Here is a 105,446-nt window from a genome sequence, read left to right as displayed (position 1 = left end):
GTGTTGTGCGCTTCGTTGGGTTATCGCCGCCGATATAGTTCTCTCGCAAAGGCAGAAAGTAGTCGTTTTCGCATTTATCGTGAAACGCTTTCGCGTTTTTCGTGCGCCGCTTGGCCGTCCAGCTCGATCCGCCGGGTGAGGTCCGTCCCGGCCACCCGGCGCGCGGTCCGGGTGATCCGGCCGAGCGGGGACAGCACGCGTCCGGCCATCGCGTAACCGAAGGCGAAGGCGATCACGCTGAGGCCGACCAGGGCGAGCAGCGAACGGTTGAGCAGGGTTTCCAGCGCCGCCTTGCGCTGGTGGTTGACGCAGGCGTTCATCGCGGCGTTGAAGGCGTCCGGGCTGGCGTTCGGGGGCAGGTCGCAGATCTCGCTGGTGACCTTGCCGCTGACGATCTCGAACGGCAGATCCGTGCCGACGCTCAGCGCCTGCGCCGCCAGCATGTAGATGATCGACAGCAGCACGATGCCCGCGATGAGGAACATCCCGCCGTACAGCAGCGTGAGCCGTATCCGGATGGTCGGGCGCAGCCAGGGGTAAGGGGGCTCCTGCTGCTTGGGCTCCCAGGTGGGCTTAGGAGGCGCCGCGGGGGGCCCGGGGGTGGCGGCCATGGTCCTCAGATCCGGTATCCGGAGCCCGGCACGGTAACGATGACGGGCGGTTCGCCGAGCTTGCGGCGGAGCGTCATGACCGTGACCCGCACCACGTTGGTGAAGGGGTCGGTGTTCTCGTCCCAGGCCTTCTCCAGCAGCTGTTCCGCCGAGACGACCGCGCCCTCGCTGCGCATGAGGACCTCCAGCACCGCGAACTCCTTCGGGGCGAGCTGGATCTCCACCTCGTCACGGAAGACCTCGCGGCGGTTCGGGTCGAGCTTGATGCCGGCGCGCTCCAGGACGGGCGGCAGCGCCACCGTCGTACGGCGGCCCAGCGCGCGCACCCGGGCGGTCAGCTCGCTGAAGGCGAAGGGCTTGGGCAGATAGTCGTCGGCGCCCAGCTCCAGGCCCTCGACCCGGTCGCTGACGTCGCCGGACGCGGTGAGCATGAGCACCCGGGTGGGCATGCCGAGCTCGACGATCCTGCGGCAGACGTCGTCCCCGTGCACGACCGGGAGGTCCCGGTCCAGCACGACGACGTCGTAGTCGTTGACCCCGATGCGCTCCAGGGCCGCGGCACCGTCGTAGACGACGTCGACGGCCATGGCCTCCCGGCGCAGTCCGGTGGCCACCGCATCGGCGAGCAGCTGCTCGTCCTCGACGACGAGTACGCGCACGGCGCAGTCCTTCCTTCGGTCCTTCGATGGGTTCACAGAGCCGGCGGCCCCCGTGGGGCCCGCCCGGACACGGGCAATTGCCGACTGTGCGCCTCCATCCTGCCCGCAACACGCATAAACCGGCGGTAAGGCGGCGGTGGGGCGGGCCTCCCGGCGGCTGCCCGCCGGGAAACCGGCGGATTTGCGGGCCAGTTGAGGTTTCTTTGAGCCGCGGCGCGGGGAAGAGGGGTGCACACCCGCGATCACGCCTGTCACGTGGCATGCCACTGCTCGCTCCGTCTCCCCGGAGCGGCGGCGCGATCACCCGCTCCTCCGGCCCCCCGGCCGGGGGGATCCCGGGCACACCCCCGTGCCACCGACCCACGATGAGGGGGCGCATCATGGACGCTTTCACCGCAGGTCTGCTGCAGCGCATCAAGACGACCGAGACCGACCTCACCCGGGCGCGCGAGGACGGCGACGACTTCCTCGCGGATGTCGAGCAGGGCGAACTGGACGATCTGCGCCGTCTCGCCGCCGAGCACGGCGTGGAGATCGGCGCCACCAGCGTCTGAGCCGTACGCCACGGGGCCCCGGACACCGTCATGGTGTTCCGGGGCCCCGTGGCGTGTGCGGCGGCCTCACGCCCCTCGCCAGGGCTTTCCCCGGCGGACTCCGTCAGTCGTGCCAGGCGCCCAGCTCGTCGAGTGCGGCCTGCAGCGGCTCGAAGACGCCGGGGGTGGCGGCCACCGTCAGGTCCCCGTCGGCGGGCAGCCCCGGCCGACCGCCGGTCAGCGCGCCCGCCTCCCGGGCGATGAGGTCGCCCGCCGCCAGGTCCCAGGGGTGCAGCCCGCGCTCGTAGTAGCCGTCCAGCCGGCCCGCCGCCACATCGCAGAGGTCGACGGCGGCCGAGCCGCTGCGCCGGATGTCCCGGAGTCGGGGGATCAGCTGCTGGGCGATGTCCGCCTGGTGGGCACGGACGTGTCCGACGTAGTTGAAACCGGTCGAGACGAGCGCCTGGTCCAGCGGCGGGGCGGGCCGGCAGCGCAGGGCCTCGTCGTTCGCGAACGCGCCGCCGCCGAGGACCGCCCGGTAGGTCTCCCGGCGCATCGGGGCCTCGACGACGCCCACGACCCGCTCTCCGTCGCGCTCGGCGGCGATGGAGACCGCCCAGGTGGGCAGGCCGTACAGGTAGTTCACCGTGCCGTCGAGCGGGTCGATGACCCAGCGGATGCCGGTGGAGCCCGGGGAGCTGGCCCCCTCCTCGCCGAGGAAGCCGTCATCGGGGCGGAAGTCGGAGAGGTAGCCGGTGATCAGCTTCTCGGCGGCGATGTCCATCTCGGTGACCACGTCGATGGGGCTGGACTTGGTCGCGGCCACCCCCAGGTCGGCCGGGCGGCCGTCGCGCAGCAGGGCTCCGGCGCGGCGGGCGGCCTCCAGGGCGAGGTCGAGCAGTTCGGACAGGGCGGGGTCGGTCACGGCACTCCCAAGGGGTCGGTGCGTAGGGGCGGGCGGCGCTACGGGCTACGCGTACGGGCTGTCGGCCCCGGCGGCGGCGGGTTTCGGGGCCCTGGCGGGGCAGCAGCCGACCGGACAGAGGTCGTGGGAGGGGCCCAAAGCGCCCAGCGCGCAGCGCTCCACCGCCCGGCCGCGCTCGGTCGCGGCGCGCTCCAGGACCAGGTCCCGCACGGCCGCGGCGAAGCGCGGGTCGTCGCCCACCGTGGCGGACCGACGGACCGGCAGGCCGATCTCCGCCGCCTTCGCGGTGGCCTCGGTGTCGAGGTCGTAGAGCACCTCCATGTGGTCCGAGACGAAGCCGATGGGCGCCATCACGGCCGCGGGGACGCCCTCGGCGCCCAGGGTCTCCAGGTGGTCGCAGATGTCGGGTTCCAGCCACGGGATGTGCGGGGCGCCGCTGCGGGACTGGTAGACGAGCTGCCACGGGTACTCGATCCCGGTCTCCTCGCGCACCGCGTCGATGATCAGCCGGGCCACGTCGAGGTGCTCGGCGACGTACGCCCCGCCCTCGCCGTGCGCGTCGGCCGGGCCCGAGGCGTCGGCGGCGGAGGTCGGGATGGAGTGGGTGGTGAACGCGATGTGAGCGCCCGCGCGGACGTCCTCGGGGAGGTCGGCGAGCGAGGCGAGGACGCCGTCCACCATGGGCTCGACGAAGCCGGGGTGGTTGAAGTAGTGCCGCAGCTTGTCGACCCGCGGCACGGGCAGCCCCTCGGCCTCCAGGGCGGCCAGCGACTCGGCGAGGTTCTCACGGTACTGGCGGCAGCCGGAGTAGGAGGCGTAGGCGCTGGTGGCGAGGACGGCGATCCGGCGGTGCCCGTCGGCGGTCATCTCACGCAGGACGTCGGTCAGATAGGGGGCCCAGTTGCGGTTGCCCCAGTAGACCGGGAGATCCAGGCCGTGCTCCGCGAAGTCCTCGCGCAGCGCGTCGAGCAGGGCTCGGTTCTGCGCGTTGATCGGGCTGACCCCGCCGAACAGGAAGTAGTGCTTGCCGACCTCCTTGAGGCGTTCCTCGGGGATGCCGCGGCCGCGGGTCACGTTCGCCAGGAACGGGACCACGTCGTCCGGGCCCTCGGGGCCTCCGAAGGAGAGCAGCAACAGGGCGTCGTAGGGAGCGGGATCGCGCAGATCGGACATGACATCGATCCTGCCACCCGCCTCCGACAGGGCGGCCACCGACATCCGACGCCCCGTCGGAAAGACCGGCGGGGCCGGGGTCGCGGGGGTCGGGCAGCTGCGTCGCTCCCCCGCCGCCGCCCGGGAACCAGTGTCCGGAACGTCCGGCCCGGCCGTAAGCTGTATGGGCCACCTATACGCCTGACAGGCACGACCGGAGTACCCCTTGCCCAGCCCCTACCGCGCCATCTTCTCCGCCCCCGGTTCGAGGGAGTTCTCCGCCGCGGGCTTCTTCGGCCGGATGCCCTTGTCCATGATGGGCATCGGCGTCGTGACGATGATCTCCCAGCTCACCGGCCGTTACGGGCTGGCCGGGGCGCTCTCCGCGACCCTGGCGATGTCGGCGGCGGTCTGCGGCCCCCAGGTCTCCCGGCTGGTCGACCGCTACGGGCAGCGCCGGGTGCTCCGCCCGGTCACGCTGGTCGCGGTGGCCGCGGTGGCGGGCCTGCTGATCTGCGCCCAGCAGGGGCGCCGGAGTGGACGCTGTTCGTCTTCTCGGTGGGCGCGGCTGTGTGCCGAGCGTGGGGTCGATGGTCCGCTCCCGCTGGGCGGCGATCTACCGGGGCTCCGGCCGGGATCTGCACACCGCTTACGCGTGGGAGTCGATCGTCGACGAGGTGTGCTTCATCTTCGGCCCGATCATCTCCATCGGTCTCTCCACCGCCTGGTTCCCGGAGGCGGGGCCGCTGATCGCCGCCGGTTTCCTGCTGGTCGGCGTCTTCTGGCTGACCGCGCAGCGGGCGACCGAGCCGGTGCCGCACCCGAAGTCGCAGCACACCGGGGGCTCGGCGCTGCGCTCGCGGGGACTCCAGGTCCTGGTGGGAACCTTCGTGGCGACGGGCGCGATCTTCGGGGGCGTGGACGTGGTGACCGTGGCCTTCGCCGAGGAGCGCGGCCACAAGGCCGCGGCCTCGCTGGTGCTGGCCGTCTACGCGCTCGGCTCGTGTCTCGCGGGGGCCGTGTTCGGACTGCTGCACCTGAAGGGAAACCCCGGGAGCAGGTGGCTGGTGGGTGTCTGCGCGATGGCCGTGAGTATGATCCCCCTCCTACTGGCCGGGAACCTTCCGTTGCTGGCCGTGGCGCTCTTTGTCGCGGGCCTCGCCATCGCACCGACGATGGTCACCACCATGGCCCTCGTCGAAGCGCACGTACCGCGCACCAAGCTGACCGAGGGCATGACCTGGACCAGTACCGGGCTCGCGGTCGGAGTGGCGCTCGGCTCCTCGGCCGCCGGCTGGGTGGTCGACGCCGCCGGGGCGAAGGCGGGGTACGCGGTGCCCGTCGTGGCGGGAGCGCTCGCGGCGGCGGTGGCGGTCCTCGGATATCGCCGGCTGGCCGGGCCGGCTGCGACGGGAGGGCGCGGGAAAGATGACCGACACCTACGCACGGACGACGAGCGCGTGGCGTAACTGGCCGGGCACCGTCACCGCCCGGCCCGCCCGCACCGTGTCTCCCGCGTCCGTGGACGAGCTCGCGGACGTGCTGCGCCGGGCCCGCGAGGAGGGCCTGCGGGTGAAACCCGTCGGCGCGGGCCACTCCTTCACGGCGGTGGCCGCCACGGACGGGGTGCTGATACGCCCGGACCTGCTGACCGGGATCCGCGACATCGACCGGACGACGATGACCGTGACGGTGGAGGCGGGCACTCCGCTCAAGCGGCTCAACAACGCACTCGCCCGCGAGGGCCTGTCGCTCACGAACATGGGCGACATAACGGAGCAGACGGTCGCCGGGGCGACCTCCACCGGTACGCACGGCACGGGCCGGGACTCGGGGTCGATAGCGGCGCTGATCCGCGCACTGGAGCTGGTCACCGCCGACGGCACGGTCCTGGTCTGCTCCGAGCGGGAGAACCCGGAGATCTTCGCGGCGGCCCGGATCGGGCTCGGCGCCCTCGGAGTGATCACCGCCGTGACCTTCGCCGTGGAGCCGATCTTTCTGCTGACGGCCCGTGAGGAGCCGATGAGCTTCGACCGGGTCACCGCGGACTTCGACTCCCTGGTCGCCGAGAACGAGCACTTCGAGTTCTACTGGTTCCCGCACACGGAGAACTGCAACACCAAGCGCAACAACCGCAGCGCCGGGCCGGTCGCCCCGCCCGGGAGGCTGAGCGGCTGGATCGACGACGAGCTGTACTCCAACGGGATCTTCCAGGTCGGCTGCTGGCTCGGCCGCGCGGTCCCGGCGACGATCCCCGCGATCGCCGGACAGTTCAGCCGGGCACTGTCGGCGCGTACGTACACCGACGTCCCGTACAAGGTGTTCACCAGCCCACGCCGCGTGCGGTTCGTGGAGATGGAGTACGCCGTTCCGCGCGAGCAGACGGTGGCGGTGCTGCGGGAGCTGAAGGCCATGGTCGAGCGGTCACCACTGAAGATCAGCTTCCCGGTCGAGGTGCGCATCGCTCCGGCCGACGACATGACGCTGTCCACCGCCTCGGGCCGGGACAGCGCGTACATCGCCGTACACCTCTACAAGGGCACGCCCCACCGGTCGTACTTCACCGCGGTCGAGCGGATCATGACCGCGCACGCCGGCCGGCCGCACTGGGGCAAGATCCACACCCGCGACGCGTCCTATCTGTCGGAGGTCTACCCGCGCTTTCGCGAGTTCACCGCGCTGCGCGACCGGCTGGACCCGGACCGGCTGTTCGGCAACGACTACCTGCGGCGTGTGCTCGGCGACTGAGTTCCCGAGCCTTCCGGTACGCCGTCGGCCCCGGTCCTCTCCCTTGTGGAGGGGGCCGGGGCCGATGTGCTGTGCGCGGTACGCCTACGGGTCACTCGGCGTCGACGCCGGGCGGGGCCTGCTCGCCCTGCCCCGGGGCGACGCCCGTGCCGGTCGAGGGGGCGCCCGTTCCGGCGTCGCCGGAGGGCGTCGGGGTGGGCGGCACCGGGTCGGGGACGGTCCCGCCGCCGGAACCCGAGGGCGTCGGCGTGGGAGTGGACCCGGTGCCCGGGTTCTCGCCGCCCGTGCCCGTACCGGGGTCGGGGCTCTCGCTGTTGCCGTCGCCGGGGTCCGTGGCGGGGGCGGATCCGGTGTCACCGCCGGGGGTCGGCCGCTGCTCGTCCCCCTCCCCGTCCCGGCCGGTGTCCCCGGAGGGCGTGGGGTCGGCGGGCCCGGGGTCCCGGTCGTCGTCGCCGCCGCGCACGACGGAGCTGAGGGTGGTGCCCTGGCCGCCGCTGAGGTCGTTGCCCGAGATCATCTCGAACGCGGTGATCCCGGCCATGGAGACGGCGAAGACCGCGGCGGCCGCGAGCGCGGGGCGCTTCCAGCCGCGCAGCCGGGTTCCGTGGGTGACGCCCTCTCCGAAAGCGTCGTCGCCGACGGCCGCGCCCACCGCGGCCCGCGGAAGCAGCCGCGTACGGTCGTCGGCCGGCGGCGGCAGCTGCGTACGGTCGGCCCCTGCCTCCGCTCCCGCGCCCGGACCCCCGCCCGGCGGAACCCGGAGCATCCGGGTCCGCGCGTCGCCGAGGTCCAGCAACTGGGTCCGGTCCGTGTCGACGGGCTTCAGCGGCCGGGTGCTCTCCGCGTCCGGGATCACCTCCGGGACCGCGCCCGGGTCGACCGTGGGCAGCACCGTGGTGGCGTCCTCCTCGGCCGGCTCCGGCTCGGACCGCCGGGCGGCGCCTCGGCGCCCGGCGGGCGTCGTCTCCTTGGTGTGCACCGTCACCTGGCGGCCCTCCGGGTGGGTCACCTGGACCGTCACCTCGCGGATCTGTTCGCCCGTGCGGCGGAAGAAGTGCTGGAAGACCGAGCCGCCGCAGGTGGCGACGACGCTCATCACACCCGCTCCCGCGATCGTGCCGTACACGCCCAGCTGCGAGGCCAGCACGGCCGCCGCGACGGCCGCCACGGCACTCCCGGCGACCTGCGGGAGACTCAGATCTATGCGCCTTTCCTTGGGTTCTGTGTCACTTTCCGGCTTCTGAACCATTACCAGCCCTTGCTTGACATCTCTCCCACCATGCAACAGGAAGGGACAAATGAGCGAAGCAGATAGTTCCGTTTCCGGAGATTGTGTGAAGCACAACACGCGACAGGGGCATTTCACGGAGAACTGGGTAACCCAACTCCCGCGCCCCACGAGAAGTTCGGCGGCGTGCCGGTCCACCTCGATGGCTCGAATGGAGTACTGTGACGAGCCCTGGGGCGGACTCCGACGTGGGAATCCGCAGCCACCGGAGGGTCCGACGGCACCACTCGAACCGGCGGCGTGAAGGCATCACACGGATGCCTGCTGCACAGAGCGGCCAAATCGGTCGCTTTGGGTCGCAATGGGTAACCGTGTCATGGTGGTGCACCAGGACGAGCGCCCGACACGCCGGGCAACTTGGCAAGGTTGTGGCAGGCTGCACCCGGGCAGGTCACACTCGACTAGCGGAAGCAGCGACGCACGTGACGTCGGCAGGCACCACCCGGGAGGTCCCCATGCCCGAACTGCGTGTCGTGGCCGTCTCCAACGACGGCACACGACTGGTGCTCAAGGCTGCGGACAGCACGGAGTACACGCTTCCGATCGATGAGCGGCTGCGCGCCGCCGTGCGCAACGACCGCGCCCGGCTCGGCCAGATCGAGATCGAGGTGGAGAGCCACCTCCGGCCCCGCGACATCCAGGCCCGCATAAGGGCCGGTGCCTCCGCGGAGGAGGTCGCCCAGTTCGCGGGCATCCCCGTCGACCGTGTACGCCGCTTCGAGGGCCCCGTGCTCGCGGAGCGCGCCTTCATGGCCGAGCGGGCCCGGAAGACTCCTGTGCGCCGTCCCGGCGAGAACACCGGCCCTCAACTCGGCGAGGCCGTGCAGGAGCGTCTCCTGCTGCGCGGCGCCGACAAGGAAACCGTCCAGTGGGACTCGTGGCGTCGCGACGACGGCACATGGGAAGTCCTGCTCGTCTACCGGGTCGCGGGCGAGCCGCACTCGGCGAGCTGGACGTACGACCCGCCCCGGCGGCTGGTCCAGGCCGTGGACGACGAGGCGCGCTCGCTGATCGGCGAGACCGACGACGTCGCCGCGCCCGAGCCCAGCTTCCCGTTCGTGCCCCGGATCGCCCGGCTGCCGCGCGACCGGCCGCTGGACCGGAGCCTGGACCGGCAGATCGACCGCGACCGACCGCTGGACCGGGCCCTCGACCGGCAGATCGAGCGGCCCGCCCCGGCCGCCGCCGAACCCGAGGAGTACGTGAGCAGTGCCTCGGCCGGTGAGCGCGACTCGCTGACCAGCCTGCTGGAGGCGGTGCCGAGCTTCCGGGGCGACATGGTCGTCCCCGAGCGGCCCAGCCAGCCCGAGCCGCCCGCGCTCGAACCGGCCGAGGAGACGGAGGCGGACGAGCCGCCGGCCGCCGCCTCGGCGGGCGCCGGGTCCGCGTACGCGGATGTGCTGATGCCCAGGGCGGTGGCCGGTCACCGCGACCGGCTGACCGGGACGACCGACCGTCAGGCGGAGGCGGACGGAGTCCGGCCGGGCCGCCGGGCCGCCGTGCCGAGCTGGGACGAGATCGTCTTCGGCACCCGGCGCAAGAAGCAGGACTGACCGGTCATGACCACCGGTGGGAGCGGGGTCCGTACGCGGTCGCGTACGGACCCCGCTCCTTTTCCGCCTCCCCGGCCCCGACCGCACCATGCGGCCGGGGCCGCGGGACTACTGGGGCTCGGGCCCCGTGGCGACCGGCCGGGAGGGGTCCGAGGACCACTCGGACCAGGAGCCGGGGTACAGGACGCCCGTGAAGCCCGCGATCTCCAGGGCCAGCACCTCGTGCGCGCCGGAGACCCCGGATCCGCAGTAGACGCCCACGCCTTCGGGACTTCCCTCCGCCCCCAGGCCGGCGAACCGCGCGGCGAGCCGCTCGGCCGGCAGGTAACGCCCGTCCTCGTCGACGTTCTGTGTGGTCGGCGCGGAGACGGCCCCGGGAATGTGTCCGCCGACGCGGTCGATCGGCTCCACATCGCCCCGGTAGCGCTCCGCCGCGCGCGCGTCCAGCAGCAGACCCGAGCGGGCGAAGGCCGCCGCGCCTTCCGCGTCCAATGTGGGCAGGGCCCCCGCCTTCGGCCGGAAATCGCCCTCGGCGGGGCGCGGGATCCCGGTGGAGAGGTCGCCCGTCCAGGCGGCGAGGCCGCCGTCCAGGACCCGTACGTCCTCGTGCCCCGTCCAGCGCAGCAGCCACCAGGCTCGCGCCGCGGCCCAGCCCAGGCCACCGTCGTACACCACGACCGGGGTGTCCTGGCCGACTCCGGCCCGGCGCATCACGGCCCCGAAAACCTCCGGGTCCGGGAGGGGGTGACGACCGCCGTCGCCCGCCGGCCCCGCCAGCTCCGTATCGAGGTCGACGAAGACCGCGCCGGGCAGATGACCGGCCTCGTAGTCGGGACGGCCGTGGGGACCGCCGAGCTGCCAGCGGACGTCCAGGAGCACCGGCGGGCGCGACCCGGCCGACTCGCTCGCGTATGCGGATGCGGTGATGATGGGCTTCATGGGTGCCATCCTCGCGCAGCACCACCGGCGCCCGTAACGGCATCGGAAGGGACGGCCGGCGGGAAACCGGCCGTCCTTCGTCGAGATCCCGGACGACGCGGCGCGGCCGGTGTGTCTGACGCGCCGGGGGGTGCGAGCATCTGCACGGGGCACGCGGACCGCTTCCCGACCCGGGACGGCGTACCTGTCCCGTCCCCCGCACGGCCACCCATACGGTCCGAGGAGAGAAGACGATGACCGAGGCCCACGCCCGGCGCACGCCCGGAACACCTTGCTGGGTGAGTCTGATCGTGCACGGCCTGACCGCGACCCAGGAGTTCTACGGGGCCCTGTTCGACTGGGAGTTCCGGCCGGGTCCCGAACAGCTGGGCCCCTACGTCCGCGGGCTGCTGCACGGGAAGGAGGTCGCGGGCATCGGTCAACTGCCGCCCGACCGCCACCTCCCGATCGCCTGGACCACCTACCTCGCCACGGACGACGCCGACGCCACCGCGGAGACCATCCGCTCCTGCGGCGGGACGGTCGCGGTCGGACCGCTGGACGCGGGCGAGGCGGGACGGCTCGCCATCGCCTCGGACCCGGTCGGGGCGGTCTTCGGCATCTGGCAGGGCTCGGAGCACATCGGCACCATGACGGCCGGCGTGCCCGGCACCCCGGTCTGGAACGAGTTGGTGACCCAGGAGACCTCGATGGTCGCGAAGTTCTACCAGACCGTCTTCGGCTATGAGACGGAGGCGGTCGTCTCGGCCGACTTCGACTACCAGACGCTGCACCTGGACGACGTTCCGGTGGCGGCGCTGCACGGGGTCGGCCACGCGCTGCCGCGCGACCGGGGCCCGCACTGGATGACGTACTTCGAGGTCGCCGACACCGACCGGGCCGCGGCCCGGGTGGTGGAGCTGGGCGGGCGCGTCCTGCAGCCGCCGCGCGAGGGGGCGAGCGGCAGGGTGGCCACGGTCGCGGACCCGGAGGGCGCCGTGTTCACGCTCATCCGGTCCGCCGCCGGGGGCGGATCAGCGGAGGGCCGGGCGTAGCAGGCGCTCAGGCGTCGGAGGCGACCGGCAGGACGTCCGGGGAGAGAGTGCCCGCACGGGCCGCGGTCGCGGTCGTGCGGCGGCTGTGGTGACGGCGGCACAGCACCTCGTAACCGACCTCGCCCGCGAGACGGTTGACGTCGCCGACGACGACCTGGGCGCCCTCGACGACCATCTCCCCGTCCACGGTGCGGGCGTTGTGCGTGGCGCGGGCGCCGCACCAGCAGAGCGCCTCGACCTGGAGGGCCTCTATCCGGTCGGCCAGCTCGATCAGCCGCTGGGAGCCCGGGAACAGCTTGGTGCGGAAGTCCGTGGTGATGCCGAAGGCGAAGACGTCGAGCCCCAGGTCGTCGACGACGCGGGCCAGTTGGTCGATCTGGTCCGGGGCGAGGAACTGCGCCTCGTCCACGATCACGTAGTCGACCCGGCCGCCCCGGCTGACCCGGCCGACGATGTGCGCGTAGAGGTCCATGCCCTCCTCGGCCTCGACGGCGTCCGTCACCAGGCCGAGCCGGGAGGAGAGCTTCCCCTCCCCCGCGCGGTCGTCCCGGGTGAAGATCACTCCCTGGAGCCCGCGCGCCGAGCGGTTGTGACCGATCTGCAGGGCCAGCGTGCTCTTTCCGCAGTCCATGGTTCCGGAGAAGAACACCAGCTCGGGCATGAGGGGTCGAGCACCTTTCGGAGGGGGGTGGGCACGGCGGGAAGGGTTACGAGCGTACTTCGAGGAGGGGGACGAGCTGTTCCACGGGGGTCAGGGAGCCGTGTACGCCGGCCATGGCCGACTCGTGCGGCTCGTTGACGGAGGCCGTGATGATCACGTCGTCATGGGCGGCGGCGACCACGTCGCCGATCCGGCCGTACACCCGCTCGTCGATCGTCGGCCCGAACCAGCCGGCCGCGATGGCCTCGTCCCGGCTCGCGACCCAGAACTGCTCGCCGAGCACCTCGCGCCAGACGGTCAGGACATCGGCCTGGGCGCCCGGCACCGCGTAGACGTGGCGGGCGCGTCCCTCGCCGCCGAGGAGGGCGACGCCGGCGCGCAGCTCCCAGTCCTCGTCGAAGTCGATCCGGGACTGCTCGTCGAACGGGATGTCGATCATGCCGTGGTCGGCGGTGATGTAGAGCGCCGAGCGCGGCGGGAGCTGCTCGGCGAGGCGCCGGGCGAGCCCGTCGACGTACATCAGCTGGCCGCGCCAGGCGTCCGAGTCGGTGCCGAAGCGGTGGCCCTTGCCGTCGACCTCGCTGTAGTACGTGTAGACGAGCGAGCGGTCGCCGGCGGCCAGGCGCTGGGCGGCGACGTCCATCCGGTCCTCGCCGGAGAGCCGGCCGAGGAAGGAACCGCCGCTGAGCGCGACCTTGGTGAGGGGGGTCTGCTCGAACGTCGGCGCGGAGACCTGCGCGGTGTGCACGCCCGCGGCGTCGGCGAGCTGGAAGACCGTCGGGTACGGCTGCCAGACCTTCGGTGCGGTCCACGGCTTCCAGCGGAGCTGGTTCATCAGCTCGCCGGTCTCCGGGTTGCGCGCGGTGTAGCCGGGAAGGCCGTGCTCGCCGGGCGGCCGCCCCGTGCCGACCGAGGCGAGCGAGGTGGCGGTGGTGGAGGGGAAGCCAGCGGTGAGCGGGCGGCCGGTGCCGCCGCGCGAGCTGGGGAGGAGGGAGTGCAGGAAGGGGGCCTCGTCCGGGTGGGCCTTGATCTGCTCCCAGCCGAGGCCGTCGATCAGGAAGACGCAGTTGCGGTCGGCCGGGGTCAGCTCGGGGATCGCGGCGGTGAAGCCGGGCACTTCCTGTCCGGCGGCGAGCGTCGGCAGCAGGTCGGCGAGCGAGCCGCTGCCGTACTCCGGCACGGGCGCGGTGTCGAGGGGCAGCAGGACGGGGTCCTGCCAGGCGGGCTGGACCATCAGCGGCCGGTCGCCGCGGTGGCGGCCGTGGCCTCGGAGAGCGACTGGGCGAAGGCGAGGGTCTGACGCACGGCGTCGGGGCCGTCGCCGGCCTCGCTGACCCGCAGGCTCAGGTCGTCGGCGGTGGAGCTGCCGGTGTAACCGTGGTCGGCCTCGCAGTTGGCGTCGCCGCAGGCGGCGGGCTCCAGGTCGATCCGGGAGACCGCGCCCCAGCCGATGGTCAGGACGACCTCGCGGGGCAGGGTGCCCGGGACGTACTTCTCCGGGTTGGCCACGACGCGGCTGACCACGACGGAGGAGATCCGCCCCAGCTTCACCGACTCGGTGGAGGTGGTGGCGTACGGCGTCGGGGAGCTGGTGTCGGCGGCCTGCTCGTCGGTGTGGCTGACGATGAACCGGTGCTCGGTCAGGACGAGGACCGTCACATGGCGGCGCACCTCGTTGGAGTCGAACGTGGTCTCCTGGTGCACCAGGTACGAAGCGACCGGCTCTCCGCCGACGGCGGCCTCCACCGCCTCGGCCACGAGGGCCGGGTAGTAGCCGCTGCGCTCGATCGCCGCGCGCAGCCCCTGGGTCGTCGTACCGGTCTTCGCCATGAGCACCATCCTACGGCGGACCGGTGACTGCCGGGGACGCCCCGGCGGCCACCGGCGGTCAGGCCGGTGGGTCTCAGTAGTTCGGAAGGCGGCGGGGGCCGAGGTCGCTCCGGGCGGGCGGCGGGGCGAGCCGGACGCTCGCGCCGAGCACCGTCAGTCCGTGCGAGGCGACGACGACCGGTTCGAGGGCGACGGAGACCACCTCGGGGTGGTCGTCGACCAGCCGGGACAGCCGCAGCAGCAGTTCTTCGAGCGCGGCCGTGTCGACCGGGGCCGAACCGCGCCAGCCGAACAGCACCGGGGCCGCCCTGATGGACCGGATCAGCTCGGCGGCGTCACGGTCGGTGGCGGGGACCAGCCGGTGCGCGGTGTCGCCGAGCAGTTCGGAGGGCGCGCCCGCCAGGCCGAAGGAGAGGACGGCCCCGGCGGCGGCGTCGATGGAGGCGCGCACGACCGTGTCCACGCCGCGCGGGGCCATCGCCTGGACGACGGGGAGCAGTTCGGCGGGCTTGCCGAGGAGGTCGGTGAGCTCGCCGTACGCGCGGCGCAGCGCCTCCTCGTCGGCGACGTCGAGGCGGACCCCGCCGAGGTCGGCGCGGTGGCGCAGGTGGGGCGCGGTGGTCTTGAGGGCGACCGGGTAGCCGAGCCGGGCCGCCGCGTCGACGGCCGCCCCGGGGTCCGGGGCGGGCAGGGTGGGGCGGACGGCGATGCCGTAGCGGCCGAGCAGTTCGCGGGCCTCGTCGTGGGTGAGCGGACGGCCGCGTGGGTCGGGGGCGGTGGCGAGCTGTGCCTCGATCAGGGCGGCGGCACCCGGCTCGTCGATGGTGTCGTCGAGGAACTCGGGGATCTTGCCGGGCACGGCCGCCTGGCGCCGCCACTGGGCGTACTTCACGGCCTCGGCGAGGGCCCGCACGGCGCGTTCGGCGGCGGGGTAGGCGGGGATGCGGCCGGGAGCGGGGTCCGTGGCGGTCTCCGGGGCGGGGCTCGCTTCCGGGGCGCCGGGGGTGGGCGGGGCGTCGGGGGTGGCCGGGGCGGAGCTTGCCCGGAGGGCCCCGGGGGTGGCCGGGCCCGTGCTCGGGGCGGGGCTTGCCTGCGTGGCGTCGGCGGTGGCCGGGGCCGGGGCGGTCGAGGAGGCGGTGGCCGCGCGGGTCCGGTCGGCGGCGGGCGTCGCCGTGCGGGGGCGTGGCGCGGCGGTGCTGGACGCGGCGGCCAGCGCCTCGGCGAGGCCGCCGATCTCGACGTGGACGACGGCCACGGGCTTGGCCGCACCGCCGGCAACGGCCTTGTGGAGGGCGGCGGCCAGCACTTGGCCGTCACCGGTCTCGGCCTCCCCGTTCTCCCCCACCCACGGGATGGCGGTGACGATCACGGCGTCGCAGGTCCCGTCCGCCAGCGCCTCGGCCAGCGCGTCCCGGAAGTCCTGCGGGGAGGCGGCGGTGGTGAGGTCGATCGGCGGGCGCGGGCGCAGTCCCTCGGCCAGGCAGGCGTCGTACGTCAACAGGCCGAGGGACTCGGAGTTGCCGAGGATGGCGACCCGGGTCCGGCCGGGAGCAGCTGGCCCGCCAGCAGGAGTCCGGCGTCGACCATCTCGGTCACGGTGTCGACCCGGATGACGCCGGCCTGGCGCATCAGCGCGGAGACCGTGGCGTCGGGGATGCGGCTGACCGGGACGGCGTGACCGGGCGGGGTGGACCCGCTGTGCCGGGCGCCCTTGACCACGACGACGGGCTTCACGGCGGCGGTGCGACGGGCGAGGCGGGTGAACTTGCGGGGGTTGCCGAGCGATTCGAGGTAGAGCAGGGCGACGTCGGTGTCCGGATCCTCGAAGGAGTACTGGAGGAAGTCGTTGCCGGAGACGTCGGCCCGGTTGCCCGCCGAGATGAACGAGGACAGGCCCGCGCCGCGCCGGTGGAGGCCGGAGAGCAGGGCGATGCCGATCGCGCCGGACTGGGTGAACAGGCCGATCCGGCCGCGGGCGGGCGACTCGGGGGCGAGCGACGCGTTCAGCCGGACGGACTCGGCGGTGTTGATGATGCCGAAGGCGTTCGGGCCGATGATCCGCATGCCGTACGAGCGTGCCTGGCGGACCAGCTCGCGCTGGAGTTCGCGGCCCTCGGCGCCCCGCTCGGCGTATCCGGCGGAGAGGACGACCAGCCCCTGGACGCCGTGCTCCCCGCAGTCGGCGACGGCCTCGGGGACCCGGTGGGCGGGGACGGCGATGACCGCGAGGTCGACCTGCTCGCCGATCTCGCCGAGCGAGCGGTGGGCGGGGACGCCGTCGAGGGTGGCCAGGCCCTCGTCGAAGGCGCGGTTCACCGCGTACGTGCGGCCCGTGTAGCCGGCTGCGAGGAGGTTGCGCAGGACGGTGCGGCCCACCCCGCCGGGGGTGCGGCCGGTGCCGATGACCGCGACGGAGCCGGGGGCGAGCAGACGCTGCACCGAGCGGGCCTCGGCGCGCTGTTCGCGGCCGCGCTGGACGGCGAGGGACTTCTCGGTGGGTTCGAGGTCGAGGGTGAGGTGGACGGAGCCGTCCTCGAAGCTGCGGCGCTGGGTGTAGCCGCCGTCCCGGAACACCTTGATCATCTTGTTGTTGGCGGGGAGCACCTCGGCGGCGAAGCGGCGGATGCCGCGCTCCCGGGCGACCGCGGCGATGTGTTCGAGCAGCGCCGAGGCGACGCCCCGGCCCTGGTGGGCGTCCTGGACGAGGAAGGCGACCTCGGCCTCGTCGGCGGGGGCGGAGGCGGGGCGGCCCTGGTCGTTGATGCGGTCGTAGCGGACCGTTCCGATGAACTCGCCGCCGATCGTGACGGCCAGTCCCACCCGGTCGACGTAGTCGTGATGGGTGAAGCGGTGCACGTCCCGGTCGGATAGGCGGGGATACGGGGCGAAGAACCGGTAGTACTTCGACTCGTCGGACACCTGCTCGTAGAAGCTGACCAGTCGCTCGGCGTCGTCCGTGGTGATCGGCCTGATGCGCGCGGTGCCACCGTCGCGGAGCACCACGTCCGCTTCCCAGTGGTCGGGGTACGCGTGATGCGGACTCTGTTCCGGCGTGGGCTCCATGGGCAAAGCCTACGGCGGGGACCCCGGTCGCGGAGGGATCGGTGCCCGGGCAGTCCGAGGGGTCCCGGACCGGGGCCGCCGGAGCACAGGATCCGGACAAGGAAGCCGGACACAGGACCGGGCAGGAGGCCGGGCACAGCACCACGCACTGCATGAGAGACTGGTCTAGACAACCGTTGATATGTGAAGGGCAGAACCATGGCTGAGCGCCGCGTAAACGTCGGTTGGGCCGAGGGCCTGCACGCCCGCCCCGCTTCCATCTTCGTCCGTGCCGCCACGGCTTCCGGCGTCCCCGTGACGATCGCCAAGTCCGACGGCAACCCGGTGAACGCCGCCTCCATGCTCGCCGTGCTCGGCCTGGGCGCGCAGGGCGGCGAGGAGATCGTGCTCGCGTCCGACGCGGACGACGCCGAGGCCGCTCTGGACCGGCTCGCGAAGCTGGTCGCCGAGGGCTTGGAAGAACTCCCCGAGACCGTCTGACCCACGCGACCCGGCCCGGCCGGATTCGCCAGGTGCGAGAGCCGTGACCCCGTTGAGGGATCACGGCTCTTTCGCTTTCGGGAAAGAGCTACGCATCAATTCCGGGCAGCACGAACAATGCCCCGCCATTACTTCTCTTTGTCTACGGCTCTTCTGTTAATTACGGACGCCCGCGATGTTTACGTCGTGTTGCGAAGTCCTCACGCGGGGAACGGGCGCGGCGCGCCGCCCCGGCGGGTGCGGGCGGCGCAGCCGGTGGGTCCCCGTGGCGCGTTCCGCGTACTGGGCGGTCAGCGCCCTCGCCCGCTCCGCGTCGCCGCGCGCCACGGCGTCCACGATCGCGCCGCGCTCGGCCCAGGAGTCGACCGGTCGGGCCGGCTGCTCGACCGCGTACATCCAGGCGATTTTGTGGCGGAGCTGGGTGAGCAGGGCGATGAGTCCGGGGCTGCCGGAGGCCTGGGCGAGGGTCTCGTGGAACCAGCCGGCCAGCGAGCGCAGGTCCTCGCCCTCACCCCGGCGGGCCCGCTCCTGGCCCAGTCTGACCAGGCCCCGGAGCACCTTCAGGTGGGCTTCCGTGCGGCGCTGCGCGGCGCGGGCCGCACCCAGGGGCTCCAGAAGCATCCGCATCTCCAGGAGGTCCGCCGCCTCCTGCACCGTGGGCTCGGCGACACAGGCGCCCGCATGTCTGCGGGTGACGACGAAGCCCTCGGACTCCAGGGTGCGCAGGGCCTCGCGGACCGGGACGCGGGAGACCCCGTAGCGGCGGGCCAGCAGCTCCTCGGTGAGGCGGCTGCCCCGCTCGTAGACACCGGAGACGATGTCGTCACGGATTGCCGTGCATACCGAATGCGCGGGAATGCGCATGTCCGAACCTCCGCCTTGATCCCCGCGAAACGCGGCCGCCCGACGTCTGTTCCGTGACTCTATTGCAATCTGCCTGAATTTCCGATGGCAGGCCGGAATCCAAGGATATCCACGGGCTGGAATCGCCGAAGGCCCCGGCGGGCGCCGGGGCCTTCGGACGGGGTCGCGCGGGGCGGGTCAGACGTTCAGTCCGTGGGAGCGCAGGTAGCCGACGGGGTCCATGTCGGAGCCGTAGTCGGGGCTGGTCCGGGCCTCGAAGTGCAGGTGCGGGCCGGTGGAGTTGCCGGTGGAGCCGGAGAGGCCGATCTGCTGGCCGGAGGAGACGCTCTGGCCGACGGAGACGCCGATCGAGGAGAGGTGGCCGTACTGGGTGTACGTGCCGTCCGTCATCCGGAGCACGATGTTGTTGCCGTACGCGCCGCCCCAGCCGGCCTCGACGACCGTGCCGGCGCCGACGGCCACGACGGAGCTGCCGGAGGCGGCCTGGAAGTCCACGCCGGAGTGGCTGCCGGAGGACCAGAGCGCACCGCCGGTGTTGTAGCCGGTGGTGACGTGGGAGCCGGCCACCGGGAGGTGGAAGGCGTTCAGACGGGCGCGCTCGGCGGCGCGGGCGGCACGGGCCTTCTCCTCGCGGACCTCCTGGGCGCGGGCCTCGGCCTTGCGCTCGGCCTCCGCCTTCGCCTTGGCCTTGGCTGCCTTCTCGCGGGCCTCCGCGGCGGCCTCGGCCTTCGCCTTCGCGATGGCGTCGGCCTGCAGCTTCTGGGCGTGGGCCTGGGCGTCTATCTGCTCGGCGAGAGTGGCGTCGAGGGCGACGGCCTGGATGAGGCCGGTGTCGGCGACCTGGGCGGCCTCGGTGTCCGCGGCGAGGGCCGGGGAGGCCAGCGAGCCGAGGACCCCGGTGGCCAGAGCCGCGATGCCGGCGGCCTGGGCGCTCCGGCGCGTGAGGCGCCTCGGGGCACGGTGCTTCCCGGTGGCACGGGTGAACGCCATGGAGGGGCTGATCCTTTCCTTCCTTCTCGCCTACCGGGTTAGCTGACGGGTTCGGAGCAGGAAGGTCTCCTACGGATCCCCACGCCGGTTTCGCGGCACGGGCCTCCGATTCACCCCAGGGACTGCGTGGGTCCCCGGCTCCCCAGGCTCGCGCCTGACGGGGACTCGGCGATGACTGCCCGGCGCCGCGGTTGCGGCATACGGGTGGCGGACAGCCGAGCCGACGCTAGGCGGGGCGACTTCCCATCGCCAAACGGACCGGGGGATTTGTCGCACATCCCACAGGGCAGACAGGCAGCCTCTCCCCCAAAGGTGACGAGTTGGGCTAATCGGACAGAAAGGAAGAACCCCGACGAACATGCGTCCGTCGGGGTCCTGTTCGCGGCGGTGTGCCACGGGTGCGTCAGCCGGTGACGACGGACACCTCTCCGATGCCGAGGGCCCTCACGGGCTCCTCGATCCGGGCGGCGTCCCCCACGAGGACCGTGACCAGCCGGTCGACCGGGAAGGCGCTGACCACGGCGGCGGTCGCCTCCACGGTGCCCGTCTCGGCGAGCCGGGCGTAGAGGTGTGCCTGGTAGTCGTCGGGGAGGTGCTGCTCGACCTGGTCGGCCAGCGTGCTCGCGACGGAGGCGGCGGTCTCGAACTTCAGCGGGGCGACGCCCACCAGGTTCTGCACGGCCGTCTCGCGCTCGGCGTCGGTCAGTCCCTCGGCGGCCAGCGTCCGCAGGACCTTCCAGAGGTCGTCCAGTGCCGGTCCGGTGGACTCCGTGTCCACCGAGCCGCTGATCGCGAGCATGGCCGCGCCGCCGGAGTCCGGGCCGCTGGAGCGCAGCACCTGGGCGAAGGCCCGCACCCCGTAGGTGTAGCCCTTCTCCTCGCGCAGCACCCGGTCCAGCCGGGAGGTGAGGGTGCCGCCCAGGCAGTACGTGCCGAGCACCTGGGCGGGCCACACGCGCTCGTGCCGGTCGGCGCCGATGCGGCCGATCAGCAGCTGGGTCTGGACCGCGCCGGGCCGGTCCACGATCACGACGCGGCCGGTGTCGTCCGCGGTGATGGGCGGCACCGGGCGGGCCTGGCCGGCGTTGCCCGACCAGTCGCCGAGGGTCTCCGCCAGCAGCGCGTCCAGGTCGATGCCGGTCAGGTCGCCGACGATAACGGCCGTCGCGGTGGACGGCCGGACGTGGGCGTCGAAGAAGGCGCGCACGGCCCTCTCGTCGATCCGCCGGACCGTCTCCTCGGTGCCCAGGCGCGGGCGGGACATCCGGGCGGTGGCCGGGAACAGCTCCTTGGAGAGCTGCTTGGCGGCGCGCCGGGACGGGTTGGCGTGCTCGTGCGGGATCTCGTCGAGACGGTTGCCGACGAGGCGCTCGATCTCGCTCTGGTCGAAGGCCGGGGCCCGCAGCGCCTCGGCGACCAGCCCGAGGGCCTTGGTCAGCCGGGAGGCCGGGACCTCCAGGGAGACCCGGATGCCGGGGTGGTCGGCGTGCGCGTCGAGCGTGGCGCCGCAGCGCTCCAGCTCGGCGGCGAACTCCTCGGCGCTGTGCTTGTCGGTGCCCTCCGAGAGCGCCCGCGACATGATCGTGGCCACGCCGTCCAGGCCCTCGGGCTCGGCCTCCAGCGGCGCGTCCAGGAAGATCTCCACCGCGACGACCTGCTGGCCGGGGCGGTGACAGCGCAGCACGGTCAGCCCGTTGGGCAGGGCGCCTCGCTCGGGCGCCGGGAAGGCCCAGGGGCGGGCCGTGCCGGGCGTGGGCTGCGGGTGGTACTCCATGGCTACTCCAGTCACGGCGGCGTCGCTCACTTGTCCGCCCCCTCGTGCGCGTCGGTGCCCTCGGTGGCTGCCGTGCCCTCGTCGGACTCGTCGGCCTCGTCGGCCGGCTCGATGGGCTCGTACACCAGCACCGCCCGGTTGTCGGGGCGCAGGGTCGCCTCGGCCGCCGCGCGCACCTCCTCCGCGGTGACGTCCAGGACGCGGCCCACCGCGCTCAGGGCGAGCTGCGGGTCACCGAACAGGACCGCGTAGCGGCACAGTTCGTCGGCGCGGCCGGCGACCGTGCCGAGCCGGTCGAGCCACTCGCGCTCCAACTGCGCCTGGGCCCGCTCCATTTCCTCGGGGGTGGGGCCCTCGGCGGCGAACCGGGCCAGCTCCTCGTCGACCGCGGCCTCGATCGTCTCCACCTCGACGCCGCCGGACGTCTTCACGTCCAGCCAGCCGAGCGAGGGTGCTCCGGCGAGCCGCAGCAGCCCGAAACCGGCCGCCACCGCCGTACGGTCGCGGCGGACCAGACGGTTGTGCAGCCGGGAGGACTCGCCGCCGCCCAGCACCGTGAGCGCCAGGTCGGCGGCGTCACAGGCGCGGGTGCCGTCGTGGGGGAGGCGGTAGGCGGCCATCAGGGCGCGTGCCGGGACCTCCTCGTGGACCACTTCGCGCAACTGCTCGCCGATGACCCCGGGCAGCGTCCCGTCGCGCGGCGGCTGCTTGCCGTCGTGGGAGGGGATGGAGCCGAAGTACTTCTCGATCCAGGCGAGCGTCTGCTCGGGGTCGATGTCGCCGACGACCGAGATCACCGCGTTGTTGGGCGCGTAGTACGTACGGAAGAACGCGCGGGCGTCCTCCAGCGTGGCCGCGTCCAGATCGGCCATGGAGCCGATCGGGGTGTGGTGGTACGGGTGGCCCTCGGGGTAGGAGAGGGCGGTCAGCTTCTCGAACGCCGTGCCGTAGGGCACGTTGTCATAACGCTGGCGGCGTTCGTTCTTGACGACGTCGCGCTGGTTCTCCATGGACTCCTCGTCGAGCGCGGCGAGGAGGGAGCCCATCCGGTCGGCTTCCAGCCAGAGCGCCAGCTCCACCTGGTGGGTGGGCATGGTCTCGAAGTAGTTGGTCCGCTCGAAACTGGTCGTCCCGTTGAGCGAGCCGCCGGCCCCCTGGACGAGCTCGAAGTGACCGTTCCCCTTGACCTGGCCCGAGCCCTGGAACATCAGGTGCTCGAAAAGGTGAGCCAGACCGGTGCGTCCCTTGACCTCGTGGCGCGAGCCGACGTCGTACCAGAGGCAGACCGCGGCGACCGGGGTCAGATGGTCCTCGGAGAGCACCACACGCAGGCCGTTGGCCAGGCGGTGCTCGGTCGCTGTCAAGCCGCCGGAGCCGGCCTGTGCGGTGGCCGTGTGACCCATGGGCATGTACGTCCCTTCGATCGCGATACTGGACTTCCTGCCAGACCTGCCACTCTAAGCAAGCGCACCGGCACCTGGCGAAGTTCCCGTTCCGTGGATGTTTCCGTCAATGGTGTCGCGGACGCCCCCTCGGCCCGCTTCGGACGGGTCGAGGTCGGCGTTGTCAGTACGGCGGTCCACAATGGACCGCGTCACTAGCTCGTGTCGTACCGAACAAGCTCAGGTTGTCCGAACAGAATCTGTGAAGGAGTCGCAGCCGCGATGGCCCGCCGTAGCACGAAGACCCCGCCGCCGCCGGACGACTTCGAGGAGAAGATCCTCGACATCGACGTCGTCGACGAAATGCAGGGCTCCTTCCTCGAGTACGCGTACTCGGTGATCTACTCCAGGGCCCTGCCCGACGCCCGCGACGGCATGAAGCCGGTGCACCGCCGCATCGTGTCCCAGATGAACGAGATGGGGCTGCGCCCCGACCGCGGCTATGTGAAGTGCGCCCGCGTCGTCGGCGAGGTGATGGGCAAGCTGCACCCGCACGGCGACGCCTCGATCTACGACGCCCTGGTGCGCATGGCGCAGCCGTTCTCGATGCGCCTCCCCCTGGTCGACGGCCACGGCAACTTCGGCTCCCTCGGCAACGACGACCCGCCGGCCGCAATGCGGTACACCGAGTGCCGGATGGCCGACGCCACCTCGCTGATGACCGAGGCGATCGACGAGGACACCGTCGATTTCCAGTCGAACTACGACGGCCAGGAGCGCGAGCCGGTCGTCCTCCCCGCCGCCTATCCCAACCTCCTGGTCAACGGGGTCTCCGGGATCGCCGTGGGCATGGCCACCAACATGCCTCCGCACAACCTGGGCGAGGTCATCGCGGCCGCCCGGCACCTGATCAAGCACCCGGGCGCCGACATCGAGACGCTGATGCGCTTCGTCCCGGGACCCGACCTGCCCACCGGCGGCCGCATCGTCGGACTGGGCGGCATCAAGGACGCGTACACGGCGGGCCGCGGCACGTTCAAGATCCGTGCCACCGTCGCCGTGGAGAACGTGACGGCCCGCCGCAAGGGCCTCGTCGTCACCGAACTGCCCTTCGCCGTCGGCCCGGAGAAGGTGATCGCCAAGATCAAGGACCTGGTCTCGGCGAAGAAGCTCCAGGGCATCGCCGACGTCAAGGACCTCACCGACCGGGCGCACGGGCTGCGTCTGGTCATCGAGGTGAAGAACGGCTTCGTGCCGGAAGCGGTGCTGGAGCAGCTCTACAAGCTGACGCCGATGGAGGAGTCCTTCGGCATCAACAACGTGGCGCTGGTCGACGGTCAGCCGCTCACCCTGGGCCTCAAGGAGCTGCTGGAGGTCTATCTGGACCACCGCTTCGAGGTGGTGCGCCGGCGCAGCGAGTTCCGCCGCACCAAGCGCCGCGACCGGCTGCACCTGGTCGAGAGCCTGATCGTCGCCCTGCTCGACATCGACGAGGTCATCCGGATCATCCGGGACAGCGACAACTCCTCGCAGGCGAAGGAGCGCCTGATGGCGCACTTCTCGTTGAGCGAGATCCAGACGCAGTACATCCTGGACACCCCGCTGCGCCGGCTCACCCGCTTCGACCGGATCGAGCTGGAGAGCGAGCGCGACCGGCTCACCGGCGAGATCGACGCTCTGACCGCGATCCTGGAGTCGGACGCGGAGCTGCGCAAGCTGGTCTCCTCGGAGCTGGCCGCCGTGGCGAAGAAGTTCGGCACGGACCGGCGCACGGTGCTGCTGGAGTCGGCCGGTGCGCAGATCGCTTCCGTGCCGCTGGAGGTGGCGGACGACCCGTGCCGGGTGCTGCTCTCCTCGACGGGCCTGCTGGCCCGCACGGCGAACGCGGAGCCGGTCGAGATCTCCGAGGACGCCCGGCGGACCAAGCACGACGTGATCGTGTCGGCGGTGGCGGCGACGGCGCGCGGCGACGTCGGGGCGGTGACCTCCACGGGCCGGATGCTGCGGCTCTCGGTGATCGACCTGCCGCAGTTGCCGGACACGCACGCGGAGCCGAACCTCTCCGGCGGGGCGCAGACCTCCGAGTTCCTCAGCCTGGAGGCGGACGAGGAGCTGGTCTGCCTGACCACCCTGGACGAGTCCTCGCCGGGTCTCGCGATCGGCACCCTTCAGGGCGTGGTGAAACGCGTCGTGCCGGACTACCCGCCCAACAAGGACGAGTTGGAGGTCATCGCCCTCAAGGACGGTGACCGCGTCGTGGGCGCGACCGAACTGCGCACGGGCGAGGAGGATTTGGTGTTCATCACCTCCGACGCCCAGTTGCTCCGGTACCCGGCGGCGTCGGTACGTCCGCAGGGGCGGGCCGCCGGGGGCATGGCGGGCGTCAAACTGACGGCCGGGGCCGAGGTGCTGTCGTTCACGGCGGTGGACCCGGCGGCCGGGGCGATCGTGTTCACGGTGGCCGGCTCGCACGGCACGCTGGACGACTCGGTGCTGACGTCCAAGCTCACCCCGTTCGACCAGTATCCGCGCAAGGGCCGGGCCACCGGCGGGGTGCGCTGCCAGCGGTTCCTGAAGGGCGAGGACGTCCTGGTGTTCGCGTGGGCGGGCCCCACCCCGGCACGGGCCGCGCAGAAGAACGGCACCCCGGCGAAGCTGCCGGAGCCGGACCCGAGGCGGGACGGCTCGGGCACTCCGCTGCTGGAGACGGTGGACGTGATCGCGGGACCGCCGCTGTAGGCGCCCTTTTCGTACGGCGGGGAGCGGCCCTGGGGCGTCACGCCTCCACGGCCGCTTCCGGTACGTCCACGAGGTCCGCCTCCTGTACAGGCACGGGGTCCGCCCGTTGTACGTCCACGGGGTCCGCCTCCTGTTGTACGTACCGCAGCACGCCCCACATACCGCGCTCGACGGCAGCGGCGCCGGCGGCCCCGGCGTCGGCGGCCCCGGCGTCGGCGGACTCGTCGAGGGCGGAGCTTCGGGGCCGGGCTCGTCCGCGCGGCAGGCGGCGAGTCCGGCCAGCAGCACTTCGGCGTCGATGCCCGCGCCGATCATGACGAGCTGGGTGAGCCGCTGTTCGCCGCGCGCCCACGGGCGGGGGACGAAGCGCAGGAAGCGGCCCACCGCGTGCAGCGCGTACGTGTTGTCCCGGTCACCGGCGCCGAAGTCCGCGAACCCCTTGATCCGGTAGAGCCCGTCGGGCCGGGAGTCGAGGAACTCCATGAAGCGGCGTGGGTCCATGGGGACGTCCGAGGTGAAGTCGACGCTCTCGTACGCGGCGTGGAGGTGGTCGTCGTGCCCCTCGTGCCCATCAGTCGCCTCCTCCCGCAGCAGGTCCTCGAAGGTGAGCTGGCGGACCGTGTCCTCGTGGTCCGGTCGCAGGGCCGGGTCGAAGAAAAGCTCGGGGTCGATCCGGCCGTGCACGGCGGAGATCACGGCGGCGGGTCGGCTCAGCTCCGTGACCGTCGCACGCAGCCGCTCCCGCTCGGCCTCCCCCACCCGGTCGGTCTTGTTCAGGACGACGAGGTCGGCGACGGCGAGATGGCGGTCGAGCTCCGGATGCCGCTGACGGGTGCTGTCGAACTCCGCCGCGTCGACGACCTCGACGAGGCCCCCGTACAGAATGTGCGGGTTGTCGCTGGCCAGGAGCATGCGGACGAGCTCCTGGGGTTCGGCGAGCCCGCTCGCCTCGATGACGATGACGTCCAGTCGGGCGGACGGCCGGGTCAGCGTCTGAAGGAAGGTGTCGAGTTCGCTCGCGTCGACGGCGCAGCACAGACAGCCGTTGCCCAGCGAGACGGTCGAGCCGACCTGCCCCGAGACGGTCATGGCGTCGATCTCGATGGCCCCGAAGTCGTTGACGACCACGCCGATCCGGGTGCCCTCGCGATTGCGGAGCAGATGGTTCAGGAGGGTGGTCTTGCCGGAGCCCAGAAAGCCCGCCAGGACGACGACCGGGATCTGCGGGGTGCGGGGCGGGGTCAACGGGGGCCTTCCTGGGGCGTCGTCAGGGTGCCGGGACCGGCTGCGGCGGGGGCGCGCCGACGTAGCGGGCCGCCGGGCGGATGATCTTCGAGTCCTCCGCCTGCTCCAGGATATTGGCGCTCCAGCCGATCACCCGTGCCGCGGAGAAGGTCGGGGTGAACATCGCGCGCGGCAGCCCGCACAGCTCCATGACCACTCCGGCGTAGAACTCCACGTTGGTGTGCAGTTCCCGGCCCGGCTTGAGCTCGGCGAGGATGGCCTCGACCTGGCGTTCCACCTCCACGGCGAAGTCCACGAGCGGTCCGCCGAAGCCCTGTGCGAGGGACTTGAGCATCCGGGAGCGCGGGTCCTCGGTGCGGTAGACGGGGTGGCCGAAGCCCATGATGCGGCGGCCCGAGAGGACCTGTTCGCGGATCCAGCCGTCGATGCGGTCCGGGGTGCCGATAGCGTCCAGGGTGTCCAGGGCCCGGCTGGGGGCTCCGCCGTGCAGCGGCCCGGAGAGCGCGCCGACCGCCGCGACCAGGCAGGCGGCCAGGTCGGCTCCGGTGGAGGCGACGACCCGGGCGGTGAAGGTGGAGGCGTTGAAGCCGTGATCGACGGTGGAGATGAGGTACTGCTCGACGGCCCTGGCGTGCCCGGGCTCCGGCTCCGACCCGGTCAGCATGTACAGGTAGTTCGAGGCGTGCGGCAGGTCCTCGCGGGGCTCGACCGGCTGGAGCCCCTGACCCAGGCGGTGGAGGGCGGTGAGGATCGTGGGGACGGCCGCGCAGACGGTGAGCGCGTCCTGGCGCCGCTGCTCGGTCCCGATGTCGTACACGGGGCGGAATCCGGCCGAGGAGCCGAGCAGGGACAGCGCGGTGCGCAGACCGGCGAGGGGGCCGGAGACGGCGCCGGCGCGGGCGATGGCGGGCAGCGCGTCGCGCACCTCGGCGGGCAGGGTGCGCAGCGCGGCCGTGCGGGCGGCGAAGTCGGCGGCGGCCGCTCGGTCGGGCAGTTCGCCGTGGACCATCAGGTACCAGACGTCCTCGAAGCCACGGGTCCGCGCGAGCTCGATCGCCGAGTACTGGCGGTAGTGGTAACAGCCCTCGCGGCCGCGCACGTCGCCGAGGGCGGTGTCGGTGACGACGACGCCGGCGAGACCGCGGGGGACGGCAGGGGTGGTGGTCATGGCTGTTCTCTTTTCGACGCACGGAACATTGATTCGACTGTCTATGCTTGACTTGAATTCTGTCAACGTTGATTCAATCAACTTATGAGGTGGATCTCTTGGGCTCCCCCGTGGATTCAGGATGGATACGGTGGTCGGCATGACGGATCAATCAGCGCCCGACGAGCAGGCGCCGCCGCACCGGCTCACCACCCGGGAGGCCGCCGAACTGCTGGGCGTGAAGCCGGAGACGGTGTACGCGTACGTCAGTCGGGGCCAGTTGAGCAGCGCGCGGGCCGCCGGGGGGCGTGGCAGCACGTTCGACGCCGACGAGGTCCGGGCGCTGGCCCGGCGCTCGGGGCGCAGGGAGGCCTCCCCGGCCGGGGGCGACCTGGCCTTCCGTACGGGCATCACGCTCATCGAGGGCGACCGCTGCTTCTTCCGCGGGGTCGACGCGACAGAGCTGGCCGGGCACTACAGCTACGAGGAGGTCGCCGAGTGGCTGTGGACGGGTGAGCCGAGCCCGGGCGCCCGGTTCACCGCGGCAGCCGGGACCCTCGCGGCGGCTCGCCGGACGGTCGGCGCGCTGCCCGCGCACAGCGGGTCGACGGACCGGCTGCGGGTGGCGGTGACCGCCGCGGCGGCCACGGATCCGCTGCGGTTCGACCTGTCGCCCGAGGCGGTGCTCAGCAGCGCCCGGAGTCTGATCCCGACGCTGGTGGGCGCCCTGCCGGAGCTCGGCGTCCCGGCCCAAGGAGAGGATTCCCTGGCGCGGGGGCTGTGGTCACGGCTCACCGCGGAGCCGGCCGACGCCCCGTCCCTCGCCGTGCTGGACGCGGCCCTGACCCTCCTGATCGACCACGATCTGGCCGCCTCCACCCTGGCGGCCCGGGTCGCCGCCTCCGCGCGGGCCCACCCGTACGCCGTGGTCTCGGCGGGCCTCGGTGTGCTGGAGGGGCCGCTGCACGGCGCGGCGAGCGGACTGGCGCACCGGATGCTCCGGGAGGCGGTGGACCGGGGCAGCGCGGTCCCCGTGGTCGCCGATCACCTGCGGACCGGGCGGCGGGTGCCGGGCCTGGGCCACCGGCTCTACCGGGGCGAGGACCCGCGGGCGACGGCCCTGTTCGCGCTGCTGGAGGACGTGCCGCAGGCAGCCGGGGCGCTGGCGGCGGCCCGCGAGGTGGTCGGCACGACGGCGCGGCACGCCCCGCTGCACGCCAACATCGACCTGGCCCTGGCCGTCCTGTCCGTCTCCCGGTCCATGCCGCCGGACGCGGGCGAGACGGTGTTCGCGGTGTCCCGCACCGCGGGCTGGATCGCGCACGCGCTGGAGGAGTACGGAGAGCGCCCGCTCCGCATCCGCCCCAGCGGGCACTACACGGGCCCCAGGCCGCCCCAGCCGCTCCCCGGACTCCGGACGGCCCCCTGAGCTCCGTAAGTGCACATCAGCCACGGATCACCGGGAATTCTCGCGCGGCGGCTGCGCGGTGGATCCGCGCACCACCAGCTCCGGCTCGAAGAGCAGCTCGTCCGAGGGGACGGTCCGCCCGCCGATCTGTACCGAGAGCAGCTCCACGGCCGCGCGACCCATGGCCTCGATGGGCTGGCGGACCGTGGTCAGGGGCGGCTCGGTGCAGTTCATGAAGGCCGAGTCGTCGTAGCCGACGACCGACACGTCACCGGGCACCGCGAGACCCCGGCGGCGGGCGGCGCGCACGGCGCCCAGTGCGAGCGGGTCGCTCGCGCAGATGATGCCGGTGACGCCCCGGTCCAGCAGCCGCGTCGCGGCGGCCTGCCCGCCCTCCAGCGAGAACATCGCGCGGGCCACCCATTCGTCGGGCACGCTTGTGCCCGCTTCCTCGGCCAGCAACCGGGCGGCGGCGAGCTTGCGCTGCGACGGCACGTGGTCGGACGGGCCGAGGACGAGTCCGATGCGCTCGTGACCGAGCGAGACGAGGTGCCGCCAGGCCTGCTCGACGGCGACGGAGTCGTCGCAGGAGACGCCCGGGAAGCCGAGGTGGGCGATGGCCGCGTTGATCAGCACGACGGGGATCTTGCGATCGGCGAGCACCTTGTAGTGGTCGTGCGGGGCGTCGGCCTGGTGGTAGAGGCCACCCGCGAAGACCACGCCGGAAACCTGCTGCTGGAGGAGCAGCTCGACGTAGTCGGCCTCGGAGACGCCGCCCTTGGTCTGGGTGCAGAGCACCGGGGTCAGCCCCTGCTGGGCGAGCGCGCCGCCGACCACCTCGGCGAACGCCGGGAAGATCGGGTTCTGCAGCTCGGGCAGGACAAGGCCCACAAGCCGGGCCCGTTCGCCGCGCAGCTGGGTCGGACGCTCGTACCCGAGAACGTCCAGCGCGGAGAGGACGGCCTGCCTGGTGGCGTCGGAAACGCCCGGCTTGCCGTTCAGCACCCGGCTGACCGTCGCCTCGCTGACTCCCACCTTCTGGGCCACTTGAGCAAGTCGTCGCGTCATGTGCGCAAGATTAACGCAAGAAACGCAAGAAGATTGCGTTGGTGGCGAACTCCTCGGAACCGCTCCAGGAACGCTCACAGAGACAGCGCCGCGAAGCAAGAGGCGCGTATACCGCAGGCCCGGACAGCCGGGCCGAAACGCGGCCGAATTTCCGCCCCGGCGTCGCGCCCCTTACCGTCTCTACGATGAACGCCCCACCGACCCCGGGCAGGGGACCGCGCCGGTTCGGCTGGCCCCAGCGGGTCTTCTCCCAGGTCCTGCTGATGCAGCTGGCCATCATCACCGGCGTGACCATCCTGGTCACCGGCCTGTTCCTGGCCCCCCTCAGCGACCAGCTGGACGACCAGGCGATGCGCCGCGCCCTCGCCATCGCCCAGAGCACCGCCGCCCAGCCGGGGATCGTGCAGGACCTGACCAGCACGGACCCCTCCGAGCGGGGTCCCGTCCAGTCGGCCGCCGAGCGGGTCAGGCGGGCGACCGGAGCGGAGTACGTCGTCGTCATGAACCAGCGCGGGGTGCGCTGGTCGCACCCCGACACCCACCGGATCGGCGCGATCGTCTCCACCGACCCCGGCGAGGCCCTGCGCGGTCGCGAGGTGATGGAGATCGACAGCGGCACCCTCGGCCGCTCCGCGCGGGGCAAGGTGCCGTTGTTCGGCCCGTCCGGCGACGTGGTCGGCGCGGTGTCGGTGGGCATCGCCTACGACAGCGTCCGGGCCCGGCTCCTCGGGGCGATCCCGGGGCTGCTCGCGTACGCGGGCGGAGCCCTGGCCGTCGGGGCACTCGCGGCGTACCTGATCTCCCGTCGGCTGCAACGGCAGACCCATGACCTGGCGTTCTCCGATATCTCCGCGCTGCTGACGGAGCGCGAGGCCATGCTGCACGGCATCCGCGAAGGGGTCGTCGCCCTGGACGGGGCCGGCCGCGTCCGGCTGCTGAACGACGAGGCGCAACGGCTGCTCGGCGTGGGCCCCGAGGCGGCGGGCCGGACGCTGGAGGAGGTGCTGGGCGACGGCAGGACCGCGGACGTCCTGGCCGGACGGGTGGTCGGCGACGACCTGCTGGCGGTACGGGGCAGCAGGGTGCTGCTGGCCAACCGGATGCCCACGGACGACGGCGGGGCCGTGGTGACCCTGCGCGACCGGACCGAGCTGGAGAACCTGGGCCGCGAGCTCGACTCCACCACGGGGCTGATCGACGCCCTGCGCGCCCAGGACCACGAGCACGCCAACCGGCTGCACACCCTGCTCGGACTGCTGGAGCTGGAGATGCACGAGGACGCGATGGAGTTCGTCACGGAGGTGGTGGGCGTACACCGGGCGACGGCGGAGCAGGTCACCGAGAAGGTCCAGGACCCGCTGCTGGCCGCCCTCCTGGTGGGCAAGGCGACGGTGGCCGCCGAGCGCGGCGTGGCGCTACGGCTGGCCCCCGGCACCTTGCTGCCGGACCGGGTGGTCGAGCCCCGGGGCCTGGTCACCGTCATGGGCAACCTGGTCGACAACGCCACGGACGCGGCGGCCGGATCGGAGGGGGCGCGGATCGAGGTCGGGCTGTGCACGGAGGGACGTACGGTGATCCTGGAGGTGCGCGACAGCGGCCCCGGCGTCCCCCCGGAGCAGCACGCGTCGATCTTCACGGAGGGCTGGTCCACCAAGGAGGTCCCGGCACACGGCAAGCGTGGTCTGGGGCTCGCCCTCGTCCGGAGGCTCGCGGAGCGTCAGGGAGGCAGTGTGACGGTGTCCGGGGCGGACGGAGGCGGTGCGGTGTTCACGGTGGTCCTGCCGGAGGCGCTGGCCGAGCCCGGGCCGGGGGCGTCGGCCGATCCCGGCGCTTCCCCCGACGGTCCGCCGTCCGCCACGTGGCCGGCCACAGCGGGAGGGCAGCCGTGATCCAGGTCCTGATCGTGGACGACGACGTCCGGGTGGCGCAGATCAACGCGGCGTACGTCGCCAAGGTCCCCGGCTTCCGGGTGGTCGCGCAGGCCCACTCGGCGGCCGCGGCGCTGGAGGCGGTCGAGGAGGTCCCGGTGGACCTGATCCTGCTGGACCACTATCTGCCGGACCGCAACGGCCTCGCCGTCGTACGGGAACTGCGCCGCCTGGGCCGTCAGGTCGACGTGATCATGGTGACGGCCGCCCGGGACGTCACGACCGTGCAGGACGCGATGCGGCACGGCGCGCTCCAGTACCTGGTGAAGCCGTTCACGTACGCGGGCCTGCGCCCGAAACTGGAGGCGTACGCGGCGCTGCGGCGGGCGCTCGACGGGGGCGGGGAGGCCGAGCAGGCACAGGTGGACCGGCTCTTCGGCGCGCTGTGGGCGGCGGACGAGCCGGCCCTCCCCAAGGGCCACTCCCCCACCACGGCCGAGCTCGTCCGAGGGGCCCTGCGCGGAGCCGACGGCCCGCTCTCCGCCCAGGAGATCGCGGACAGCGCGGGGATGAGCCGCCAGACGGCCCAGCGCTATCTGAAGCTGCTGGAACGCACCGGCAAGGTCCGGCTGACGCTGCGCTACGGGGAGACGGGCCGCCCGGAACATCGGTACGCCTGGTCCGCCGGCTGAGCTGCCCGGGGCGCCCTCGCACGCCCTACGCCGCCCCGGCCCCCGTCAGCGCCCTGACCTCGGTCTCGGCGTGCTTGGCCTCGTCGGGCGGCTCGGGCGAGGTGACCGTACCGTTCCAGCCGGCCAGGAAGCCGAGCGGGATGGAGACCAGGCCCGGGTTCTCCAGCGGGAAGAGCTGGAAGTCCACGCCGGGGAACAGGGACGCGGGGCTGCCCGAGACGACGGGTGAGACCAGCACCAGGACGACCGCCGGGACCAGGCCGCCGTACACCGCCCAGACGGCGCCCCTGGTCGTGAAGCCACGCCAGAAGAGGGAGTAGAGCAGGGCCGGGAGGTTCGCCGACGCGGCCACGGCGAAGGCCAGGCCCACCAGGAAGGCCACGTTGAGGTCCTGGGCGAGCAGCCCGAGGCCGATCGCGACCACGCCGATTCCCGCGGCGGCGACACGTGCCACGGCGACCTCGCCGTATCTCCCCCGCCCGGGGCGGCGGAGCGAGGCGTAGAGGTCGTGGGCGACGGACGCGGACGAGGCGAGCGTGATGCCCGCGACGACGGCCAGGATGGTGGCGAAGGCGATGGCGGCGACCACGGCGAAGAGAATCGTTCCGCCGGTGGACCCCTCACCGCCGCCGAGGTGGAGCGCCAGCAGCGGGACCGCGGTGTTGCCCGCCGCGTTCGAGGCGCGGACCTCGGCGGAGCCGACGAGGGCGGCGGCGCCGAACCCGAGCACGATCGTCATCAGGTAGAAGCTGCCGATCAGGCCGATGGACCAGACGACGGAGCGGCGCGCGGCGCGGGCGGTGGGCACGGTGTAGAAGCGCGACAGGATGTGCGGCAACCCCGCCGTGCCGAGAACGAGCGCGACGCCCAGGCTGATGAAGTCGAGGCGCGAGGCGAGGTCCCCGCCGTAGCGGAGGCCGGGCGCGAGGAAGTCCTTGCCGTGGCCGCTGCGTTCGGCCGCGGTGGTGAGCAGGTTGTCGACGTTCCCGTGGAAGCGGACCAGGACGAGCACCGTGAGCGCGACGGCACCGGCCATCAGCAGGACGGCCTTGACGATCTGGATCCAGGTGGTGGCGCGCATGCCGCCGAACGACACGTAGATCACCATGAGAGCGCCGACCCCGACCACCGTCCAGGACCGGGCCGCGTCGCTCGTCCCGCCGAGCAGGAGGGCCACCAGGCTGCCCGCGCCGACCATCTGGGCGACCAGATAGAGCACGGAGACCGTGACGGACGAGGTGCCGACGGCGGTACGCACCGGGCGCTCCGCCATCCGCGCCGCGACCACGTCGGCCAGGGTGAAGCGGCCGCAGTTGCGGACGAGTTCGGCGACGAACAGCAGGACGACCAGCCACGCGACGAGGAAGCCGACCGAGTAGAGCATGCCGTCGTAGCCGAAGAGGGCGATCAACCCGGAGATCCCGAGGAAGGAGGCCGCCGACATGTAGTCGCCGGCGAGGGCGAAACCGTTCTCCAGGGGCGAGAACAGACGCCCGCCGGCGTAGAACTCCTCGGCGGAGCCCTGCCGGTTGCGGCCGACCCAGGTGGTGATGAAGAGCGTCACCGCGATGAACGCGCTGAACAGCAGCAGGGCGAGAGTCTGGTGGTCGCCTCTCAACGTCCGAGCCCTCTCGTCGTTCCCCGGCCGAGGCCCCGGGTCATCTCCTGGGTGTCCCAGCGCAGGTCGAGCGCCGCCCGGTCCCTGCGCAGCCGCGCGTGCCGTGCGTACGCCCAGGTGAGCAGGAACGTCGTGAGGAACTGGCCGAGACCCGCCACCATCGCGACGTTGACCGCTCCGGCGACCGGGCGGGCCATCAGCTCGGGCGCGGTGGTCGCGGCGACGACGTAGGCGAGATACCAGAGCAGGAAGGCGAGGGCGGCGGGAGCCACGAAGCGGCGGTAGCGGCGGCGCACCTCGCGGAAGGCGGCGCTGCGGTGCACCTCCAGGTAGACGTCGGCCGCGCTGGGCCCGGTGTCCGGCTCCGCCGCGGCGGGCGCGTCGAACTCCGGGACCCCTGCCGTCCCGTCCCGGCCGCACCGGTCAAAGACCGGCGCGTCGTCCCACGGGTCGTCGAGCCGCACTCCCGCGGCCTCCGGCCCTTCGTCCTTCTCCACCGTACGACTCCCCTGATCCACGGACCTTTTCGGCCGCATGGCCAACCATGGGCGGTTCGAGAGGATCCCGGGCGCGCCCTTCGCCCGGCTTCACCCCTTCAGGTGACAGAAGTCCCGTACGGCTGCGCGAACGCGGGGACCTGGGTCCGGGACCTCGGAAACGCACGCGGCCCCCGCTCCGGGGATACGGGAGCGGGGGCCTGAGCGGGCGCCAGGGGCAGGGGATCAGGCGTCGATGCGCGAGCGGTCCAGAGTGGCCGCGGAGCTGGTGATGAACTCCTTGCGGGGCGCGACCTCGTTGCCCATCAGCAGGTCGAAGACCTGCTCGGAGGATTCCAGGTCGCCGATGTTGATGCGCCGCAGCGTGCGGTGGCGCGGGTCCATCGTCGTCTCCGCCAGCTGATCGGCGTCCATCTCGCCCAGGCCCTTGTAGCGCTGGATCGATTCCTTGATCCGGACGTTCTTTCGCTGGAACTCCAGGAGGGTCTGGCGCAGCTCGCTGTCGGAGTAGGTGTAGACGTACTTGTCCTGGCCCTTCTTGGGCTGGACCAGCTCGATCCGGTGCAGCGGCGGGACCGCGGCGAAGACCCGCCCCGCCTCGACCATCGGACGCATGTAGCGCTGGAAGAGGGTCAGCAGCAGGCAGCGGATGTGGGCGCCGTCGACGTCGGCGTCCACCAACAGGACGATCTTCCCGTACCGCGCGGCGTCGATGTCGAAGGTGCGCCCGGACCCGGCTCCTATGACCTGGATGATCGCCCCGCACTCGGCGTTCTTCAGCATGTCCGAGACGGACGACTTCTGTACGTTGAGGATCTTCCCGCGGATCGGCAGCAGCGCCTGGAACTCACTGTTCCGGGCCAGCTTGGCGGTGCCGAGCGCCGAGTCCCCCTCGACGATGAACAGCTCGCTGCGCTCGACGTCGTCGCTGCGGCAGTCGGCGAGCTTGGCGGGCAGCGAGGAGGACTCCAGGGCCGTCTTGCGGCGCTGGGCGTCCTTGTGCTGCCGGGCGGCGATCCGGGTGCGGGCGGCGGCGACGGCCTTCTCCAGCACCGCCCTGGCCTGGGCCTTGGCGTCCCGCTTCGTCGAGGTCAGGAAGGCCTTGAGCTCCTTGGCGACCACGCCTGCCACGATCCGGTTGGCGGCGGAGGTGCCGAGCACCTCCTTGGTCTGCCCCTCGAACTGCGGCTCGGCGAGCCGTACGGTGACGACGGCGGTGAGCCCTTCGAGGGCGTCGTCCTTGACGACGTCGTCCTCGGCGACCCGCAGCATCTTGGCGGAGCGCAGCGCCTCGTTCACGGTCTTGGTCAGGGAGCGCTCGAACCCGCTGACGTGGGTGCCGCCCTTGGGGGTGGCGATGATGTTCACGAACGACCGCAGGGTCGTGTCGTAGCCGGTGCCCCAACGCAGGGCGATGTCGACGGCCAGTTCGCGGGTGACCTCGGTGGCGGTCATGTGGCCGCGGTCGTCGAGGACGGGCACGGTCTCCTTGAAGGTGCCGGTGCCGCTGAGGCGCTGGACGTCGCAGACGGCCTTGTCCTGGGCCAGGTACTCGCAGAACTCGCTGATTCCGCCGTCGAAGCGGAACGTCTCCTCGGTCTTGCCCTCGCCGTCCAGCCCCCGCTCGTCACGGACGATGATCGTCAGGCCGGGGACGAGGAAGGCCGTCTGGCGGGCGCGCTGGTAGAGCGTGTCCAGGTTGAGCTTGGCGTCCTTGAGGAAGATCTGGCGGTCCGCCCAGTACCGCACCCGGGTACCGGTACGGGTCTTGGGGACGCGCTTGCCCTTGCGCAGGCCGTTGGCCGGGTCGAACGGGCTGTCCGGCCCCTGCTCGGTGAACATGCCGGGGACACCGCGCCGGAAGCTGATGGAGTGGGTCGCGCTGTTGCGGTCGACCTCGACGTCCAGGCGGGCGGAGAGCGCGTTGACCACGGAGGCGCCGACGCCGTGGAGGCCGCCCGAGGCGGCGTAGGAGCCGCCGCCGAACTTTCCGCCGGCGTGCAGCTTGGTCATGACGACCTCGATGCCGGAGAGCCCCGTCTTGGGCTCGACGTCGACCGGGATGCCACGGCCGTTGTCCCGGACCTCGACGGAGGCGTCGTCGTGGAGGATGACCTCGATATGGTCGCAGTGGCCGCCGAGGGCTTCGTCGACGGAGTTGTCGATGATCTCCCAGAGACAGTGCATCAGGCCACGGCTGTCGGTGGACCCGATGTACATGCCGGGCCGCTTGCGGACCGCCTCAAGACCTTCGAGGACGAGCAGGTGCCGCGCGGTGTAGTTGGAGCTGTCCCGGTCGCCGCCTGCTCCGGTCAGCATCGCGGTGGACGGCACGGACGTTTCGGCGGTCACGCGGTTCGCTCCTCGCTGAATTTCATCTGGGGCCCCCGTGGTTACGGGGCTGGTCTTCGGTTGCCGCTGAGAGCCTACAGAGGCCTGGTAGAGCGGTTGTAACGCCACCCTCGGGGAATCCTCATGCTAGTCGAGCTTCTTCTGGGCTCGCATGGGTGTTCGATCATTCGTTGGAGTGACGTGCACATCACGTTCCCTTCGACGCATGAACCATTTAGGCTCCGGGCACGTCCTCATGAACAAACCGGCAAGCCGGCCGGCGGGACCGACCCCCTAGACAAGCAATGCGAAACCGTAGCGCTCCGCATACGGCACATTCGCCGCCAACCGGCGACAGACAGCCACACCGAGAAGAAGTTTCGAAGAAAAGCCACGAGCGGGAACGTTTTCGGCCTGGTTGGATGTTGACCCTGGTACGACAGCTCGTCGAGCTAGAGAAGAGGCGACGTGACTACTGTTCTGACCCCCGCGAGCCCGCTGACCGCAGCAGACCGCTGTGACCGTTGCGGCGCCCAGGCATATCTGCGCGTCGTCCTGATCAGTGGCGGTGAACTGCTCTTCTGCGCCCACCACGGGCGCAAGTTCGAGCCGGAACTCAAGAAGATCGCCGCGGAAATACAGGATGAGACGGATCGGCTCACCGCCGTGCAGGCGGCTGCTGCCGACGAGGAACAACACTGATACCTCGCATCCACGACGAGCCAGGGGCCGGTCCAGGACCGGCCGACGGGCGGCTCCCCCACCGGGGGGAGCCGCCCGTTCTCGTCGGCGAGGCCCTGCGCGGACACGGTGCGGGGAGTCACCGCCCGCGCACGATCCTGCCGCGGGTCAGATGCGGCCCTCGGCCCAGCCCAGCGCGGCGGAGACCCGTGTGTACACCCCCGGGCTGCCCGCGCGCCCGCAGCCGCCGCCCCAGGACACCAGCCCGATGAGCCGCCCACGGGCCACCAGCGGCCCGCCGCTGTCGCCCTGGCACGCATCCCTGCCACCCGCCGGATCGCCCGCACAGAGCATCGCCGAGGCCGTGTACGTGCCCTCCGGGCCGCCCGGGTAGGCCCGCGCGCAGTCGCTGTCCGGCAGGACCTGGACCGGCGCGGAGCGCAGCACGGAGGCGTACGTGCCGCTCCCCGTCGTGTCGCCCCACCCGTAGACGTCCGCCGCCGTACCGGCCCGGTAGGCGGGGTCGCCGCCCTTGGCCGTCGGGATGACGCCGCCCTTCGGCATCGCGCGGGACAGGGTCAGCACCGCGAGGTCGCCGGCGTTGGAGGCGGGGTCGTACGCCGGGTTCACCCAGATGGACCGGACCGGGATCTCCTGGCCGCCGGAGTCACTCAGCCGCTCCCGGCCGGCGATGACCAGCAGATCCCTCACCCGCTCCGCCGGTCCGCCGAGCGCCTCGTCACTCAGACAGTGGGCGGCCGTCAGGATCTTCGTGGGCGCCACGGCGACGCCGCCACAGAACTGTCCCGAGCGCGCCCCTCCGAACCGGTCCCGGCTCGACAGCGCCACCGCCCAGGGGCTGTCCGCCACCGGAGCGGGCTGTCCGCCGACGATGATGCTGTCCGCGACCGCCGCGGAGGGCGAGGCGAGGGGCGCCACGGTCGCGGCGGCGGTCAGGGCGAGCGCCCCGGTCAGGGCACGGACGACGGAACGGGGCATGGAGGCTCCTGACGCTGAGGCGGTAACGGTCCACCCAGCGTGATGCAGCCGGTCACCGTCCGCACCCGAGGACACGCCGGAGGGCCCGGATCCCCTGGGGGGTTCCGGGCCCTCGGCCGGTGAATCTTCCGCGATCTAGTCGAGGTAGTCGCGCAGCACCTGCGACCGCGACGGGTGCCGAAGCTTCGACATCGTCTTCGACTCGATCTGGCGGATGCGCTCACGCGTCACGCCGTAGACCTTGCCGATCTCGTCGAGCGTCTTCGGCTGACCGTCGGTGAGACCGAAGCGCATCGAGACCACGCCGGCCTCACGCTCGGAGAGCGTGTCGAGCACGGAGTGGAGCTGCTCCTGGAGGAGCGTGAAGCTGACCGCGTCCGCCGGGACGACGGCCTCGGAGTCCTCGATCAGGTCACCGAACTCGCTGTCGCCGTCCTCGCCGAGCGGGGTGTGCAGCGAGATCGGCTCGCGACCGTACTTCTGGACCTCGATGACCTTCTCGGGGGTCATGTCGAGTTCCTTGGCCAGCTCCTCCGGGGTGGGCTCGCGGCCCAGGTCCTGGAGCATCTGGCGCTGCACGCGCGCGAGCTTGTTGATGACCTCGACCATGTGCACCGGGATACGGATGGTGCGGGCCTGGTCGGCCATCGCGCGGGTGATCGCCTGACGGATCCACCAGGTGGCATACGTGGAGAACTTGTAGCCCTTGGTGTAGTCGAACTTCTCGACCGCGCGGATCAGACCGAGGTTGCCCTCCTGGATCAGGTCCAGGAAGAGCATGCCGCGACCGGTGTAGCGCTTGGCCAGGGAGACCACCAGGCGGAGGTTGGCCTCCAGAAGGTGGTTCTTGGCCCGTCGGCCGTCCTCGGCGATGATCTCCAGCTCGCGCTTGAGCTTCGGCGCGAGCTTGTCGGCGTTCGCCAGCTTGTCCTCGGCGAAGAGGCCGGCCTCGATGCGCTTGGCGAGTTCGACCTCCTGCTCGGCGTTGAGGAGGGGAACCTTGCCGATCTGCTTCAGGTAGTCCTTGACCGGGTCGGCGGTGGCGCCGGCGACGGCGACCTGCTGCGCGGGTGCGTCGTCCTCGTCGTCGTCGGAGAGGACGAAGCCCTTGTTCTCGCCCTCGCCCTCCTCTTCCTCGCCCTTGCCGGCCTTGACTTCCTCGGCCGCCTCGTCGCCGTCGAGGATCTCGTCGTCCTGCTTGCCGGACTTCTTCGCCGCCGTCTTCTTGGCGGCCGTCTTCTTCGCGGCGGTCTTCTTGGCAGCCGTCTTCTTGGCAACCGTCTTCTTGGCGGGAGCGGCCGCGACGGCGTCGTCGGCCACCGCGTCCGCACTCTCGACCGCCGGGGCGGCGGTGGCCGCGACGGTCCTGGTCACGGTGGTCTTGGCCGCGACAGTCTTGGTGGCGGTGCGCTTGACCGGGCTCTTCGCTGCGACGCTCTTGCGGGCGCGCTTCGGCGACTCCGCGGCACTGACCATCAGCGTCACACCCTCTTCCTCGAGGATCTGGTTGAGGCTGCGCAGAACGTTCTTCCACTGGGTTGGCGGAATCTGGTCAGCCTCGAAGGCCCGACGCACGTCATCGCCGGCGATCTGCCCATCAGCCTTTCCCCGCTCGATGAGCGCCATCACAGACTCGGACTCGGCGATCTCCGGCGGGAGCGTACGGGATGTGCTGGCCGACACGAACAACCTCTCGGAACGATGGAAACGGCTTCCGGCCCGGCCCTGGAGAGGGCTGGAACCGACGACCGTCGGCTGGGGATGTCGCCGACGGCGCGGGTTTGGCCTCAGAACTGCACAGCGCACCCGAGGGTTGCTGTATTCCTTCCGCGACGCTCACCTCTTAAGTCATCGCGCTGCTTCGAGGAGTGTTACGGCCAATCCGCGTGGCCCGAGTCACACCTCATACGCGACGAAATGGGCCAAGGGTGCCATCCCCCCACAATTATGCCGCCGGACCCGTGAGGTCCGGCGGCACCGGGCCCACTCACCCCGGCCGCGCCCGGTCAGTGCTCGCGCGGCGCGGGAACCACACGCTCGACGTCGGGGTGGACGACGAGCAGTTGGCGCATGGCCGTCTCGGCTGCCCCGGAATCACCGGAGGCCAGGGCGTCGGCGATGCGCGCGTGGTGCCCGAGCGAGGTCTCGCCCGGACGGTCACAGCCGGTGACCGGACCACCGGAGACATGAAGGGCGGCCGAGACGATGCCGGAAAGGTGTTCGAGCATCCGATTGCCCGCCGCCTGGATGAGCAGCGCGTGGAACTCCGCGTCGGCACGGGAGAAGGTGATCGTGTCCCCCTGCCCCATCGCGTGCCCCATGATCTCCACCATGTCGCCGAGCCGCTGCTGAAGGTCGTCCCGGCCGTGCCCGGCCGCGAGTCGGGCCGCGAGCGGTTCGATGGTCCAGCGGAGCTCGGCCAGCTCACGGCGCTGGTCGTCGCGCTGCGGACCGAAGGCCCGCCATTCGATGATGTCGGGATCCAGCAGGTTCCAGTCGCTGACCGGGCGGACCCTCGTACCCACATTGGGGCGCGCGCTGACGAGCCCCTTGGCTTCGAGGACGCGCAGGGATTCGCGTACGACGGTGCGGGACACCTCGAACCGCTGGCCGATCTCCTCGGGAACGAGGGGGCGGTCCGCGCCGAGGTCACCGGAGACGATCATCTGGCCGAGCTGCTGGACGAGTTGGCCGTGGAGACCGCGCCCCCGGCTGGCAGACCCGCGTCGGCTCGCCCGCCCCAGCTCGGAATCGGAACCACCCCAGGCCCGGGAAGCGGCACGCTCGCCGGCCGGCGCCTCCGTATAGGGGTAGCGGTCGAGTTCGCCCGAGCCGGCCAGGCCGGAATCGGCGGTGCGGGCGGCGGTCATCATGGTGTGCGCAAGGGTACTCACGCATCCTTTGTCGGCGCGGCTCGCCCACCCCTTGAGGTCTTTGGTGAAAAGCACACGAAAGGGTGATCGGCGCTCGCTCCGCAATTGACGCCATATTCCCACAAATCAGTCATTTCTCAGGGAGTTGCGGGCCCCTGTCCTCGATGCGGGGCGACCGCGATCACCAACGCGCCCTTCCCCGAAGGCTGGTGAACAGATACGCGCAGATCAGGGCCGACAACGACAGGGCGAGCGCGGTGCCGACGGGCTGCGCCACCACGCGTGCGACGGCCAGGACCCAGTGGTCCGCCTGCTGCGGCAGTTGCCACCCGGCCAGCTCGCGCAGCCGCCCCGGGAGCCCGGCGACCGAACGCGCGGACGGCGCCGCGAAGAGCTTCTGCACCAGCGGAACGACGAGTACCGGAACGGCCAGCACCGCGGCGATCCCCGCCCCGGCCACCCGGAAGACACCGGCGGCCAACAGCCCGGCCCAGGCACAGCCGACCGTCAGACCCGCCCAACTCGCACCGAGCGCGACGGCGTTCGAGGGGATCTCGATCAAGTCCGGCCCGTACACGAGCCGGAGGCTCTGCGCTCCGCACACCACGGCGAGGCCCGCGAGCAGCAGCGCGAAGCTCGCGGTCACGGTGAGCTTGGCCAGCAGCAGACCGAGCCGCCGGGGCACGGTGCCGCGCGCGGCGGCGAGTGCCGGATATCGGAACTCGTCCCCGAAGGACAGCGCCCCGAGCAGACCCGCGCCGAGCGCGGCGGGAGGGAGCGGCAGGAGCGCGGGCCACGCGGCGAGCACACGGGGCAGCGCGGTGCCGTCCGTGCGGGCGAGCAGGACGGACACCGCGGCCGACACCACCAGAACGGCCGCCATGATCATGGTCGTTGTCCGGACGCCCAGGGAGCGTCGCAGTTCGTATCGGAGGGGGCGCAGGGGGCCGCGCGCGGGGCGTACCCGGATCGGGGGTGGCAGCTCGGACAGCGCGACGGCCGAGTCGCCCCGCTCCTCGCTCCCGGCTCCCGCCGGGGCGGCCGGGGCGGCCGGCCCGGTGTCGCCGATCTCGTCGGCGAGCCGGTGCACGGGGACGCCGTGCCGGTACGCGGTGTCGCCGATCTCCGCGCAGCTGCTGCCGTACACCGTCAGCCGGCCGCTCGCCTCCTCGACCACCTCGACGGAGCGCCGCGCGGCTCGGGCCTCCCGGCTGACCACGGCAGCCAGCCTGGCCGCGTGCGGGGTGCGGACGGCGACCCGGGCCCGGAGCCGGGTGCGGGCGAAGTCGGAGACGTCCTGGTCCGCGACGAGGCGCCCGCCGCCGATGGTGACGACGCGGTCGGCCGTGCGGGCCGCCTCCTTGGGGTCGCCGGTGGTGTAGAGGACCGTGCCGCCTTGGTCCGCGTGGGCGCGCAGCAGCCCGTACAGCCAACTGTTCTCCCGCGGGGACAGCCCCTCCGCCGGCTCGTCCAGGATCAGGGTGTGGGGGTCCCCGAGCAGCGCGGAGGCGAGGCCGAGCCGCCGGTCCATCCCCACCGAGAGGGCGCCCAGGCGCTGGTCCCCGAGCCCGGCGAGACCGACGACCTCGAGCACCTCGTCGGCCCTGGTCGCGGGCGCGCCCGCGGCCGCGCAGAGCATACGGAGCTGCCCCCGGGCGGTCCGGGCGGGATGACCCGGCACGTCGCCGAGCAGTACGCCCACCTCCCGTGCCGGGTGGGCGATGCGGTGCAGGGGCCGCCCCCGGAAGTAGGCGACGCCTCGCCCCGCGTCCAGTTCGAGCATGAGCCGCAGGGCCGTGGTCCTGCCCGAGCGGGGGGCGCCGAGCAGGGCCGTGACACGGCCGGCGGGAGCCTCGAAGGTCAGATCGTTCACGGCGGGCGGAGCGTCGCGACGGGGGGTGCTGGTGAGTCCGATGGCCTGGAGCATCGCTTCTCTCGCGTCTCTCGCGGAAGGTGAGACCGCTCGGCGGCAGGGGGTACCGCAGCAACATAACGCGACATTTCAGACTTTTGGCGCAGGGGTGGGTCGACAGGCGTTCCGCGGGGCCGTCGCAGCGGAACGCCCGGCGGCTCAGACCTCGGGTCGCAGCATCGGCGGATTGAGCACCGTGGCCGCCCCGGCCCGGAACAACTGCGCGGGCCGGCCTCCCTGACGCGTGGTCGTCCCACCGGAAGGCACCAGGAATCCGGGCGTTCCGGTGACCTTGCGGTGGAAGTTACGGGGGTCGAGAACCACACCCCAGACCGCTTCGTACACCCGGCGCAGCTCGCCGACCGTGAATTCCGGCGGACAGAACGCGGTGGCCAGCGAGGAGTACTCGATCTTGGAGCGGGCGCGCTCCACGCCGTCGGCCAGGATCCGCGCGTGGTCGAAGGCCAGCGGCGCCGCCTGCTCGCCCTCACGCCCGGCGCCGGGATGCAGCAGATCCTCGACCGGCGCCCAGCGCGCGCTGTTGGCATCGCCGCCCGCCCGGGGTGCGGGCAGGTCCGGCGCGAGGGCGAGGTGGGCGACGCTGACCACCCGCATCCGGGGGTCGCGCGCCGGATCTCCGTACGTGGCCAACTGCTCCAGATGGGCCCCGTTGCCCGCGGCCGGTCTCGCCGGGTCGTGCGCGCTGAGGCCGGTTTCCTCGACGAGTTCACGCGCCGCCGCGGACCCCAGGTCCTCGTCCATCCTGACGAAACCTCCGGGCAGCGCCCATCTGCCCTGGAACGGGGTCTCTCCGCGGCGGACGACCAACGCGCAGAGGGCGTGACGGCGCACCGTGAGCACGACCAGGTCGACGGTGACAGCGAAGGGCGGGAAGGTCGACGGGTCGTAGGGCGGCATGCCGCGATCATAGTCGTCTTCCTGACGATAAACACTCCCTTCGGCATGCTCGTGATCAGTCGGGGCTCCTTGATCTCGGATGCGTGGCGATCAGTGGGACGGTGGCCCGGATTCCGGCAGTCGGCGGGCCGGAGCAGACGGCCGGCCGGCAGCCCGGGGCGGACTCGCCCCGGCGGTTTCGCGGCTCGCACCCGGGTCACCTCCGCGCCCTGCTGCCGCGTCGCCCGTGCCGCCGGGCCTCGTGCGACCGCCGTCCGGCCACCGAGGTCCGGGGACGGGCCGAAGCGGGTGACGGCTTCACCCGCCCCGCACCCGGGCGCCGGTGAGCGCGCCCGCGCCGCCGGCCCCCGTCCGGCAGCGGGCGGACCTTGCGGACGCGCAGCGAGGTGGCGCCCCGGTCGGCGGCGGTGTCCGTCACCGCCCGCACGGCCCGGGCGTCGGGGCTCGCCTCCTCCGCGGCCTCGCGCAAGCAGCGGCGCAGAGCCTCCGGGTCGAGCCCTTCGTTGCAGGCCCGGTGCAGCAACTGCGCGAACGTGTAGCCGGGATCGGCGCGCAGCGCCAGCGTCAGGGCGACCCGCGCGCCCGGCTCGTCGCCCGTGGACCAGGAGACCCAGCCCGCCAGAGTGAGCGGGGCGGCGGCGTGCTCCCCGTAGGGTCCAACGCAACGCCGCGCCAGCGTCCGCCAGAGCCGCAGGGCCGCTTGCGCTTCCGCCCCCTCCATCCAGGAGGCGGCCCTGTCCCGGGTCTCCCGGTCCTGGAGCCCGAGGATGACGGCCGCGGCCTCGTCGGGGCCGATCAACTGGTCGTCCCCGGCGTCCGAGAGCGCGGGCGGTGCGGGCTGTGTCTCCTCGATGCGGCCCATGAGGGTGCGCGCCAGCCGGAGGGTGTCCGCCGCGACCTCCTCCCGGGCCCGCTCGTCGAGGAGCCGCGGGATCAGCGCGGGCCCTGCCCTGTCCAGGGCCTCCTCCTGCGCGGTCACCGCTGCCGGGGCCCGCCAGGGCCTCAGCCGCGCCTCCATGTCGCGCAGCGTGCCCCGCACATGGACGCCCGCGTAGGCGGCCGCCGCGGCCATCACCGTGGTGCCGGGCATGGCCAGGGGACTTCCCTGGTCGGGGCAGCACCGGGGGTCGGGGCAGCAGTAGGACCAGTAGCGGCCGTCGGAGATGCAGAGCGCTTCGAGGACGGGAACGTCGAGTGCTCCGCACGCCGTGCGCAGGCGCTGCGCGAATGGCCTGAGCCGCTCCATGGTGAGCCTGCCGCCCGCCCCGTCCGGAGAGTCCTGGCAGAGGAAGATCACGATCGCGTCGGGCCGTCCTTCGCGACGCTCGCTCCCCGATACCAGGCAGTCCGCCAACTGGTCGGCGACCGGCCCCCATTCGCCGGGCGCCTGCGGAATTCCGAGACGGAGCCGGCCGCCGAACCGGCCCCGGCCGCCGTGCAGGGCGACCATCACGACGCTGTCGTTGGGATAAAAGCCCATCAGATACGGGAGGGCGTCGGCGAGCTCGGCGGGGCCGCGCAGGGTGATCTGCTGCTCCGCGGCCGGGCCGGTGGATTCATGGTGCTTGTTCATGCCTTGACGGTCCCTCAGTCCGCCCCGCCCCGCGACCCCTGTGGATAACGTTATCCACAGGGGTCGCTCCCGTCGCTCGGGGCGCACTATCGTGCTGTGCTCGGTCCGGTGCGCGCCTCTGGCTCCTGGAGGCGAGCACACCCGGGCCGGATCAACCCGGTTTCGGCCCGCCGTAGTTCGCCACTGCCGTACCGCACCTTTGAAACGCCCCCGAGCGGCCCATGCCATCAGCGATTACCCGCGTGTATTCGTTGATCACATCGGAGCATTCATGGACATGCGCCGCGGACGGGAGGGCGCTCGGGGCTCGACCTAGCCCGCCACGGCCAGGACCAGCGGGAGCACCTGATCGGCGCCGGCCTGACGGAGCAGGCGCGCGCCCACGGCGAGGGTCCAGCCGGAGTCCGTGGAGTCGTCGACGAGCAGAACCGGTCCATGGGCTTCGGCCAGCGCGGCGGCGAGTTCGGCGGGCACCGTGAACGAGTCGGCCAGGGCGCGCAGCCGCTGGGCGGAGTTGCTGCGGTGCGCGGCGTGCTCGTCGGCATGCGGGGTGTAGGCCAGGCTGCCCAAAAGCGGGAGCCTCCCGACCCGGGCCACGCCCTCGCCCAGGGAGGTGACCAGTTGGGGGCGGGTGCGTGACGGCACGACGACCACCCCCACGGGGCGCGCCACCGCGTCGGGAGATCCGCCGGCCCAGCCGCCCGGCGAGCGGGCCCAGTCCGCCAGCACCGCCACCACGGCGTTCAGCACGTCGTCAGGGACCGGCCCGTCCGCCGCCTGCGCCGACAGGAGCGGGCGCAGCCGGTTGCCCCAACCGATGTCGGACAGCCTCCCCAGCGCACGTCCCGTCATCGCCTGCTGCCCCGCGGGGATTCGGCCCTTCAGGTCCATGCCTACCGAGGCAAGGCCCGTCGGCCACATCTTGCGGGGCTCGACCTCCACGCCCGGCCGGTCCAGCTCGCCTGTCGCCGCCGAGAGGGCCGAGGAGGAGACGGCCGGGTCCAGCCAGGGGCCGGCGCAGGTGTCGCAGCGGCCGCACGGCACCGCCTTCTCGTCGTCGAGCTGCCGCTGCAGGAACTCCATGCGGCACCCCGTGGTCGCCACGTAGTCCCGCATCGCCTGCTGCTCCGCCGCCCGCTGCTTCGCGACCCACGCGTACCGCTCCGCGTCATACGCCCACGGCTGTCCCGTCGCGGTCCAGCCACCCTTCACGCGCTTGACCGCACCGTCCACGTCCAGGACCTTCAGCATCGTCTCCAGACGCGAGCGCCGAAGATCCACCAACGGCTCCAGCGCCGGCAGCGACAACGGACGGCCCGCCTGCCCCAGCACGTCCAGGGTGCGCCGCACCTGCTCCTCGGGCGGGAAGCCCACCGAAGCGAAATACGCCCAGATCGCCTCGTCCTCCCTGCCCGGAAGCAGCAGGACATCGGCATGGTCCACGCCGCGCCCGGCACGCCCCACCTGCTGGTAATAGGCGATCGGCGACGAGGGTGATCCGAGGTGCACCACGAAGCCGAGGTCCGGCTTGTCGAAACCCATCCCCAGCGCTGAGGTCGCCACCAGGGCCTTCACCCGATTCGCCAGCAGATCCTCCTCCGCCCGCAACCGGTCGGCGTTCTCCGTCTTCCCCGTGTACGAGGCCACGGGGTATCCGCGCTGCCGCAGGAACGCGGCGACCTCCTCCGCCGCCGCCACCGTCAGCGTGTAGATGATCCCCGAACCCTGCAGATCCCCCAGCCGCTGCCCCAGCCACGCGAGCCGGTGCGCCGCGTTCGGCAGCTCCAGCACGCCCAGCCGCAGGCTCTCGCGGTCCAGCGGTCCCCGCAGCACCAACGCGTCCCCGCCCCCGGTGCCCAGTTGCTCCGCCACGTCCGCGGTCACCCGCGCGTTCGCCGTGGCGGTGGTGGCGAGCACGGGTACTCCCGCCGGCAGCTCCGCGAGCATCGTGCGCAGGCGACGGTAGTCGGGCCGGAAATCATGGCCCCAGTCGGAAATGCAGTGTGCCTCGTCGACCACCAGCAGGCCGGTCGTCGCCGCGAGCTTGGGCAGCACCTGATCACGGAAGTCCACGGAATTGAGGCGCTCCGGGCTCACCAGGAGAACGTCGGTCTCGCCGCGCTCCACCTCCCCGTAGATCGTTTCCCACTCCTCGGGGTTGGCCGAGTTGATGGTGCGTGCCTGGATGCCTGCCCGCGCCGCCGACTCGACCTGGTTGCGCATCAACGCCAAGAGCGGCGAGATGATCACCGTCGGGCCGGCTCCGCGCCGCCGCAGCAGCGCGGTGGCCACGAAATACACCGCGGACTTCCCCCACCCCGTGCGCTGGACCACCAGCGCGCGACGGCGCTCCTCCACCAGGGCCGCCACCGCCTGCCACTGGTCCTCCCGCAGCCGCGCCGACCCTCCGGGCGCACCGACCAGCTCAGCGAGGATGGCGTCGGCTTCGGTGCGGAGCTCCAGGGTGTCCATGCCTCCATGCAACCCGATGGGACTGACAATCAGCGAATCCACCCACCGCGACGACGGTGTTTCTGCTGGTCCTCGCGATTCAGGGGTGGCGGAAGGAGTCATCCCGGGCGGGCATGGGCAGGGATATCAGTGTCATTCCGGCTGATTCCCGTCAGCCACAGCAATTGCTCGTTGCCGCCTGCCGGTAGGCCAGGGAGAATTGGAGCTGCCCCCGCACAGTTCCTCATCGGGCCCGGAAGGGCTGTGCCGCGGCGCGCCCTCATTCGACCCTGCCCGCACCGTGGGCGCGTAGCGAAGGGAGGACCGTGACCTTCGGATTCGCCCCGTCCACAGCCACTTCGACAGCGGCGTCCTCGGTTTCCGCAGACTCCGACAACCGCCTTGCCCGGATGCTCGAACCAGCGGAGTGGGCCTCGGCGGGCATACCCCTGCTCCGGAGTCCCCGGGAGGTCGTCAGCGGACTGCACTCCCGGCACCGACCGACCCCGGCCACCGCCGTGGTCGCGGTCCTCGATCATGAGGAACGGCTCACGGCGAGCGCCTCGTTCGCCCGCCGGTCGACGGTGGCCGCGGACGGCTGGGAGTTCCGCAACGCCCTGCTGGCTCAGCTGCGGCGCGTCCTCCCGCACGATCTGCGACGCCGCACACCGGTCCGTACGGCCGTGCTTCTGTACTGCCGCGACGGCGACGAACGCTGGACCGAGGAGGACGGTGCGTGGATGTGGGGTCTGCGGGACGCCTGCACCCTGCACGGCCTCCGCTGCGGCGCCTACATCACGCTCACCCGTGGGGGCTGGCAGGTGCTCGGCGAGGGAAGGGGCGGGCGGCGGCCCAGTTCGCTGTCGGAGCCGGAGCTCCTGGCCGACGCCGTCGTCGAGCACCGGACCACGCCGACGCGGTCGGGCGGCGGAGCGGCGGAGGCGCTGCGGCGCACCGCGGCCCGCTGAGCGGGCACGGCGCACCTGCCGGACAGCACCGGTCGACCACCGGTCGGTCCCCGTCGTGGCCGGGCGACCGGCGGTGGTGCCCCCGCCCGCCCGTGGGGCGGCCGGGAGCACCGGTGGGTGTGCTCAGACCCCGGCGCCGAGTGCGGAGTCGACCGTCTGCGGTTCTCCGCAGACGATCAGCAGCGCGGCCGCGCGGTCACGCGCGACGGGCAGGGTACGGGCCACGGCCGGGTCCGCGTCGTCGTTGACGGCGACGACGACCACGGGCCGGGATGTGGCCCGGTCAGCCGCGGAGATGTCGGCGAAGAAGACGTCGTCGCCCGCGTCGTGCTGGGCCCAGTACGCGGCTTCGCCGAAGGACAGCTCGTGGGCGGCCCACGGGTGCTGCTCGCCGGTGGTGAGCACCAGGATGTCGCCCGGTGCGCGACCGGACTCCAGCAGCAGGTCGACCGCTTCCTCGGCCGCGTCGAGTGCTCCGGCCGCCGGGGCCGGGATCAGCTGGACCTGCGGCGCGGAACGATTCTCCGTCGGCTCGGGACGGGCGGGGGCCGGCGCCGGAGCGGCGGGTGCCGCGGGGGCGGGTGCCGCGGGGGCGGGCTGGGCGCGCTGCGCCGGGGGCGCGGGGCGCGCGGGGCCGGGACCCGGACGACCGGGTCGCGGGGTGGCCGCGGAACGCGGACCGGGTACGGGACGGGGGGTCGGCGCGGTGCGGCCGGCGGCCGGAGTGACGCGGGGACCCTGGGCGCTCTCGGGAATCTGAGGCTCCTCGGAGATCAGAGGCATGAAGGTGGTCTGGGGCGAACGCCGATGTCGTCGGCGTCGGTGAGAGGGGCGCGTGTGCGCGATCAGAATTCGAAGCCGAGCTGGCCCCCGCTTTCGAGTGCGGCCGCCTCGGCGGAAAAACGGACCTTCTTCAGGTGCTGCCACCGGGGCAGCGCGTCCAGATACGCCCAGGAGAGGCGGTGATGGGCCGTGGGCCCCCGCTGCTCCAGCGCGGCCCGGTGCACGGGCGAGGGATACCCCGCGTTGGCACCGAAGGCGAAGTCGGCGCAGTCCTCGGACGCGGCGCCCAGCTCGGCCATCATCCGGTCACGGTGCACCTTGGCGATCACGGAGGCAGCCGCGACCGCGACACAGGACTGATCGCCCTTGATCACGGTACGGACCTTCCAGGGAACGCCCAGATAGTCGTGCTTGCCGTCGAGTATCACCGCGTCGGGGCGCACCGGCAGCCCCTCCAGGGCGCGCACGGCGGCGAGCCGGAGGGCGGCGGTCATTCCGAGGTCGTCGATCTCCTGCGGCGAGGCGTCGCCCAGCGCGTAGGCGGTGACCCAGCTCCGCAGCACGGGAGCGAGCTCGGCGCGTCGCCGGGGGTCAACAGCTTGGAATCGGTGAGGCCTTCGGGCGGTCGCCGCAGACCGGTGACCGCCGCGCACACGGTGACGGGTCCGGCCCACGCTCCGCGTCCGACCTCATCGACACCGGCGACGGTCCTGGCACCGGTGGTAGCGCGAAGTGAGCGCTCGACGGTGTGCGTGGGTGGTTCGTACGGCATGTCGCCAGCCAGCGTACGCCGAGAGCCTCGGCAACAACACCCCGGGGCGCCGTGCGTCCTGCGAATCAGTCGGCGAAGGCGGATCCGAGGTCCCGCCGACCTCCCTGGCCCGTGGGGCCGGACCCCCTGGAGCCGCGGGTGCGGCCCCCTGATCCCGTGAGCTCAAGGGGCCCGTCGGCTCAGTACGGGTCGTAGCCGTCGCCGTCCGGCCCGTATCCGTCCCGGGTCCCTTCCCTGCCCGCGCTGTAGCAGTCACGCGCGTCGCCCTTCACCGGGCGCTTCTCCAGGATCTCCCTCGCCCGCGCCTCTCCCCAGCTGGTCGCGTACCAGGGGGTGTCGGCGTCGAGGACGTCGTTCTGGATGATGCGCAGCGCACAGGAGCGTTCGGGTTCGGGCAGTCGGTCCAGGGCCGGTACGGCGTCGGCGGACAGGCCCTTGACGTAGTCGATGTCGATGGCCGTCGATCGGCTGTCCTCGAAGCGGCTGTCCTCGAAGCGCTGGACGTTCTGCTCGGCGATCAACCCGTCCGGTGAGAGCAGCCCGAAGGCCAGGACGCCGGCCGCCGCGCTCACCGCGATGGCCCGGGGCAGGAACCGGGCCCCGAAGACGCCTGCCGCCAGGACGAGGACCAGCACCACCCCGAGCCAGAGCTCCATCGCGGCCACGGATATTCGGAGCCTGGTCAGGCCGTACTCGTCGACGTACAGGTCCATGCGGCGCAGCGCCGAGGCGACCACGACGAGGGTGAGCACGCAGAGGGGGCCGAGGACCGACCGCACCAGGGTGCGGTCCCTGGTGCCGCCGCGCGGTGCCCAGCGCAGGGCCAGGGCGATCACGAGAAGAGTGAGCAGCGTGGCCCACAACAGCTGCCAGAAGCCCTGGCGGGCGTACTCGGCGTGGTTGAGTCCGGTCACGTCCCGGACCTTGTCGTAGCCGCCGAAGAGCACGACGAGCTGGAGGGTGATGAACGCGGCGAAGAGCAGGTTGAGGACGATCAGCGGAAGGGCCCATTCGGCCCGTCCCCGGGGTTTGCCGGGCCGTACGGTGATGCCGTCCCAGCGCACCGGGGCGGCCGCGGCGTGCGCGGCGGCGAGCGCGCCGGCCAGCCCGAGGGCGAAGAGGAAGATCCGCCACGGTCCCTCGCCGACCGAGGCGTCGGGCATGAGGCTGCCCAGCAGTTCGGCGAACGCGGCGTCCGCGCTGGCGAAGAGGGTTCCGAACACCACCAGCAGCACGAGGGCCACCACCGTGGTGCGCAGGGCGGCGCCCCAGCGCGCCCGGGAACCCTCGGCCCGTGCGCGTACCCCCCGCACGCCCCAGATGATGCCGGGGACGACCGAGTCGAACAGCCCCAGCGAGCCGATCAGCACCCCCAGCCAGCTGCGGCTGCCGTGCAGCGCGAGCGAGCCGAGCGCGAAGGCGGACACCACGGCGAGGAAGGTCGGCCAGCCGGCGTCCCGGAGTGCCGGCACCGCGAGCAGCGCGAGTCCTCCCACCGCCCAGGTCGCGGTCCAGGGCCGTAGCCGGCGGCCTGCCGCCCGGGCGGCGAAGAACGCGGCCAGGGCGGCGGGCACGGCCACGATCAGGAGGTTCACCCCGAGTCCGTCGCCCAGGAAGAGCGCGCTCAGGAGGGCGGTGGCCAGGACCGAGCCGAGCACGGCGGGACGGATCAGGGGCGGTGCGGGGGGCCGGATCCGGGCTGTCACATCATTGTCCTCGGCGGAGTGCGCCCCGGCGCCGTACTGCCAGGGGCTGCCCGGCGGTCCGGCTTTCCTGGTCGCCTGGGCCTGTTGGAGCGGGTCGCCGGAGGCCTGCGGCGGGGCCGGATCCCCCACCGCGGAGGGCCGTGCGGCATCGGCGGGCGGCGCACCGGCGGGCCGCGCCGCGGTCGGATCCGGTCGACGCTCCGGGATGCCGGCTGCCTCGGAGGCCGTCGGCGGTTCCGGTGGCCGGGGTGCCCTGGCCTTCTTCGGGTTCTCCGGCGGTCTGGACGCCTCGGACGGCTGATCGGACATGGGACCCCTCCCCCACCGGGTCCACGCGCGGCCCTGGGCCGTACACCTGTCCCGGCGTCTCATTCGGCGCACGCCCTCAAGATCAACGAGGGGCGGCGTGGCCGAAAGAGTAGTCCCGAACTCTCGTTCGCAGACACGCAGAGTGATCCTGTGGCAGGACCGTGACAGTGGGCCGCGCCCCCGGTTCAGGGGAGACGGGACGGAACCGGCGCGGTCAGCGCGGGAGCGGCGTCAGCCAGGCCGGGGGCTCCTCCGTCTGTGCCAGCCAGTCGGCCGGTGGCGCTCCGGCCTCGCCCGCCGCGACGACACCGCCGACGATGGCGCACGTCGTGTCGACGTCACCGCCGGCCTGGGCGGTGACCCAGAACGCCTGCTCGTACTCCCCGAGGCTCCTCGCCGCCGACCAGAGCGCGAACGGCACGGTGTCGTGGGCGCTGGTCCGGCGGCCGTTGCCGAGGACCGCGGCGACCGTCCCGGCGTCCCGGTAGTCCAGCATGTCGCGGGCCCGGCGCAGGCCCGCGCCGACGGCGCTGCGGGGCACCAGCGCGATGACGCCGTCGAGGAGGTCCTCGGGGCCCGGCGGCCCGCCGGGGGCGGCGGCGAGCGACGCGGCGGCGGCCACGGCCATGGCGCCGACGACGGCCTCGCGGTGCTGGTGCGTGGTGTACGAGGAGATCTCCGCCTGGTGCGTGGCCTGTTCCGGATCGTCCGCGTACCAAGCGCCGAGCGGGGCGATGCGCATCGCCGAACCGTTGCCCCAGGAGCCCTGGCCCTGGAACAGCGCCGAGGACAGCTCCCGCCAGTCGCCGCCCTCCCGTACGAGCCTGAGGAGCCGGTTGACGGCGGGACCGTAGCCCCGGTCGAAGTCGTGGTGCTCGGCGAAGGAGCGGGCGAGCGCGTCCTGGTCGACGCGGCCGTGGGCGCTGAGCACAGCCAGGACCGAGCAGGCCATCTCGGTGTCGTCGGTCCACTGCCAGGGCCCGGGCGGCAGGGCCCGCTGTTTCAGCAGGGGGTAGTTGGCCGGAACGAAGAACTGGGAGCCCAGGGCGTCTCCCACGGACAGCCCACGCAGGCTGGCCAGGGCGCGTTCGAGGCGCCGCGCGGAAGCAGAATCAGCGGTCATCGCCGTGCCACTCTATCCGGTGCGGCCGTACGGCTCGGGGGTCCGCCAGCTCTGGAAGGGCCGGTCGAGGGTGTAGCGGCCCCTCTCGCCCAGCAGCAGGGTCCGGGTCTCGCCGTTGCCCGGGTTGGACAGCGACTCGAACTCCGCGACCGACCAGTGGAACCAGCGCATGCAGAACAGCCTCATCGTCAGTCCGTGGGTGACCAGCAGGACGTTCTGCGGGTGGTCCGGCGCCTCGAAGCTCCGGTGCAGGCTCTCCAGGAACGCCCCGACCCGGTCGTAGACGTCGGCGCCGGACTCGCCCTGGGCGAAACGGTAGAAGAAGTGCCCGTAGGCGTCCCGGTAGGCCTTCTGCAGCCGTACGTCGTCCCGGTCCTGCCAGTTGCCCCAGTCCTGCTCGCGCAGCCGGGGCTCCTCGCGGACGCGGACGCGTTCCGGATCGAGGCCGAAGGCCCGGAACGTCTCGTGGGTGCGGCGGTACGGCGAGATGTAGACGCTCACCCGTTCCTCGCCGAACAGCTCGCGCAGCTCCTCCCCGGTCTCCCGGGCCTGCCGCAGACCTGTGGGGGTGAGCCGGAGCGCGTGGTCGGGCTCCCGCTCGTACACCGTGTCGTCGGCGTTGCCCTCGGACTCGCCGTGCCGGACGAGGACAATGCGCTGCGGTCGTGCCATGTCCCGACCATAGATCGGGTCGGGCCGACACGAGCGGTCGGGGCCCTCGGAGCACGGAGCGGGGACACACCGTCCAGGTCGGAGCGGGCACACCGTCCAGATCGGAGCGGGGTCACACCGTCCAGGAGGATTCCAGATCCACGACGTCTCCCGTCAGGGCGATCACGTCCGTCGCGGTCCCCGCACGGGCCGCCAGCCGCTCGGCCCCCGCCGCGCGGTACTTGCCTCGCTCGGCGCTCGACTTCCACAGGGACAGCGCCAGGAACTCGTTCCCGGGCGCCTCGCCGAACACGCCGCGCAGCATGCCGGGCGATCCGGCCATGGCGGGGTTCCACACCTGCTGCTGCATCAGCACGAAATGCTCGGCGCGCTCCTCGTGCACCCGGCTGTGCGCGACCCTGACGACGTCCGCCTCGGCGAAGTGGGGCTCGAAACCCGTCTTCACGTCGAAGCGGCGCTCGAAGAGCGTGACCTGCATGTCGCGGAACATGCCGGACTGCCCGGCCGCCAGCCGATCGTGCCCGCGGGCCATGAAGGAGTCGTAGAAGACGCGGTTCTCCCAGAACGCGAAGACGTGGGCGACACCGGGGCGCGTTCGGCTCCACCCGCCGCTCTGTCCTTGGAACCCCGGCTCGCCCAACAGCCCCGCCCACTTCCGCTGTCCCCGCTCGAAACCATGACGGTCCACCACGGAGCAGCGAATCCACTTCACCAGCACCGCGCCATCGTACGGCGCGGAACGTGGCACGCGTCACGGTCTAGGGGAGCGCCGCCCGGCCGGTCGTTCCGCCCGCGCACCGGGTCGCGGGGGCCGAAGGAGGCCGCAGCACCCGTGCCGGGGCCGGTCAGTGGCCCGAATCCGTCGCCCGTGACCGAAGCAGTTGGTTCCGGGGCCGGTTGCGTACATGATCGGGTGAATCGTGTATCAGGTGAGGGGAACGGCCCGTGGGCCGTCGGCCGGGAGGGAAGTCCCTTGAGCACTCCGAACAAGGACATCGAAAAGGTCGAGGTGCGGGTCAAATGGGACCCCAGTCCGCACGGGGCGGCGGCCAACGACCTCGACATCATCGCGGCCACCTACCCGGCCGGCGAGCCGTACGGCGCCCCCGCCTACCTGGTGCACTTCGACAGCCGCTCGCCGGACGGCACCATCACACTGAACCGGGACAGCCGGACCGGCCAGGGTTTCGGCTTCGACGAGGTCATGACCATCGAGCTGAACCGGCTGGCGGACACGTACGGGCGGGTGGTGGTCGGTGTCGCCATCCAACAGCGCGACGGTCGCAAGACCTTCGGCGACATAGGGAACACGGCGATGGAGATCCGCGAGGGCTACACGAGCCTGACCGAGAGCGACTTCTCCGACGTGGCGTGGGCCACCGCGGCGGTCGTCGGGGAGTTCACCCGCGACGGCTCGGGGCTCTGGGGCTTCCGGTCGGCCGTACGCGGCTTCGACGGCGCCCCCGACACGTTCGCGGCGGTGATGGGGAGCCGGGCCGCCGAAGGGTGACGTCGGTCAGTTCCGGCCAACCCGGCTCGGGCGTCGGCGACCCGCCGAAAGGGACCGGGGACATACCGAAAGGGGCCGGGGACGCACCAAGGGGACCGGCCGATGGCCGGTCCCCTTGGTGCCCAGCGGGTCAGCCGCGCGTCGGCGCGGTCCCGCCTCCGGTCAGCTGCAGCCGCTCGTCGAGCCGCAGCCCTCGCAGATGTAGCAGGAGCCGGCGCGCTGCATCTTCGTACCGCAGGAGAAGCAGAGCGGGGCGTCGGCGCTGATGCCGAGCTGCATCTCGACCAGTTCGGCCGAGGTGTGCGCCGTCTTCGGAGCGGGCTTCACGGCGGACTCCTCGGGAGCCGCCACCACCTTCAGCGGCTCGGCGCGGACCGGGGCCGACTGGGCCAGGCTGTCCGCGTCCACCCCGTCCGCCTCGAACGACGGCTCGTAGCTGCCGGTGTCCAGGTGGCGCTGGCGCTCATCGGCGGAGTGGATGCCGAGGGCCGAGCGGGTCTCGAAGGGCAGGAAGTCGAGCGCCAGGCGACGGAAGATGTAGTCGACGATCGACTGCGCCATCCGCACGTCCGGGTCGTCCGTCATACCGGCTGGCTCGAAGCGCATGTTGGTGAACTTCGAGACGTACGTCTCCAGCGGGACGCCGTACTGCAGACCGACCGAGACGGCGATGGAGAAGGCGTCCATCATGCCCGCGAGGGTCGAACCCTGCTTGGACATCTTCAGGAAGACCTCGCCGAGACCGTCGTCCGGGTAGGAGTTGGCGGTCATGTAGCCCTCGGCGCCGCCCACCGTGAAGGAGGTGGTGATGCCGGGACGGCCCTTGGGGAGGCGCTTGCGGACCGGGCGGTACTCGACGACCTTCTCGACCGCCGTGCGGATGGTCTCCTCGGCCTTCGCGGTGACCGCTTCCTTGTCCTTGGTCTTGGCGGAGAGGGGCTGGCCGACCTTGCAGTTGTCGCGGTAGATCGCGAGCGCCTTGACGCCCAGCTTCCACGCCTCGAAGTAGACCTCTTCGACGTCCTCGACGGTGGCCGTCTCGGGGAGGTTCACCGTCTTGGAGAGCGCGCCGGAGATCCACGGCTGGATGGCCGCCATCATCCGGACGTGGCCCATCGCGGAGATGGAGCGCTCGCCCATCGCGCAGTCGAAGACGCTGTAGTGCTCGGTCTTCAGGGCGGGGGCGTCGACCACGTTGCCGTTCTCGGCGATGTGGGCGACGATCGCCTCGATCTGCTCGGGCTGGTAGCCGAGGCGGCGCAGCGCCTGCGGCACCGTGCCGTTGACGATCTGCATCGAGCCGCCGCCGACCAGCTTCTTGAACTTGACCAGGGCGAGGTCGGGCTCCAGACCGGTGGTGTCGCAGGACATCGCGAGACCGATGGTGCCGGTGGGCGCGATGACCGAGGCCTGCGCGTTGCGGAAGCCGTTCTTCGCTCCGAGCCGGATGACGTCCTGCCAGGCCTCCGTCGCGGCGGCCCAGACCGGCGAGTCGAGGTCGTCGACGTGGACGGCCTTGGCGTTGGCGTCGGAGTGCTGCTTCATGACGCGCTGGTGCGGCTCGGCGTTACGGGCGTAGCCGTCGTACGGACCGACGACCGCGGCCAGTTCGGCGGAGCGGCGGTAGGAGGTGCCGGTCATCAGCGAGGTGATGGCGCCGGCCAGCGCGCGGCCGCCGTCGCTGTCGTACGCGTGACCGGTCGCCATCAGCAGGGCGCCGAGGTTGGCGTAGCCGATGCCCAGCTGACGGTAGGCGCGGGTGTTCTCGCCGATCTTCTGTGTGGGGAAGTCCGCGAAGCAGATCGAGATGTCCATCGCGGTGATGACCAGCTCGACCACCTTGGCGAAGCGCTCGGACTCGAAGGACTGGTGACCCAGGCCGTCGTCCTTGAGGAACTTCATCAGGTTCAGCGAGGCGAGGTTGCACGAGGTGTTGTCCAGGTGCATGTACTCGCTGCACGGGTTCGAGCCGTTGATCCGGCCGGACTCCGGGCAGGTGTGCCAGGCGTTGATGGTGTCGTCGTACTGGATGCCCGGGTCGGCGCACGCCCAGGCGGCCTCGGCCATCTTGCGGAAGAGGGACTTGGCCTTGACCTCTTCGATGACGTCGCCGGTCATCCGGGCGCGCAGCCCGAACTTGCCGCCCGCCTCGACGGCTTTCATGAACTCGTCGTTCACCCGGACCGAGTTGTTGGCGTTCTGGTACTGGACGGACGTGATGTCGTCGCCGCCCAGGTCCATGTCGAAGCCCGCGTCGCGCAGCGCGCGGATCTTCTCCTCCTCCTTGACCTTGGTCTCGATGAAGTCCTCGATGTCGGGGTGGTCGACGTCGAGGATGACCATCTTGGCCGCGCGGCGGGTGGCGCCGCCCGACTTGATCGTTCCGGCGGACGCGTCGGCGCCGCGCATGAACGAGACCGGGCCGGAGGCGTTGCCGCCGGAGGAGAGGAGCTCCTTGGAGGAGCGGATTCGGGAGAGGTTCAGGCCGGCGCCGGAGCCGCCCTTGAAGATCATGCCCTCTTCCTTGTACCAGTCGAGGATCGACTCCATGGAGTCGTCGACGGCCAGGATGAAGCAGGCGGAGACCTGCTGCGGCTGGGGCGTGCCGACGTTGAACCAGACCGGGGAGTTGAAGCTGAAGACCTGGTGCAGGAGGGCGTACGCCAGCTCGTGCTCGAAGATCTCCGCGTCCTCGGGCGAGGCGAAGTAGCTGTTGTCCTCGCCGGCCTTCCGGTACGTCTTCACGATCCGGTCGATCAGCTGCTTGAGACCGGTCTCGCGCTGCGGCGTGCCGACAGCTCCGCGGAAGTACTTGCTGGTGACGATGTTGACCGCGTTCACCGACCAGAAGTCGGGGAACTCGACGCCACGCTGCTCGAAGTTGATCGAGCCGTCGCGCCAATTGGTCATGACGACGTCACGGCGCTCCCACGCCACCTCGTCGTACGGGTGCACGCCGGGGTTGGTGTGGATGCGCTCGATACGCAGACCCTTGCTCCCCTTGGCGCCCTTGGTACGGGAACCTCGTGCCGGGCCGCTCGCCGTCTCTGTCATGCCGCCTCCCATATGTGGGCGAAAACGCCCTGAAGTGCCCAGATCTTCCCAGGCACAATGTGTGTCCGATGCTCCGGAAGCCGTACTCGGCAGCCGGAAGCACATCTCATGTCGCCCTGCCGCCGGTCCGCAGTCATGACGTCTGCGGCACGGGCGTCCCGGGCGGGTACCGCTCAGTCGGCGGCGATGGCGGGCGCGGGGACCTCAAGGGTCTCTCCGCTCCCGCGGTCCTCTGCGGAAGGCCGCTGCGTACGCAGTTCCACGATGGCGGCCTCGAAGTCTTCCAGGGAATCGAACGCCCGGTAGACGGACGCGAAGCGCAGGTACGCGACGAGGTCGAGTTCCTGCAGCGGGCCGAGGATGGCCAGCCCCACGTCGTGGGTGGTCAGCTCGGCGCTGCCGGTGGCGCGCACCGCCTCCTCGACCCGCTGGCCGAGCTTGGCGAGGGCGTCCTCCGTGACGGGTCGCCCCTGGCATGCCTTGCGGACGCCGGAGATGACCTTGGTACGGCTGAAGGGCTCGGTCACGCCGCTGCGCTTGACCACCATCAGCGAGCAGGTCTCCACCGTGGTGAAACGGCGGGAACAGTCGGGGCACTGCCGACGGCGACGGATCGACGTCCCGTCGTCGGTGGTGCGACTGTCGACGACCCTGCTGTCGGGGTGCCTGCAGAAGGGGCAGTGCATGGCTCCCAACCCTCCCTCACACTCACGACTGAATAGCCTCTTCAGGGCCTTGTCCGGGCCCTTGGAAGCAGTCCCCAGCATAGGCGATGACCACGGTGCGATTGAACCGCGACCACAACTTCTGGGCGACTGAAGCAATCCAACCACTAGATCTAGGGTTGGGTCGCGTTTTCGGCCCCATCGCGTGTCGCGCACCGGAACTGGCTCGGAGGCCGCCCGGGGGGAGCGTGGGCCAGAGAAGAGGGTACGGGAGACGCGGGACCGCCGAGCCGCCGGGGCTCCGGCGCACGGGCTCGGGTGAAAGACTTCGTCCGGCGCCGCGACGGGCCTCCACGGCACTTCCGCGTGACCTCTATCCTGTTGCTCATACACCTGTCGGTAGCAGTGCGGCACCCCTTTATTCGTTTTTCACTCGAACGTGTGTTTGGCGCAACCTTTCGAAAGCTACTACCGTTGTCCAGCTAGGGAGAACATTCGAGAGGGGCCGACGTGACCACCACCGCAGACAGTGCCACCATCACCGCCCGGGACCATCGCTCCCAGAGCCGACTTGAGCCGGTGCATGCCATGAATGACTCAGTCACGACCACGGACGGGCCCGAGCCCGCGCGCCCGGGACGTTCCATGCCCGGCAGGCCCCCCGGCATCCGGGCGGACAGCTCGGGGCTCACGGACCGGCAACGACGGGTCATCGAGGTCATCCGCGACTCCGTGCAACGGCGGGGGTACCCGCCCTCCATGCGAGAGATCGGTCAGGCGGTGGGCCTGTCCAGCACATCGTCCGTCGCCCATCAGCTGATGGCGCTGGAGCGCAAGGGCTTCCTCCGCCGGGACCCGCACCGGCCCCGCGCCTACGAGGTGCGCGGATCGGACCAGCCCAGCACCCAGCCGACCGACACGACGGGCAAGCCCGCCGCGTCCTACGTACCGCTGGTGGGCCGGATCGCCGCCGGTGGACCGATCCTCGCGGAGGAGTCCGTCGAGGACGTCTTCCCGCTCCCCCGCCAGCTCGTCGGCGACGGTGAGCTCTTCGTCCTGAAGGTCGTCGGCGACTCGATGATCGAGGCCGCGATCTGTGACGGCGACTGGGTCACCGTCCGCCGCCAGCCTGTCGCGGAGAACGGGGACATCGTCGCCGCCATGCTCGACGGCGAGGCGACGGTCAAGCGCTTCCGCCGGGAGGACGGTCACGTATGGCTGCTCCCTCACAACGCCGCGTACCAGCCGATCCCCGGCGACGAGGCGACCATCCTCGGCAAGGTGGTGGCGGTGCTGCGCCGGGTCTGAGAAACGCGTCGGTCACGACCGCCCGCCCCGGGATCCCTACCTAGGACGTCGATCATGACGTCGGTCCCGGGGCTTCGCCTTGCCCGGCCGGCCCCGTCGGGCGGCCGGGCGAACCCCGGGGGATCAGGCCTCGGCCGCCTTGGCCTGTGCGTCGATGGCGGCCAGTGAGCGGCGCGCCTGGTTCCGGTCGGTGGTGTACCAGAAGTCCGGCAGCGAGGCACGCAGATAGCTTCCGTACCGTGCGTTCGCGAGCCTTGGGTCCAGCACGGCGACGACACCCTTGTCGCCCGTGGCCCGGACCAGCCGGCCCGCGCCCTGGGCCATCAGCAGTGCGGCGTGCGTCGCCGCCACCGCCATGAAGCCGTTGCCGCCCGCCTCCTCGACCGCCTTCTGCCGTGCGCTCATCAGCGGATCGTCGGGGCGGGGGAACGGAATCCGGTCCATGACCACCAGCTGGCAGCTCGCTCCGGGGACGTCCACGCCCTGCCAGAGCGACAGGGTGCCGAAGAGGCAGGTCTCCGGGTCGGCGGCGAAGTTCTTGATCAGCTCACCGAGGGTCTCCTCGCCCTGGAGCAGGATCGGCCTGTCCATCCGCCCCCGCAGCTCCTCGGCCGCCGCCTTGGCCCCCCGCATGGAGGAGAACAGCCCCAGCGTGCGGCCGCCGGCCGCCTCCACCAGCTCGGCGAGCTCGTCCAGCATGTCCGTACGCGACCCCTCGCGCCCCGGGGTGTTCAGATGCCGGGCGACGTAGAGGATGCCCTGCTTCGGGTAGTCGAACGGGGAGCCGACGTCCAGCCCCTTCCACTGCGGGACGTCCTCGCCCGCCGTTCCCTCGGGGGCCAGCCCGAGGGACGCGCCCACCCCGTTGAAGTCTCCGCCGAGCTTGAGGGTGGCCGAGGTCAGCACCACGGACCGCTCGGCGAAGAGCTTCTCGCGCAGCAGCCCGGAGACGGAGAGCGGGGCGACCCGGACGGAGGCTCCGAACCGGTCGTGCTGCTCGTACCAGACGACGTCGTACTCGGAGCCCTGGGTGATGCGCTCGGCGACGCCGTGGATCGACTCGACCGAGGCCAGGGCCTGCTTGCGGACGGCGTTCTCGTCCTCGACCGACTTGTCCCGGGTGGCGCCGATGGCGGAGATCACCGTGCGTGCCGCGTCGCGCAGCGCCATCAGCGCGTACCCGAGGTCCTCGGGCACCTCCTCCAGGCGCCCCGGGGCGCCAGCTCCATGACCCGTTCGAAGCCCTCGGCGGCGGTCTGGAGGGCGTCGGCGGCCTTCTCGTTGACCAGCTTCGCCGCCCGGCGGACCGCGCGGTTGACCTGGGCGGGGGTGAGCTCGCCGGTGGCGACGCCGGTGACCCGGGAGACCAGCTCATGGGCCTCGTCGACGATCAGCACCTCGTGCGACGGCAGCACCGGCGCGCCCTCGATGGCGTCGATCGCGAGCAGCGCGTGGTTGGTGACGACCACGTCCGCGAGCTTCGCGCGCTCGCGGGCCGCCTCCGCGAAGCACTCCGCGCCGTACGCGCACTTCGTCGCGCCCAGGCACTCGCGCGAGGAGACCGAGATCTGCGCCCAGGCCCGGTCCGAGACGCCGGGGGTCAGATCGTCCCGGTCGCCCGTCTCCGTCTCGTCCGACCAGTCCCGCAGCCGCAGCAGGTCCTGGCCGAGCTTGCTGGACGGGGCCGCCGCCTCGAACTGGTCGAACAGTCCCTCCTCCTCGTCCTGCGGAACCCCTTCGTGGAGCCGGTGCAGGCAGAGGTAGTTCGACCGGCCCTTGAGCATGGCGAACTGCGGACGGCGGCGCAGCAGCGGGTGCAGGGACTCGACCGTACGCGGCAGGTCCCGCTCCACCAGCTGCCGCTGGAGGGCGAGGGTGGCGGTGGCCACGACGACCCGCTCCCCGTGCGCCAGGGCCGGCACCAGATAGCCGAGCGACTTGCCCGTACCGGTGCCGGCCTGGACGAGGAGGTGGGATTGGTCGTCGACGGCCTCGGCGACGGCTTCGGCCATGGTGACCTGGCCGGGCCTATCCGTACCGCCGACGGCGGTGACGGCGGCGTGCAGGAGCTCGGGGAGGGATGGCTTCGTCATAGCCCGACCACCCTACGGCGCGCCACTGACAACAGCGATCACTCCCGGACGCGGGCGGAGGGGTGCAACGGGTTGGGGACCATGCCGTGGATCGCCGCGTGCGGCCGGCTGGCACGGTCCCGGTAGCCGTCGACGAGCAGGCGGTTGCGGTTCAGGCAGAGGCGCTCGATCTCGGGGGTGAGCATGTCGAACAGCTCGAACCGCTCCTTCAGCTCCGGGAAGCGGGCGTGGTGGCGGACTATCTCCGCCCGGACGAGTGACCAGAACGCGTCCTCGGAGACGCCGAGCTGCTCCTCGCACAGGGGGGACAGATAGCGGAAGACGCCCACGAAGAGGCCGGAGTGGATGAACTGGGTGAGGAAGGACGGCTCCTCGGTGAGGAGGACCGCGCGCACCTCGTCGGGCATGCCGGCGTGCTCGGGCAGCGGGCGGGCGCTGACGTTGACGTCGTCGACGAAGTCCTTGATGGCGAGCCGTACGGGCACGTCCTCCTCGTCGAACACGACGATGGCGTTCTCGCCGTGCGGGGAGAAGACGGTTCCGTAGCGGTAGAGGAAATGCAGCAGGGGCGGCAGGAGCGCGGCGAAGAGCCGCTTCAGCCAGGCGTCCGGGGAGAGGCCGGAGCGCTCGACCAGCTCCGCGGTGAAGGCGCGGCCCGCCGGATCCGTATGGAGGAGGGAGGCGAGCGTGCGGGCCTTCTCGCCCGGCGCGAGACGGGGCGGCAGGGGCTCGCGCCAGATCGCGCCGAGGATCTCCTTGTACTGGTAGGGCGCTTCGGGGAGGTGGTCGTACAGCGGATGCTCCACGGCGACGGAGGCCACCTCGCCGAGGAGGACGACCCGACAGGTGTCGCGCAGGAACGGGTCGCCCTCGCACAATCCCTGGACCCAGGCGGTGACCGCGGGGGCGGCGAGGGTCCGCTCGGTCGGCAGGCCGCGCCAGACCAGGGTGTTGAGGATGGAGAGCGGGAGCTTCACGGTGTGCCGCTCGGGCCGTTCCACGTTCGCGAACGTGCGGATGGACTGCTGCGGGAGGCGGGCGTCCCCGTCGGTGTGCAGGGCCACGATGTCGCCGTCGGCGATGGCCGGGGCGAAGAGCGGCACGATCCACTCGTCCCACTGCCAGGGGTGTACGGGGAGGTAGAGGTAGTCCCGCGGGTCGTGCCCCCGGGCCCGCAGCACCTCGGCGAAGGCGTCCCGGACGTCGTGGTCGAGCTCGCCGGCGTACAGCTGCTCGGGGGTGCCGACGCGCCCCACGCCCCGGTACTGCGCGATGCGGGTGCTGACCGCGATCCACGGCAGCCGGAGCGGGCTGCGGGTCTCGGGGGTGAAACGGGCGGCGTCGGCGGCGGAGAAGCCGAGCCGCCCCTTGCTCGCGACCAGCCAGGGGTGGCCGGTCTGATGGCCTTCCAGCTCCGCGTAGTCCAGGGCGGCGAGCCGGTCCGCGGTGAGCGCGGTGTGGTCGAGCCGGGCGTCGGCGGACAGGGTCAGGGTCAGCTCGCGGATGAGGTGGCCCAGCGTCGTTCCGTCCAGTCCGAGGAGGACCCGGGCGCGGGTGAGGAACGTCAGCGGGTCGCGGAACGGCAGGGTGCCGGCGGCAGAGCCGTCGGGCCGCGCCCCGGCGCTCGCGGCGACGGGTGAGCCGTTGGCCCGGGCGGTCGGCGGTCCCGTCGTGACCTCGATCGAGTCGGGGTCGACGCGCCAGCTGCCATAGACGCCGCGCCGGGCCGTGAAGGCGAGGGCTCCCCCGTCGTCGAGGGTCAGCCGGTGGCGTCCGCCGGTCCCGGGCTGCGGGACGGGCTCGATGATCTTCTCGTAGGCGAACTCGCCGAGCATCTTGGCGAGGAGCCGTGCGGCGGCCCGGTCCCAGATCTGTCGGTTCAGCTCCGGAGGGCTGAACAGCTGCGGGGACTCGGCTGATTCACGGCTCGCGGGATATATCGGCACGGGGACTCCTCCGGATGGAACCTCTGAGGTTCGAGCGGTGTGGAAAGTGCGGCGAGTAAGTCACAGCTGGGCTCGGTGTGTTCGGTCGCGGATCATCAGCGCGGCGCGTTTGTCGGGGAGATCCACTTCGGCGGAGAAGCGGAAACCGGCGCTGAGGAAAGCGGATACGGAGGGGGTGTTGCGCAGGTCCGGCTCGGCGACGACCCGACCGCACCGCGGAAGGTTGTCCAGGACGAGGTCGGCGACGGCGCGGAGCAAGGCGGTGCCCACGCCCCGGCCACGGTTGTTCACGCCCCCGATGAGGAGATGGACGCCGGTGTCGTGGGGGCGGGCGGGGTAGTGGCGGGCCAGAGGGTCGAGGTCGGCGCGGTAGATCTCCCAGTAGCTCATGGGTGTGGAGTCGAGTACGCCCAGGCACGGGATGCTGCGTCCGTCCCCTTCGAGCTGGGTCCTGAGGTGGTCGGCGGTGACGGATTCGGGTCCGGCGAGCTCCCAGAAGGCCGCCACGGCAGGATCGTTCATCCAGCGGCTGACGAGGGCGAGATCACGCGCCGGCCGGACGGGGACGAGGGCGAACTCCCCCGCCGCGGTGGTCGCGGGCGGCCAGGCCCCCGGGTCGCCCAACAGCTCATGGGCGACCCGGGGCCCCGCCGCCTGGGCGCTTCGCTCTTCGGCGATCAGGGCGAGTAGCTCCTCGGTGAGCTCCAGGTCGAGGGTGTCCTCGACGCCGGCGCTGCCGTCCGCGCGGCTGTCGGACCGTTGGGCGCCGGTCCGTTCGACGGAGGCGTGGTCGGCCGGTGCGGCGTCGGATTCCGCTGAGGGTTCGGCGGGAGGCACGGTGGCGCTCTCCTCTCTGGACCGGGTGCGGTCGGTGGGCGTCCGGGGAGCGGGTGCGGTCGGAGTCTGCCCGGGGCGGTTGCGGCTCAGCTGTGCAGGGGGTTGGCGATGGTGACGTACACGGACTGGGTGTCGACCGGCCCGACCAGCTCGTCGAGGCCGTGGAGCCGGGTCAGCAGGTTGGCCTTGCAGCGCAGTTCGCGGTTCTCCAGGAGATACGCGGGCAGGGGCGAGCCCAGTTCCGCGGTCTCGGTGAGGAATCGGCGCAGGACGGTGAGGAGTTCCTGCTCGTCGCCCAGGCGCTGGGCGCCGAACGCCCCGATCAGGCCGAGGACGTTGTTGATGCCGAGGTAGTAGGCGAACCGTTCGTCGGTGACCGGGTCGGAGACGAACGTGTCGCTGACGGCGCCGATGCCGGGGAGTCGCTGTTCCAGCTCGTCCCGGCGGGAGTCGCGGAAGTAGTAGCCCTGGTTGTCCCGGTAGCGGCCGCCGACGGGCCAGCCGTCCGGGTCGAGGAGGACGAGGGTGTTCTGCTGATGGGCTTCGAGGGCGACTCCGCCGTGGGCGTCGAGCCAGAGGACGGGGCGCACGACGTGGTGCAGATAGCGGCGGAACCATTCGGTGGAGACGGCGTTGGCGCCGCAGCCGGTGCGGGCGGCCAGGCCGGCGACGACCTCGGCGAGCCGGGAGCGCATGCCGGGCCGGCCGGGCCGGGGGCGCTGCGCGGTGAGTCCCGCGATGCAGGCGGCGTCGTCGCCCGGGCCGAAGGGGTTGTGGCGGAGCATGACGTCGAGCCCCATGACGGATGCGCCCTCGGGGTCGTCGACGGCGAGCCAGGCGGGGTCCCGGACGACGTCGAAGCCGGGGTGCTCCCGCTGCCAGCGCTCGGCGAGTCCGGTCGACAGGAGGCGGTGGACCTCGACTCCCCGGTGCAGCTCCTTGCGGAGGTTCTCCCGGCGCGAGTTGGTGATGCGTACGCCGAGGGAGAGCTTGAGCATCACCCGTGCGTCGGGGCGGTGCACGGTGCGGATGGAGGAGGTGGGGTGCCAGTGCTCGCCGTGGGGGCCGAGGTCGTGGAGCAGGCCGGTGTCGGCGAGGGCGCGGACCTGGGGGCGGTGGAGCAGATCGGCGGCCTGCCAGGGGTGTACGGGGACGGCGACGGTGCCGGGGGGCAGGCTCAGCCCTTCGGCGTGCGGGGCGAGCAGTTCCTCGGCGGTGGCCGGACCGCCTTCGGTCCAGGCGGAGTCGGTGGCGATCAGCGCCCGGTCGACGGCGAACCAGTGGAGCGGGAAGGACCCGTGGAGCTCGGGCGAATAGCGACGGGACTCCGACTCGGAGAGGCCTTCGCGGCTCTTGGGCGTGGGGTGGAGGGGATGGCCGAGCAGCAGGGACTGTTCGGCGGTGAGGAAGAGGTCTGCCTCGGCGGGGTCCGCCGGGTTGCGCCGCCGCTGGTCGATGAAGTCGGCGGTGTGGCGTACGGAGTCGGCGACCCGGGCGACCAGATCGCCCGCGCCGCTCTCGCCGCCCTCACGGCCGATGAGGACGGCGACGGTGGGGGCGTCGGCGTGCGGAGCACCGGCGGGGGCGTTCTCCAGGACGGGTGCGCCGAAGCGGTGGGCCCCGGTGGCGGACCAGTAGCGGACGGGGACGAGCAGGGCGGTACCGCTGGCGGGGAAGGCGATGCGCAGGGTGTCGCCGTCGGGGCGGGGCAGGTCGCTCTCCCGGGTCCAGCACCGCAGGAGGCTCTCCGTGCCCGCCGCGTCGGCGGCCCGCAGCGGGTCCGGGTCGTCGAGGGCGTCGGGGCTCGGGCCCCGGCCCGCCCGGGTGCGGAGGTCCGGACCGGGCGGGTACGCGGCGGGGTCGGGATCGCGCGGGGATTTCTGGCGGGGCACGGTCGTCGCCTCGACCGTGCCGGGGGCGGCCGGTCCGTCCTGCCCTCGGTGCTGGGGGGTGCCGTGGCCGTCGGCCTCGGACGCGGGGGTGGGGTTCACGACGTTCTTCCTTGTGGGGATTCCGGGTTCAGGTGGTCGGCCCGGCGGTGGTCCGACGGTGCGGGGAGCGTGTCGCGGCTGCCAGCGCGTCGGCGAGACGGTCGACGACGGCACTGGCCTGCTCGTCGGTGAGGGTGAGGGGCGGAAGGAGGCGGACCACGGCGTCGTGGCGGCCGCCCAGTTCGACGATGAGGCCGCGTCGCAGACATTCCTGCTGGACGGCGAGGGCGAGCGCCGGATCGGGCGGCGGGGCTGGGTGGTCGTCGCCCGCCTCGGCGGGCAGGGGCGCGCGCTCGGGATCCACCAGCTCCATACCGATCATCAGTCCACGCCCCCGTACGTCACCGATTCCCGGGTGGTGTGCCTGCAGCTCCCTCAGACGGGCGAGCATCCGGGCCCCCAGGACCGCAGCGCGGTCCGCCAGTTGGTTCTCCCTGACGTACGCGAGCGTGGCCGCGCCCGCCGCCATGGCGAGTTGGTTGCCACGAAACGTACCCGCGTGGGCGCCCGGCTGCCAAAGATCCAGTTCAGCGCGGTAGACGATCACGGCGAGGGGCAGGGAGCCGCCGATCGCTTTGGAGAGGACCATGACGTCGGGCATGACGCCGCTGTGCTCGACGGCCCAGAAGGCGCCGGTCCTGCCGACCCCGGTCTGCACCTCGTCGGCGATGAGGGGGATGGATCGGTCCTCGGTGATCCGGCGCATGCGGCGCAGCCAGGAGTCGGGGGCGGGGTTGACGCCGCCCTCGCCCTGGACCGGCTCCACGATCATTCCGGCGGGGGCCGGAACCCCGCCCTTGCGATCGTCCAGCAGATGTTCGGTCCAGCGGGCGGCGAGCGCCGCGCCGCGCTCGCCGCCGGTCCCGAACGGACAGCGGTAGTCCTGCGGGAAGGGCAGCCGGGTCACCCGTACGTCGGTGGCGCCGCCGGAGGCCGCCAGGGCCCCGGCGGTCATGCCGTGGTAGGCGCCGGTGAAGGTCAGCAGGCCGGTGCGCCCGGTCGCGGCGCGGACCAGTTTGAACGCGGCCTCGACGGCGTCCGTGCCGGCGGGGCCGCAGAACTGGATGCGGGCGTTGTCGGCGAACTCCCGCGGCAGGGTGGAGAACAGCTCGGTGGTGAAGTCGTCCTTGACCGGGGTGGCGAGGTCCAGCACGTGCAGGGGTGCGCCGGAGTCGATGACCTTCCGGATGGCTTCGAGCACGACGGGGTGGTTGTGCCCGAGGGCCAGTGTGCCGGCGCCCGACAGACAGTCGAGGTAGCGGCGTCCGTCCGCGCCCTCGATGGTGAGCCCGCGGGCGCGCACCGGGACGATCGGCAGGGACCGCGCGTAGGTGCGGGCCGCCGATTCGCGCGAGTTCTGGCGGCGGAGAATCCCCTCGTGTGCGGAGGGCGGCGGCGTCACCGGTGCGGGTTCGGTCACGGACACGGCTCTTGATCCTCCTGCGGTAACAGTTGCGTTGCACGTCGGTACGTTTTCGCGTGGACGCACCGAGGGCGTGAACGCTGTCCTGGTGTCCCCCGTACGTACCAACGACGCCGTCCGCGATGGATCACGGGTGAATCGGAGCATCCTGGCGGCGACGGAACCGCGGACCTGCCGCGTACCGTCACCATCGGCACCGGCATAGTGGGGGCCGCACAACGGCGGGGAAGCACCTGCTCCGGCGCCCGAAGTGTCCGCAATGCAGCACGAGTACCGAGTGACGAAGTCCCAGGGGGATCACGAGATGCGACCCATTCGCCCGACCGATACCGCACGGCGCGGGAGGCGCGCACGGCGCATGCCCTCCACCGCGCTCGCCGCGACCGCCGTCGCCGCCGTACTGGCGCTCACCGCCACGGCGTGCGGTCCGGAGGAGGACAACGCGGGCGGTACGCCCAGCGCCTCGGCCGACCAGTCGTCCGACGGCAAGGTCGTCATCCCGGACGACCTCAAGAACCGTCTCAAGGAGCACGGGATCGACCCCGACAAGTGGCGGGACGGGGAGTGGAAGAACTGGGACAAGGACAAGTGGCTGCGTGAGGCCAAGGACTTCGTCAACCCGATCATCGACGGCCTGTGGGACCCGGACCGGATGCGGGAGGCCGACAAGCCCCCGGAGAACCCGGTCGACGACGACATCTCCGGCGACGACGGCGTGACGGACCCGACGCCGGTCCCGGTCCGGGCCGCCGGTGTCGCGACGCCGTACCACGACAACGCCCCGGAGTCCGGGAAGCTGCTCTTCGACGGCCCGCAGGGCTCGATGGTCTGTTCCGCGACCGTGGTGAAGGACCCGGCGAACCCCGGCAAGTCCAACATGGTGTGGACCGCCGGGCACTGCGTGCACGCGGGCAAGAAGGGCGGTTGGTACCGCAACATCGCCTTCGTCCCGGCGTACAACAACGACGGACTGTCTCTCGCCGAGCTGGAGACCGCGCCGAAGGAGAAGATCGCTCCCTACGGTGTGTGGTGGGGTCAGTGGGCCCAGACCTCCGAGCAGTGGATCGCCCAGGGCGCGGCCGTCGGCGGCCAGGGCGCCCCGTACGACTTCGCGGTGCTGCATGTCACGCCGGAGAAGGGTGCGGGCGGCAAGTCGCTGGAGGAGACGGTCGGTTCGGCCCTGCCGGTCGAGTTCAACGCTCCCGCCGTGCCGGAGATCGACGCCATGACGGCGACGGGTTACCCGGCCGCGCCGCCGTTCGACGGTCAGAAGCTGCTCCAGTGCGAGGACAAGCCGGGTCGGCTCTCCGTCTTCCAGGACCAGCCCACGATGTACCGCGTCGGCTGCACGATGACCGGCGGTTCCTCCGGCGGCGGCTGGGTCGCGGCCGGGCGGGACGGCAAGCCCGCCCTGGTCTCGAACACCTCGATCGGCCCGGTCACCGCGGGCTGGCTGGCCGGGCCCCGGCTCGGCAAGGAGGCCGAGGGCATCTACCGCGCGGTGAGCGAGAAGTACGCGGGCCAGTAGGTCGCACGCCGAAGGCCCGGCCCTCCCGGATCTCTCCGGAGGGGGCCGGGCCTTCGGCTTGTCGCGGCTGTACGGCTGTCAGTGCGCGGCGGGGACGAAGGTCCCGAGCTCCGCGGCCAGCTCCTCGTGGACCTGGGCCTTGAGCAGGGTGCCCTCGGCGGTGTGCTCCTCGGAGAGCACCTCGCCCTCGGCGTGCACCCGGGAGACCAGAGCCCCCTGGATGTACGGCACGAGCACCTCGATCTCGACGGACGGCCGGGGCAGCTCGGCGTCGATGAGCGCGAGCAGCTCGTCGATTCCGGCGCCGGTCCTGGCCGAGACCGTGATGGCGTGCTTCTCGTTGCGCAGCAGCCTCTGGAGGACCAGCGGGTCCGCCGCGTCCGCCTTGTTGATCACGACGATCTCGCGTACGTCCACCGCGCCGACGTCCCGGATCACCTCGCGCACCGCGGCGAGCTGCTCCTCCGGCACCGGGTGGGAGCCGTCCACCACGTGGAGGATGAGATCGGACTCGCCGACCTCCTCCATGGTGGAGCGGAACGCCTCGACCAGGTGGTGCGGCAGATGCCGGACGAACCCGACGGTGTCGGCCAGGGTGTAGATGCGGCCGCTCGGCGTCTCGGCCCGGCGGACGGTCGGGTCCAGGGTGGCGAACAGGGCGTTCTCCACCAGGACACCGGCCCCGGTCAGGCGGTTGAGCAGCGAGGACTTGCCCGCGTTGGTGTATCCGGCGATGGCGACGGAGGGCACCTTGTTGCGCTTGCGCTCCTGCCGCTTGATCTCGCGGCCGGTCTTCATCTCCGCGATCTCCCGGCGCATCTTCGCCATCTTCTCGCGGATCCGTCGCCGGTCCGTCTCGATCTTGGTCTCACCGGGACCACGGGTGGCCATGCCGCCACCGCCGCTGGAACCACCGCCGCCCATCTGACGGGAGAGCGACTGACCCCAGCCGCGCAGGCGAGGCAGCATGTACTGCATCTGGGCCAGCGAGACCTGCGCCTTGCCCTCACGGGACTTGGCGTGCTGGGCGAAGATGTCGAGGATGAGGGCGGTCCGGTCGACCACCTTCACCTTGACGACGTCTTCCAGGTGGATCAGCTGGCCCGGGCTCAGCTCACCGTCGCAGACGACGGTGTCGGCACCGGACTCGAGCACCATGTCACGGAGCTCCAGCGCCTTGCCCGAGCCGATGTAGGTGGCCGGGTCCGGCTTGTCGCGCCGCTGGTACACCGCGTCCAGCACCTGTGCGCCCGCCGTTTCGGCGAGTGCGGCGAGCTCCGCGAGGGAGATCTCCGCGTCACGCACCGTCCCCGAGGTCCAGACACCCACCAGCACCACGCGCTCCAGGCGCAGCTGGCGGTACTCGACCTCGGTGACGTCCTCGAGCTCCGTGGAGAGACCGGCCACGCGTCGCAGCGCGGCACGCTCGGAGCGGTCCAGCTGGTCGCCGTCCCGCGCTCCGTCGATCTCCTGGCTCCAGGCGACGTCCTCTTCCATCAGGGCGTCGGCCCGAAGGCTCTCGGTGAGGCTCTCGGTCGCGTTCTCCGTGGCGCTCTGCGCGTTCTGCGCGTCCTGGGGAAGGGAAGAAGAGGAGGTCATTGGATCCTTACGTCGATAGAAGTCGTTACGTCAGTCACAACGTGTGATCTTCCCGGATGATTCCCTGCCGGGAACTCCGGTGCGGTCCGCCGCGCCGACGCGTCGATAGTGGCACGGCTCCGCCGGGCTCGTCACGCGGGTTTCGCGCTGCTCCAGTCGGGGTGGCCCGGCATCGGCGGGGTCTTCTCGCCGTACAGCCAGCCGTCGAAGAAGGCGGACAGGTCCCGTCCCGCGATGCCGGACGCCAGCCGGGTGAAGTCCGCGGTGGTCGCCGTGGAGTCCCGGTGCACCCGGACCCAGGTGCGCTCCAGCCGGTCGAAGGCGGCCTCGCCGATCTCCTGGCGCAGGGCGTAGAGCACCAGGGCGCTGCCGTCGTACATGACGGGCCGGAACAGGCTGAGCTTCTGCCCCGGGGCCGGGCCGTCCGGGTGCGCCGGAGGGCCGCCGTCCGCGCGCCAGCCGTCGGAGAGCTTGTACGCCTCACGCATCCGTCGCTCCAGGGTCCCGCCGCCGTTCTCCTCGGCGTACCGGGCCTCGTACCAACTGGCGTGTCCTTCGTTGAGCCACAGGTCGGACCAGCTCGCGGGCGAGACGCTGTCGCCGAACCACTGGTGGGCCAGCTCGTGGACCATCACCGAGTCGACGTACCACTCCGGGTAGCCGGGCTCGGTGAAGAAGGACTTCCCGAACAGCGACAGCGTCTGGGTCTCCAGGGCGAAGCCGATGGGGCTGTCGGCGACGAGCACCCCGTACGTCTCGAAGGGGTAGCGGCCGACCTGCTCCTCCATCCACTCGATTTGGGCGGGGGTCTTCTTCAGCCAGGGCTCCAGCTTCTTCCGATCGGCGGCCGGGACGACGTCGCGCACCGGCAGTCCGTGGGGGCCGGTGCGGTGCAGGACGGCGGAGCTGCCGATGGAGACCTGGGCCAGTTCGGTCGCCATGGGGTGCTCGGTGCGGTAGGTCCAGGTGGTCGTGGCCCCGCGCCGGGTCTTCCCCGCGGGCAGGCCGGCCGCGACCGCCGTCAGCTTCTCGGGGGCGGTGATCCGGAAGGTGAAGTACGCCTTGTCGGACGGGTGGTCGTTGCCGGGGAAGACCCGGTGGGCGGCGTCGGCCTGGTTGGCCATGGCGAGGCCGTCGGCGGTGCGGACCCAGCCGCCGTCGTCCCCGGATCCGCCCGGGTCGCTGGTGTGCCGGACGGTGATGTTCAGCGGTACGCCCGCGGGGAGGCGGCGGGGGGCCTGAACGACCAGGTCCTCGCGCTTGCTGCCGAAGTCGGCGGCCAGTCCGTTGACCTCGACCCCGTGGACGGCGCCCCGGGCGAAGTCGAGGTTGATCCGGTCCAGCGGAGCGGTGGTGCGGGCCCTGATCTTCGTGACGGCGTCCAGGGGCTTGGTGTTGCTGCCGTGATACGTGAAGGCGATGTCGTACGCGAGGACGTCGTATCCGGGGTTCCCCAGCTCGGGGAAGAGCCGGTCGCCGATGCCCAGGGGCTCGGGGGTGGGCAGGGTGGCGGCGACGAGGGTGGCCGAGGCGGTCGCCAGCAGGGCGGCGCGCAGGCGGCGGGAGAGGAGCGGCATGGACTACCGCTATCAGCGCGTCGCCGCCCGGCCGGGGAGCCGCGCGCCGCGCCACTCGAACGAGAACGCGTCACCGGCGGGAGGAGCGGTGCAGCCAGCGGGGAGGCACCGCGCCGGGCGCGGGCCGTTTCCGGGGCTTCCGGGCTTCCTCGCTTCCGGGGCTGCTCAGCCGGCGGAGGCCGGGGCCGGGTGCTGGGCGCGGCTGACGTCGTAGACCCCGGCGACCTCGCGCATGGCACGCATCAGAGCGGGAAGGCCCGCCGCGTCGGGGAGCTGGAGGGTGTAGGTGTGGCGGACGCGCTGCTCGCTGGGCGGTTCCACGGTGGCGGAGACGATCGCCGCCTCGGCGGTGGCGATGGCCTCGGTCAGGTCGGCGAGGAGCCGGGGGCGGCCGAAGGACTCGGCGACCAGGGTGACCCGGCAGCCCGCGTCGGTTTCCCGGTCCTCCGCGTCGGCCCAGCGGGCCCCGACCGGGGCGCGGCCGATCTCCTGCATGGCGGCCACGGCGGGGCACTCGCGGCGGTGCACGGTGACCGTGCCACCGCGGACGGTGAAGCCGGTCAGCTCGTCGGGGGGCACCGGCGTGCAGCAGCCGGCGAGGCGCACCGGCGCGTCCGGCCCGTCGACGACGACGCCGGTGGCGCGGGGCCCGGACCGGGTGCGCGCCGGCGCTGTGGCCTGGGCGTCGCGCCCCGGGGCGGCGGGCACGGCCGGGCCGGGTCCGCCCGCCTCCACGGACGTCATCGTCGAGGGGGCGGGCTTCGCCTCGTCGGGGTGGTCGGTGAGCCAGCCGGTGATCGCGATCCGGGCGGTGGGGGTGCGCGCGTGGTCGAGCCAGTCGGGCGAGGGACCGGACGCGGTGTCCTGGGCCAGCAGCAGCTGCACGGTGTCGCCGTCGCTGAGGACGGTGCTCAGGGTGGCGAGGCGGCCGTTGACCCGGGCCCCGATGGAGGTGTGCGCCCGGTCGCCGAACTGCGCGTAGGCGGCGTCGACGCAGCTGGCCCCGGCGGGCAGCCCGAGGGTGCCTCCGTCGGTGCGGAACACGGTGATCTCGCGGTCCTGGGCGAGATCGTCGCGCAGGGTGGTCCAGAAGGTGTCGGGGTCGGTGGCGGACTCCTGCCAGTCCAGCAGCCGGGAGAGCCAGCCGGGCCGGGTGGGGTCGGCGCGCTCGTCGGACGGCTCGCTCTGCGGGGTGGCGGCGTGGTCCTGGGCGTACGGGTTGCCCAGCGCGACCACGCCCGCCTCGGCGACCTTGTGCATCCGGTGCGTGCGGATGAGGACTTCGGCGACGGCGCCTCCGGGGCCGACGACCGCGGTGTGCAGCGACTGGTACAGGTTGAACTTGGGAGCGGCGATGAAGTCCTTGAACTCGGAGATCACCGGAGTGAAGCAGGTGTGCAGTTCGCCGAGGACGGCGTAGCAGTCGGCGTCCTCGGCGACGAGGACGAGCAGGCGGCCGAAGTCGGTGCCCCGCAGTTCGCCGCGTTTCCCGCGGACCCGGTGCACGGAGACGAAGTGGCGTGGTCTGATGAGGACTTCGGCGGTGATGCCCGCGTCACGCAGGGTGCCCCGTACGTTGTCGGCGATGGTGTCGAGGGGGGCGCCCTGGCCTTCCGCGGCGGCGATCAGGGCGCGGGTGCGCTCGTACTCCTCGGGGTGCAGGATCGCGAAGACCAGGTCCTCCAGCTCGGTCTTGAGCGCCTGCACGCCGAGCCGTTCGGCGAGCGGGATGAGGACGTCCCGGGTGACCTTGGCGATCCTGGCCTGCTTCTCGGGGCGCATCACGCCGAGGGTGCGCATGTTGTGCAGCCGGTCCGCGAGCTTGATCGACATGACCCGGACGTCGTTGCCGGTGGCGACGAGCATCTTGCGGAAGGTCTCCGGTTCGGCGGCGGCGCCGTAGTCGACCTTCTCCAGCTTCGTCACGCCGTCGACGAGATAGCAGACCTCGTCGCCGAACTGCTCGCGTACCTGGTCGAGCGTCACTTCCGTGTCCTCGACGGTGTCGTGGAGCAGGGAGGCGGTGAGGGTGGTGGTCTCGGCGCCGAGCTCGGCGAGGATCAGGGTGACGGCCAGCGGATGCGTGATGTACGGCTCGCCGCTCTTGCGCATCTGGCCGCGGTGCGAAGACTCCGCGAGGACGTAGGCCCGGCGCAGGATGGTCAGGTCGGCGTCGGGGTGGTGGGCGCGATGCGCCTCGGCGACATGCCCGATGGCGTCGGGCAGCCGGTCGCGGGAGACCGGGCCCCGCAGTGCCACCCGGCCCAGTCTGCGCAGATCGATCCGGGGGCGGCTCCGCCTGCGTAGGGGAGCGCCCGGATCGGCGGCCTCTGCACTCATGGGCACCTCCGGCGACGTCGACCGGCGCTGGGGAGGGGCGGATGCCCCTCGGGACCGGTGCTTGATGCTATCGACCCCACCACGTGGCGCAGTCCAGCTCTCGCCCAGCGTGAAACGGATCACCCATTCGAGCGAAGCTCGGGCGGGTCATCGTTTCGAGCGAGCCATCCCTCAGGGGGTTTCGAGCCAGATCGGGTCGATGACGCCCTCGGCGACGATCACGGCCGGTCCGGTCATGTCGATACCGCCGTCGGGGTGCTCGGTGATGACGAGGGTGCCGCCGGGGAGGTCCACCCGGTAGGTGGCGGGGAGGCCGGTCTTCGCGGGGTCGGCCCCGTCCCGGCGGGCGGTGGCGACGGCGACCGCGCAGGCGCCGGTGCCGCACGAGCGGGTCTCGCCGGAGCCGCGCTCGTGGACACGCATGCCGACGTGGCGCGGGCCCCGGTCGACGACGAACTCGATGTTGACGCCGTCGGGGTAGACGGCGCCGGGGCTGACGGGCGGGGCGGTGAGCAGGTCGCCGGCGTGGTCGAGGTCGTCGACGAAGGCGACCGCGTGCGGGTTGCCCATGTTGACGTTGTGGGCGGGCCAGCTGCGGTCGCCGACGCTGACCGTGGCGTTCTCCTCGGGCAGCAGGGCACGGCCCATGGAGACCGTGATGTCGCCGTCCTTCGCGAGGTGCACGCGCTTGGGGCCGCCCCGGGTGGCGACGGTGAGGTCGCCCTTCTCGACGAGGCCGGCGCGCTGGAGGTAGTGGGCGAAGACCCGCACGCCGTTGCCGCACATCTCGGCGATCGAGCCGTCCGCGTTGCGGTAGTCCATGAACCACTCGGCCGCGTCCGCCATGGAGCGCGCCTCGGGGTGCGCGGCGGACCGCACGACGTGCAGCAGGCCGTCACCGCCGATGCCGGCCCGGCGGTCGCAGAGCCGGGCGACGACGGCGGCGGGCAGTGGGAGGGCGTTGTCCGGGTCCGGGACGATCACGAAGTCGTTCTCGGTGCCGTGACCCTTGAGGAAGGCGATCTGCGAGATGCTCACAGGCCTACTGTACGAGGCGGCGCCGACAACCCGCACGAGCGGACCCGGCGGCCGGTCCCGCGAGCGGCACGGAGCCCGGGCGCCCGGGCCCATGACCCGCGCGGGCGGGCCCGGCGCAGGGCGTTTCCTGCCGTCAGCGCAGTCGGTCCACGCGCCAGACGGCGAGCGCGACCAGGGCGGCTCCGGTCACCGCGTACAGCGCGATCACCCGCCAGTCGGGGCGGGCGCCGGAGCCGCGGGAGGGCAGGCCCGGCCAGGTGTGCCCGACGCGGCGGGCGGCCATCATGCCCCAGCCGGCCGCGCAGCAGCTGATCAGGAGCCCCAGCATGGCGACGATGGCGCCGCCGTCGCCGAACTCGAAGGCGAGGGGAAAGGCGAACATCAGCGAGCCGACCGCGGCCAGTACGACGATGGGAGCGAGCTGCCAGATCCGCAGCTTGCGGGTGGGCCGCAGCTCGACCTCGACCTCCGGGGTCACGTCCTGCTCGTCGGGCCCGTCGGGACTCAGCCGCCCCGCGGTCTCCCGCGGTGACGGCCCGTCGTGCTGTGTGTCGCGCTGCTCCGTGTCGCGAGGGCCGGCCTCCATCGCCACGCGCCCTCCCAACTCGGACTCCACTGGTGGATCGATGCTCGATGATGGCACGATCACGGGTGCCGAATTGACGGGCGGAGCTTCCCGATGCCATCACGTGATCAGGCTGTTATGGCTCCGCTTTGGGGTTTATGCAGGTCAGGCGTCTGCTGCTGGTCGGCGAGTCAGCAGGAGGTCAGCAATAACCCCAGGTCAGCGCCCGATTACACGGTCGCGACCGAACTCGGCGAAGGGGCCGCAACTTCGTGTCGAACAAGCTTGCGCGGGGCATGGGCAGCTTCTTCAAGTCCTGCGCGTGTCGCCGCCCGGCAGGCTGCCCGCACCTCCCCACGATCCGATGCCGCAACGCCCGGGGCAAGCAGGCCGAGGAGTCCGGCTTCCCCACCCAGGACGCCGCCATCGAGCGCCTGACCCAACCGGGCGGGTCCCCGGCTTCGCCCGGGCGCCGGTATCGAGGCACATTCTGCTGCTCAAGTTCAGCCCGGCTCCGTATCCCCGTGCACAAAAAAGGCAATGGGTCATCGTGATCTGGCTCCTTTGATGACCGGTACCGGCAGGTGGCTTTCGCGCGCCACGACGGAGTTGGACGGCACAGCTGCTATACGTGGGTGCCCGGCACGCTGCGAGTGCTTCGGCCGTCCCTCGCCCCGTTCCGGCGTGCTGTCGGCATCTGCGCCCGGCGTCACCATGGTGACGGAGAGAGGGAGCGTATGAACAAGGACGCACTGGTCGAAGCCGTGGCAGGCAAGACCGCTCACACGGGTACGCGGTTGCCGACGGAGGACGTCGAGCGGGTGATCGATGCGCTGTTCGGAACCGTGGAGTACGCCGGAGTGATCGCTGAGAGCCTCAAGCGCGGGGCCGGCGTCAGCCTTGTCGGATTCGGTGCCTTTCACGTCGAAGGCTCCCGCCCGGCCTTGAGGCCGGGGCAGGCGCTGGAGGAGTACCTCGACGGCACCGTCGGCTGACCCTGCCGCGTCCGCAACCGGGCCCTGCGTGTTCGCCCCGTACGGTTGCGTCCTTGAGCGCGAGTTCCGACCGCTCGTGCCACGAGCCTGCCCGGCAGGTCAAGGGCTGGTGACGGGCCTGATCGGCTGCCCGGTCGGCGCGGCGGACTCGGTTGTGGCGCCGCTGGCGTTCAGCCGGCCGCCGCCAGAGCGGCCGAAGCACCAGACCCGAACGGCGTTGTGCCCGGGGCGTTGCCCGACGCATAGCCGCAGGCATGAGGACTCGCGCTGCCTTCTAGGAACTCACTGTTGAACTGGCGGTCGATGAGGTGCGCCCGCCTCGTGGTCGCGCGGGCCGAGCAGTCTGGAGCCGTACCAGTCCGATGCGTCGGTCAGTCCCGGCAGCACGAGGAAGTAGCCGCCCCCCGTCGTGGTGCTGAAATCCGCGAACCGCTCGCCCTCCAGCCGTTTCTGCACGGTCGCGAACTGCGATGCGATGTTCCGCTGGTAGCAGCAGAAGATGAGTCCCACATCAAGGGTCCCGTCGGGTGCGAGGCCCTGGTCGATGTTGTAGCTCCGGCGCAGCAGGACCGAGCTTTCGCTGCCGGGGGTGCGCGGGTTGGCCCGGCGGATGTGGGAGTCCAGGGGCGTCAGGCGGCCCTGCGGGTCACGTCCGTAGTCGGGCAGGTCGCTCTCCTCGCGTCCGTCCAGCGGTGCGCCGGTCGCCTTGCGCCGACCGAAGATCCGCTCCTGTTCGGCTGTCGGGACGCGGTCCCACGCCTCCGCGTGGAGCCGGATGGTGCGCAGGACCTGGTAGGTCCCGCCTCGCGCCCAGCCCGGTCCTTCCGGGCCGACCCAGACCAGCCGGTCCATCTCCCGGGCCGATGTCGTGTCCGGGTGCGCGGTGCCGTCCTTGAACCCGACGAACGAGCGTGGAGCGCCCTCGGGGCGGGGCGGGTTCAAGAAGCCGTCGGTCCGCCACCGCGTCCGCAGCAGTCCCGCGGTCTCCCGGGCAAGGTCTCGTACGACGTGGAGAACGGCGTCAGGGTGCTGGGCGCAGATCTGTACGGAGAGATCGCCGTGACAGCTTGCGGAGTCCAGCCGGTCCCCGGGGAAGTGCGGCATGGGGATGAGCCCGGGCGGGCGGGTTCGCTCCAGTCCGTATCGTCCGTCGAAGAGCGAGGCGCCGACGCCGACGGTGATGGTCAGTTGGTCCTGCGGGCCGCGTACCGCTGCCACATCCGGGTCCTTGGGTGTGACGCCCGCCGTGAGGGTACGGCACCGGACGGTCAGCGTCTTGAAGAGCGCGGCCAGCTCCGCACGGTTCTGTGCGAGGACGTCGAAGGCGACGAAGCCGCCGAACGACTGCTGGCGGGTAAGGATTCCCGCCTGGTGCGCACCGTGGAACGGCACCCCGTCATCGCCGTCCGTCGTCGGCGTGCCGGAAGCGTGGCTGACCGGCACCGTGCCGGTCAGACTCGCGGCTCCAAGAAGACACGCGGCCCCTCGTACCACCGCACGCCGACCAGGGCGCTGAGCCCGGCCGTGGTCAGTTTCCGTCATGGCCGTTCTCTCCGGGGTCGGTGATGCTGCTCTGTCCCTTTCACCTCTACCCGAGTCGGGCACTGGCGACCGAGGACAACGCCTCTCGCATCCGTATGGCGTATGGCGAGGTCACAAGACGCGCCGTTGCATCGGCTGGCCGGGGAAATGGTCCCTGCCCCGCAGCCTCCGCCACCTCAGGAGGCCCGAGGTGCCCGGTCGGCGTCAGTGCGCTGCGGAGTGGAAGGGTTCGTGGTCCCGTTCGTAGTTCGCCAGGGCCAGTCCGAGAGCGAAGAAGGTGGGGGCCCACTCCCCGACGAAGATGCCCCAGCGGTCCGCGCGTGCGGTGCCGGCTGCCTCGGCCTTCATGGATCCGCACCAGGAGGCGACGGACAGCCCGATCGACGCGAACGCCGCGGTGTAGGCGTGCTCGGACTTCAGGCCCTTCTCGTGCAGCATCTTGACGATCATGGCTCTCCTCTGGGCAGACGGGATAGCGGTCTGTATCCACCGTCGCTCAAGAGCTCCGGGCCCGCATCTCTGACCTGGCGGATAAGTTCCTGTCGGCCTGCGACGCAGCCCGACGGTCAACCGAGCGTCAAGGTCCGCAACTTTGCTCGAACCAGCAGACGGACGCTGCTGTCAGGAGCGTGGGCCGGCACCGAGCAAGGGGTCCGCTGCTCGTGAGCAAAGGGATCCGTCGACCCCCGTCCCACGGCCGCCCGATGACAGTCTGGACACCTGGCACAAAATGCCCGATGTGTCTACGGGACCGGCCACGACGCTCCCTGGCCCCCTCCATGCGGGGCACCCATCGGCTCGAAACCGCTGGAAGGCCCGCGTTGTGGTGAGTTCGGGTCGGCGGGCCCTCTGGCCTGCAAGGGTGAGTGGAGTGGAGGTCGCCCCGCCCGGGGCCAGGAGAGGCTGGGCAGGATCCGGCCACGGAGGAAGTCGAATGGCAGCGAACGGGCCTGAGCCGCTTGGGGACGATGCAGATCCCGTTGCGGTGTTCGCTGCGTGGATGCGGAATCTGCACCGGGAGGCCAGGAAGCCCAGCTACACCGAGATCGTGCGGAGGAGCCGGACGCGGTATCCCGCGGCAACGGTCAGGCAGAGCACGATCTCGGACACGTTCAACGCCAAGCGGCTCCCCCGCTGGGACACCGTCGAGCCGATCGCGTGGGCGTTGGGCGGAGACCTGATGGTCGCCGAATGTCTGGAACGCTGGAAGAGAGCTGATGCCGCCCTCTCGGCCCTGGCGTCCCAGCCCGCTCACCTCCCGGCCACGGAGGAGGAAGAGACGCCAGGAAGGCCCGGCCCGCCGCCAGGACTGCCGGGGACCGGTCCGGGCGACGAAGTGCCCGGCAGGAAGCGGCGGCGTACTTCACGACGGGCTCTGGCGACGGCGACGGTCGCCCTGTGCATTCTGGGCTACATCGCCGGCAGACACCTCACCGACGACACAGCATCGCCCGGCGCCTCCCCCACACCTACCGCCACGACGGCCTCCCCCAGCAGTACGGAGAAGCCTCACAGTTCCAGCCCTCAGCCGTCCGCAGGCGCCGGCAGACCGGCCATGGAGCAGCTGACCGCCATCTTTCCCTGGGGGGACAGGCCGATAAAGACCGCGTGGACGCGGGACGGTGAGATAGGCGTCAACGTCACCCAGACAAGCCCAAGCCTCGGCTACTTCGTCATCACCGATACCCGCAGCTGCACCGTGACCGGTGCCGCGATCGGGGAGTCCATCGTGCTCACCGGCCCCGCCGATACGTGGATCCGGCTCATCGTCACCGACATCGGCCACTTCAGCCCCGAGCAGCCACTCATGCCCGTGACCTTCCAGATCACCCGCGGACACGGCAAAGCACCTCACGGGAAAAGGTTCTGCGCCTGAGCGGCGGCACGCCACACACCAGCCTCCCGCCGACGTGCGACCCCGGCCCTTCCGTCGCCCGCGTTCGATGTCGTTCGCTGACCTTCTACAGCCCCCACCGAACGCACCCGAGCTGCCTCAATGAGTGGCGTCAGCCCGCTCCGCACCTCCGGAAGGCGCCCCTCATGACGTTCCTGATCCTGCCGCTCGCCGGCCTCGTACTCGGCGTACTCGGCCCGCTCCTGGCCACCGCCGTTGCGGTCCTGGCCCACGACCCCACCCGCCGCGCCGACGCCCGCCAGGTCCTCTGCCTCCTGCTGGCCCGCCCCGGGCCAAGGCGAAACCGACCCGAGCACTTCCCCGAGCCGCCGGCCCCGTGGACCCGCGACCACCCCGGACTGCCGCAGCGGCACGCGAAGTGATGAGGGCTCAGAGGCGCGGCGTACTGCGTGTACCGCGGGCGGCATCGATCGCATGCCCGTCCCCCCTGTGTTCCGGGCGGGGGCAGGCGCGGGTCGTCAGCTTGACCGGTCGGTCGTGCGGTGGTGTTCGGCGTTGATGCGCTGGGCTTCTTCGAGCTGGTCCTCGAGGATGACGATGCGGCAGGCAGCCTCGATGGGGGTGCCCTGGTCGACGAGTTCACGGGCGCGGGCGGCGATGCGCAGCTGGTAGCGGGAGTAGCGGCGGTGGCCGCCTTCGGAGCGCAGGGGGGTGATGAGGCGGGCTTCACCGATGGCGCGGAGGAAGCCGTGGGTGGTGTTGAGCATTTCGGCGGCCCGGCCCATGGTGTAGGCGGGGTAGTCGTCGTCGTCGAGACGGCCGAACGAGTCGTTTGCTGTCACTTGCACCTCTCTGTGGAACGCGCTTGAGGGGCCCTGGTGCCATATGGCACCAGGGCCCCGAAGGAACTGCTACACCATCGGCCGGCCGTGATCGACTGCGCCGGCTCTCTGTTTCCGCAGGCCCGCCCCGGGAGAGGTCGGGGGCTGCGGGGATCGCGGTTGCTTGACCGGAGACCACCTCACTATCGATGTCCTGCGGTACCCGGGCCCACCTCTTGCACCCGGGCGATCCTGATGGCGACCAACTCCTCCGTTCTTCCCTCTTGGTCAACTGCTTGCGTACTGCTGCTACTGCGTCCTGCTCGGTGACCTGTGGCAGCGTCACTCTTCGGCAGCCAGCCCCGTCGCCCGTCCTGCGTCTGCTCCGGCTTGGAACCCCACTGCCGAACCTCCCGGCACGCGCGCCCGCAGCCGACGCCTTTACCGAGGGACCACTCACTTCACTGCTGGTCCTGCGAACTGCTTTCGCGGGTACCGACGCCGCGTTCTCGCCGCGGCCCCGCTCGCGGCGGCCCCTGAACCCGCGGGCCACCCGGTCCGGCCGTCAGTCCCGTCGCCGTCCTGCAACCGCTGGCTTCGAAACTCCACCGCCGCACCGTCCTGCACACGGCAACTGCGTGTACTGCTGCCCGCCAGTTCGTCTCTGCCGGGCTCTGCTGATCTCGGCTACGAGAGAAAACATAATCACGACCTCGCCGAATGTCTACCTTGGTCGTCACAGATTTTCCGTGGCCGGACATTGAGGTAATCGAGCGCTGCCGGGTTGGGGGCGGCGGGGCGGGGCACATGGAACACCCACGCAGGACCGGCAGTGACGAGCAGAGGAGACCAGGGTGAACCTGACGAACACGATGCGCGTCGACGCCACCGCCACTCGCCCCACGGCCACCGTCGCCGATGCGCGGGAGAAGGCCCGGAGCTTCCTCGAAGCCCTCTCAGAACCGGCTCTCGCCCCGGAAGCCGCCGACACCGTGACCCTGGTCGTCTCCGAACTCGTCACCAACGCACTGCGCCACGGAGGCGGTACCTACACCCTCCGCCTGACCGCCCACCCCGACCTCATCGAGGTGGCCGTCGACGACCCCAGCCCGCAGGCCCCACGCCTACGCGCCCCCGACATGACCGGCGCCACCGGCGGCTTCGGCTGGCGCATGGTCAACCACCTCGCCCGCACCACCGCGGTCATCCACCGGCCCACCGGCGGCAAAACCGTCAGCGCCTTCCTCGCCCGATAGCACCACGCCCCCGGACGGCCACCGCCTCGCATCGCAACGGGGCCGGTAAACCGGGACGTGGCACCACCGAGGCCGGCTGGAGGCCGAGCAGGCGCAGACTGCTGCAACGCGCCAGGCCGGGGCACGTCGAATCCTCGCAACCTGCGCTGGAAGCGAGCGCCGGGAGTTGGCTGGATCTGCCGACGACGAGGCCGGAGCGGACAGCAGCGGTGCGTCTCCAGCACGGCGAGCGTGGTGACGACCGGCCACATCGGCTCGTCCGGTGTGCGGGAGCCGGAGGCGGCCGGTGGCCGGTGGCCGGTGGCCGGTGGCGCGGAGCTTGTCGCCGGAGACCAGGTCGTGGATGACCGCGAGGGCGACCGCCGGGTCGGCGACGTTGCAGGGCAGGACCATCTCGTCGGTGGGGCAGACGGTGGGGGAAAACCGGGCCGTGCTGCCGTGCCGGTCGCCGGGCACGGTGGCGTCCTCCAGGAAGCCGTCCAGGACTAGGGCGCCGTCGTTGCTCACGGTGTCAGCCGGCCTTCCCCGGCACCCGTTCCTCACCAAGGAAGGACTCCACATGTGCCTGCTGACTGGACGTGGTCGTGGTGGATGCCTCAAGCGCCTGGGTGGCCGGGCGGTCGATGGTGATCTCGGGCCCGGTTGAACGGGCCGACGAAGGTCCAGTGATTCGCAGGAAAAGGGACGGCGTCGTGTGGGGTGCGCAGGAATGGGCTCTAAGCGAGTCCGATCTCGATGATCTGGTCTCCCGGGTGCGGGAGGAAGGGGCGGATACCCGGGTCGTCGAGGCGGTCAAGGTCGCGCTTCCCCATGGCGAGCTACTGGCTCCTGCGGATAGGCACGGTCTGAAGCGTCGCACCGTCGTCTACGCCCTGTACTACGGCGGCAAAGCCCTGGACTGTCTCCTACTCCACCTCAGCGAGCAGTCCGCGGAGTACGTGCGTCGGCACGCCGGCTGCCTTGCCGAGTACCTGGACCACGCCGCCGTATGGGCGCTGCAGGAAATCGTCCAGTTCCTCGCCGCCTCCGGGGTTCCCCGTAGTTGCGCTCTGGAGGTCGGCGGGAAGGTCCTGGAGTTTGCTGCCTGACCGACATCGTCGCGGGCGGGCAGCCCACAACGGCAGATATCACCGGCTCGTTGTTCATGACGTTCCGTGACGTGCACTCGCAGTACGTGGCTTCATTCCATCGCAAGGAGACAGATAGTGAGCCGTTCGCTGAGCCCCGTGGTTTCGCTGGCCATGGTGATCGCTGCCATGGCCGTGGGGCCTTTGCCGACTGCTGAGGCCGCGGCGGACGGGGGCACCCCCCGTAGACACATCGCCTCGTACCACACGGAGCACGCTTGCGAGGAGGCAGGCCGGGACGGCGAACGCGCTGGGCGGTGGAAGGACCCCCAGTGCGTCGAATCCCCCTGGCACGATGTGGACCCGTGGGACCTGTGGGTGAAGTGAGCCGGAATCCGCCTGCGAACGCTACCCGGGCGCACAGCCGGGCGGTACGGATGGCCGGCATCGCCGCGGCGTTTCTGGTCGCCGCCCTGGTGTTGAGGCTCGTGGTGGTGTTGCTGACGAGAGGCCGGTGGCTTGCCTCCCACTATTCGGAGCCGCAGGCGACCGCCGAGGTGACGCGCCTGGTCGTCGGTCTGCCGGTCTGTGTGATTGCGGTCCTGCTGCTCGCCGACCGGTCCGGGCGCCGAATGGGCGCACTGCTACTGGCCGCCGGAGCCGTGTGGATCGTTCCGCCCGCTGTGTTCGACGTGTTCGCGTCCCTCGGCAGCGGCATGGTGCCGGTGGACGCGGCGATGATCCTGCTGGGAGCAGTGGTCATCACCGGCCATCCCTTGACGGTTCTGCTCTTCCCTTTGTGTTTTCTCCCCGGAACCTCTTCGAGATGGTGGCGGTGGGGGGTCGCCGGGGTAGTCGGCTGCACCTGTCTGGGATACGGGACGGTGTGGGCGCTGGGGACGCCCGGTGTGCCCCCGTTTCTCAGCCCGTGGTCCGACACAACGGCGACACAGTGGGCTCTGGAGTTCCTGGACCCGCTGGGCGAGGCGCTGGACTGGGTGAGTGGCGTGGTGACCGTTGTGGTGACGGCGGATTTGGTCCGGCGCTCACTGGGCATGGCTGCCGGGACAGGTCGGCGGGTGTGGGCGCTGCTCGCCATGGCCTACCCGGCCTGCGTCGTGCTGTTGCTGTCGGGGTGGTGGGGTGAGCGCTGGACCATGGCGGCCCACGCGGCGGGGGGCGCGGTGTGGGGGGCCGTGATCTGTCTGACGGTGGCCCGTGGCGGTATGTGGAGACTGGAGCGCGTCACCAGTCACCGGCTGTCCGTCGCGTTCGTACTCACTGCTCTGGTCGCCGCAGCGGTCTGCGCCGCCGTGGTGGCGTGGGCGGTGCTTCCGACCGCGAGCAGCGCGGCTGTGCCTGTCGTCGCGGGCTGTGCGCTGGCGGCGGGCTGGGCTGCCAGGCCCGCCGCGCACCGGGCGACGCTGGCGGTGGAGCGGTTCTTCTACGGTCCGCGGGCCCGGCCTCACGAGGCCATGAAGGCGTTGGTGGTAAGGCTGCGGCAGGCTCCGCACCCCGGAGAGGTCCCTGAACAGATCTGCCGCAGCGCGGTGGAGGACCTGGGGCTGTCGGGAGCGACGGTCAACGTGGACACCCGTTCAGGGCCGCGGCAACTCGCGGCCGTGGGCGTCCCGGTGGCCGACCCGAGGCAGATCTTCGTCCTGCGCCACCACGGACAGGTGGTGGGCCGCCTGGAGGTGGCGCGCGATGGTGCCAGCACGCCCGCTGAACGCGACAGTGACCTGTTGTCGCTGCTCGCCGACCAGGCCGGCCCGGCGCTGGCCGCGCTACGGCTGGCCGAAGAGGCGCAGGCCGCCCGGGAGCGCCTGGTCCTGGCCCGGGAGGAGGAACGCCGCCGCCTGCGCCGGGAGATTCACGACGGTCTCGGCCCTCACCTCGCCGCCGTGCAGATGAGGCTGGGCACCGCCCAGGCGTGCAGCCCGTCGGCCTCGGCGGCTCCGGAGCACCTGCGGATGGCCGCCGAGGGGCTCGGTGAAGCGCTGGCCGAAGTACGGCGTATCACCGCCGGTTTGACGCCGGCCTCCCTCGTGGAGCGAGGCCTGCTCGACGCCACCCAGGTCCTCGCGCACCGCTTGAGCACCGAGGCCGTACGCGTGGCGGTGGTCGGCCCGGATCTGCCGCTGCCCGTCCTGGCACCCGCGGTGGAGACCGCCGCCTACCGCATCGCCTCCGAAGCGCTGACCAACGCCGTCCGTCATTCCGGGGCGCATCGCGTCCAGGTCGCCTTCAGCGCCGGCCCTACGACGCTGACGGTCACCGTTACCGACGACGGGACCGGCCTCGGCACCCAGGCCGTTGCGGGGACCGGCCTGGCCTCGGTCACCGAACGGGCCGAGGAGATCGGCGGCAGCTCCGCAATCGAAACCAGCTCCAGCGGCACCACTGTGCGAGCCACCTTGCCCATGACCCCTCTGCACGAAGACCGACAAGGACGACGATGAGTGAACAGACCGAAGCAGCCAGCAGGCACAGCGAAGCCAACGCGTCCGTCTGGCGGGTGCTGCTTGTCGACGATCATCCCCTCTTCCGGGAGGGACTCGCCGCAGCGGTCGATCTGGACGACGGATTCAGCGTGGTCGCGCAGGCCGCCAGCGGCGAAGAAGCCCTCACCGAAGCTGCCCGCACCGCCCCCGACCTGGTTGTCATGGACCTTGGCCTGCCGGGACTGTCCGGCATCGAGACCACCCGGCAACTGCTCCGCGCGCACCCGGACATCAGGGTCGTGGTCATGACCATGTCCGAAGACGATGACAACCTCCTGGCGGCGATGCGGGTCGGCGCCCGCGGCTACCTCCTCAAGGGGGCCGTACGGGAGGAGATCCTGCGTGCCTTGCACACCGCCGGACAGGGCGGCGCGGTCTTCAGCCCTCGCATGGCCGAACGCCTCTCCTGTCTCTTCGCCGCCTACAGCAGCGCCCCCGCCAAGGAAGCGTTCCCGACCCTCACCCCCAGAGAACGGGAGATCCTTGATCTGCTGGCGAGTGGACTGAGTTACGGGCAGATCGCGCAACGACTGTTCGTCGTACACAAGACCGTAACCAACCACGTCGGGTCCATCTTCTCCAAGCTGCAGGTGCACGACCGTGCCGCGGCGATTGTGCGGGCCCGCGACGCGGGACTGGGACCGGGGCCGGGGCAGGGCTGAGGCCCGATCCTCCGTCGCATACGCCCGCTCAGGGTCGGTCCACAGGCCCCCCCACCATCGAGCCCTGGGTCATCGGACGCGGCGGAACGCCGCCCAGCCCCCGAGCTCGGTTCCGCGACGCTCCGCGTGTTCGCATGCGGAGCAGGTGTTGGTCGTGGTGCGTAAGTGCTGGTCGCAGCCACCTGTCGATGGCCGCGACCAGCATGGTTGCTTCGCCGACTCTCACTCCGGGCAGGTCAGGCCCGGGCGTGAGGGCGTCTCATGCTCAGCGGTCGGTGTACAGGGTCCACCAAATGGCCCCGTTGGCGCAGGTGTACCGCGACCACTGCCCCCGCTCGATTCCTTCCTGCCCGGCCTCGATGCACCCACCACGGGTCCAGTACGTCCCCTGCTTCACGTCGGAGGGCACCTGGGCTGCCGACAAAGCAGCAGCCGTGACGGACATCGGGGCGGTGGCGCTTTCGGCTGCGACGGCCTGGGACACCCCCGTACCCATCGTCGCGGCCACGATGACCGCGTATCCGGCGATGCCAAGACGCATACGCTTCATGTGCTGTTCCTTCCTCAGGAAACGGGAACCCGGAAGACCACTGTGCCGAGCACTGCTGCCCGCCGGATTCGGACAATCAAAGCTTCGGCCGCCCGCCGACCCAGGCGCATGGGCCATCCGCCCCCTCGCCGCCCAAACCCGAACACCGCGTCCAGTCGACTCCTGGCACGCGAGTCATCACTGGCCGAAACCCTCAAAGCGTCCAGTTCGAGGACCCGCGTTGCGGGCCAGGGGGAGACCCAGGTCGACCTGCCCGAACCGGCAGCGCCCATGAGCGACCAGCCGGTAGGGCAGTGGTGGTTGCTCCAGTTCCTGGCGTCGCCGACCGGCTCCGCGATCTGGAGATCGGCCACCAGCAGCAGGTCGTCAGCGTCGCGGACCGCATCCGCATCCGCATCCCAGCGGGCGGAGCGCGGTAGCCGTTGCATTGCGTCGGGACGCCGGTGTCCGCAGTGTTCGGCTCGCGGCCACCGTCCGATCTTGAAGAGTCCACACACCTCGCCAAGATCACGTGGTGGCCGGTGCGGTTCCCGCCCCAACCAGCCCGAGCGTGAAGTGTGGCCGCCTAGGAGACGGCGGGCGCTTCCAGGCACAGGCTGGCCATGGGCGAGCGGGCAGTCCAACCGAGGGTCGAGTAGAGGGCGCGGCCCTCGGAGCTGGCGACCAGGACGCCCGTGGTGGCGCCGGCGGCGTGGGCGGTGTTCTGGAGGGTGCGCATGATCAGGCCGCCAAGGCCGCGGCGGCGGTGGCCGGGGTCGGTCTCGATCTGGTCGGGGACGGCGATGGTCCTGGTGACGGCGATCTGGCCGCGGGCGGCGAAGTGCCCGTCGCGGGTGCGCACCAGGACGCGGGTGACGCCGGCGCGCGTCCAGGAGGTGAGGGTGTATCCAGCGACGGTGAGAGGGTCTTCCGCGGTGAGTGGCGCGGTCATCAGGTGGGACGGGGTGTCGAGCCGCCACCGGGAGTCCAGCCAGGGCCGCACCGTGGCGTCGTCGGTGAACAGCTTCAGCCAGGTGCCGGGCGCGCTGGTGGCGTCGACGATCTTGCGGACATCGACCTCGGCCGGCACGGGCAGGACGTGCCGGGCCACGTGGCCCACCATGCCGACATCGATGCTCCAGCCCCAGGGCTCGGCGACCGGCGCGGCCGTGCCTCGGGAGAGCGTCCAACCGTCGAGCCACATCCGGACGAGTTCGTCGATCGCGGCGTCCAACACCACCCACCCCCGTGCGTAATGATCCAAATCAACGATGGCACCTTACATTGGGGTGCGGACGCATGACCAGACCAGCCGTACAGCCCCCGCCTGACGTCGGTTCAGGCGGCAGGCGTGCACCAAGAGCGAGCCCACCACGGCCGCCCAACGGCTGAGAGTCACAGTCAGATCGTGCAGCGACTTGCAGGACCCCACCCTCGGCCCATCCCGTGCAACTGACTACTCATCAGCAAAGTCGGCAAGAGGTCAGCACTCATCCGCGAGGGCTGTTCCAGATTGTCGAAGTCTGATGAAGCCCCGCAACCAGGATTCTCTCTGACCTGCGTCGATGCAGCACTGAAGCTCCCGCTACACGTCGCTTCTCCTGTCATGCGATCAGGCTGTGACCGCTCGTTCGACCAACGTCAGTGCCCGATGCGGGAGTTCCCCCGGTCACGGTGGCCGCCGCCGAGCCACACGACACGCGCGTCACGGCGGAACCAGGAGTCCTGACGGCGGGCGAAGCGCTTGGTGGCGCGTACGGTCTCGGCCCGCGCGTCGTCCTCGGCGCACTCCCCCGCGAGCACCGCGAGGATCTGCTGGTAGCCGAGGGCCCGGGAGGCCGTGAGACCCTCGCGCAGCCCGGACTCCTCCAGGGCGCGCACCTCGTCCACGAGCCCCGCCTCCCACATCCGGTCGACGCGCACGGCGATGCGCTCGTCCAGTTCGGGGCGGTCCACGTCGACGCCGATCTGCACGGCGTCGTAGACCGGCTCCTCGCCGGGGAGGTTGGCGGTGAACGGCTTGCCGGTGATCTCGATGACTTCGAGGGCGCGCACGATGCGGCGGCCGTTCGTCGCCAGGATGGACCGGGCGGCCTCCGGGTCGGCGGCGGCGAGGCGTTCGTGCAGGACGCCCGGGCCGCGCTCGGCCAGCTCCGCTTCGAGGCGGGCGCGCACCACGGGGTCCGTACCGGGGAACTCCAGGGCGTCGATGGCGCCCTTCACGTACAACCCGGAGCCGCCGACGAGGATCGGCGTGCGCCCCTCGGCGAGCAGCCGGTCGATCTCCAGGCGGGCCAGTCGCTGGTACTCGGCGACGCTGGCGGTCTCGGTGACGTCCCAGATGTCCAGCAGCCGGTGCGGTACGCCGTCGCGCTCGGGGAGCGTCAGCTTCGCGGTGCCGATGTCCATGCCCCGGTAGAGCTGCATGGAATCGGCGTTGATCACCTCGCCGCCGAGCCGCTGGGCGAGAAAGACCCCCAGATCCGACTTTCCGGCTGCGGTGGGGCCGACGACGGTGATGACGCGGGGGGCGGAAGCGGGAGGGGTCACCCGGACAGTCTCCCAAAAATCCGGGCCCTTCCGACCACACCGGGTGTCCGTGGGGGCGCGGCCGTGCGCGGAGAGCGACGTCATGGAAGCGCCGGGGAGCGCAATGAGGCGTGTAAAAACGGCAAGAACGGACAAGTGACGGACAATGGGGGCGGGAGAACGCTCCCGCGAACGGTTCTCAACAGTCCTCACTGCACGGAAGGTGACCCAATGGGGTTCCTGGACAACCTGAAGGCCAAGCTGGGGCCGGCCAAGGACAAGGTCGGCGACCTCGCGCAGCAGCACGGGGGCAAGATCGAGCAGGGCCTCGACAAGGCCGCGCGCACGGTCGACCAGAAGACCAAGGGTAAGTACAGCGACAAGATCGATTCTGGGACGCGCAAGGCCAAGGAGGCCGTGGACAAGCTGGGGAACAAGGACGGCGGCACGCCCGGTACACCTGGCGCCCACGGCACCCCCGGTACACCTGGCACGCCCGGTACTCCTGGTACGCCCGGTACCCCTGGTACGCCCGGTGGTACCCCCGGCAATACCCCTCCTCCGCCGCCGCCCGCTCCCTGACACGGTGACCGCGGACCGGTGGCGGGTACGGGGCCGAGTGCCCCGTACCCGCCACCGGTCCGTTCAGGACCAGGCGGCGACGGTGTACCCGACGCCGTACGGGGCGTCCTCGTACAGCAGCCGGCCCGCGAGCCCGGCGGACCGTGCGGCGCCGCCGAGCAGCTGCCAGGGGGCACGTCCGGCCGCCTTGAGTTCACGGGCGAGCGTCGCGTCGAGCGCGGCGAGGGCGTCGAGGTCCGCGGAGCCGAGCGCTTCGGTGGCGCGGGCGTCGAAGGCGGCTGCCCGCTCGTCGAGGTAGCCGGGGGCCTTGAGGGTGCGGCAGGCGCTGCCGTCGCCCATCACCAGGAGCGCGACCCGCTCGGCACGCCGGGCGAGGGAGTGCCCGGCCGCCGCGCACTCCGGGGCGGCCTCGCTCTCCGCCACGGCGAACCCTTCGACGGGAGCGCCCGCCCACCGGGCCCGGCCCAGCAGCCAGGCGCCCACGGTGAGGGACCCCGGCAACAGCCGGTCCGGGGCGGCGACGTCCCGCGGTGCGTCGCCGAGCGTCACGTCGAGGTCCACGCCGACGCCCCGGAAGGACCCGCGCGCCCCTGCCGGGTGGGGCCCGGCGGACCGGTCGTCGCCCGGCCCCACGACGACGAGCAGGTCCGGGCGCGAGGCGGCGAGCACCCCCACGGCGTCGAGGCACGCGTCACGTGCGGCGTCGAGCTCGGGGGCGGCCCCGGCGGCGACCTCGGGCACCAGGAGCGGCGGACAGGGGCACACGGCGGCGGCGACAAGCATGCCGGTCAGCGTACTTGCCGAAGGTCGGAGCGGGTGGGGCCGGTCGGCCGCGCGGGGCCCGTGTGCCGGGGCCGGCGCCACTGCCCGCGGGGCCGTGTACCGGGGCCGACGGCTAGTGCCCCCGAGCCCGCGTACGGCTGCTGCTGCGGCTCCCGGCCGGGAGCCGCAGCAGCAGTCCGATCCGTCAGCCGATGCCGCAGGCCGGGGCTGCGGTGGCCGGGAGCGGGTCCGGGGCGCCGATGCCGGGGAGGCCGAGCATCACTCCGGCGGGCTTGGCGGCCGCCTCGGTGGTGCGCCTCTCCCAGGCGTCGCCCGCGCGGGTGGACCGTACGGCGAGCGGCGTGCCCTCGGCAAGCAGGTGGTGCGGGGCGGCGTAGGTGATCTCGACGGTCACCACGTCGCCGGGGCGCACGGCCTTCTCGGGCTGGGTGAAGTGGACCAGCCGGTTGTCGGGGGCGCGGCCGGAGAGGCGCCGGGTGGCGCCGTCCTTACGGCCCTCGCCCTCCGCGACCATGACGTCCAGGGTGCGGCCGACCTGCTTCTTGTTCTCGTCCCAGGAGATCTGCTCCTGGAGGGCGGACAGGCGCATGTACCGCTCCTGGACGACCTCCTTGGGGATCTGGCCGTCCATGTCGGCGGCGGGGGTCCCGGGGCGCTTGGAGTACTGGAAAGTGAACGCGTTGGCGAAACGGGCCTCGCGGACGGCGTGCATCGTCTGCTCGAAGTCCTCCTCCGTCTCGCCGGGGAAACCCACGATGATGTCCGTGGAGATGGCGGCGTCCGGCATCACGGCGCGCACCTTCTCGATGATCCCCAGGAAGCGCTCCTGGCGGTAGGAGCGGCGCATCGCCTTCAGGATGCTGTCCGATCCGGACTGCATCGGCATGTGCAGCTGCGGCATCACGTTGGGCGTCTCGGCCATGGCGGCGATGACGTCGTCGGTGAAGTCGCGGGGGTGCGGCGAGGTGAAGCGGACGCGCTCCAGGCCCTCGATGGCACCGCAGGCGCGCAGCAGCTTGGAGAAGGCCTCGCGGTCGCCGATGTCGGAGCCGTACGCGTTGACGTTCTGGCCGAGCAGGGTGATCTCGGAGACGCCCTCGGCGACCAGGGCCTCGATCTCGGCCAGGATGTCGCCGGTGCGGCGGTCCTTCTCCTTGCCGCGCAGCGCCGGGACGATGCAGAAGGTGCAGGTGTTGTTGCAGCCGACCGAGATGGAGACCCACGCGGCGTAGGCGGACTCGCGGCGGGTGGGGAGCGTGGAGGGGAAGGCCTCCAGGGACTCCGCGATCTCGATCTGTGCCTCCTCCTGGATGCGGGCGCGCTCCAGGAGGACCGGCAGCTTGCCGATGTTGTGGGTGCCGAAGACGACGTCGACCCAGGGGGCCCGCTTGACGATGGTGTCGCGGTCCTTCTGCGCGAGACAGCCGCCGACGGCGATCTGCATCCCGGGGCGCTTGGTCTTCATGGGCGCGAGGCGGCCGAGGTTTCCGTACAGCTTGTTGTCGGCGTTCTCCCGCACCGCGCAGGTGTTGAAGACGACGACGTCGGCGTCGCCGTCGGAGCCTTCGGGGGCCCGGACGTAACCGGCGCCCTCCAGGAGACCCGACAGCCGTTCGGAGTCGTGGACGTTCATCTGGCACCCGTAGGTGCGCACCTCGTAGCTCTTCTGGACGTCCACTGCTTCGCTCCGGTTGCCGCTGCTCATGGGACAAGGGTAGGCGGTTGCCGGGCGGCCCCCTCCCGTCCCCTTCCCCGGCCCCACCCGGCCGCCGTCCGACCGCCGCCCGGCCCGGCCCGCTGTGGGCCGGGCCTCACGGAGAAGCCTGGTCAGGGGGGCGGTCGAGCTGGCAGGATCGCGCGCATGTTCCACGCTCTGTCCCGATTCGGCCGCCGGCGCACCCTGCGAACGGCCGCCGTGCTCGCGGTCGTCCTCGGGCTGCTCGCGTGGTGGTTGCAGCCCGAGGGAAACGAGGGGGACCCGAGCGGGTCGCTCACCTTCTCCACCGGTGTGCCCAGCGGTGTGTACCAGCGGTACGGGGAACGGCTGGAGGTCGCGCTCGCCAAGGACATGCCGGAGGCGTCCATACAGCTGCGGACCAGCGAGGGGTCGCAGCAGAACCTCGCCCGGGTGGCGACGGGCGAGGCGGACTTCACCATCGCCACCGCCGACGCGGTGGCCACCTATCTGCGCGACGGCAGGCCGGGGGCCCAGCGACTGCGCGGCTGTGTCCGGCTGTACGACGACTACGTCCAGCTGGTCGTCCCCCGCGACTCCGACGTGCGGACGGTCTCCGATCTGCGGGGCAAGCGGGTGGGCGTCGGCCAGGAGGGTTCCGGGGTGCGGCTGGTCGCGGACCGGCTGCTGGCGGCGGCGGGGCTCGATCCGGCCGCCGACGTCACACCGGTGCCGGTGGGCATCGACACCATGCCCGTACGGCTGACCCAGGGCAGGCTCGACGCGTTCTTCTGGTCGGGCGGGCTGCCGACCGCGGCCGTGCAGGAGCTGTCGCGGCGCTTCGACATCCGGCTGGTGCCGCTGGAGGCCGAGCTGGTCGCGAAGCTCCAGTCGGCGACCGGTCCCACCCGCTTCTACCGGTCCGCCATGATGCCCGGCGACGTGTATCCGCAGGCCCAGCAGGGTCAGTCGGTGCCCACGGTCGCCGTCGCCAACCTGCTCGTCACGACCGACCGTACGGACGCGGCCATGACCGAGGCCTTCACCCGGACGGTGATCAACAGCCGGGACCGGATCGGCCGCGAGGTCCACGCGGCGCAGTTGGTGGATCTGCGGACGGCGATCTACACGGATCCGCTGGACGTGCACGACGGGGCCAAGGCCTACTACCGCTCGGTGAAGCCGTGAAGCCATGCCGTTCCTGAAACCCCACCGCTCCTGAAACCCCACCGCTCCTGAAGGACCGACGGCGCCTCCCTGCCGGCTCGCCATCAGCTCCCCGGCAGGTCCCGGGGGACCGAGACGGTCACCCGCAGGCCGTGCGGTTCGTGGTGCTCGTACGCGATCGAGCCGCCGCCCGCCGCGAGCAGGACCCGGGAGATGGAGAGGCCCAGGCCCGATCCGCTGACGTTCTGGTGGCGGGGGCTGCGCCAGAAGCGGTCCCCGACACGCTCCAGCTCCGCTTCGGTGAGGCCGGGGCCCCGGTCGGCGACCACGACGGTCGCCGTGCGGGCTCCGGCGGCGACGGTGACGGTGACGTCCTCTCCGGCGGGGGTGAACTTCAGGGCGTTGTCGACCACCGCGTCCAGGGCGCTGGAGAGCGCCACGGGGTCGGCCCAGGCGGTGGCCGCCGGGGCCCCGTCCAGGGTGAGGTTCACGCCCTCCCGCTCCGCCATCGGGCGCCAGGAGGCGACCCGTTCGGCGGCGAGCGGGACGATGTCGATCAGCTGGAGGTCCGCCTCGGCGTGCTCGGCCAGCGCGAGGTCCAGGAGGTCGTCGAGAACCCGGGCCAGCCGCTTGCCCTCGGTGCGCACGGCCGCGATCTCCTCGCTGTCCTCGGGCAGCTCCAGGGCGAGCAGTTCGATGCGCAGCAGCAGGGCGGCGAGCGGGTTGCGCAGTTGGTGCGACGCGTCGGCGACGAAGGCGCGCTGCTGCTCCAGCACGTCCTCGACGTTGTCCGCCATCTCGTTGAAGGAACGCGCCAGGCGTCTGAGCTCAGGCGGCCCGGCGGAGGCGGCGACCCGGGAGCGCATACGGCCGCCGGCGATGTCGTGGGTGGCCGCGTCCAGGGTCCGGACGGGCAGCAGGACCCAGCCGGTGAGCCGTACGGCCGCGCCGACCGCCACCAGCAGCGCCAGCGCCTCGCCGAGGCCGATGAACAGCCACGTCCGCAGGATCCGGGACCGCATCTCGCCGGTGGGCGAGTCGAGGACGACCACGGCGACCACATCGCCGTCGCGCACGACGGGTGAGGCGACGACGACGCGGCCGTCGCGCCAGGGCCAGATCTGCGGGGGGTCGTGCGAGCGGCGGCCCAGCAGCGCCTCGTTGAAGGCCGTGCGCCCCTCGCCCTTGGCGGGCAGGGTCCAGTAGCCGGGGGCCTTGGCCAGGGCCCGGTAGTCCCGGAAGAAGACGCCGGCGCGGATGTCGTACACGGAGGCGTAGAGCTCCAGGTCGGTCTGGAGGGTGCGGCGCCGCTCCTCGCTGTCCGGGGAGGTGTCGGTGATGGACTGCGCCAGGGCGGCGAACCGTGCGGTGTCGTCGATCCGGTCGATCACCAGCCGCTGCTGCTCGGCGGCGGCCACGCTGATCGCGAGCGGGAAGCCGAGGGTGAGCAGGACGGCGGCCATCAGGACGATGAGCAGCGGGAGCAGACGGGAGCGCACCGGGAGACGTACCCGCCGGTTACGCGGACGGCGCGACGAGCCGGTAGCCGACGCCCCGCACGGTCTCGATCAGGGCGGGCAGCCGCAGCTTGGAGCGCAGGGAGGCGACGTGGACCTCCAGGGTGCGTCCGGTCCCCTCCCAGCTGGTGCGCCAGACCTCGCTGATGATCTGCTCGCGGCGGAAGACTACGCCGGGGCGCTGGGCGAGAAGGGCCAGCAGGTCGAACTCCTTGCGGGTGAGCTGGACTTCCGCGCCGTCGACGCTGACCCGGCGGGTCGGCAGCTCGATGGCGACCGGACCGAGGCGCAGGGCGGCGGCGGGGGTCGGCGCGGTGTCCTCGCCGCTGGTGGTGCGCCGGGCGACCGCGTGGATACGGGCGAGCAGTTCGCCGGTGTCGTACGGCTTGGTGACGTAGTCGTCGGCGCCGAGGTTGAGGCCGTGGATGCGTGAGCGCACGTCGGCGCGGGCGGTGACCATGATCACGGGGGTCGCGGTGCGTTTGCGGATCTTCCCGCACACCTCGTAGCCGTCCTGGTCGGGCAGGCCGAGGTCGAGGAGGATCACCCCGAAGGGCTCCTTCTCGGCGGGCAGCAGGGCGCGCAGGGCCTCCTCGCCGTTGCGGGCGTGCACGACCTGGAATCCGTGCCGGGCGAGCACGGCGGACAGGGCCGCCGCGACATGGTCGTCGTCCTCGACGAGCAGCAGTCTCATGGCCCTCCCCATCCGTTTCTCCCGGGGCCGTCCACGGCTCCTCGGGTCTCCGTACTCCCCCGGGGCCGTGCGGCTCCTGGGGCTCGTTCGCTTCGTCGTCCCGTCGGCAGCGCCGTCGCACGGCGTCACCACGTAGGGCCCGACATTAACCCGCGCTTCATCCGCGAGATCCCCCGCGAGCCCCGATGAGACTTCCCGTTCTGAGGTGTTTCACGTCTTTCCCGTTCCAGGCATCCACGCCGATGAACGGCACAGCCGTCAAGGGCCTCACGGTTACAGCAGGGTTTCCGTTATGCACCCGGTACGCCTCGGGGCGGCGCGTGACGTCCTGTTCACGCGGAGTGTCCGGTTGCCGCCGGATCGTTATGCTCAATTTCCGCTCAGATGTAATGACGCTGGTAGCACTGCGTCATTACTGTCCTTGTTCAACCGAGGAGGACGGAGCAAGAAGCCGATGAGCGGAGTTTCAGTGACCAAGGACGCCGAGGGTGCCGCGCCCGCGGCGAACGACCTGGTCGTACTGAGCAACGTCAACAAGCACTTCGGCGCGCTGCATGTGCTCCAGGACATCGACCTGACCATCGCCCGTGGCGAGGTCGTGGTCGTCATCGGGCCTTCCGGGTCCGGCAAGTCCACGCTGTGCCGCACGATCAACCGCTTGGAGACGGTCGATTCGGGAGCGATCTCGATCGACGGCAAGCCCCTGCCCCAGGAGGGCAAGGAGCTGGCCAGGCTGCGTGCCGACGTGGGCATGGTCTTCCAGTCGTTCAATCTCTTCGCACACAAGACGGTGCTGGAGAACGTCATGCTGGGCCAGGTCAAGGTCCGCAAGGCCGACAAGAAGGCGGCGGAGGAGAAGGCCCGGACCCTGCTCGACCGGGTGGGCGTCGGCGTACAGGCCGACAAGTACCCGGCGCAGCTCTCCGGTGGCCAGCAGCAACGCGTCGCGATCGCACGGGCGTTGGCGATGGACCCGAAGGTCATGCTCTTCGACGAGCCCACGTCGGCGCTCGACCCGGAGATGATCAACGAGGTCCTGGAGGTCATGCAGCAGCTGGCCCGGGACGGGATGACGATGATCGTCGTCACCCACGAGATGGGCTTCGCCCGTTCCGCCGCCAACCGCGTCGTGTTCATGGCCGACGGGAAGATCGTCGAAGAGGCGACCCCCGACCAGTTCTTCAGCAACCCGCGCAGCGACCGGGCCAAGGACTTCCTGTCGAAGATCCTTCACCACTGACGACAACGACCCACGACCTAAGGATTGCTCACATGAAGCTCCGTCAGTCCGCCGCCGTCGCGGCCATCGCCGTCCTCGCCCTGACCGCGACCGCCTGCGGCGGCAAGGAGGGCTCCGCCGGCGACAAGCCGGGCGGCACGAAGCCCGGTTCCTCCGAGGCCCCCGCACTGCCCACGTACACCGCGGCCAAGGACGTCGCCCTGGACTCCCCGGTCTTCAAGAAGGCCAAGGAGCGCGGCAAGCTGATCATCGGCGCCAAGGCCGACCAGCCGTACCTCGGCTTCGAGGACCAGTCGACCAAGGAGCGCTCGGGCTTCGACATCGAGATCGCCAAGATGGTCGCGGCCGACCTCGGCTTCTCCGACAAGCAGATCGAGTGGAAGACCGTCGACTCCGGCGTCCGTGAGACGGCCATCTCCAAGGGCCAGGTCGACTACTACGTCGGCACGTACACGATCAACGACGAGCGCAAGAAGCAGGTCGGTTTCGCCGGGCCGTACTACAAGGCCGGCGCCGACCTCCTGGTGCGCAAGGACGACAAGTCGATCACCGGCAAGGACTCGGTGAAGGGCAAGAAGGTCTGCTCGATCGTCGGCTCCACGCCGCTCCAGGAGATCAAGAAGCCGGAGTACGGCGCGAGCGTCGTCGAGCTGGCCAAGTACTCCGACTGCGTGCAGCAGCTGCTGACCAAGCAGGTCGACGCCGTCACCACGGACGACTCGATCCTCAAGGGCTACGCCGCCGCCAACTCCGGCAAGCTCCACGTCGTCGGCGACCCGTTCACCGACGAGCCCTACGGCGTCGGCCTGAACAAGGACGACAAGGTGCTCCGCGAGGCCATCAGCAAGTCGCTGGAGGAGCGCGTCAAGGACGGCACGTACAAGAAGATCTACGAGGCCACGCTGGGTCTGTCCGGTTCGGACTACGTCGAGCCGCCGGCCATCGAGCGCTACTGACGCCGTCGGCCGGAGGACCGCGGGCTCCGGCCCGCCGTCCGACGGCCGGCGCCCCGTCATCCGTCACGACGCCCCGCGAGTGACCCAGGCGTCCCGTACGCCACCGCCGTCCCGCTTCTTCCGGGGACCGCGGGCGTACGGGGCGCCCCTTCCCCTGCCCTGATGCCGCTGACCGCCGACGCGGAGACCTCATGAACGTACTGCTCGACAATTTCCCAGAGTTCCGCGACGGCTTCATAGGAACCGTGTCGATCACCGCCGTCAGCTCGGTTATCGCCCTGGTCCTCGGTGTGCTCATCGCCGGATTCCGGGTCTCGCCGGTGCCGCCGCTGCGGTACTTCGGCACCGCCTGGGTGACGCTGATGCGCAACACCCCGCTGACGCTGCTCTTCCTGATCTTCTTCTTCGTCGTGCCCGAGATCCTCTTCCCGGGGATGAGCACGTTCGTGCTCGGCTCGCTGGCGCTCGGCTTCTACACCTCCTCGTTCGTGTGCGAGGCGGTCCGCTCGGGCATCAACACCGTGCCCCTGGGACAGGCCGAGGCCGCGCGCTCCATCGGCATGACGTTCGCCCAGACCCTGCAGATCGTGGTGCTCCCGCAGGCGACCCGGACCGTGATCCCGCCGCTGAGCAGCATCTTCATCGCGCTGACGAAGAACTCCGCGATCGCCGGCGCCTTCAGCGTCGCCGAGCTGTTCGGCTGGCAGAAGCTGATGAGCGACCGGGGCTACGACATCGTCCCCGTCTTCATCTGGGTGGCCATCGGCTACCTGATCGTCACGTTTACCATCAGCGGCCTCTTCCGGCTGCTGGAGCGTCGCATGGAGGTCGCCCGATGAGCGCCAGCGTTCTCTACGACGCCCCGGGTCCCAAGGCCGTCGTCCGCAACCGGATCTACGCGGTCGCCGGCAGCCTCGCCATCGCGGCGCTGATCGCGATCAGCATCGTGCGGCTCGCCGACAAGGGACACCTCGCCCCCGCGATGTGGGACATCTTCAACTACACGGGCATCCGGCAGAACATCGCCGACGCCCTGATCGCCACGCTCAAGGCGTTCGGTCTCGCCGCGATCGGCTCGCTGGTCCTCGGTGTGGTGCTGGTGGTGGGCCGACTCTCCGACCACAAGCCGGTCCGCTGGGCGGCGACCACCTTCATCGAGCTGTTCCGCTCGCTCCCGCTGCTGATCACCATCTACGCCATCTGGGTCGGCTTCCTCACCGACTACTCGATGTGGGCGCTGGCCGCGGGTCTCTCCGTCTACAACGGTTGCGTCCAGGCCGAGGTGCTGCGGGCCGGCATCAACTCGGTGCCCAAGGGCCAGAGCGAGGCCGCGTACGCGCTCGGCATGAGCAAGACGCAGGTCATGGTCAGCGTCCTGATGCCGCAGGCCGTCCGGTCGATGCTGCCGACGATCATCGGTCAGCTCGTGGTGACCCTCAAGGACACCTCGCTCGGCTTCATCATCCTGTACCCGGAGCTGCTCCAGACCGCGCGGCTGATCGCCTCCAACACGCAGGTGAACGGCCAGTACCCGTACGTCTCGACGATCGTCGTCATCGGCACCCTCTACATCGCGATGTGCCTGCTGCTCTCGGCGCTGGCGACGTGGATCGAGAAGCGCGGCCGCCGCGCCAAGACCGGCATCAAGGTGGCGCCCGGCGCCCGGCCGCCGGCATCCCGGCAGTGGAGGCCGTTCCCGGCCCGGACGCGGGGGGCGCAAGGGGCGCAGGCCCGACGGCCGACGGTGCCGGTGGGACCGGTGTGAGGAAGGACTGACCGTCCCCGGGCCTTCCCGGCCCTGACGAGCAGGAGCATTCGAGGCAGCGGCGCACGCGTCGCTGCCTCGGTCACTTGACGCAAGCACCACCAGTGGGTTGCATACGTTCTGTGATCACGCACCCGGCTTCCTATGCCACGTTCCGCATGACCGTACGGGTCGGAGGGCACGAGCCGTGGACCCGGTGATCGTCGTCGGCGCCGGGCCCGTCGGGCTGACGCTGTCGCTGGCCCTCGCCACCCAGGGCGTCCCCTCGATCGTTCTCGACGAGGGCCCCGGCCCGGAGGAGCCCCGCCCCGCCCGCACGGTCGTGCTGCGCGAGGACACCGCCGACCTGATGGGCCGCCTCGGCTGCCGGGAGCTGGACCGGTCCGGGCTGCGCTGGTCCGGGTGGCGTTCGATGCGCCGGAAGCAGCTGGTCCGGAACGTGCCGCTGAGCGGGGGCGGCGGCGACGCGGACGAGGCCCCGCTCACCGGGCTCCTTCCCTCGCCGCTCCATGTTCCGCAGCATGCGCTGAGCGCCTCGCTGCGCGCGGCGGCGGACAAGGAACCGCTGGTCCAGCGGGTGCCGCTGAGCCGGATCGACACGCTGGAGCAGGACCCCGACGGCATCACGGTGCACACGAGGGAGCCGGGTTCGACCTGGTGGCGCGGGAGTTATCTGGTCGGCTGCGACGGCGCCCGGTCGACCGTGCGCAAGCTGCTGGACATCCGGTTCCCCGGCCGTACGGCGGTGGAGCGGCATGCCGTCGCCGCGCTCCGGGCCGAGCTGCCCTGGCCCGACGAGGCCGTCCTGCACCGGCAGCCCCCCTGGCGGACCGGGGCGCCGAGGTCTCCGCCCGGCCGCTTCCGGACGGCGTCTGGCGGCTGGACTGGCTGCTGCCGCCGCGCGGCGAACTGGTCACTCCCGAAGCTCTGATCACCCGTATCCGCGACACGCTGGCCGGCTGGTGCGGCGAGACCCCGGCGTACGAACTGCTGGACACCGGCGTCCACACGCTCCACCACCGGCTCGCCCGGCGCTGGCGCAAGCAGCGTGCCTTCCTGGCGGGGGACGCGGCGCACCTGCTGGGCGCCGTGGGCACGCAGGGACTGGACGAGGGGATCCGGGACGCCGAGAACCTGGCCTGGAAGCTGGCCCACGTCTGGCACCACGGCCCGGCCGAGCACCTCCTCGACAGCTATCAGGCGGAGCGCCGGGCGGCGGTGGCCTCACGGTTGCGCGCCGCCGACCAGTCGCTGCCGATACTGCGCGGCGGAGGCGGTCTGCGGACCCTGGTCCCGGGCGCCGCACGTGGTCACGACACCCTGCTCTCCGACGGCCATCTGGGCTGCGGAGCGCTGGGTGCGCCCCCTTCGTACTCGCACTCCCCCCTTGCACCACCGCACGCGGAGGCGCACACCGTCGTCGGTACGCCCCCCGGTGCGCCTGTCGCCGATGTGACGGTGACCGCACCGGACGGGACGACGGCGCGGCTGCGGAAGCGGCTGGGGCAGGGGCATCCGCTGGTGGTCCTGGTCGCGCCGGGGACCGGGGTCTGGGACCGGCGGCACTGGCAGACCGCCGGTGTCATGCCCCGCCTCACGGACGCCGTGGCGGCGCTCCCCGGGTCGACGGAGCTGCTGGTCACCGAGAGCTATCCGGGGGCCTCGGCGCACACGGTCCTGCTGGTGAGGCCGGACGGGCACCTGGTGGCCGCCTTCGGCGGCGTACAGCCCGCGGAGCTGCTCACCGCGGCACGGGCCGCTCTGGGCGGTGCGCCCCGCGAAGCGCGCGAGCCCGTGGAACCGGGCGACGACGGGGACGAACACGACGCGGGGCGCGAACCGGAGCCCCGGGCGCGGGTCCACGCCGAGGGGACCGCTGGTCTCCAGTGATCGATTGACCGTCACGGGCGCGCGTGGTGTACTCCAGATCATGACCGACACCGATGTGCGCCTGTGGCGGAGGGTCCATATGGACCTCGTCCGTTACGCGGGCTGCGTGTGTCGCCCGTCCTGCTGACTCGCCTCCCTCCGCCGGTGCGTGCCGCTTTCCGCACGGCCGGAACCCCGCGCGAACTCCCAGGACGGTCCTCGTGTCTTCCTCCAGCTCCGCCGTGCCCACGGCTGCCGCTGTTCCCTCCCCTTCCACCCCCGTGACCGGGGGCTCCGCAACTTCCACCCCCGTGATCGGGGGCTCCGCAACCACTTCCGTCCCCATGACCGCAGGCTCCGCAACCACTTCCGCCGCACCGACGGTCGCGGAGCTGATGGACTTCGTCCGGGGCGCCGCTCGGGACGAGGCGCTGATCGCCTCGCTCCCCCTCGATCCGGAGGGCCGCACCTGGATTCGGCTCGACGGACCGGGCGGCAGCGAGGCGTGGCTGATCGGCTGGCCGCCGGGCACCGGCACGGGCTGGCACGACCACGCCGACTCGTTCGGCGCGTTCACCACCGCTGCCGGCGCCCTCAAGGAGCACTCGCTGGCCGTGCGGCTGCCCACCGACGGCTGGAAGACGCTGGAGCTGACGGACGGGGTGGACCGGTCGAGGAACCTGGCGACCGGTCAGGGCAGGGCCTTCGGACAGAACCACGTCCATGAGGTCCTCAACGAGTCCGAGGTCGCCCACGCGGTCTCCGTCCACGCCTACTACCCGCCCCTGCCGCGGATCCGCCGGTTCAGCCGCACCGGTGCGGTGCTCCGCCTGGAGCAGACCGAGAGCCCGGAGGACTGGCAGTGAGCGAGGACCGGAACACCAACCGGGGCGAGGCCGTGCCGACCGCCCCGACGCCCCTGGGCATCGACGAACTGCTGGAGCGGGTCAGGGCCGGCTACGACCGGATAGACCCGCCCGAGGCTGCCGCGGCGGCGGAGGCCGGGGCCCTCCTGGTGGACATCCGGTACGCGGAGCTCCGCGTCCGGGACGGACTGATCCCGGGCGCGCTGGTCGTCGAACGCAACGAACTGGAGTGGCGGCTCGACCCCCTGGGCAGCCACCG

The 105,446-nt window shown here is 71.7% G+C and carries 80 protein-coding genes, 9 pseudogenes and 1 riboswitch (1 of these 90 only partly in view); of the genes and pseudogenes, 34 read left to right on the top strand and 55 right to left on the bottom strand.

Annotation, left to right across the window (positions count from 1 at the left end; all coding sequences use genetic code 11):
- Positions 1-113: 113 nt before the first annotated feature.
- Positions 114-611 (bottom strand): annotated as a pseudogene (locus tag AC3CH1_RS21730) (HAMP domain-containing protein); the annotation flags it as partial.
- Positions 612-616: 5 nt separating this feature from the next.
- Positions 617-1,270 (bottom strand): response regulator transcription factor, encoded by a 654-nt coding sequence (locus AC3CH1_RS21725; protein ID WP_003965735.1) that lies wholly within the window; start codon positions 1,268-1,270, stop codon positions 617-619.
- Between the two features lie 380 nt (positions 1,271-1,650).
- Here AC3CH1_RS21725 and AC3CH1_RS21720 point away from each other — a divergent pair, with 380 nt between their 5' ends.
- Positions 1,651-1,824, top strand: a complete 174-nt coding sequence (locus AC3CH1_RS21720; RefSeq protein WP_169808550.1) for a hypothetical protein — start codon at positions 1,651-1,653, stop codon at positions 1,822-1,824.
- 103 nt (positions 1,825-1,927) lie between these two features.
- Here the strand turns inward: AC3CH1_RS21720 and AC3CH1_RS21715 are convergent, their stop codons facing one another.
- Both AC3CH1_RS21715 and AC3CH1_RS21710 read right to left on the bottom strand, forming a co-directional pair.
- Positions 1,928-2,728, bottom strand: a complete 801-nt coding sequence (locus AC3CH1_RS21715) for an inositol monophosphatase family protein (protein WP_488464407.1) — start codon at positions 2,726-2,728, stop codon at positions 1,928-1,930.
- 45 nt (positions 2,729-2,773) lie between these two features.
- Positions 2,774-3,901: a ferrochelatase gene (locus AC3CH1_RS21710; protein ID WP_488464406.1), complete on the bottom strand. Its 1,128-nt coding sequence runs from the start codon at positions 3,899-3,901 to the stop codon at positions 2,774-2,776.
- 292 nt (positions 3,902-4,193) lie between these two features.
- On the opposite strand from AC3CH1_RS21710, the pseudogene AC3CH1_RS21705 reads away from it, so the two are divergent.
- Both AC3CH1_RS21705 and AC3CH1_RS21700 read left to right on the top strand, forming a co-directional pair.
- A pseudogene (locus AC3CH1_RS21705) lies at positions 4,194-5,349 on the top strand (MFS transporter).
- On the top strand, positions 5,309-6,628 hold the full coding sequence (locus AC3CH1_RS21700) for a D-arabinono-1,4-lactone oxidase (RefSeq protein WP_488464405.1): 1,320 nt from the start codon (positions 5,309-5,311) through the stop codon (positions 6,626-6,628). The pseudogene AC3CH1_RS21705 and the gene AC3CH1_RS21700 overlap by 41 nt, the downstream one beginning before the upstream one ends.
- Before the next feature lie 91 nt (positions 6,629-6,719).
- Here AC3CH1_RS21700 and AC3CH1_RS21695 read toward each other — a convergent pair whose 3' ends face one another.
- Positions 6,720-7,796, bottom strand: coding sequence for a hypothetical protein (locus AC3CH1_RS21695; protein ID WP_488464404.1), 1,077 nt, complete (start codon positions 7,794-7,796; stop codon positions 6,720-6,722).
- A gap of 575 nt (positions 7,797-8,371) precedes the next feature.
- On the opposite strand from AC3CH1_RS21695, the gene sepH reads away from it, so the two are divergent.
- A complete protein-coding gene (gene sepH / locus AC3CH1_RS21690) occupies positions 8,372-9,469 on the top strand; it encodes a septation protein SepH (protein ID WP_488464403.1) in 1,098 nt (365 codons plus the stop codon).
- A gap of 108 nt (positions 9,470-9,577) precedes the next feature.
- Here the strand turns inward: sepH and AC3CH1_RS21685 are convergent, their stop codons facing one another.
- Positions 9,578-10,408 carry a sulfurtransferase gene (locus AC3CH1_RS21685; protein ID WP_488464402.1) on the bottom strand — a complete coding sequence of 277 codons (831 nt, stop codon included), beginning with the start codon at positions 10,406-10,408 and terminating at the stop codon, positions 9,578-9,580.
- A 233-nt stretch (positions 10,409-10,641) separates the two neighbouring features.
- On the opposite strand from AC3CH1_RS21685, the gene AC3CH1_RS21680 reads away from it, so the two are divergent.
- The gene (locus AC3CH1_RS21680) at positions 10,642-11,442 is read left to right on the top strand and encodes a VOC family protein (RefSeq protein WP_488464401.1); all 801 of its coding nucleotides are present in this window, start codon (positions 10,642-10,644) and stop codon (positions 11,440-11,442) included.
- A 7-nt stretch (positions 11,443-11,449) separates the two neighbouring features.
- Here the strand turns inward: AC3CH1_RS21680 and AC3CH1_RS21675 are convergent, their stop codons facing one another.
- The 4 genes and pseudogenes from AC3CH1_RS21675 to AC3CH1_RS21660 all read right to left on the bottom strand — a co-directional run bounded on the left by AC3CH1_RS21675 (position 11,450) and on the right by AC3CH1_RS21660 (position 16,996).
- Positions 11,450-12,103 carry a thymidine kinase gene (locus tag AC3CH1_RS21675; protein ID WP_488464400.1) on the bottom strand — a complete coding sequence of 218 codons (654 nt, stop codon included), beginning with the start codon at positions 12,101-12,103 and terminating at the stop codon, positions 11,450-11,452.
- Positions 12,104-12,149: 46 nt separating this feature from the next.
- Positions 12,150-13,337 (bottom strand): alkaline phosphatase family protein, encoded by a 1,188-nt coding sequence (locus AC3CH1_RS21670; RefSeq protein ID WP_488464399.1) that lies wholly within the window; start codon positions 13,335-13,337, stop codon positions 12,150-12,152.
- On the bottom strand, positions 13,337-13,933 hold the full coding sequence (locus AC3CH1_RS21665; RefSeq protein ID WP_361334759.1) for a DUF5998 family protein: 597 nt from the start codon (positions 13,931-13,933) through the stop codon (positions 13,337-13,339). The genes AC3CH1_RS21670 and AC3CH1_RS21665 overlap by 1 nt, the downstream gene beginning before the upstream one ends.
- 73 nt (positions 13,934-14,006) lie before the next feature.
- Positions 14,007-16,996 (bottom strand): annotated as a pseudogene (locus AC3CH1_RS21660) (bifunctional acetate--CoA ligase family protein/GNAT family N-acetyltransferase).
- 198 nt (positions 16,997-17,194) lie between these two features.
- Here AC3CH1_RS21660 and AC3CH1_RS21655 point away from each other — a divergent pair.
- A complete protein-coding gene (locus AC3CH1_RS21655; RefSeq protein ID WP_018957072.1) occupies positions 17,195-17,476 on the top strand; it encodes an HPr family phosphocarrier protein in 282 nt (93 codons plus the stop codon).
- 156 nt (positions 17,477-17,632) lie between these two features.
- Here the strand turns inward: AC3CH1_RS21655 and AC3CH1_RS21650 are convergent, their stop codons facing one another.
- The 4 genes from AC3CH1_RS21650 to AC3CH1_RS21635 all read right to left on the bottom strand — a co-directional run bounded on the left by AC3CH1_RS21650 (position 17,633) and on the right by AC3CH1_RS21635 (position 22,513).
- Positions 17,633-18,340 (bottom strand): GntR family transcriptional regulator, encoded by a 708-nt coding sequence (locus tag AC3CH1_RS21650; RefSeq protein WP_488464398.1) that lies wholly within the window; start codon positions 18,338-18,340, stop codon positions 17,633-17,635.
- A gap of 177 nt (positions 18,341-18,517) precedes the next feature.
- Positions 18,518-19,330 carry a M23 family metallopeptidase gene (locus AC3CH1_RS21645; protein WP_488464397.1) on the bottom strand — a complete coding sequence of 271 codons (813 nt, stop codon included), beginning with the start codon at positions 19,328-19,330 and terminating at the stop codon, positions 18,518-18,520.
- 13 nt (positions 19,331-19,343) lie between these two features.
- A riboswitch (cyclic di-AMP (ydaO/yuaA leader) is annotated at positions 19,344-19,511 on the bottom strand.
- A gap of 222 nt (positions 19,512-19,733) precedes the next feature.
- Positions 19,734-21,104, bottom strand: a complete 1,371-nt coding sequence (locus AC3CH1_RS21640) for a M16 family metallopeptidase (RefSeq protein ID WP_488464396.1) — start codon at positions 21,102-21,104, stop codon at positions 19,734-19,736.
- 26 nt (positions 21,105-21,130) lie between these two features.
- Positions 21,131-22,513 carry a M16 family metallopeptidase gene (locus tag AC3CH1_RS21635; RefSeq protein ID WP_488464395.1) on the bottom strand — a complete coding sequence of 461 codons (1,383 nt, stop codon included), beginning with the start codon at positions 22,511-22,513 and terminating at the stop codon, positions 21,131-21,133.
- Positions 22,514-22,768: 255 nt separating this feature from the next.
- Here AC3CH1_RS21635 and AC3CH1_RS21630 point away from each other — a divergent pair, with 255 nt between their 5' ends.
- Complete coding sequence (locus AC3CH1_RS21630) at positions 22,769-25,225, top strand: DNA gyrase/topoisomerase IV subunit A (RefSeq protein WP_488464394.1); 2,457 nt, start codon at positions 22,769-22,771, stop codon at positions 25,223-25,225.
- A gap of 37 nt (positions 25,226-25,262) precedes the next feature.
- On the opposite strand, the pseudogene AC3CH1_RS21625 reads toward AC3CH1_RS21630, so the two are convergent.
- Positions 25,263-26,470 (bottom strand): annotated as a pseudogene (locus tag AC3CH1_RS21625) (CobW family GTP-binding protein).
- 22 nt (positions 26,471-26,492) lie between these two features.
- On the bottom strand, positions 26,493-27,638 hold the full coding sequence (locus tag AC3CH1_RS21620) for a citrate synthase/methylcitrate synthase (protein ID WP_488464393.1): 1,146 nt from the start codon (positions 27,636-27,638) through the stop codon (positions 26,493-26,495).
- 139 nt (positions 27,639-27,777) lie between these two features.
- Here AC3CH1_RS21620 and AC3CH1_RS21615 point away from each other — a divergent pair, with 139 nt between their 5' ends.
- Entirely contained in the window at positions 27,778-29,046 is a 1,269-nt protein-coding gene (locus AC3CH1_RS21615) for a citrate synthase (protein ID WP_488464392.1), read from the top strand.
- A gap of 27 nt (positions 29,047-29,073) precedes the next feature.
- Here AC3CH1_RS21615 and AC3CH1_RS21610 read toward each other — a convergent pair whose 3' ends face one another.
- Positions 29,074-30,093, bottom strand: a complete 1,020-nt coding sequence (locus AC3CH1_RS21610) for a LacI family DNA-binding transcriptional regulator (protein ID WP_488464391.1) — start codon at positions 30,091-30,093, stop codon at positions 29,074-29,076.
- 185 nt (positions 30,094-30,278) lie between these two features.
- On the opposite strand from AC3CH1_RS21610, the gene AC3CH1_RS21605 reads away from it, so the two are divergent.
- Together AC3CH1_RS21605 and AC3CH1_RS21600 are read left to right on the top strand one after the other, a co-directional pair.
- On the top strand, positions 30,279-31,982 hold the full coding sequence (locus AC3CH1_RS21605) for an ATP-binding protein (RefSeq protein ID WP_488464390.1): 1,704 nt from the start codon (positions 30,279-30,281) through the stop codon (positions 31,980-31,982).
- Positions 31,979-32,653 carry a response regulator gene (locus AC3CH1_RS21600; RefSeq protein ID WP_488464389.1) on the top strand — a complete coding sequence of 225 codons (675 nt, stop codon included), beginning with the start codon at positions 31,979-31,981 and terminating at the stop codon, positions 32,651-32,653. Before AC3CH1_RS21605 ends, AC3CH1_RS21600 begins: the two co-directional genes overlap by 4 nt.
- Before the next feature lie 25 nt (positions 32,654-32,678).
- Here AC3CH1_RS21600 and AC3CH1_RS21595 read toward each other — a convergent pair whose 3' ends face one another.
- The 3 genes from AC3CH1_RS21595 to AC3CH1_RS21585 form a co-directional block, all read right to left on the bottom strand.
- Complete coding sequence (locus tag AC3CH1_RS21595; protein WP_488464388.1) at positions 32,679-34,271, bottom strand: solute symporter family protein; 1,593 nt, start codon at positions 34,269-34,271, stop codon at positions 32,679-32,681.
- Positions 34,268-34,735, bottom strand: a complete 468-nt coding sequence (locus AC3CH1_RS21590; RefSeq protein ID WP_488464462.1) for a DUF485 domain-containing protein — start codon at positions 34,733-34,735, stop codon at positions 34,268-34,270. The genes AC3CH1_RS21595 and AC3CH1_RS21590 overlap by 4 nt, the downstream gene beginning before the upstream one ends.
- A gap of 258 nt (positions 34,736-34,993) precedes the next feature.
- Complete coding sequence (locus AC3CH1_RS21585) at positions 34,994-37,120, bottom strand: DNA gyrase/topoisomerase IV subunit B (RefSeq protein WP_488464387.1); 2,127 nt, start codon at positions 37,118-37,120, stop codon at positions 34,994-34,996.
- Between the two features lie 447 nt (positions 37,121-37,567).
- Between AC3CH1_RS21585 and AC3CH1_RS21580 the strand changes: the two genes are divergently transcribed.
- The gene (locus tag AC3CH1_RS21580; RefSeq protein WP_007449803.1) at positions 37,568-37,801 is read left to right on the top strand and encodes a DUF7455 domain-containing protein; all 234 of its coding nucleotides are present in this window, start codon (positions 37,568-37,570) and stop codon (positions 37,799-37,801) included.
- A 147-nt stretch (positions 37,802-37,948) separates the two neighbouring features.
- On the opposite strand, the gene AC3CH1_RS21575 is transcribed toward AC3CH1_RS21580, so the two are convergent.
- The 7 genes from AC3CH1_RS21575 to AC3CH1_RS21545 all read right to left on the bottom strand — a co-directional run bounded on the left by AC3CH1_RS21575 (position 37,949) and on the right by AC3CH1_RS21545 (position 48,527).
- Positions 37,949-38,779: a S1 family peptidase gene (locus AC3CH1_RS21575; RefSeq protein ID WP_488464386.1), complete on the bottom strand. Its 831-nt coding sequence runs from the start codon at positions 38,777-38,779 to the stop codon at positions 37,949-37,951.
- 135 nt (positions 38,780-38,914) lie between these two features.
- Positions 38,915-40,462 (bottom strand): RNA polymerase sigma factor, encoded by a 1,548-nt coding sequence (locus AC3CH1_RS21570; protein WP_488464385.1) that lies wholly within the window; start codon positions 40,460-40,462, stop codon positions 38,915-38,917.
- Positions 40,463-40,785: 323 nt separating this feature from the next.
- On the bottom strand, positions 40,786-41,652 hold the full coding sequence (locus AC3CH1_RS21565; RefSeq protein ID WP_488464461.1) for a FadR/GntR family transcriptional regulator: 867 nt from the start codon (positions 41,650-41,652) through the stop codon (positions 40,786-40,788).
- 181 nt (positions 41,653-41,833) lie between these two features.
- Positions 41,834-43,579, bottom strand: a complete 1,746-nt coding sequence (locus tag AC3CH1_RS21560; RefSeq protein ID WP_488464384.1) for an ATP-binding cassette domain-containing protein — start codon at positions 43,577-43,579, stop codon at positions 41,834-41,836.
- 144 nt (positions 43,580-43,723) lie between these two features.
- Complete coding sequence (locus AC3CH1_RS21555) at positions 43,724-44,482, bottom strand: NUDIX hydrolase (protein ID WP_488464383.1); 759 nt, start codon at positions 44,480-44,482, stop codon at positions 43,724-43,726.
- Between the two features lie 196 nt (positions 44,483-44,678).
- Positions 44,679-46,055, bottom strand: a complete 1,377-nt coding sequence (locus AC3CH1_RS21550) for a DUF4192 domain-containing protein (protein WP_488464382.1) — start codon at positions 46,053-46,055, stop codon at positions 44,679-44,681.
- Positions 46,056-46,367: 312 nt separating this feature from the next.
- A complete protein-coding gene (locus tag AC3CH1_RS21545; RefSeq protein ID WP_488464381.1) occupies positions 46,368-48,527 on the bottom strand; it encodes a RecQ family ATP-dependent DNA helicase in 2,160 nt (719 codons plus the stop codon).
- Positions 48,528-48,832: 305 nt separating this feature from the next.
- On the opposite strand from AC3CH1_RS21545, the gene AC3CH1_RS21540 reads away from it, so the two are divergent.
- Positions 48,833-49,474, top strand: a complete 642-nt coding sequence (locus AC3CH1_RS21540; protein ID WP_488464380.1) for a hypothetical protein — start codon at positions 48,833-48,835, stop codon at positions 49,472-49,474.
- A 123-nt stretch (positions 49,475-49,597) separates the two neighbouring features.
- On the opposite strand, the gene AC3CH1_RS21535 is transcribed toward AC3CH1_RS21540, so the two are convergent.
- The 6 genes and pseudogenes from AC3CH1_RS21535 to AC3CH1_RS21510 all read right to left on the bottom strand — a co-directional run bounded on the left by AC3CH1_RS21535 (position 49,598) and on the right by AC3CH1_RS21510 (position 55,557).
- Positions 49,598-50,257 (bottom strand): hypothetical protein, encoded by a 660-nt coding sequence (locus AC3CH1_RS21535; RefSeq protein WP_488464379.1) that lies wholly within the window; start codon positions 50,255-50,257, stop codon positions 49,598-49,600.
- A gap of 62 nt (positions 50,258-50,319) precedes the next feature.
- Positions 50,320-51,029, bottom strand: a pseudogene (gene rnhB / locus AC3CH1_RS21530) (ribonuclease HII).
- Positions 51,030-51,208: 179 nt separating this feature from the next.
- Positions 51,209-53,044, bottom strand: coding sequence for a DUF4153 domain-containing protein (locus AC3CH1_RS21525; protein ID WP_488464378.1), 1,836 nt, complete (start codon positions 53,042-53,044; stop codon positions 51,209-51,211).
- Between the two features lie 214 nt (positions 53,045-53,258).
- Positions 53,259-54,167 carry an ADP-ribosylglycohydrolase family protein gene (locus tag AC3CH1_RS21520; RefSeq protein WP_488464377.1) on the bottom strand — a complete coding sequence of 303 codons (909 nt, stop codon included), beginning with the start codon at positions 54,165-54,167 and terminating at the stop codon, positions 53,259-53,261.
- 12 nt (positions 54,168-54,179) lie between these two features.
- Positions 54,180-54,839 carry a histidine phosphatase family protein gene (locus tag AC3CH1_RS21515; protein WP_488464376.1) on the bottom strand — a complete coding sequence of 220 codons (660 nt, stop codon included), beginning with the start codon at positions 54,837-54,839 and terminating at the stop codon, positions 54,180-54,182.
- 112 nt (positions 54,840-54,951) lie between these two features.
- Entirely contained in the window at positions 54,952-55,557 is a 606-nt protein-coding gene (locus AC3CH1_RS21510; protein WP_488464375.1) for a YdbC family protein, read from the bottom strand.
- Positions 55,558-55,812: 255 nt separating this feature from the next.
- Here AC3CH1_RS21510 and AC3CH1_RS21505 point away from each other — a divergent pair, with 255 nt between their 5' ends.
- Entirely contained in the window at positions 55,813-56,349 is a 537-nt protein-coding gene (locus AC3CH1_RS21505; protein ID WP_488464374.1) for a TerD family protein, read from the top strand.
- 162 nt (positions 56,350-56,511) lie between these two features.
- Here AC3CH1_RS21505 and AC3CH1_RS21500 read toward each other — a convergent pair whose 3' ends face one another.
- Both AC3CH1_RS21500 and nrdR read right to left on the bottom strand, forming a co-directional pair.
- On the bottom strand, positions 56,512-59,403 hold the full coding sequence (locus AC3CH1_RS21500; protein WP_488464373.1) for a vitamin B12-dependent ribonucleotide reductase: 2,892 nt from the start codon (positions 59,401-59,403) through the stop codon (positions 56,512-56,514).
- Positions 59,404-59,576: 173 nt separating this feature from the next.
- On the bottom strand, positions 59,577-60,089 hold the full coding sequence (nrdR, locus tag AC3CH1_RS21495) for a transcriptional regulator NrdR (protein ID WP_018962021.1): 513 nt from the start codon (positions 60,087-60,089) through the stop codon (positions 59,577-59,579).
- A gap of 489 nt (positions 60,090-60,578) precedes the next feature.
- Between nrdR and lexA the strand changes: the two genes are divergently transcribed.
- Positions 60,579-61,376 (top strand): transcriptional repressor LexA, encoded by a 798-nt coding sequence (lexA, locus tag AC3CH1_RS21490; RefSeq protein ID WP_069743322.1) that lies wholly within the window; start codon positions 60,579-60,581, stop codon positions 61,374-61,376.
- A 123-nt stretch (positions 61,377-61,499) separates the two neighbouring features.
- On the opposite strand, the pseudogene AC3CH1_RS21485 reads toward lexA, so the two are convergent.
- The 5 genes and pseudogenes from AC3CH1_RS21485 to AC3CH1_RS21465 form a co-directional block, all read right to left on the bottom strand.
- Positions 61,500-63,469, bottom strand: a pseudogene (locus AC3CH1_RS21485) (ATP-dependent DNA helicase).
- A 38-nt stretch (positions 63,470-63,507) separates the two neighbouring features.
- Positions 63,508-65,415 carry an IucA/IucC family protein gene (locus AC3CH1_RS21480; protein WP_488464372.1) on the bottom strand — a complete coding sequence of 636 codons (1,908 nt, stop codon included), beginning with the start codon at positions 65,413-65,415 and terminating at the stop codon, positions 63,508-63,510.
- 60 nt (positions 65,416-65,475) lie between these two features.
- The gene (locus AC3CH1_RS21475) at positions 65,476-66,252 is read right to left on the bottom strand and encodes a GNAT family N-acetyltransferase (RefSeq protein ID WP_488464371.1); all 777 of its coding nucleotides are present in this window, start codon (positions 66,250-66,252) and stop codon (positions 65,476-65,478) included.
- 86 nt (positions 66,253-66,338) lie between these two features.
- Entirely contained in the window at positions 66,339-68,243 is a 1,905-nt protein-coding gene (locus AC3CH1_RS21470; protein ID WP_488464370.1) for an IucA/IucC family protein, read from the bottom strand.
- Between the two features lie 28 nt (positions 68,244-68,271).
- Positions 68,272-69,669, bottom strand: coding sequence for a diaminobutyrate--2-oxoglutarate transaminase family protein (locus AC3CH1_RS21465; RefSeq protein ID WP_488464369.1), 1,398 nt, complete (start codon positions 69,667-69,669; stop codon positions 68,272-68,274).
- A gap of 355 nt (positions 69,670-70,024) precedes the next feature.
- On the opposite strand from AC3CH1_RS21465, the gene AC3CH1_RS21460 reads away from it, so the two are divergent.
- Entirely contained in the window at positions 70,025-71,194 is a 1,170-nt protein-coding gene (locus AC3CH1_RS21460) for a trypsin-like serine peptidase (RefSeq protein ID WP_488464368.1), read from the top strand.
- 78 nt (positions 71,195-71,272) lie between these two features.
- Here AC3CH1_RS21460 and hflX read toward each other — a convergent pair whose 3' ends face one another.
- The 5 genes from hflX to AC3CH1_RS21435 form a co-directional block, all read right to left on the bottom strand.
- Entirely contained in the window at positions 71,273-72,793 is a 1,521-nt protein-coding gene (gene hflX / locus AC3CH1_RS21455) for a GTPase HflX (RefSeq protein WP_361881464.1), read from the bottom strand.
- A gap of 131 nt (positions 72,794-72,924) precedes the next feature.
- Entirely contained in the window at positions 72,925-74,370 is a 1,446-nt protein-coding gene (locus AC3CH1_RS21450; protein WP_488464367.1) for a M1 family metallopeptidase, read from the bottom strand.
- A 165-nt stretch (positions 74,371-74,535) separates the two neighbouring features.
- Positions 74,536-76,710, bottom strand: a complete 2,175-nt coding sequence (locus AC3CH1_RS21445) for a RelA/SpoT family protein (RefSeq protein WP_488464366.1) — start codon at positions 76,708-76,710, stop codon at positions 74,536-74,538.
- A gap of 171 nt (positions 76,711-76,881) precedes the next feature.
- Positions 76,882-77,748 carry a diaminopimelate epimerase gene (dapF, locus tag AC3CH1_RS21440; RefSeq protein ID WP_488464365.1) on the bottom strand — a complete coding sequence of 289 codons (867 nt, stop codon included), beginning with the start codon at positions 77,746-77,748 and terminating at the stop codon, positions 76,882-76,884.
- Between the two features lie 133 nt (positions 77,749-77,881).
- Positions 77,882-78,334: a hypothetical protein gene (locus AC3CH1_RS21435; protein WP_488464460.1), complete on the bottom strand. Its 453-nt coding sequence runs from the start codon at positions 78,332-78,334 to the stop codon at positions 77,882-77,884.
- 716 nt (positions 78,335-79,050) lie between these two features.
- On the opposite strand from AC3CH1_RS21435, the gene AC3CH1_RS21430 reads away from it, so the two are divergent.
- Positions 79,051-79,308 (top strand): HU family DNA-binding protein, encoded by a 258-nt coding sequence (locus tag AC3CH1_RS21430; protein WP_488464364.1) that lies wholly within the window; start codon positions 79,051-79,053, stop codon positions 79,306-79,308.
- Positions 79,309-79,590: 282 nt separating this feature from the next.
- On the opposite strand, the gene AC3CH1_RS21425 is transcribed toward AC3CH1_RS21430, so the two are convergent.
- Both AC3CH1_RS21425 and AC3CH1_RS21420 read right to left on the bottom strand, forming a co-directional pair.
- Entirely contained in the window at positions 79,591-80,850 is a 1,260-nt protein-coding gene (locus tag AC3CH1_RS21425) for a Dyp-type peroxidase (protein WP_488464363.1), read from the bottom strand.
- 204 nt (positions 80,851-81,054) lie between these two features.
- Complete coding sequence (locus AC3CH1_RS21420) at positions 81,055-81,300, bottom strand: hypothetical protein (RefSeq protein ID WP_069755615.1); 246 nt, start codon at positions 81,298-81,300, stop codon at positions 81,055-81,057.
- A gap of 550 nt (positions 81,301-81,850) precedes the next feature.
- On the opposite strand from AC3CH1_RS21420, the gene AC3CH1_RS21415 reads away from it, so the two are divergent.
- Complete coding sequence (locus AC3CH1_RS21415) at positions 81,851-82,726, top strand: hypothetical protein (protein ID WP_488464362.1); 876 nt, start codon at positions 81,851-81,853, stop codon at positions 82,724-82,726.
- A 164-nt stretch (positions 82,727-82,890) separates the two neighbouring features.
- On the top strand, positions 82,891-83,127 hold the full coding sequence (locus AC3CH1_RS21410) for a hypothetical protein (RefSeq protein ID WP_488464361.1): 237 nt from the start codon (positions 82,891-82,893) through the stop codon (positions 83,125-83,127).
- Between the two features lie 96 nt (positions 83,128-83,223).
- Here AC3CH1_RS21410 and AC3CH1_RS21405 read toward each other — a convergent pair whose 3' ends face one another.
- Positions 83,224-83,547, bottom strand: a complete 324-nt coding sequence (locus AC3CH1_RS21405; protein WP_488464360.1) for a helix-turn-helix domain-containing protein — start codon at positions 83,545-83,547, stop codon at positions 83,224-83,226.
- Positions 83,548-84,380: 833 nt separating this feature from the next.
- On the opposite strand from AC3CH1_RS21405, the gene AC3CH1_RS21400 reads away from it, so the two are divergent.
- The 5 genes from AC3CH1_RS21400 to AC3CH1_RS21380 all read left to right on the top strand — a co-directional run bounded on the left by AC3CH1_RS21400 (position 84,381) and on the right by AC3CH1_RS21380 (position 89,015).
- Positions 84,381-84,782: an ATP-binding protein gene (locus tag AC3CH1_RS21400; RefSeq protein ID WP_488464359.1), complete on the top strand. Its 402-nt coding sequence runs from the start codon at positions 84,381-84,383 to the stop codon at positions 84,780-84,782.
- A gap of 231 nt (positions 84,783-85,013) precedes the next feature.
- Positions 85,014-85,271 carry a hypothetical protein gene (locus tag AC3CH1_RS21395; RefSeq protein ID WP_488464358.1) on the top strand — a complete coding sequence of 86 codons (258 nt, stop codon included), beginning with the start codon at positions 85,014-85,016 and terminating at the stop codon, positions 85,269-85,271.
- Between the two features lie 95 nt (positions 85,272-85,366).
- Complete coding sequence (locus AC3CH1_RS21390) at positions 85,367-85,870, top strand: hypothetical protein (protein WP_488464357.1); 504 nt, start codon at positions 85,367-85,369, stop codon at positions 85,868-85,870.
- A gap of 416 nt (positions 85,871-86,286) precedes the next feature.
- Positions 86,287-88,311 carry a sensor histidine kinase gene (locus AC3CH1_RS21385; RefSeq protein WP_488464356.1) on the top strand — a complete coding sequence of 675 codons (2,025 nt, stop codon included), beginning with the start codon at positions 86,287-86,289 and terminating at the stop codon, positions 88,309-88,311.
- Complete coding sequence (locus tag AC3CH1_RS21380; protein WP_488464355.1) at positions 88,308-89,015, top strand: response regulator; 708 nt, start codon at positions 88,308-88,310, stop codon at positions 89,013-89,015. Before AC3CH1_RS21385 ends, AC3CH1_RS21380 begins: the two co-directional genes overlap by 4 nt.
- A 265-nt stretch (positions 89,016-89,280) precedes the next feature.
- Here the strand turns inward: AC3CH1_RS21380 and AC3CH1_RS21375 are convergent, their stop codons facing one another.
- The gene (locus tag AC3CH1_RS21375) at positions 89,281-89,565 is read right to left on the bottom strand and encodes a hypothetical protein (RefSeq protein ID WP_488464354.1); all 285 of its coding nucleotides are present in this window, start codon (positions 89,563-89,565) and stop codon (positions 89,281-89,283) included.
- A gap of 293 nt (positions 89,566-89,858) precedes the next feature.
- Between AC3CH1_RS21375 and AC3CH1_RS21370 the strand changes: the two genes are divergently transcribed.
- A complete protein-coding gene (locus AC3CH1_RS21370) occupies positions 89,859-89,984 on the top strand; it encodes a hypothetical protein (RefSeq protein WP_488464353.1) in 126 nt (41 codons plus the stop codon).
- A gap of 146 nt (positions 89,985-90,130) precedes the next feature.
- On the opposite strand, the gene AC3CH1_RS21365 is transcribed toward AC3CH1_RS21370, so the two are convergent.
- Both AC3CH1_RS21365 and miaA read right to left on the bottom strand, forming a co-directional pair.
- Complete coding sequence (locus AC3CH1_RS21365; protein WP_488464352.1) at positions 90,131-90,808, bottom strand: GNAT family N-acetyltransferase; 678 nt, start codon at positions 90,806-90,808, stop codon at positions 90,131-90,133.
- A 348-nt stretch (positions 90,809-91,156) separates the two neighbouring features.
- Positions 91,157-92,094: pseudogene (gene miaA, locus AC3CH1_RS21360) on the bottom strand (tRNA (adenosine(37)-N6)-dimethylallyltransferase MiaA).
- Between the two features lie 210 nt (positions 92,095-92,304).
- Between miaA and AC3CH1_RS21355 the strand changes: the two are divergent.
- Positions 92,305-92,655, top strand: a complete 351-nt coding sequence (locus tag AC3CH1_RS21355; RefSeq protein ID WP_488464351.1) for an antitoxin — start codon at positions 92,305-92,307, stop codon at positions 92,653-92,655.
- 63 nt (positions 92,656-92,718) lie between these two features.
- On the opposite strand, the gene AC3CH1_RS21350 is transcribed toward AC3CH1_RS21355, so the two are convergent.
- Together AC3CH1_RS21350 and miaB are read right to left on the bottom strand one after the other, a co-directional pair.
- On the bottom strand, positions 92,719-93,438 hold the full coding sequence (locus AC3CH1_RS21350; protein WP_488464350.1) for a class III extradiol dioxygenase subunit B-like domain-containing protein: 720 nt from the start codon (positions 93,436-93,438) through the stop codon (positions 92,719-92,721).
- Positions 93,439-93,622: 184 nt separating this feature from the next.
- Positions 93,623-95,143, bottom strand: coding sequence for a tRNA (N6-isopentenyl adenosine(37)-C2)-methylthiotransferase MiaB (gene miaB / locus AC3CH1_RS21345; protein ID WP_488464349.1), 1,521 nt, complete (start codon positions 95,141-95,143; stop codon positions 93,623-93,625).
- 156 nt (positions 95,144-95,299) lie between these two features.
- Between miaB and AC3CH1_RS21340 the strand changes: the two genes are divergently transcribed.
- Positions 95,300-96,301, top strand: a complete 1,002-nt coding sequence (locus AC3CH1_RS21340; protein WP_488464348.1) for a TAXI family TRAP transporter solute-binding subunit — start codon at positions 95,300-95,302, stop codon at positions 96,299-96,301.
- 83 nt (positions 96,302-96,384) lie between these two features.
- Here AC3CH1_RS21340 and AC3CH1_RS21335 read toward each other — a convergent pair whose 3' ends face one another.
- Together AC3CH1_RS21335 and AC3CH1_RS21330 are read right to left on the bottom strand one after the other, a co-directional pair.
- Positions 96,385-97,779: a sensor histidine kinase gene (locus AC3CH1_RS21335; protein ID WP_488464347.1), complete on the bottom strand. Its 1,395-nt coding sequence runs from the start codon at positions 97,777-97,779 to the stop codon at positions 96,385-96,387.
- Between the two features lie 19 nt (positions 97,780-97,798).
- Complete coding sequence (locus tag AC3CH1_RS21330; protein WP_359622840.1) at positions 97,799-98,491, bottom strand: response regulator transcription factor; 693 nt, start codon at positions 98,489-98,491, stop codon at positions 97,799-97,801.
- 454 nt (positions 98,492-98,945) lie between these two features.
- Here AC3CH1_RS21330 and AC3CH1_RS21325 point away from each other — a divergent pair, with 454 nt between their 5' ends.
- The 8 genes and pseudogenes from AC3CH1_RS21325 to AC3CH1_RS21290 all read left to right on the top strand — a co-directional run.
- Complete coding sequence (locus AC3CH1_RS21325) at positions 98,946-99,731, top strand: amino acid ABC transporter ATP-binding protein (RefSeq protein ID WP_003965810.1); 786 nt, start codon at positions 98,946-98,948, stop codon at positions 99,729-99,731.
- A gap of 32 nt (positions 99,732-99,763) precedes the next feature.
- Positions 99,764-100,687 (top strand): glutamate ABC transporter substrate-binding protein, encoded by a 924-nt coding sequence (locus tag AC3CH1_RS21320; protein WP_018961837.1) that lies wholly within the window; start codon positions 99,764-99,766, stop codon positions 100,685-100,687.
- Between the two features lie 191 nt (positions 100,688-100,878).
- Positions 100,879-101,526, top strand: coding sequence for an amino acid ABC transporter permease (locus AC3CH1_RS21315; RefSeq protein ID WP_488464346.1), 648 nt, complete (start codon positions 100,879-100,881; stop codon positions 101,524-101,526).
- Positions 101,523-102,463, top strand: a pseudogene (locus AC3CH1_RS21310) (amino acid ABC transporter permease). The gene AC3CH1_RS21315 and the pseudogene AC3CH1_RS21310 overlap by 4 nt, the downstream one beginning before the upstream one ends.
- 176 nt (positions 102,464-102,639) lie before the next feature.
- Positions 102,640-104,342, top strand: a pseudogene (locus AC3CH1_RS21305) (FAD-dependent monooxygenase).
- Positions 104,343-104,382: 40 nt separating this feature from the next.
- Entirely contained in the window at positions 104,383-104,469 is an 87-nt protein-coding gene (locus tag AC3CH1_RS21300) for a putative leader peptide (RefSeq protein ID WP_311605579.1), read from the top strand.
- 73 nt (positions 104,470-104,542) lie between these two features.
- Positions 104,543-105,187, top strand: coding sequence for a cupin domain-containing protein (locus AC3CH1_RS21295; RefSeq protein ID WP_488464345.1), 645 nt, complete (start codon positions 104,543-104,545; stop codon positions 105,185-105,187).
- Positions 105,184-105,446, top strand: the 5' portion of a protein-coding gene (locus AC3CH1_RS21290) for a rhodanese-like domain-containing protein (protein WP_488464344.1). 184 nt of this gene lie beyond the right edge of the window; the window shows 263 of its 447 coding nt (coding positions 1-263); the start codon lies at positions 105,184-105,186; its stop codon lies beyond the right edge, outside the window. Before AC3CH1_RS21295 ends, AC3CH1_RS21290 begins: the two co-directional genes overlap by 4 nt.

The sequence above is a fragment of the Streptomyces sp. MGP-P1 genome (assembly GCF_057766565.1).
This window is presented reverse-complemented; position numbering and strand designations above follow the sequence as displayed.

Excerpts from the sequence above, each read along its gene's own strand:
- AC3CH1_RS21450 (WP_488464367.1), bottom strand. The coding sequence starts at position 74,370 with ATGCCGCTCCTCTCCCGCCGCCTGCGCGCCGCCCTGCTGGCGACCGCC.
- AC3CH1_RS21645 (WP_488464397.1), bottom strand. The coding sequence starts at position 19,330 with ATGGCGTTCACCCGTGCCACCGGGAAGCACCGTGCCCCGAGGCGCCTC.
- AC3CH1_RS21330 (WP_359622840.1), bottom strand. The coding sequence starts at position 98,491 with ATGAGACTGCTGCTCGTCGAGGACGACGACCATGTCGCGGCGGCCCTG.
- AC3CH1_RS21380 (WP_488464355.1), top strand. The coding sequence starts at position 88,308 with ATGAGTGAACAGACCGAAGCAGCCAGCAGGCACAGCGAAGCCAACGCG.
- AC3CH1_RS21375 (WP_488464354.1), bottom strand. The coding sequence starts at position 89,565 with ATGAAGCGTATGCGTCTTGGCATCGCCGGATACGCGGTCATCGTGGCC.
- AC3CH1_RS21685 (WP_488464402.1), bottom strand. The coding sequence starts at position 10,408 with ATGAAGCCCATCATCACCGCATCCGCATACGCGAGCGAGTCGGCCGGG.
- AC3CH1_RS21500 (WP_488464373.1), bottom strand. The coding sequence starts at position 59,403 with ATGACAGAGACGGCGAGCGGCCCGGCACGAGGTTCCCGTACCAAGGGC.
- AC3CH1_RS21710 (WP_488464406.1), bottom strand. The coding sequence starts at position 3,901 with ATGTCCGATCTGCGCGATCCCGCTCCCTACGACGCCCTGTTGCTGCTC.
- AC3CH1_RS21550 (WP_488464382.1), bottom strand. The coding sequence starts at position 46,055 with ATGAACAAGCACCATGAATCCACCGGCCCGGCCGCGGAGCAGCAGATC.
- AC3CH1_RS21605 (WP_488464390.1), top strand. The coding sequence starts at position 30,279 with ATGAACGCCCCACCGACCCCGGGCAGGGGACCGCGCCGGTTCGGCTGG.
- AC3CH1_RS21315 (WP_488464346.1), top strand. The coding sequence starts at position 100,879 with ATGAACGTACTGCTCGACAATTTCCCAGAGTTCCGCGACGGCTTCATA.
- AC3CH1_RS21545 (WP_488464381.1), bottom strand. The coding sequence starts at position 48,527 with ATGGACACCCTGGAGCTCCGCACCGAAGCCGACGCCATCCTCGCTGAG.
- AC3CH1_RS21385 (WP_488464356.1), top strand. The coding sequence starts at position 86,287 with ATGGCCGGCATCGCCGCGGCGTTTCTGGTCGCCGCCCTGGTGTTGAGG.
- AC3CH1_RS21350 (WP_488464350.1), bottom strand. The coding sequence starts at position 93,438 with ATGCTTGTCGCCGCCGCCGTGTGCCCCTGTCCGCCGCTCCTGGTGCCC.
- AC3CH1_RS21675 (WP_488464400.1), bottom strand. The coding sequence starts at position 12,103 with ATGCCCGAGCTGGTGTTCTTCTCCGGAACCATGGACTGCGGAAAGAGC.
- AC3CH1_RS21680 (WP_488464401.1), top strand. The coding sequence starts at position 10,642 with ATGACCGAGGCCCACGCCCGGCGCACGCCCGGAACACCTTGCTGGGTG.
- AC3CH1_RS21420 (WP_069755615.1), bottom strand. The coding sequence starts at position 81,300 with ATGATCGTCAAGATGCTGCACGAGAAGGGCCTGAAGTCCGAGCACGCC.
- nrdR (WP_018962021.1), bottom strand. The coding sequence starts at position 60,089 with ATGCACTGCCCCTTCTGCAGGCACCCCGACAGCAGGGTCGTCGACAGT.
- hflX (WP_361881464.1), bottom strand. The coding sequence starts at position 72,793 with ATGACCTCCTCTTCTTCCCTTCCCCAGGACGCGCAGAACGCGCAGAGC.
- AC3CH1_RS21460 (WP_488464368.1), top strand. The coding sequence starts at position 70,025 with ATGCCCTCCACCGCGCTCGCCGCGACCGCCGTCGCCGCCGTACTGGCG.
- AC3CH1_RS21655 (WP_018957072.1), top strand. The coding sequence starts at position 17,195 with ATGGCTGAGCGCCGCGTAAACGTCGGTTGGGCCGAGGGCCTGCACGCC.
- AC3CH1_RS21410 (WP_488464361.1), top strand. The coding sequence starts at position 82,891 with ATGACGTTCCTGATCCTGCCGCTCGCCGGCCTCGTACTCGGCGTACTC.
- AC3CH1_RS21535 (WP_488464379.1), bottom strand. The coding sequence starts at position 50,257 with ATGCCTCTGATCTCCGAGGAGCCTCAGATTCCCGAGAGCGCCCAGGGT.
- AC3CH1_RS21575 (WP_488464386.1), bottom strand. The coding sequence starts at position 38,779 with ATGCCCCGTTCCGTCGTCCGTGCCCTGACCGGGGCGCTCGCCCTGACC.
- AC3CH1_RS21700 (WP_488464405.1), top strand. The coding sequence starts at position 5,309 with ATGACCGACACCTACGCACGGACGACGAGCGCGTGGCGTAACTGGCCG.
- AC3CH1_RS21615 (WP_488464392.1), top strand. The coding sequence starts at position 27,778 with ATGACGGATCAATCAGCGCCCGACGAGCAGGCGCCGCCGCACCGGCTC.
- AC3CH1_RS21635 (WP_488464395.1), bottom strand. The coding sequence starts at position 22,513 with ATGCCCATGGGTCACACGGCCACCGCACAGGCCGGCTCCGGCGGCTTG.
- sepH (WP_488464403.1), top strand. The coding sequence starts at position 8,372 with ATGCCCGAACTGCGTGTCGTGGCCGTCTCCAACGACGGCACACGACTG.
- AC3CH1_RS21525 (WP_488464378.1), bottom strand. The coding sequence starts at position 53,044 with ATGTCCGATCAGCCGTCCGAGGCGTCCAGACCGCCGGAGAACCCGAAG.
- AC3CH1_RS21665 (WP_361334759.1), bottom strand. The coding sequence starts at position 13,933 with ATGGCGAAGACCGGTACGACGACCCAGGGGCTGCGCGCGGCGATCGAG.
- AC3CH1_RS21415 (WP_488464362.1), top strand. The coding sequence starts at position 81,851 with ATGCGGAATCTGCACCGGGAGGCCAGGAAGCCCAGCTACACCGAGATC.
- AC3CH1_RS21520 (WP_488464377.1), bottom strand. The coding sequence starts at position 54,167 with ATGACCGCTGATTCTGCTTCCGCGCGGCGCCTCGAACGCGCCCTGGCC.
- AC3CH1_RS21515 (WP_488464376.1), bottom strand. The coding sequence starts at position 54,839 with ATGGCACGACCGCAGCGCATTGTCCTCGTCCGGCACGGCGAGTCCGAG.
- AC3CH1_RS21670 (WP_488464399.1), bottom strand. The coding sequence starts at position 13,337 with ATGGTCCAGCCCGCCTGGCAGGACCCCGTCCTGCTGCCCCTCGACACC.
- AC3CH1_RS21445 (WP_488464366.1), bottom strand. The coding sequence starts at position 76,710 with ATGAGTGCAGAGGCCGCCGATCCGGGCGCTCCCCTACGCAGGCGGAGC.
- AC3CH1_RS21355 (WP_488464351.1), top strand. The coding sequence starts at position 92,305 with ATGGGGTTCCTGGACAACCTGAAGGCCAAGCTGGGGCCGGCCAAGGAC.
- AC3CH1_RS21425 (WP_488464363.1), bottom strand. The coding sequence starts at position 80,850 with ATGACGGAAACTGACCACGGCCGGGCTCAGCGCCCTGGTCGGCGTGCG.
- AC3CH1_RS21620 (WP_488464393.1), bottom strand. The coding sequence starts at position 27,638 with ATGACCACCACCCCTGCCGTCCCCCGCGGTCTCGCCGGCGTCGTCGTC.
- AC3CH1_RS21555 (WP_488464383.1), bottom strand. The coding sequence starts at position 44,482 with ATGCCGCCCTACGACCCGTCGACCTTCCCGCCCTTCGCTGTCACCGTC.
- AC3CH1_RS21325 (WP_003965810.1), top strand. The coding sequence starts at position 98,946 with ATGAGCGGAGTTTCAGTGACCAAGGACGCCGAGGGTGCCGCGCCCGCG.
- AC3CH1_RS21560 (WP_488464384.1), bottom strand. The coding sequence starts at position 43,579 with ATGCTCCAGGCCATCGGACTCACCAGCACCCCCCGTCGCGACGCTCCG.
- AC3CH1_RS21320 (WP_018961837.1), top strand. The coding sequence starts at position 99,764 with ATGAAGCTCCGTCAGTCCGCCGCCGTCGCGGCCATCGCCGTCCTCGCC.
- AC3CH1_RS21630 (WP_488464394.1), top strand. The coding sequence starts at position 22,769 with ATGGCCCGCCGTAGCACGAAGACCCCGCCGCCGCCGGACGACTTCGAG.
- AC3CH1_RS21610 (WP_488464391.1), bottom strand. The coding sequence starts at position 30,093 with ATGACGCGACGACTTGCTCAAGTGGCCCAGAAGGTGGGAGTCAGCGAG.
- AC3CH1_RS21430 (WP_488464364.1), top strand. The coding sequence starts at position 79,051 with ATGAACAAGGACGCACTGGTCGAAGCCGTGGCAGGCAAGACCGCTCAC.
- AC3CH1_RS21650 (WP_488464398.1), bottom strand. The coding sequence starts at position 18,340 with ATGCGCATTCCCGCGCATTCGGTATGCACGGCAATCCGTGACGACATC.
- AC3CH1_RS21640 (WP_488464396.1), bottom strand. The coding sequence starts at position 21,104 with ATGGAGTACCACCCGCAGCCCACGCCCGGCACGGCCCGCCCCTGGGCC.
- AC3CH1_RS21565 (WP_488464461.1), bottom strand. The coding sequence starts at position 41,652 with ATGATGACCGCCGCCCGCACCGCCGATTCCGGCCTGGCCGGCTCGGGC.
- AC3CH1_RS21340 (WP_488464348.1), top strand. The coding sequence starts at position 95,300 with ATGTTCCACGCTCTGTCCCGATTCGGCCGCCGGCGCACCCTGCGAACG.
- AC3CH1_RS21720 (WP_169808550.1), top strand. The coding sequence starts at position 1,651 with ATGGACGCTTTCACCGCAGGTCTGCTGCAGCGCATCAAGACGACCGAG.
- miaB (WP_488464349.1), bottom strand. The coding sequence starts at position 95,143 with ATGAGCAGCGGCAACCGGAGCGAAGCAGTGGACGTCCAGAAGAGCTAC.
- AC3CH1_RS21435 (WP_488464460.1), bottom strand. The coding sequence starts at position 78,334 with ATGGAGGCCGGCCCTCGCGACACGGAGCAGCGCGACACACAGCACGAC.
- AC3CH1_RS21300 (WP_311605579.1), top strand. The coding sequence starts at position 104,383 with ATGACCGACACCGATGTGCGCCTGTGGCGGAGGGTCCATATGGACCTC.